The organism is Streptomyces sp. NPDC006798 (assembly GCF_040635975.1).
Lineage (GTDB): Bacteria > Actinomycetota > Actinomycetes > Streptomycetales > Streptomycetaceae > Streptomyces.
The window spans coordinates 1-104,298 of sequence record NZ_JBEYIS010000025.1 but is presented as its reverse complement, the minus strand read 5'-3'; the positions used below and the strand labels follow the sequence as shown (position 1 = coordinate 104,298).

At 73.1% G+C, this 104,298-nt stretch carries 93 protein-coding genes and 1 riboswitch; of the genes, 46 read left to right on the top strand and 47 right to left on the bottom strand.

Annotated features, from left to right (window positions below):
• Positions 1-386 precede the first annotated feature (386 nt).
• Entirely contained in the window at positions 387-1,037 is a 651-nt protein-coding gene (locus ABZ714_RS19065; protein ID WP_358826415.1) for a DNA-3-methyladenine glycosylase, read from the bottom strand.
• Between the two features lie 85 nt (positions 1,038-1,122).
• Between ABZ714_RS19065 and ABZ714_RS19060 the strand changes: the two genes are divergently transcribed.
• The 3 genes from ABZ714_RS19060 (at position 1,123) to ABZ714_RS19050 (ending at position 3,219) form a co-directional block, all read left to right on the top strand.
• Entirely contained in the window at positions 1,123-1,905 is a 783-nt protein-coding gene (locus tag ABZ714_RS19060) for a sporulation protein (protein ID WP_358826414.1), read from the top strand.
• Positions 1,906-1,955: 50 nt separating this feature from the next.
• Positions 1,956-2,495, top strand: coding sequence for a YbhB/YbcL family Raf kinase inhibitor-like protein (locus ABZ714_RS19055; RefSeq protein WP_358826413.1), 540 nt, complete (start codon positions 1,956-1,958; stop codon positions 2,493-2,495).
• 211 nt (positions 2,496-2,706) lie between these two features.
• Positions 2,707-3,219, top strand: a complete 513-nt coding sequence (locus ABZ714_RS19050; RefSeq protein WP_358826412.1) for an HNH endonuclease — start codon at positions 2,707-2,709, stop codon at positions 3,217-3,219.
• 91 nt (positions 3,220-3,310) lie between these two features.
• On the opposite strand, the gene ABZ714_RS19045 is transcribed toward ABZ714_RS19050, so the two are convergent.
• The 4 genes from ABZ714_RS19045 to ABZ714_RS19030 all read right to left on the bottom strand — a co-directional run bounded on the left by ABZ714_RS19045 (position 3,311) and on the right by ABZ714_RS19030 (position 6,456).
• Complete coding sequence (locus tag ABZ714_RS19045) at positions 3,311-4,087, bottom strand: sulfite exporter TauE/SafE family protein (protein WP_358826411.1); 777 nt, start codon at positions 4,085-4,087, stop codon at positions 3,311-3,313.
• Positions 4,088-4,144: 57 nt separating this feature from the next.
• Complete coding sequence (locus ABZ714_RS19040) at positions 4,145-5,095, bottom strand: SPFH domain-containing protein (RefSeq protein WP_358826410.1); 951 nt, start codon at positions 5,093-5,095, stop codon at positions 4,145-4,147.
• Between the two features lie 88 nt (positions 5,096-5,183).
• Complete coding sequence (locus tag ABZ714_RS19035; protein ID WP_358826409.1) at positions 5,184-5,612, bottom strand: NfeD family protein; 429 nt, start codon at positions 5,610-5,612, stop codon at positions 5,184-5,186.
• Between the two features lie 52 nt (positions 5,613-5,664).
• A complete protein-coding gene (locus ABZ714_RS19030) occupies positions 5,665-6,456 on the bottom strand; it encodes an ABC transporter ATP-binding protein (RefSeq protein ID WP_358826408.1) in 792 nt (263 codons plus the stop codon).
• Positions 6,457-6,668: 212 nt separating this feature from the next.
• Here ABZ714_RS19030 and ABZ714_RS19025 point away from each other — a divergent pair, with 212 nt between their 5' ends.
• Complete coding sequence (locus tag ABZ714_RS19025; protein WP_358826407.1) at positions 6,669-7,463, top strand: hypothetical protein; 795 nt, start codon at positions 6,669-6,671, stop codon at positions 7,461-7,463.
• A gap of 146 nt (positions 7,464-7,609) precedes the next feature.
• On the opposite strand, the gene ABZ714_RS19020 is transcribed toward ABZ714_RS19025, so the two are convergent.
• The 3 genes from ABZ714_RS19020 to ABZ714_RS19010 form a co-directional block, all read right to left on the bottom strand.
• Positions 7,610-7,861 carry a chaplin gene (locus ABZ714_RS19020; protein WP_358826406.1) on the bottom strand — a complete coding sequence of 84 codons (252 nt, stop codon included), beginning with the start codon at positions 7,859-7,861 and terminating at the stop codon, positions 7,610-7,612.
• A 183-nt stretch (positions 7,862-8,044) separates the two neighbouring features.
• Positions 8,045-8,686 carry a response regulator transcription factor gene (locus ABZ714_RS19015; RefSeq protein WP_358826405.1) on the bottom strand — a complete coding sequence of 214 codons (642 nt, stop codon included), beginning with the start codon at positions 8,684-8,686 and terminating at the stop codon, positions 8,045-8,047.
• Positions 8,679-9,824 (bottom strand): GAF domain-containing sensor histidine kinase, encoded by a 1,146-nt coding sequence (locus ABZ714_RS19010; protein ID WP_358826404.1) that lies wholly within the window; start codon positions 9,822-9,824, stop codon positions 8,679-8,681. The genes ABZ714_RS19015 and ABZ714_RS19010 overlap by 8 nt, the downstream gene beginning before the upstream one ends.
• Positions 9,825-10,049: 225 nt before the next feature.
• Here ABZ714_RS19010 and ABZ714_RS19005 point away from each other — a divergent pair, with 225 nt between their 5' ends.
• Positions 10,050-10,739 (top strand): SDR family oxidoreductase, encoded by a 690-nt coding sequence (locus ABZ714_RS19005; RefSeq protein ID WP_358826403.1) that lies wholly within the window; start codon positions 10,050-10,052, stop codon positions 10,737-10,739.
• Between the two features lie 491 nt (positions 10,740-11,230).
• Positions 11,231-12,001, top strand: a complete 771-nt coding sequence (locus ABZ714_RS19000) for a transglycosylase SLT domain-containing protein (RefSeq protein ID WP_358826402.1) — start codon at positions 11,231-11,233, stop codon at positions 11,999-12,001.
• A gap of 93 nt (positions 12,002-12,094) precedes the next feature.
• Here the strand turns inward: ABZ714_RS19000 and ABZ714_RS18995 are convergent, their stop codons facing one another.
• Positions 12,095-14,773 (bottom strand): FHA domain-containing protein, encoded by a 2,679-nt coding sequence (locus ABZ714_RS18995; protein ID WP_358826401.1) that lies wholly within the window; start codon positions 14,771-14,773, stop codon positions 12,095-12,097.
• Positions 14,774-15,055: 282 nt separating this feature from the next.
• On the opposite strand from ABZ714_RS18995, the gene ABZ714_RS18990 reads away from it, so the two are divergent.
• On the top strand, positions 15,056-16,720 hold the full coding sequence (locus ABZ714_RS18990; RefSeq protein WP_358826400.1) for a streptophobe family protein: 1,665 nt from the start codon (positions 15,056-15,058) through the stop codon (positions 16,718-16,720).
• A gap of 64 nt (positions 16,721-16,784) precedes the next feature.
• Positions 16,785-18,056, top strand: coding sequence for a phosphoserine phosphatase SerB (gene serB, locus ABZ714_RS18985; protein WP_358826399.1), 1,272 nt, complete (start codon positions 16,785-16,787; stop codon positions 18,054-18,056).
• Between the two features lie 134 nt (positions 18,057-18,190).
• On the opposite strand, the gene ABZ714_RS18980 is transcribed toward serB, so the two are convergent.
• From ABZ714_RS18980 to ABZ714_RS18965, 4 genes are all read right to left on the bottom strand, one after another.
• Positions 18,191-18,751, bottom strand: a complete 561-nt coding sequence (locus ABZ714_RS18980; protein WP_358826398.1) for a histidine phosphatase family protein — start codon at positions 18,749-18,751, stop codon at positions 18,191-18,193.
• Between the two features lie 190 nt (positions 18,752-18,941).
• Positions 18,942-19,169 (bottom strand): hypothetical protein, encoded by a 228-nt coding sequence (locus tag ABZ714_RS18975; protein ID WP_358826397.1) that lies wholly within the window; start codon positions 19,167-19,169, stop codon positions 18,942-18,944.
• Positions 19,170-19,558: 389 nt separating this feature from the next.
• Positions 19,559-19,681: an SGM_5486 family transporter-associated protein gene (locus tag ABZ714_RS18970; RefSeq protein ID WP_358826396.1), complete on the bottom strand. Its 123-nt coding sequence runs from the start codon at positions 19,679-19,681 to the stop codon at positions 19,559-19,561.
• A 4-nt stretch (positions 19,682-19,685) separates the two neighbouring features.
• Complete coding sequence (locus tag ABZ714_RS18965; RefSeq protein ID WP_358826395.1) at positions 19,686-21,044, bottom strand: MFS transporter; 1,359 nt, start codon at positions 21,042-21,044, stop codon at positions 19,686-19,688.
• A gap of 94 nt (positions 21,045-21,138) precedes the next feature.
• Here ABZ714_RS18965 and ABZ714_RS18960 point away from each other — a divergent pair, with 94 nt between their 5' ends.
• Complete coding sequence (locus tag ABZ714_RS18960; RefSeq protein WP_358826394.1) at positions 21,139-21,825, top strand: FadR/GntR family transcriptional regulator; 687 nt, start codon at positions 21,139-21,141, stop codon at positions 21,823-21,825.
• On the opposite strand, the gene ABZ714_RS18955 is transcribed toward ABZ714_RS18960, so the two are convergent.
• The 3 genes from ABZ714_RS18955 to fabG all read right to left on the bottom strand — a co-directional run bounded on the left by ABZ714_RS18955 (position 21,788) and on the right by fabG (position 23,875).
• Positions 21,788-22,210 (bottom strand): hypothetical protein, encoded by a 423-nt coding sequence (locus ABZ714_RS18955; RefSeq protein WP_358826393.1) that lies wholly within the window; start codon positions 22,208-22,210, stop codon positions 21,788-21,790. The two genes, ABZ714_RS18960 and ABZ714_RS18955, sit on opposite strands and share 38 nt — an antisense overlap.
• Positions 22,211-22,391: 181 nt before the next feature.
• Entirely contained in the window at positions 22,392-23,165 is a 774-nt protein-coding gene (gene fabI / locus ABZ714_RS18950; RefSeq protein WP_358826392.1) for an enoyl-ACP reductase FabI, read from the bottom strand.
• A 5-nt stretch (positions 23,166-23,170) separates the two neighbouring features.
• Positions 23,171-23,875 (bottom strand): 3-oxoacyl-[acyl-carrier-protein] reductase, encoded by a 705-nt coding sequence (fabG, locus tag ABZ714_RS18945; protein WP_358826391.1) that lies wholly within the window; start codon positions 23,873-23,875, stop codon positions 23,171-23,173.
• Between the two features lie 366 nt (positions 23,876-24,241).
• On the opposite strand from fabG, the gene ABZ714_RS18940 reads away from it, so the two are divergent.
• The 3 genes from ABZ714_RS18940 to tyrS all read left to right on the top strand — a co-directional run bounded on the left by ABZ714_RS18940 (position 24,242) and on the right by tyrS (position 28,692).
• Positions 24,242-25,765: a TldD/PmbA family protein gene (locus ABZ714_RS18940; RefSeq protein WP_358826390.1), complete on the top strand. Its 1,524-nt coding sequence runs from the start codon at positions 24,242-24,244 to the stop codon at positions 25,763-25,765.
• Between the two features lie 145 nt (positions 25,766-25,910).
• Complete coding sequence (locus ABZ714_RS18935; RefSeq protein WP_358826389.1) at positions 25,911-27,302, top strand: metallopeptidase TldD-related protein; 1,392 nt, start codon at positions 25,911-25,913, stop codon at positions 27,300-27,302.
• A 118-nt stretch (positions 27,303-27,420) separates the two neighbouring features.
• Positions 27,421-28,692, top strand: a complete 1,272-nt coding sequence (tyrS, locus tag ABZ714_RS18930; protein WP_358826388.1) for a tyrosine--tRNA ligase — start codon at positions 27,421-27,423, stop codon at positions 28,690-28,692.
• A 419-nt stretch (positions 28,693-29,111) separates the two neighbouring features.
• On the opposite strand, the gene ABZ714_RS18925 is transcribed toward tyrS, so the two are convergent.
• Positions 29,112-29,387, bottom strand: coding sequence for a GlsB/YeaQ/YmgE family stress response membrane protein (locus ABZ714_RS18925; RefSeq protein WP_358826387.1), 276 nt, complete (start codon positions 29,385-29,387; stop codon positions 29,112-29,114).
• A 202-nt stretch (positions 29,388-29,589) separates the two neighbouring features.
• On the opposite strand from ABZ714_RS18925, the gene ABZ714_RS18920 reads away from it, so the two are divergent.
• Together ABZ714_RS18920 and ABZ714_RS18915 are read left to right on the top strand one after the other, a co-directional pair.
• Positions 29,590-29,964, top strand: a complete 375-nt coding sequence (locus ABZ714_RS18920; protein WP_358826386.1) for a DUF3099 domain-containing protein — start codon at positions 29,590-29,592, stop codon at positions 29,962-29,964.
• A 150-nt stretch (positions 29,965-30,114) separates the two neighbouring features.
• Complete coding sequence (locus tag ABZ714_RS18915) at positions 30,115-30,354, top strand: hypothetical protein (RefSeq protein ID WP_358826385.1); 240 nt, start codon at positions 30,115-30,117, stop codon at positions 30,352-30,354.
• A 33-nt stretch (positions 30,355-30,387) separates the two neighbouring features.
• On the opposite strand, the gene moaA is transcribed toward ABZ714_RS18915, so the two are convergent.
• The 3 genes from moaA to ABZ714_RS18900 form a co-directional block, all read right to left on the bottom strand.
• Positions 30,388-31,377, bottom strand: coding sequence for a GTP 3',8-cyclase MoaA (gene moaA / locus ABZ714_RS18910; protein WP_358826384.1), 990 nt, complete (start codon positions 31,375-31,377; stop codon positions 30,388-30,390).
• Between the two features lie 150 nt (positions 31,378-31,527).
• On the bottom strand, positions 31,528-33,150 hold the full coding sequence (locus ABZ714_RS18905) for a cation acetate symporter (RefSeq protein WP_358826383.1): 1,623 nt from the start codon (positions 33,148-33,150) through the stop codon (positions 31,528-31,530).
• A complete protein-coding gene (locus ABZ714_RS18900) occupies positions 33,147-33,515 on the bottom strand; it encodes a DUF485 domain-containing protein (protein ID WP_358826382.1) in 369 nt (122 codons plus the stop codon). Before ABZ714_RS18900 ends, ABZ714_RS18905 begins: the two co-directional genes overlap by 4 nt.
• Before the next feature lie 312 nt (positions 33,516-33,827).
• Between ABZ714_RS18900 and ABZ714_RS18895 the strand changes: the two genes are divergently transcribed.
• A complete protein-coding gene (locus tag ABZ714_RS18895; RefSeq protein ID WP_358826381.1) occupies positions 33,828-35,381 on the top strand; it encodes a S8 family serine peptidase in 1,554 nt (517 codons plus the stop codon).
• Between the two features lie 96 nt (positions 35,382-35,477).
• Here ABZ714_RS18895 and ABZ714_RS18890 read toward each other — a convergent pair whose 3' ends face one another.
• From ABZ714_RS18890 to ABZ714_RS18880, 3 genes are all read right to left on the bottom strand, one after another.
• Positions 35,478-36,098, bottom strand: a complete 621-nt coding sequence (locus ABZ714_RS18890) for a lysoplasmalogenase (RefSeq protein WP_358826419.1) — start codon at positions 36,096-36,098, stop codon at positions 35,478-35,480.
• A gap of 74 nt (positions 36,099-36,172) precedes the next feature.
• Positions 36,173-37,129, bottom strand: coding sequence for a sterol desaturase family protein (locus ABZ714_RS18885; RefSeq protein ID WP_358826380.1), 957 nt, complete (start codon positions 37,127-37,129; stop codon positions 36,173-36,175).
• 139 nt (positions 37,130-37,268) lie between these two features.
• Entirely contained in the window at positions 37,269-37,940 is a 672-nt protein-coding gene (locus ABZ714_RS18880) for a VIT family protein (RefSeq protein ID WP_358826418.1), read from the bottom strand.
• Between the two features lie 311 nt (positions 37,941-38,251).
• On the opposite strand from ABZ714_RS18880, the gene ABZ714_RS18875 reads away from it, so the two are divergent.
• The 5 genes from ABZ714_RS18875 to ABZ714_RS18855 all read left to right on the top strand — a co-directional run bounded on the left by ABZ714_RS18875 (position 38,252) and on the right by ABZ714_RS18855 (position 43,235).
• The gene (locus ABZ714_RS18875; protein WP_358826379.1) at positions 38,252-39,253 is read left to right on the top strand and encodes a DEDDh family exonuclease; all 1,002 of its coding nucleotides are present in this window, start codon (positions 38,252-38,254) and stop codon (positions 39,251-39,253) included.
• Between the two features lie 115 nt (positions 39,254-39,368).
• Entirely contained in the window at positions 39,369-39,602 is a 234-nt protein-coding gene (locus ABZ714_RS18870; RefSeq protein ID WP_358826378.1) for a hypothetical protein, read from the top strand.
• Positions 39,603-39,713: 111 nt separating this feature from the next.
• Positions 39,714-40,529, top strand: coding sequence for an SURF1 family protein (locus ABZ714_RS18865; RefSeq protein WP_358826377.1), 816 nt, complete (start codon positions 39,714-39,716; stop codon positions 40,527-40,529).
• 161 nt (positions 40,530-40,690) lie between these two features.
• Complete coding sequence (locus ABZ714_RS18860) at positions 40,691-42,475, top strand: glycoside hydrolase family 15 protein (RefSeq protein WP_358826376.1); 1,785 nt, start codon at positions 40,691-40,693, stop codon at positions 42,473-42,475.
• A 4-nt stretch (positions 42,476-42,479) separates the two neighbouring features.
• A complete protein-coding gene (locus tag ABZ714_RS18855; RefSeq protein WP_358826375.1) occupies positions 42,480-43,235 on the top strand; it encodes an SDR family oxidoreductase in 756 nt (251 codons plus the stop codon).
• Positions 43,236-43,671: 436 nt separating this feature from the next.
• On the opposite strand, the gene amaP is transcribed toward ABZ714_RS18855, so the two are convergent.
• The 5 genes from amaP to ABZ714_RS18830 are packed head-to-tail and all read right to left on the bottom strand — an operon-like array spanning position 43,672 to position 46,082.
• A complete protein-coding gene (gene amaP / locus ABZ714_RS18850; RefSeq protein WP_358826374.1) occupies positions 43,672-44,253 on the bottom strand; it encodes an alkaline shock response membrane anchor protein AmaP in 582 nt (193 codons plus the stop codon).
• Between the two features lie 7 nt (positions 44,254-44,260).
• Positions 44,261-44,980, bottom strand: coding sequence for a DUF6286 domain-containing protein (locus tag ABZ714_RS18845; RefSeq protein WP_358826373.1), 720 nt, complete (start codon positions 44,978-44,980; stop codon positions 44,261-44,263).
• The gene (locus tag ABZ714_RS18840; protein WP_358826372.1) at positions 44,977-45,366 is read right to left on the bottom strand and encodes an Asp23/Gls24 family envelope stress response protein; all 390 of its coding nucleotides are present in this window, start codon (positions 45,364-45,366) and stop codon (positions 44,977-44,979) included. Before ABZ714_RS18840 ends, ABZ714_RS18845 begins: the two co-directional genes overlap by 4 nt.
• A 5-nt stretch (positions 45,367-45,371) precedes the next feature.
• Complete coding sequence (locus ABZ714_RS18835) at positions 45,372-45,563, bottom strand: hypothetical protein (RefSeq protein ID WP_358826371.1); 192 nt, start codon at positions 45,561-45,563, stop codon at positions 45,372-45,374.
• Positions 45,564-45,608: 45 nt separating this feature from the next.
• Positions 45,609-46,082, bottom strand: coding sequence for an Asp23/Gls24 family envelope stress response protein (locus ABZ714_RS18830; RefSeq protein ID WP_358826370.1), 474 nt, complete (start codon positions 46,080-46,082; stop codon positions 45,609-45,611).
• A 194-nt stretch (positions 46,083-46,276) separates the two neighbouring features.
• Here ABZ714_RS18830 and ABZ714_RS18825 point away from each other — a divergent pair, with 194 nt between their 5' ends.
• On the top strand, positions 46,277-46,978 hold the full coding sequence (locus ABZ714_RS18825) for a hypothetical protein (RefSeq protein WP_358826369.1): 702 nt from the start codon (positions 46,277-46,279) through the stop codon (positions 46,976-46,978).
• A 35-nt stretch (positions 46,979-47,013) separates the two neighbouring features.
• Here the strand turns inward: ABZ714_RS18825 and ABZ714_RS18820 are convergent, their stop codons facing one another.
• From ABZ714_RS18820 to ABZ714_RS18795, 6 genes are all read right to left on the bottom strand, one after another.
• Complete coding sequence (locus tag ABZ714_RS18820) at positions 47,014-47,847, bottom strand: enoyl-CoA hydratase/isomerase family protein (protein ID WP_358826368.1); 834 nt, start codon at positions 47,845-47,847, stop codon at positions 47,014-47,016.
• 253 nt (positions 47,848-48,100) lie between these two features.
• Entirely contained in the window at positions 48,101-48,322 is a 222-nt protein-coding gene (locus ABZ714_RS18815; RefSeq protein ID WP_358826367.1) for a helix-turn-helix domain-containing protein, read from the bottom strand.
• 399 nt (positions 48,323-48,721) lie between these two features.
• Complete coding sequence (locus tag ABZ714_RS18810) at positions 48,722-50,320, bottom strand: ABC-F family ATP-binding cassette domain-containing protein (protein ID WP_358826366.1); 1,599 nt, start codon at positions 50,318-50,320, stop codon at positions 48,722-48,724.
• 391 nt (positions 50,321-50,711) lie between these two features.
• Positions 50,712-52,214 (bottom strand): hypothetical protein, encoded by a 1,503-nt coding sequence (locus ABZ714_RS18805; protein WP_358826365.1) that lies wholly within the window; start codon positions 52,212-52,214, stop codon positions 50,712-50,714.
• Between the two features lie 248 nt (positions 52,215-52,462).
• A complete protein-coding gene (locus ABZ714_RS18800) occupies positions 52,463-53,587 on the bottom strand; it encodes a hypothetical protein (RefSeq protein WP_358826364.1) in 1,125 nt (374 codons plus the stop codon).
• Positions 53,588-53,878: 291 nt separating this feature from the next.
• A complete protein-coding gene (locus tag ABZ714_RS18795; protein WP_358826363.1) occupies positions 53,879-54,550 on the bottom strand; it encodes a class II aldolase/adducin family protein in 672 nt (223 codons plus the stop codon).
• 259 nt (positions 54,551-54,809) lie between these two features.
• On the opposite strand from ABZ714_RS18795, the gene ABZ714_RS18790 reads away from it, so the two are divergent.
• The 7 genes from ABZ714_RS18790 to ABZ714_RS18760 all read left to right on the top strand — a co-directional run bounded on the left by ABZ714_RS18790 (position 54,810) and on the right by ABZ714_RS18760 (position 64,138).
• Positions 54,810-56,117, top strand: a complete 1,308-nt coding sequence (locus tag ABZ714_RS18790; protein WP_358826362.1) for an inorganic phosphate transporter — start codon at positions 54,810-54,812, stop codon at positions 56,115-56,117.
• Positions 56,118-56,129: 12 nt separating this feature from the next.
• Positions 56,130-56,351: a hypothetical protein gene (locus ABZ714_RS18785; protein WP_358826361.1), complete on the top strand. Its 222-nt coding sequence runs from the start codon at positions 56,130-56,132 to the stop codon at positions 56,349-56,351.
• A gap of 244 nt (positions 56,352-56,595) precedes the next feature.
• A riboswitch (cobalamin riboswitch) is annotated at positions 56,596-56,738 on the top strand.
• A 208-nt stretch (positions 56,739-56,946) separates the two neighbouring features.
• Positions 56,947-57,957, top strand: coding sequence for a cobalamin biosynthesis protein (locus tag ABZ714_RS18780; protein WP_358826360.1), 1,011 nt, complete (start codon positions 56,947-56,949; stop codon positions 57,955-57,957).
• A 176-nt stretch (positions 57,958-58,133) separates the two neighbouring features.
• Entirely contained in the window at positions 58,134-59,870 is a 1,737-nt protein-coding gene (locus ABZ714_RS18775) for a cobyric acid synthase (RefSeq protein WP_358826359.1), read from the top strand.
• Positions 59,867-61,972 carry a putative cobaltochelatase gene (locus ABZ714_RS18770; protein ID WP_358826358.1) on the top strand — a complete coding sequence of 702 codons (2,106 nt, stop codon included), beginning with the start codon at positions 59,867-59,869 and terminating at the stop codon, positions 61,970-61,972. Before ABZ714_RS18775 ends, ABZ714_RS18770 begins: the two co-directional genes overlap by 4 nt.
• Before the next feature lie 4 nt (positions 61,973-61,976).
• Entirely contained in the window at positions 61,977-62,576 is a 600-nt protein-coding gene (gene cobO / locus ABZ714_RS18765; RefSeq protein WP_358826357.1) for a cob(I)yrinic acid a,c-diamide adenosyltransferase, read from the top strand.
• Positions 62,570-64,138 carry a cobyrinate a,c-diamide synthase gene (locus tag ABZ714_RS18760; RefSeq protein ID WP_358826356.1) on the top strand — a complete coding sequence of 523 codons (1,569 nt, stop codon included), beginning with the start codon at positions 62,570-62,572 and terminating at the stop codon, positions 64,136-64,138. The genes cobO and ABZ714_RS18760 overlap by 7 nt, the downstream gene beginning before the upstream one ends.
• A gap of 313 nt (positions 64,139-64,451) precedes the next feature.
• Here ABZ714_RS18760 and ABZ714_RS18755 read toward each other — a convergent pair whose 3' ends face one another.
• Positions 64,452-65,261: a ZIP family metal transporter gene (locus tag ABZ714_RS18755; RefSeq protein WP_358826355.1), complete on the bottom strand. Its 810-nt coding sequence runs from the start codon at positions 65,259-65,261 to the stop codon at positions 64,452-64,454.
• A 197-nt stretch (positions 65,262-65,458) separates the two neighbouring features.
• Here ABZ714_RS18755 and ABZ714_RS18750 point away from each other — a divergent pair, with 197 nt between their 5' ends.
• The 4 genes from ABZ714_RS18750 (at position 65,459) to ABZ714_RS18735 (ending at position 70,168) form a co-directional block, all read left to right on the top strand.
• Positions 65,459-66,883, top strand: coding sequence for a cobalamin biosynthesis protein (locus tag ABZ714_RS18750; protein WP_358826354.1), 1,425 nt, complete (start codon positions 65,459-65,461; stop codon positions 66,881-66,883).
• An 813-nt stretch (positions 66,884-67,696) separates the two neighbouring features.
• Positions 67,697-68,554: a CbiX/SirB N-terminal domain-containing protein gene (locus tag ABZ714_RS18745; protein ID WP_358826353.1), complete on the top strand. Its 858-nt coding sequence runs from the start codon at positions 67,697-67,699 to the stop codon at positions 68,552-68,554.
• Complete coding sequence (cobC, locus tag ABZ714_RS18740; RefSeq protein WP_358826352.1) at positions 68,538-69,608, top strand: Rv2231c family pyridoxal phosphate-dependent protein CobC; 1,071 nt, start codon at positions 68,538-68,540, stop codon at positions 69,606-69,608. The genes ABZ714_RS18745 and cobC overlap by 17 nt, the downstream gene beginning before the upstream one ends.
• A 269-nt stretch (positions 69,609-69,877) precedes the next feature.
• Positions 69,878-70,168 carry a hypothetical protein gene (locus ABZ714_RS18735; protein WP_358826351.1) on the top strand — a complete coding sequence of 97 codons (291 nt, stop codon included), beginning with the start codon at positions 69,878-69,880 and terminating at the stop codon, positions 70,166-70,168.
• Between the two features lie 102 nt (positions 70,169-70,270).
• On the opposite strand, the gene ABZ714_RS18730 is transcribed toward ABZ714_RS18735, so the two are convergent.
• Entirely contained in the window at positions 70,271-74,878 is a 4,608-nt protein-coding gene (locus tag ABZ714_RS18730) for a hypothetical protein (RefSeq protein WP_358826350.1), read from the bottom strand.
• Between the two features lie 240 nt (positions 74,879-75,118).
• On the opposite strand from ABZ714_RS18730, the gene ABZ714_RS18725 reads away from it, so the two are divergent.
• Positions 75,119-75,541 (top strand): hypothetical protein, encoded by a 423-nt coding sequence (locus ABZ714_RS18725; protein WP_358826349.1) that lies wholly within the window; start codon positions 75,119-75,121, stop codon positions 75,539-75,541.
• Positions 75,542-75,798: 257 nt separating this feature from the next.
• Here ABZ714_RS18725 and ABZ714_RS18720 read toward each other — a convergent pair whose 3' ends face one another.
• On the bottom strand, positions 75,799-76,662 hold the full coding sequence (locus tag ABZ714_RS18720; RefSeq protein WP_358826348.1) for an aminoglycoside phosphotransferase family protein: 864 nt from the start codon (positions 76,660-76,662) through the stop codon (positions 75,799-75,801).
• A gap of 530 nt (positions 76,663-77,192) precedes the next feature.
• Between ABZ714_RS18720 and ABZ714_RS18715 the strand changes: the two genes are divergently transcribed.
• Positions 77,193-78,350 carry a hypothetical protein gene (locus ABZ714_RS18715; RefSeq protein ID WP_358826347.1) on the top strand — a complete coding sequence of 386 codons (1,158 nt, stop codon included), beginning with the start codon at positions 77,193-77,195 and terminating at the stop codon, positions 78,348-78,350.
• Here the strand turns inward: ABZ714_RS18715 and ABZ714_RS18710 are convergent.
• Both ABZ714_RS18710 and ABZ714_RS18705 read right to left on the bottom strand, forming a co-directional pair.
• Positions 78,295-79,077: an N-acetyltransferase gene (locus ABZ714_RS18710; RefSeq protein ID WP_358826346.1), complete on the bottom strand. Its 783-nt coding sequence runs from the start codon at positions 79,075-79,077 to the stop codon at positions 78,295-78,297. The two genes, ABZ714_RS18715 and ABZ714_RS18710, sit on opposite strands and share 56 nt — an antisense overlap.
• A complete protein-coding gene (locus ABZ714_RS18705; RefSeq protein WP_358826417.1) occupies positions 79,074-79,946 on the bottom strand; it encodes a class I SAM-dependent methyltransferase in 873 nt (290 codons plus the stop codon). Before ABZ714_RS18705 ends, ABZ714_RS18710 begins: the two co-directional genes overlap by 4 nt.
• 276 nt (positions 79,947-80,222) lie before the next feature.
• Here ABZ714_RS18705 and ABZ714_RS18700 point away from each other — a divergent pair, with 276 nt between their 5' ends.
• Entirely contained in the window at positions 80,223-81,695 is a 1,473-nt protein-coding gene (locus tag ABZ714_RS18700) for a N,N-dimethylformamidase beta subunit family domain-containing protein (RefSeq protein ID WP_358826345.1), read from the top strand.
• Here ABZ714_RS18700 and ABZ714_RS18695 read toward each other — a convergent pair.
• Both ABZ714_RS18695 and ABZ714_RS18690 read right to left on the bottom strand, forming a co-directional pair.
• On the bottom strand, positions 81,637-82,533 hold the full coding sequence (locus ABZ714_RS18695; protein WP_358826344.1) for an HAD family hydrolase: 897 nt from the start codon (positions 82,531-82,533) through the stop codon (positions 81,637-81,639). The genes ABZ714_RS18700 and ABZ714_RS18695 overlap by 59 nt on opposite strands.
• 3 nt (positions 82,534-82,536) lie before the next feature.
• Positions 82,537-83,700 carry a serine/threonine protein kinase gene (locus ABZ714_RS18690; RefSeq protein WP_358826343.1) on the bottom strand — a complete coding sequence of 388 codons (1,164 nt, stop codon included), beginning with the start codon at positions 83,698-83,700 and terminating at the stop codon, positions 82,537-82,539.
• A 405-nt stretch (positions 83,701-84,105) separates the two neighbouring features.
• On the opposite strand from ABZ714_RS18690, the gene ABZ714_RS18685 reads away from it, so the two are divergent.
• From ABZ714_RS18685 to ABZ714_RS18670, 4 genes are all read left to right on the top strand, one after another.
• Positions 84,106-85,410 (top strand): extracellular solute-binding protein, encoded by a 1,305-nt coding sequence (locus tag ABZ714_RS18685; protein WP_358826342.1) that lies wholly within the window; start codon positions 84,106-84,108, stop codon positions 85,408-85,410.
• 255 nt (positions 85,411-85,665) lie between these two features.
• A complete protein-coding gene (locus tag ABZ714_RS18680) occupies positions 85,666-86,682 on the top strand; it encodes a sugar ABC transporter permease (RefSeq protein ID WP_358826341.1) in 1,017 nt (338 codons plus the stop codon).
• The gene (locus tag ABZ714_RS18675; RefSeq protein WP_358826340.1) at positions 86,679-87,632 is read left to right on the top strand and encodes a carbohydrate ABC transporter permease; all 954 of its coding nucleotides are present in this window, start codon (positions 86,679-86,681) and stop codon (positions 87,630-87,632) included. Before ABZ714_RS18680 ends, ABZ714_RS18675 begins: the two co-directional genes overlap by 4 nt.
• Before the next feature lie 345 nt (positions 87,633-87,977).
• A complete protein-coding gene (locus ABZ714_RS18670) occupies positions 87,978-89,075 on the top strand; it encodes a radical SAM protein (RefSeq protein WP_358826339.1) in 1,098 nt (365 codons plus the stop codon).
• Here ABZ714_RS18670 and ABZ714_RS18665 read toward each other — a convergent pair.
• The 3 genes from ABZ714_RS18665 to ABZ714_RS18655 are packed head-to-tail and all read right to left on the bottom strand — an operon-like array spanning position 89,057 to position 91,844.
• Entirely contained in the window at positions 89,057-90,100 is a 1,044-nt protein-coding gene (locus tag ABZ714_RS18665) for a galactokinase (protein WP_358826338.1), read from the bottom strand. The two genes, ABZ714_RS18670 and ABZ714_RS18665, sit on opposite strands and share 19 nt — an antisense overlap.
• A complete protein-coding gene (locus ABZ714_RS18660; protein WP_358826337.1) occupies positions 90,097-90,636 on the bottom strand; it encodes an NUDIX domain-containing protein in 540 nt (179 codons plus the stop codon). The genes ABZ714_RS18665 and ABZ714_RS18660 overlap by 4 nt, the downstream gene beginning before the upstream one ends.
• A complete protein-coding gene (locus ABZ714_RS18655) occupies positions 90,633-91,844 on the bottom strand; it encodes an NAD(P)-dependent oxidoreductase (RefSeq protein ID WP_358826336.1) in 1,212 nt (403 codons plus the stop codon). Before ABZ714_RS18655 ends, ABZ714_RS18660 begins: the two co-directional genes overlap by 4 nt.
• 319 nt (positions 91,845-92,163) lie before the next feature.
• Between ABZ714_RS18655 and ABZ714_RS18650 the strand changes: the two genes are divergently transcribed.
• Positions 92,164-93,966 (top strand): hypothetical protein, encoded by a 1,803-nt coding sequence (locus ABZ714_RS18650; protein ID WP_358826335.1) that lies wholly within the window; start codon positions 92,164-92,166, stop codon positions 93,964-93,966.
• A 229-nt stretch (positions 93,967-94,195) separates the two neighbouring features.
• On the opposite strand, the gene ABZ714_RS18645 is transcribed toward ABZ714_RS18650, so the two are convergent.
• Together ABZ714_RS18645 and ABZ714_RS18640 are read right to left on the bottom strand one after the other, a co-directional pair.
• A complete protein-coding gene (locus tag ABZ714_RS18645) occupies positions 94,196-95,110 on the bottom strand; it encodes an SCO1860 family LAETG-anchored protein (RefSeq protein ID WP_358826334.1) in 915 nt (304 codons plus the stop codon).
• Between the two features lie 550 nt (positions 95,111-95,660).
• Positions 95,661-96,749, bottom strand: coding sequence for an amidohydrolase family protein (locus ABZ714_RS18640; RefSeq protein ID WP_358826333.1), 1,089 nt, complete (start codon positions 96,747-96,749; stop codon positions 95,661-95,663).
• A gap of 171 nt (positions 96,750-96,920) precedes the next feature.
• On the opposite strand from ABZ714_RS18640, the gene ABZ714_RS18635 reads away from it, so the two are divergent.
• The 5 genes from ABZ714_RS18635 to thpD all read left to right on the top strand — a co-directional run bounded on the left by ABZ714_RS18635 (position 96,921) and on the right by thpD (position 101,719).
• Positions 96,921-98,030: an aminotransferase class V-fold PLP-dependent enzyme gene (locus ABZ714_RS18635; RefSeq protein WP_358826332.1), complete on the top strand. Its 1,110-nt coding sequence runs from the start codon at positions 96,921-96,923 to the stop codon at positions 98,028-98,030.
• Positions 98,031-98,428: 398 nt separating this feature from the next.
• The gene (gene ectA / locus ABZ714_RS18630) at positions 98,429-98,968 is read left to right on the top strand and encodes a diaminobutyrate acetyltransferase (RefSeq protein WP_358826331.1); all 540 of its coding nucleotides are present in this window, start codon (positions 98,429-98,431) and stop codon (positions 98,966-98,968) included.
• Positions 98,969-99,076: 108 nt separating this feature from the next.
• Complete coding sequence (ectB, locus tag ABZ714_RS18625) at positions 99,077-100,354, top strand: diaminobutyrate--2-oxoglutarate transaminase (RefSeq protein WP_358826330.1); 1,278 nt, start codon at positions 99,077-99,079, stop codon at positions 100,352-100,354.
• 51 nt (positions 100,355-100,405) lie between these two features.
• Positions 100,406-100,804: an ectoine synthase gene (locus ABZ714_RS18620; RefSeq protein ID WP_358826329.1), complete on the top strand. Its 399-nt coding sequence runs from the start codon at positions 100,406-100,408 to the stop codon at positions 100,802-100,804.
• A 3-nt stretch (positions 100,805-100,807) separates the two neighbouring features.
• Positions 100,808-101,719: an ectoine hydroxylase gene (gene thpD, locus ABZ714_RS18615; protein WP_358826328.1), complete on the top strand. Its 912-nt coding sequence runs from the start codon at positions 100,808-100,810 to the stop codon at positions 101,717-101,719.
• Positions 101,720-101,968: 249 nt separating this feature from the next.
• Here the strand turns inward: thpD and ABZ714_RS18610 are convergent, their stop codons facing one another.
• The gene (locus ABZ714_RS18610; protein WP_358826327.1) at positions 101,969-103,042 is read right to left on the bottom strand and encodes an alkene reductase; all 1,074 of its coding nucleotides are present in this window, start codon (positions 103,040-103,042) and stop codon (positions 101,969-101,971) included.
• Positions 103,043-103,453: 411 nt separating this feature from the next.
• Between ABZ714_RS18610 and ABZ714_RS18605 the strand changes: the two genes are divergently transcribed.
• A complete protein-coding gene (locus ABZ714_RS18605; protein WP_358826416.1) occupies positions 103,454-103,903 on the top strand; it encodes a MarR family winged helix-turn-helix transcriptional regulator in 450 nt (149 codons plus the stop codon).
• Positions 103,904-104,298 lie beyond the last annotated feature (395 nt).

Below are 104,298 nucleotides of genomic sequence, written 5' to 3'. Positions count from 1 at the left end.
ATATCTGGCGTTGACTTTTGGCACGCTGTTGAGTTCTCAAGGAACGGACGCTTCCTTCAGGCCCTTTTCACCAGGCCCTCCGGGCTTTCCCTTCGGTCTTGCGTTTCCAACCTTACCAGATCGTTTTCCCATTCCGTTTCCGGACTTGGATTCCGATCGGGCGGCCGACTGGAGAGGCCTTCTTGCTTTTGCCTTTCGGCGTGTCCACTACGTTAGCCGATTTCCTCGGCGACTCATAATCGAGTTCATCCGAAACGATTTTCGGCATGCCGAAATTGCGCCCGTTGGGGCTTCGTCGTAAGTAGTGGATGGCCGCTTCGGGGGGTGCTGAACAGCAGGCCCGTCTCAAGCGGCTCGGAATACGTTAGGCGTCCGGGATGGACGAGTCAAGTCGACCGCTTGCGGGGGGTGTGGGCCCGATACGGGCTCACCGTGGGGTCGCCGTCGATCCAGAAGCGCCAGGGATGCCGGGCGCCGTCGCCGCCGACTCCCGTGCGGGGTCCGCTGCGTACCAGGTCGGACGGGGGAGCCTGGCCCGTATAGAGGGTCAGAGGGGCGTCGGCTCCCCGGTCGGCGGAGCAGAGGTCCGTGCCGTTGAGGGCCCGGTCCACATCGAGTGCGGTGGCGAGCCGGGCCGGACCTTTGGCCAGTTCCTTGTCGTTTCGGGCCGAGAGTCGACGTTCCCGGGTCAGTTCCCGGCCCCTCAAAACCTCCCCCGCGCGCAGCAGTACCCCGCTCGCCCGGCCCTCGGGCCCGCACACCACATTGAGGCAGTGCCACATCCCGTAGGTGAAGTAGACATAGGCGTGGCCGGGCGGGCCGAACATCACCTCGTTGCGCGGGGTCCGGCCGCGGAAGGCGTGGGAGCCGGGATCCAGCTCGCCCGCGTACGCCTCGACCTCGGTGATGCGCAGCTCGATGGGTCCCTCGGCGGTCCGGCGGACCAGGACACGGCCCAGGAGGTCGGGCGCGACCTCCAGGACGGGGCGGTCGAGGAAGGCCCGGGGCACCGGGATCCCGGCGGATGGCTCGATCATGGCGTCCGAGGGTACCCGTGGAACCGGGGAGGGCCGCCGGGCGTTTCCATGAGGCACAAACCCGTACGAAGGAGTGGATCAGGACATGGGCTTCAAGAAGCTGCTCGCGAGCCTCGGTGCCGGTGGCGCCTCGGTGGAGACGGTGCTCACCGAGGAGAACGTCGTTCCGGGCGGTGTCGTCCAGGGCGAGGTGCGGATCCAGGGCGGCTCGGTGGCCCAGCGGATCGAGGGGCTGTCGCTGGGGCTCCAGGCCAGGGTAGAGATGGAGAGCGGCGATCACGAGGTCAAGCAGGACCTCGAGTTCGTGAAGCAGCGGCTCGGCGGCGAGTTCGAGGTGCAGGCGGGGGCGGTCCATGTAGTGCCGTTCGGTCTGCACATCCCGTGGGAGACGCCGGTCACCGCGATCGGCGGGCAGCCGATCCGCGGCATGGACATCGGGGTGCGGACCGAGCTGGAGATCGCGCGGGCGGTGGACTCGGGCGATCTGGACCCGATCCGGGTGCATCCGCTGCCGTCGCAGCTGGCGATCATCGACGCCTTCGGGCAGCTCGGCTTCCGGTTCAAGAGCGCCGACATGGAGCGGGGCCGGATCCGGAACACCCGGCAGCAGCTGCCGTTCTACCAGGAGATCGAGTTCTTCGCCCCGGAGCGCTACCGGGGGCTGAGCCAGGTGGAGCTGACGTTCGTCGCCGACGACCGGGAGATGGACGTGATCCTGGAAATGGACAAGAAGCCGGGGCTCTTCACCGACGGCAGCGATTCGTACAAGGCGTTCAGGGTCGGTCACCACGACTTCGCCTCGAAGGACTGGACCGCCTACCTCGACCAGTGGCTGACCGAAGTCGGCGGTCGGCGCAACTGGTTCTGAAAGACCCTAGGGTCGGGGGACCAAGCCGACAGCGAATCGGAGGTTCAGACGTGACCGAGCAGCAGCGGGCTCCCCTGCCGCATGCCTTTCATCCCGAGGTGGCGTCGTTCACGGTGGTGAGCGACGATCTGGCGCCGGGTGCGGTGCTGGACGCCGCCCAGGTGTACGCGGAGGGGAACACCTCGCCGCAGCTGCGCTGGGAGGGGCACCCGGCCGGGACGAAGAGTTTCGCCGTGACCTGCTTCGACCCGGACGCGCCGACCGGGAGCGGGTTCTGGCACTGGGTGGTCTTCGACATCCCGGTATCGGTGACCGAACTGCCGGCGGGTGCGGGCGGCGGGGCGTTCCCCGGGCTGCCGGAGGGCGCGGTGCACGTCCGTAACGACTACGGGTCGAAGGAGTTCGGCGGGGCCGCTCCCCCGGCGGGTGACGGGCCGCACCGCTATGTCTTCACGGTGTACGCGGTCGACACCGAGAACCTGGGTCCGGATGCCGACGCGTCGCCCGCGGTGGTCGGATTCCATCTCCGCTTCCACGCGCTGGGCCGGGCCCAGCTGATCGGGGAGTACGAGGTTTCGGCCGACGGCTGAGGTTCGTGGTCCGGTCGCGGTCGCACTGACCGTTCGTTTCTTGTTTGCCCTGTCCTGGTCCTGGAGAGATCAGGACAGGGCAGTTTTTCTGTCCGGTGGTGTCGTTGGTCCGGCGGTTCGGATATTGCGTTGTCCATTACGGCGCGTCCGGCCAGAGTTGATCCATCCCCGGGCCCGCGGAGGCCGGGCCGGTAAACGGAGGTGGGGGACGATGCGGGACACGCTGGTACTGAACGCGAGCTTCGAACCACTGTCGACGGTGTCACTGAATCGCGCCGTGGTTCTGGTCCTGCAGGACAAGGCCGTCGTCGAGCAGGCCCACCCCGGTCTCCGGGTCCGCGGCGCTTCGGTCGACCTTCCGGTGCCCCGGGTAATCAGGCTCTGCCGCTACGTCCGGGTGCCGTTCCGAAGACAGGCCCCGTGGTCGAGGCGGGGTGTGCTGGTCCGGGACCAGCACCGGTGCGCGTACTGCGGTAGGCGCGCCACGACCGTGGACCATGTGGTGCCGCGGTCCCACGGCGGTGCGGACAGCTGGCTGAACACGGTCGCGTCGTGTGCGGAGGACAATCACCGCAAGGCCGACCGTACGCCGGAGGAGGCGGGGATGCCGATGCTGCACCAGCCGTTCGTGCCGTCCCCGGCGGACGCGATGCTGCTGTCTCTGCGGGCCGGTGAGCGGTCCGAGCTGCCGGAGTGGCTGCGGGCCGAGCGGCCCGCGGCGTAGGCGGAGAAGAAGGCGCGCAGGAGAGGTCGGACGAGGCCCGTTCCCGGGGAGGGGCGGGCCTTTTCCCGTACCGGAGCGGCGCGATCGGGCGTCAGCCGTACCGCTGGATCAGCAACTGGACCAGGGCGACGGTGCCGACGACGACGATGAGGGCGCGGAGCACGGTGGGTGAGAGCTTGCGGCCCGTCTTCGCGCCGATCTGGCCGCCGATGGTGGAGCCGACGGCGATCAGTACGACGGCGGTCCAGTCGAAGTCCGCGGCGAAGAGGAAGAAGATCGCGGCGACGCTGTTGACGACGGCGGCGAGGATGTTCTTGGTGGCGTTGAGGCGCTGGAGGGTGTCGTCGATCAGCATGCCCATCAGGGCCATGTAGATGATGCCCTGGGCGGCGGTGAAGTAGCCGCCGTAGACGCTGGCCGCGAGGAGCCCGGCGAGGAGGAGGGGGCCGCCGTCGGGGTGGGGAGTGGTGCCGGTCTTCTCCCGGCGGCGCTGGACGGCGCGGCTGATCCGGGGCTGGAGGACCACCAGGACCAGGGCGAGGGCGACCAGGACCGGGACGATGGTCTCGAAGGCGGTACTGGGGAGGGTGAGCAGCAGGGCCGCTCCGGCGACTCCGCCGACCGCCGCGACGGCGGAGAGTCTGAGGACGCGGGCGCGCTGTCCGGCGAGTTCGGCCCGGTAGCCGATGGCTCCGCTGATGGATCCGGCGACCAGGCCGAGACCGTTGGAGACGGTGGCGGTGACCGGGGGGAGCCCGACGCCGAGGAGGACCGGGAAGGTGATCAGGGTGCCGGATCCGACGATGGTGTTGATGGTGCCCGCGCCGATGCCCGCGGCGAAGACGGCGAGCATCTCCCAGATGGTCATGGTGCCCCCTGCATGATCGGTGCGCTGGGCACCGATCATGCCGGACGGGGTGGGTGATCAGTCGACGGGGGGCACTTCGCGTCGTTCGGTGCCGCTGCCGTTGCCGTTGCCGCCGGTGTTGAAGCCGGGGACGCCGCCGCCGAGGTTGCCGAAGGCGCCGGAGAGGCCCTTGAGGGCGTCGCCGATCTCGCTGGGGACGATCCAGAGCTTGTTGGCGTCGCCCTCGGCGATCTTCGGGAGCATCTGGAGGTACTGGTAGGAGAGGAGCTTCTGGTCCGGGTCGCCCGCGTGGATGGACTCGAAGACGGTACGGATCGCCTGGGCCTCGCCCTCGGCGCGCAGGGCGGCGGCCTTGGCCTCACCCTCGGCGCGGAGGATCGCGGACTGCTTCTCGCCCTCGGCGGTGAGGATCTGGGACTGCCGGATGCCCTCGGCGGTGAGGATCGCGGCGCGCTTGTCGCGGTCGGCGCGCATCTGCTTCTCCATCGAGTCCTGGATGGAGGTGGGCGGCTCGATGGCCTTCAGCTCGACGCGGTTGACGCGGATGCCCCACTTGCCGGTGGCCTCGTCGAGGACGCCGCGGAGCGCCGCGTTGATCTCCTCGCGGGAGGTGAGGGTGCGCTCCAGGTCCATGCCGCCGATGATGTTCCGCAGGGTGGTGACGGTGAGCTGCTCGATGGCCTGAATGTAGCTGGCGACCTCGTAGGTGGCGGCCCGGGCGTCGGTGACCTGGTAGTAGATGACCGTGTCGATGTTGACGACCAGGTTGTCCTGGGTGATCACCGGCTGGGGCGGGAAGGGGACGACCTGTTCGCGGAGGTCGATGCGGTTGCGGATCGAGTCGATGAACGGGACGACGATGTTGAGGCCCGCGTTGAGGGTGCGGGTGTAGCGGCCGAACCGTTCGACGATCGCCGCGCTGGCCTGCGGGATGACCTGGATCGTCTTGATCAGGGCGATGAAGACCAGCACCACCAGAATGATCAGGACGATGATGATCGGTTGCATCGCGTTTCCCCGTGCCCTTCGCTGCCGGATGATGGTGTGATGATGATCGAGTTTCCCAGATGACGGGCGGTCATGCGGGCCGTTCCGGTCAGATGACCACGGCGGTCGCGCCGTCGATCTCTACCACGTCGACCTGGCGGCCGGGTTCGTAGCTCTGCTCGGGGTCGAGCGGCCGGGCGGACCACACCTCTCCCGCCAGTTTGATCCGGCCGCCGTTGCCGTCCACCCGTTCGACGACCACGGCCTGACGGCCTTTCAGGGCGTCGACTCCGCTGGTGAACCCGGAGGCCTGGGAGCGGTGTCGGGCGGCGATCGGCCGGACTACGGCGACCAGGGCCACGGACACCACGACGAAGACGAGGACTTGGAGGACGACCCCGCCTCCGAGCGCCGCCACGACGGCGGCGACGACCGCGCCCGCCGCGAACATCCCGAACTCCGGCATCGCCGTGAGGACCAGGGGGATACCCAGTCCGACCGCCGCGATCAGCCACCACACCCATGCGTCGATTTCCACATGGTCATGGTAGGTCGGCGGCCCGGCTCGGGACAGAGGGCGAGGGCGGCGGTCAGCCCAGCGGAAGTCCGTGGGCGGTCCAGCGGTCGCCGCGGCGCTCGACGACCAGCGGGAGGCCGAAGCAGCGGGAGAGGTTGCGGGAGGTCAGTTCCATCTCGATGGGACCGGCGGCCAGTACCTTGCCCTGGCGGATCATCAGGACGTGGGTGAAGCCGGGGGCGATCTCCTCGACATGGTGGGTGACCATGATCATGGAGGGGGCGTACGGGTCGCGGGCGAGCCGGCCGAGGCGGCGTACGAGGTCCTCGCGGCCGCCGAGGTCGAGACCGGCGGCGGGCTCGTCGAGGAGGAGCAGCTCGGGGTCGGTCATCATGGCGCGGGCGATCAGGGTGCGCTTGCGCTCGCCCTCGGAGAGGGTGCCGAACTTGCGGTCCAGGTACTCGGTCATGCCGAGCCGGTCGAGGAAGGCGCGGGCGCGCTCCTCGTCGACCTGGTCGTAGTCCTCGTGCCAGGTGGCGGTCATGCCGTAGGCGGCGGTGAGGACGGTCTGGAGCACGGTCTGGCGCTTGGGGAGCTTCTCCGCCATGGCGATACCGGCGATGCCGATCCGGGGACGGAGCTCGAAGACGTCCACGCCGCCGAGGCGTTCGTCGAGGATCCGGACGGTGCCCGTGGTGGGGTAGAGATAGCTGGAGGCCAGGTTGAGGAGGGTGGTCTTCCCGGCGCCGTTGGGGCCGAGGATGATCCAGCGCTCGCCTTCCTTGACCGACCAGGAGACGTCGTCCACCAGAGCGCGTCCGTCGCGGACCACGGATACGTCCACCAGCTCCAGTACATCGCTCATGAGCGCGTTGTCTCCCCATGCAATCGTGTTGAGGTGTCCGGGGGCCCGACGCCTGTGGGCAGCCCCCTCGAAGAAATCTACGCCACCTGCCGGGCTTACCCGTCCCCCGGTCCGCCCCCGGGTCCCGGCCGGGTCGCCGCCGGGTCGCCGTCGGCCGGGGGCGGGGTGGTCCGGGGCCGGTTTCCGGGGCCCGGTCTGCCTAAGGTGGAGGGATGATCTCGGATCCTTCGGAACCACGTTCAGGACGGCTGGCGATGTGGGGCAACGCCCTGCTGGCGGGCCGGGTGTCGCCGGACGACGCGGCGGGGGCGATCACCGGTGACGACGCGGCGCACCGGGTCCGCGGGCTGCCCGGCGAGACGGCTCCGGTGGGGCTGACGCTGGCCCTGGGGCGGCTGCGGGGTCTCGGGGTGACCGGCTGGCGGGTGGCGCTGCCCGTACCGGGGCATCCGCTGGGGCTCAGCGGACCGGCCGAGTTCAACGCGCGGGCGCTGGAGGCGACGGAGGCGGCGGTCGGGTTCGGGGCGCCGTACGGGCTGGTGCCCGAGGTGTCCGAGGCCGGGCCCGCGGGCGATCGCCATGTGGAGGTCGTCTGGGAGTGTCTGCCGGTCCGGGAGGCGCATCCGGCGGACGTACCGTCGCTCGGCGAGGCGGAGCGGGAGCTGGCGGAGGGGCTGCGGGAGGCGACGCTGGTGCTGTCCCGGCTGGATGTGGCGGCGTCGGGTCCGGCGGCCGAGGCGGCGATCGACGCCTACCGGGCTCGGGCGGAGGCGGGGAGGGCGGCACTGGCGCCGGGGTATCCGCCGCGCGCGGTCCGGGTGCTGGAGCTGGCGGGCCGGGTGGGGGCGCTGGTGGCACTGGCGCTGACGAGCGGTCACGGGGGTGCGGTGAGCGCTTCGGAGATGGCGGCGCGGGGCGAGGCGCTGCGGCCGGTGGAGCGGGTGGCGCGGCGGGCGCGGGTGGCCGCGTACAACGCCTATGTGGAGGAGCTGGAGCGGGGGCGCTGAGTTCGCCGGGTGTGCCGTACGGCAGTACGTAGGGACGGCCGGGGTGCCGTGGGCGGCCGTAAGGCGGTGTGCCCTACGGCGGTGTCGAGGGTGCCGTACGGCCGGCCCCGGCCGGAGGGGGGCGGGCCCCCTCCGGCGGGTGGGGGTCAGCCGTTGTGGGCGGCGTTGCCGAAGACGGGGTTGAGCACGCCGATCACATTGACCGAGTTGCCCGAGGCGTTCACCGGGATGTGGACCGGGACCTGAACCACATTGCCGGAGGCGACGCCCGGGGAGTTGACGGCGTGGCCACCGGCGTGGGCACCGCCGCCGGTGTGGGCCGCGGCGACACCGGCGCCCGCGGCGACCAGGCTGCCGGTGATCAGGGTGAGCGCGGCGGCCTTCTTCAGGTTCTTCACGTGGGTCTTCCTCCTGGACGACGGCCGCGGCGGGTTCGCCGCGGCACGCCCTGGAGAACGGCCGGACGGCGCGGGGGTTGCGCCGTCCGGGTGACATTCATCCGACGGTATGAATCTTCGGCTCCCCGGGAACCCGGCCGGATCGGGCCGGGGCGACGGTTCCGGATCGGATCGGATCGGGGGTCAGGTGGTGAGGCCGTGGCGTACGGCCCAGAGCGCGGCCTGGGTACGGTCGGCGAGGTCGAGCTTCATCAGGATGTTGGAGACATGGGTCTTGACCGTCTTCTCCGACAGGACGAGGGCACGGGCGATCTCCCGGTTGGAGCGGCCGTCCGCGATCAGGCCGAGGACCTCGCGTTCCCGTTCGGTGAGTGTGCCGCCGCGGCCGGTGCCGGTGGCCGGGTCGTCCTGGGAGAGCAGGGCCCCGGCGACCTCGGGCTGGAGGAGGACGTGTCCGGCGTGGACGGAGCGGATGGCTCCGGCGAGCGCGTCCGGGTCGATGTCCTTGTAGACGTAGCCGGAGGCCCCGGCGCGCAGGGCGGGGACGACGGTCCGCTGCTCGGTGAAGCTGGTGACGATCAGGACCCGGGCCGGGTTGGCCGCCTCGCGCAGTCTGCGCAGGGCCTCGATGCCGTCGGTGCCGGGCATCTTGACGTCCATCAGGACGACGTCCGGCCGCAGCTCCTCGGCCCGGGCGACGCCCTCGTCGCCGTCACCGGCCTCGCCGACGACCTCGATGTCGTCCTGGACCTCCAGGAATGTACGGAGTCCGCGCCGGACGACCTGGTGGTCGTCGACGAGCAGTACGCGAATACGGTCACCCACCGGGGACCTCCATTTCGATCGTGGTGCCCTGGCCGGGCGTGGAGCGGACCCGGAGCCGGCCGCCGACGCCGCTCGCGCGGTCGCGCATGGAGACGAGTCCGAGGTGGCGTCCCGCCCGGCGGACCGTACGGGGGTCGAACCCCTTGCCGTTGTCGGTGACGCTGAGGACGGCACCGGCGCCGCGCCGGGTGAGGGTGACGTCGACCTTGTCGGCCGCGGAGTGCCGCAGCGCGTTGTGGAGGGCTTCCTGGGTGACCCGCAGCAGGGCCTCCTCCTGCGCGGCGGGCAGGGCCTTCAGTCCGCAGGTGTCGAAGGTGACCCGGGCACTGTGGGCGCGGTCGAGTACCTGGATCTGGTTGCGCAGGGTGTTGACGAGGCCGTCCTCGTCGAGGGCGGCGGGGCGCAGCTCCACCACTGCGGCGCGCAGCTCGTCGGCGGCCTCGGCGGCGAGGGCGGCGACCTGGTGCAGTTCGTCCTTGGCCCGGACCGGGTCGCGGTCGACGAGGGCGGCGGCGGCCTGGGCGGTCAGCCGGAGGGAGAAGAGCTTCTGGCTGACGGCGTCGTGCAGCTCGTGGGCGAGGCGGGAGCGTTCCTCGGCGATGGTCAGCTCGCGGCTGCGTTCGTAGAGCCGGGCGTTGGTGAGGGCGATCGCGGCGTGCTGGGCGAGGATCGACAGCAGTTCCTCGTCGTCCTCGGTGAAGCCGCAGCCGCCGTCGGTGCGGGGGCACTTCTTGTTGGCGAGGAAGAGGGCGCCGATGGTCTCCCGGCCGTCCTTGACGGGGAGGCCGAGGAAGTCCTTCATATCGGGGTGGGCGGCGGGCCAGCCGCCGAAGCGGGGGTCCTCGCGGACGTCGGCGAGCCGTTCGGTACGGGCGTCGCGGAGCATGGCGGCGAGTACGCCGTGCTGCCGGGGCAGCGGGCCGATGGCCTTCCACTGGGCGTCGCTGACGCCGTCGACGACGAACTGGGCGAAACCGCCGTGGTCGTCGGGGACGCCGAGGGCCGCGTACTCGGCGTCGAGCAGTTCGCGGGCGGAGGCGACGATCGTCTTCAGGACGTCGCGGACCTCCAGATGTCTGCTCATCGCGAGGAGTGCGGTGCTCACGGCGGCGAGGCCCGCGCCGGTTCGGTGACTCATGTGTTCACCGTACCGGCGGGAGAAGGGGCCGGTATCGGGCCGGGGACGGCGGGTGATTAGGGCCCTGGGCCTAGGTCGAAGTGCCTTCCCGGGTGGGGTCCGGCGGACGAGGCGCGGGGCACGGGACCGTTTCTACGGTGGCGGCGACGGCGCGTGGCGCGTACGGGTGCCCGCGGATGCGGGGAGCGGGCGGCGGGCCAGCGGAAGTGGAAAGGGGATGCCGATATGCCGGTAGCGGTGGTCACGGGTGGTTCCAAGGGGCTGGGGCGGGCGCTGGGGCTCGCGCTGGCGGCCCGGGGCTGGGATCTGGTGCTGGGGGCGAGGACCGGGAGCGTGCTGGCGGCCACGGCGCGTGCGGCGGCGGCGTACGGGACGCGGGTGGTGGCCGTACCGGGGGATGTCACGGACGGGGCGCACCGGGCGGCCCTGGTGGCGGCGGCCGGGGAGCTGGGGGGTCTCGACCTGCTGGTGAGCAATGCGAGTGTGCTGGGGGCCGAGCCGCTGGTCCGGCTGGAGGAGCATCCGCTGGCGGGGCTGCGGCGGGCGCTGGAGGTGAATGTGGTGGCGGCGCTGGGGCTGGTTCAGGAGGCGCTGCCGCTGCTGCGGGCGTCGGCGGCGGGCACGGTGGTGACGATCAGCTCAGAGGCGGGGGCGGAGCCGTACGAGACCTGGGGCTGCTACGGGGCGGCGAAGGCGGCGCTGGACCACCTGGCGGCCGTGCTGGGGGTGGAGGAGCCGGGGCTGCGGGTGTGGGCGGTGGATCCGGGCGATATGGACACCGATCTGCATACGGCGGCGGCCCCGGCGGAGGACGGCGAGTACCGGCCGACGCCGGAGTCGGTGGCGCCTGCGTTTCTGCGGCTGCTGGACGAGCGGCCGGTGAGCGGGCGGTACGGGGCGCGATCGCTGCTCTGACCTTTTTACGGGGGCGGGGTGCGTTGTGGGGGCGGTGCGTCGCCGGCCGCGGGCCGTATGGGTTGCCCGCGGCCGGCGACGCGCCGCCCCCTGTGCCTTCGGCGGCGGGGGGGACCCTCGGCGCCTCTTTCCCCCTTTCTCCGGCGCACCGCGCCTCCGGGTCCCGGAGGGCGCTTACTCATCGAATTGCGGCTGCAACGGATGGTGAGATCGACGGGGGGTGGGTGTGAGCCCTGGCATAGGGCGCAGGTCACTTACGAATTTCGTTAGTAGGCGGATAAAGACCTCGTGAGCGGGGTCGTGTCGGGTGAGAGGCACTTATCGCGGCAGTGCGATCCACTATCCGGGGTCGTACGTCACATGATTGCCAGGGGTTTTTGCCGCAGCTAAGAATTGCTTCTCGTTGCCGCCCCGCCGTGGAGCGAAGCAACCGCTCCGGCCCGAATGCAGTTCTCGGGCGGCAATATCCCCGACCGAAGAGGTACGCCTGTATGTCCGCGCCCAGCATCCGTATGACCAAGGCCCGCAAGGTCTCGATCGCCGGTATCGCCACCGCCGGCGCCGCAGCTGTCACCCTCTCCCTCGTGCCCGGTGGTGCCACCAAGGCCGAGGCCGCCCCCGCGCAGGTCCCGGCCGCCGTCTCGGCCGCCGCCGTGGCCGACCGGTCCGAGGCCGTCCAGGCCGCGGTGCTGAAGACGGGCCTGGAGGCCCAGAAGAACGGTTTCGACGCCCAGGTCGAGGCGGCCGTGAAGCAGGCCGTCAAGGTCGAGGCCGATGCCGCCGCCGCTGCCGACGCCGCGCTGAAGAAGGCCGCGGCCGACGCCGCCGCCAAGAAGGCCGCAGCCGCGAACGCCGCGAAGAAGCGGGCCGCCGAGTCGCAGGCCGCGACCCGTTCGGTCGCCGCTTCGGCCGCCAAGCCCGCCGCCAAGCCCAAGGTGTACGCGAACAACCTCGACGGCTGGATCCGCGAGGCGCTCGACATCATGGACAAGCACGAGATCCCGGGTTCGTACAACGGGCTGCACCGCAACATCATGCGGGAGTCCAGCGGTAACCCGAAGGCGATCAACAACTGGGACATCAACGCCCGGAACGGCATCCCCTCGAAGGGCCTGCTGCAGGTCATCCAGCCGACCTTCAACACGTACCACGTCAAGGGCACCCCGTTCGACCTGTACCACCCGGTCGCCAACATCGTGGCCGCGGCCAACTACGCCGCCGACCGCTACGGGTCGATCGACAACGTCTTCGGCGCCTACTGAGCCGACGACGGACCTCTTCGGACGCCGGAAGGGCGGCACCCCGCGCGGGTGCCGCCCTTCCGGGCTGTGGTCCTGCCGGGCCGGGCCCGGCTACTACTTGCGCATGACCTCCGGCTCGTGGCGGCGCAGCAGCCGGGCGACCGCGAGGCCGCAGACCACGCCGATGGCGAGCAGGATCCCGATATTGATCCCCCACTGGGCGACGGTGCTCTCCCAGAGCGGATCGGTGTCCCCGGGGTTCTTGGCGTCCCAGGGCGGCATCAGCCGCCCGAGGTCGAGGGTGGCGCCGACGCCCGCGATGGCCCAGCGCGAGGGCATCAGATAGGCGAACTGCTCCAGGCCGGGCGAGCCGTAGATCTTGAACAGCACACCGGTGAAGACGACCTGCACGATGGCGAACATCACCAGTAGCGGCATGGTCTTCTCGGCCGTCTTGACCAGGGACGAGATCACCAGGCCGAACATCATCGAGGTGAAGCCCAGGGCGATGATCACCAGGCACATCTCGACGGCGGGCGGCATGAGCAGGCCCTCGGAGGGCAGCTCGCGGGTGGCGAAGCCGATGCCGCAGATGATCACGCCCTGGAGGGCGGTGATCATGCCGAGGACGATCACCTTGGACATCAGATACGCGGAGCGTGACAGTCCGGTCGCCCGTTCGCGTTCGTAGATCACCCGTTCCTTGATCAGCTCACGGACCGAGTTCGCCGCGCCGGAGAAGCACATTCCGACCGCGAGGATCAGCATGATCGTGCCCGCGTCGCCGTTGAACGGGGTCTTGCCGTCGTCCGGCGCCGCCAGGCCGAACTTGGCCGGGATGACCACGCTCACCAGCCCGAGGACGGCCGGCAGGATCACCATCAGTCCCATGAAGCCCTTGTCGGAGCCGATGACGGAGAGATAGCGGCGGACCAGGGTGAAGAGCTGGGCGCCCCAGCTCTGCGGCTTCGGCGGCCGGATCTGCCGGGGGGCGGCCTGGGGGACCTGCGCCGGGGCGGCGGCCTGATCGGCGTCGGCGGCGTAGAGCCGGTAGTGCTGGGAGCCGCGCCAGCGGCCCGCCCAGTCGTAGTCCCGGTAGTTCTCGAAGGCGGAGAAGACATCGGCCCAGGTGTCGTAGCCGAAGAAGTTGAGCGCCTCGTCCGGCGGGCCGAAGTAGGCGACGGAGCCGCCGGGCGCCATCACCAGCAGCTTGTCGCAGAGGCTCAGCTCGGCGACCGAGTGGGTCACCACCAGGACGGTACGGCCGTCGTCGGCGAGGCCGCGCAGCAGCTGCATCACATCGCGGTCCATGCCCGGGTCGAGTCCGGACGTGGGCTCGTCGAGGAAGATCAGGGACGGCTTGGTGAGCAGTTCGAGGGCGACGGAGACCCGCTTGCGCTGGCCGCCGGAGAGGGCCGTGATCTTCTTGTCGCGGTGGATGTCGAGCTTCAGCTCGCGCAGCACCTCGTCGATCCTGGCCTCGCGCTCGGCGGTCGCGGTGTCCCCGGGGAAGCGGAGCTTGGCGGCGTACCGGAGCGCCTTCCGTACGGTCAGCTCCTTGTGCAGGATGTCGTCCTGCGGTACGAGCCCGATCCGCTGGCGCAGCTCGGCGAACTGCTTGTAGAGGCTGCGCTGGTCGTAGAGGACCTCGCCCTCGTTGGCGGGGCGGTAGCCGGTGAGGGCCTTGAGCAGGGTCGACTTGCCGGAGCCGGACGGGCCGATCACGGCGACCAGCGACTTCTCGGGGACGCCGAAGGAGACGTCGCGGAGGATCTGCTTGCCGCCGTCGACGGTGACGGTGAGATGGCGGGCCGAGAAGGAGACCTCACCGGTGTCGACGAACTCCTCCAGCCGGTCGCCGACGACCCGGAAGGTGGAGTGGCCGATACCGACGATGTCCTGGGGGCCGATGAGGACCGTGGCGGACTTGGCCATCGGCTGGCCGTTGACATAGCTGCCGTTGTGGGAGCCGAGGTCGCGGAGTTGGAAGCGGCCGTCGGGCGTGGCGGTGAACTCGGCGTGGTGGCGCGAGACCTGGAGGTCGGAGACGACGAGTTCGTTCTCCAGCGCGCGGCCGATCCGCATCACCCGGCCCAGGGCCAGCTGGTGGAAGGTGGTGGGACTGCGGTCGGCGTGCGGCCCCTGGCCGTGTCCCTGCGCCTGGCCGTGGCCCGGTACGTGGCCCGGGTGACCGGCGGCAAGGCCGGGCGGGGCGTGCTGGGCGGGGACGTGCGGCAACGGCTGCTGCGGGTGTGGCTGCTGCGGCTGTTGCGATATGTGCTGGTGGCCGGGGGGTTCCGGCCAGCCGTGCGGGGCCGGTGCGCCCTGCGCCGGCGGCGGGGCGCCGTGCCCCGGTACGCCCTGGGCCTGGCCGCCGTGGGCCGGGGCCACCGGTGCCGCGGCCCGGGCCGGGGCGGGCGCGGCAGGCCGGGCGTACGCCTGCGGCTGATCGTGGCCATGGGCCGGCGCGGGCGCCTGGGCCTGCGCGGGCGGCGCGGTCAGTGTCAGCAGCGGACCGTCCGTGGCGTTCCCCAGCCGGACCACCGCGCCCGCCGCGAGATCGGTCTGCTGGACCCGGTGCCCCTCCGCGTAGGTGCCGTTGGTGCTGCCGTGGTCCTCGATGATCCAGCCGCGTCCGCCCCATCGGATGCTGGCGTGCCGCCAGGACACCCGGCCGTCGTCGAAGACCACGTCCCCCTGCGGATCCCGCCCCAGGGTGTACGTCCTGGCCGGATCGAGCGTCCAGGACCTTCCATTCCATTCCAGTACGAGTTCCCGCACTCCATGCCCCACTAGTTGTCCCCCGAATTACCCCCGTGCCAGGGAGTCTAGGGAAGGCGAATATCGGGGGGAACTATTTCAGGCGGGGCACCGGAGAAGGAAACCGGGCTCGCCGCGGGCCCGGACGGCCGGGCCCACAGGGCCGGTTGACGGCCGGGAGTCCCGGCCCGACAGTGGTAGGCGTCCATCGCTCCCCCGCGCTCCCTCGGCCGCGTTCTCGCGCGCCGCCGGGAGCGGGGCGGCCGGGCGCCGGTTCGGCGGCCGGGGAGCCGGAAGGATCTGGGGAGGGGACTCGTGGCGGGCACGGACGGTTCCGGCGGCCGGGGAGCGCCCGGGTACGGACGGACCGGGCGGCGGCCCGCCGGGCGGGCGCTCCCCTGGGCCGATGTACTGCTCTCCGGCCTGGCCGCCGTCGGCTGGGCGTTCGTCGCGATGGCCGGGGCGGCAGCCCTGGGGCTGTGGCTGCTGAACGCGGACGCCGAGGGGCGGCTCGGTCCGATGACCGCCGCCGTGGTGGTGCTCGCGGTGGGCGGTTCGGTGGTCCCGGCGGGTGATGTGTCCCTGTTCGGACTGACCGGCGCCGAGGCCACGACGGGACTGGAGATCGCTCCGCTGGGGGTGGCGCTGGCGGGCGCGCTGCCGCTGGCGGTGGTCTTCCTGCGCTCCTTACGGCGGGCCGGGGCGGTGTCGGGGCGGGAGCTCGCGGTCCGGGCGGGCACGGTCGCGCTGCTGTTCACGGGGACGACGGCGGGGCTGGCCCGGGCGGGCCGGGACGTGGTGACCTTCGACGGCGAACGGCTCGTACCGGACGGCGGCGGTGGCGGTGGCGGTACGGGCCCCGGCGGGCTGTGGGATCCGGGCGGGCTACGCCTCCCGGACGGGCTGGACGACCTGGGGCGGCGGCTCGGGGACTCGGCGGGGCGGCTGCCCGGCCGGCTGGCCGAGCTGGTCGACGCCCGGGCGGCGGTCGGCTTCCGGGTGGAGGCCGCGGATTCGGCCCTGGGCGCGCTGGTGTGGGTGGCCGGGGTGCTGCTGATCGCCCTGGTGGCGGGCCGGGTGGCGCTGCCGGGCGTCGTCGGCCGATGGCACGGCCGGGCGCGCCCGGCGGCGTCGGCGCTGGTCTCCGTACTGCTGGGGGCCGTGGTCGCGGGGTACGCGGCGGCCGGGTACGCGGCGATCGGCGACGAGCATCCGCGGCTGATCGCGGGGTCGGCCCTGCTGGGGGCGCCCAACGGGGTGTGGCTGGGGGTGCCGCTCGGGCTCTTCGTGCCGGTCGGCGGACGGGCGGACGGGGTGCTGGCCGGGGCCGTGCTGCCGGATCCGCTGGACGAGTTCTTCCGGGGGGCGGACGGGGAGCCCGCGACGGTGGCCCGGCTGGCCGAGCTGGACTCCCGGGTCTGGCTGCTGGCGGTGGCCGCGGCGGTGCTGATGCTGCACGCGGGGGTGCTGGCGGCGGCCCGTACCCCGTTCGCGGGGCGGGGCCCGGCCGCCTATGCCGTCCGGTGCGCGCTGTGGCTGGGGGCTCTGTCGGCGGTGGCGCTGCCGCTGCTGGTCGAGCTGACGGAGGTGTCGGTGGGGGCGTCGCTGTCGCTGCTGGGCTTCGACGCGTTCGGGGCCGGGATCGCGGTGGCGGGCCGTCCGGGGTGGGCGGCGGCGCTGGGCGCGGTGTGGGGCGCGGGCGCGGGCGGTGCGGGGGCGCTGCTGGTGTACGCGGCGGGGCGGCGGGGCCGGGCCCGGCTGGTCGCGGAGCCCGTACCGCCCGGTGGCGGTCCCGGGGCGGTGGAGCCGTACGGACCCGGCGGGCGGGAGGCGGGCCCGTACGGTACGGGGGGCGGGCCGGAATCGGAGCCGTACGGTACGGGAGACAGCGGCCCAGGCCCGTACGATCCCGCGCCGCCGTACCGGCCGCCGAATCCGGGGACCAATCCCTATCTGCGGCGGCCCCCGGACGACCGGTGAACGGTGTCCAGCAACCGGGACACGGCGGCTCGCAGTGACGTTTCGCGGTTACGGTGGGACCACCATGAGCGCTTCGCAGAATTCCGATGTACGTACCCTTCTGGTCAAGATCTTCGGGAAGGACAGGCCGGGGATCACCGCCGGTCTGTTCGACACCCTCGCCGCCTACGCGGTCGACGTCGTCGATATCGAGCAGGTCGTCTCCCGGGGGCGCCTGGTGCTGTGCGCCCTGGTCACGGCGCCGACCACGGCCGGGGCCGACGAGGGCGATCTGCGGGCCACCGTGCACAGCTGGGCGGAGTCGCTGAAGCTCCAGGCCGAGATCATCTCGGGCACGGGCGACAACCGGCCGCGTGGTGTCGGGCGCTCCCATGTCACCGTTCTCGGCCATCCGCTGACGGCGGAGGCCACCGCGGCCATAGCGGCCACGATCACCGGTACCGGGGGGAACATCGACCGGATCTTCCGGCTAGCCAAGTATCCGGTGACGGCGGTGGAGTTCGCGGTGTCGGGTGTCGCCACCGAGGCGCTGCGGACGGCGCTGGCGACCGAGTCGGCGGAGATCGGGGTCGATGTGGCCGTGGTCTCGGCCGGACTGCACCGCCGGGCGCAGCGGCTGGTGGTGATGGATGTGGACTCGACCCTGATCCAGGACGAGGTCATCGAGCTGTTCGCGGCGCACGCCGGGTGCGAGGAGCGGGTCGCCGAGGTGACGGCCGCCGCGATGCGGGGCGAGCTGGACTTCGAGCAGTCGCTGCACGCCCGGGTGGCGCTGCTGGAGGGGCTCGACGCCTCGGTGGTGGAGAAGGTCAGGGCCGAGGTGCGGCTGACGCCGGGCGCGCGGACCCTGATCCGTACGCTGAAGCGGCTCGGCTTCCAGGTGGGGGTGGTCTCCGGCGGCTTCACCCAGGTGACGGACGATCTGAAGGAGCGGCTCGGGCTCGACTTCGCCTCGGCCAACACCCTGGAGATCGTGGACGGGCGGCTGACGGGCCGGGTCACCGGGGAGATCGTGGACCGGGCGGGCAAGGCCCGGCTGCTGCGGCGGTTCGCGGCGGAGGCCGGGGTGCCGCTGGCGCAGACCGTGGCGATCGGCGACGGCGCCAATGATCTGGACATGTTGAACGCGGCCGGTCTCGGGGTGGCGTTCAACGCCAAGCCGATGGTCCGTGAGGCCGCTCATACGGCGGTGAACGTGCCGTTCCTCGACACCGTGCTCTATCTGCTGGGCGTCACCCGCGAGGAGGTCGAGGCCGCCGACGCGGAGGCGGCGGCCGAGGACTCCGGCGGGCACGACGGACCCGGCGGACGGGGCGGAGCCGGTACGGAGAGCTGAGCCGGGAGCCCGGAGCGGGGCGACTGCCGGGTATCGCCCGGGTATCCGCCCCCGGCCCTGACGAAGGCCCCGGCGCGAACCTCGCGCCGGGGCCTGTGTCGTCGTCGGAGTCTCGTGGCCGACGGCGGCCGGGGTCAGGGGTGGGGTGTCCAGAAGTCGACGAGCCTGCCGACGCCGTGCTCCACGGACTTCCAGCCGCCGTTGAAGGTGACGACGGCGAAGGCCGAGGTCGGGAACCCGCTGCGGTTCATCCGGGGCAGCAGATCCCCCTCGGCCTCGCCCGCCAGGGCGTCCGCGAGGGCGTGCATACCGGGGTTGTGCCCGATCAGGATGAGATCGGAGACCTCGTCGGAGACCTCGTTCACCAGCGCGATCAGTTCGCCGAGCGACGCCTCGTAGAGCCGCTCCTCATAGACCGTGCGCGGACGGTGGGGCAGCTCGCCGACGGCCAGCTTCCAGGTCTCACGGGTTCTGGCGGCGGAGGAGCAGAGGGCGAGGTCGAAACTGATCCCGGTACCGGCGAGCCGGCGTCCGGCGACGGGGGCGTCCTTGCGGCCTCGCTCGGCGAGGGGCCGCTCGTGGTCGGACACCTCGGGCCAGTCGGCCTTCGCATGCCTGAGAAGAACGATCCTGCGGGAGTCGGTGGACCCGGGAGAGTCGGAGGCTGCCCCTCCGGAAGACGTGGCGACGCTCATGTCCCCCAGCTTCGCACGAAACGGGCCAGCGGGCGCGGGGTGTTGACGTCCCGCTTTCCCGGACCGGAGGCGGGTGACGCCGGGACGCGACCGTACCGGGGGCGCCCGGACCGGGGTCCCGGTGACGCTCGTACGGCCGTCCCGGGGACAGCGGCACGGCAGCGGCACGGCGGAGGGTTCGACGGGGCGGTCAGCGGGAGATGAACTGCCTGAGGTACTCCACCATCGGGGCGATCAGCGGCTGCCCCGTCGGGGAGTCGGCCCGGGCCGGTTCGGCGATCAGCACGAACAGCAGCGCGAAGGCGAGCACGGGAAGGGCGATCCCCCACCACGGCAGCCGGCTGCCGACGGTGTCGCGGGCCGGTCCCGCGTGCGGAAGACCGACGGAACGGGCGGACCGGGCACGCGGAGCGAGCACGGATGCCTCCTCGGGCTGGTCCGGACAGGGGCGCGATGGTCCGGCCCCGGGGCACGAGAAGCCCTGGAGCCGGCGCGAACTCCACCCTAGGGACGCGGGAACCCCGTTCCCATCCGGTGGCCCACCCATTGGTCCCTGAGGCCGGCCCCCTAGGGGATGGTGGGGAGAACCCCACCATCCGCCGCCGGGGGCGGCCATCCGCCCGGGCCAACCGGCTCAGGGCCTCTCTTCCCGATCTTGCCGGGGCTCGCGGGCCCTGGCGGCGCGGGTGGGGGTGCCCCGGGCGGAGCCCAGGGGGCGTACCCCCACCGCGGTGGCTCAATCCTCCGCCGTGCGATTCACGGCACCGGACCCCGCTCACCATCCCGGCCCGATCCGGAAGAAAGACCCTATCCGGGTGAGGCGATGGTGGCGATGATGCCGACCACGACGAAGAAGCCGATCATCGTCCCGAAGACGAGAAGGAGCTTCCGCTGGCCGTTCTGAGGATTCGGTTCGAGAACTGGCTGCATGCCCTCAGTCTCGCATCCCCGTCTCGTCCTCGATCGTCCGGTCCCGCCCCGCGAGAACCCCGAGCAGGATCTGCGGCACCAGCAGCCCCGCCATCAGGGTGAGGGGCAGTTGCCAGCCGCCGCTGTGCTCGTACAGCACACCGACCACCAGCGGGCCGGGGATCGAGATCAGATAGCCGGTCGACTGGGCGAAGGCGGAGAGCCGGACCACTCCGGCGGCGGACCGCGACCGCAGCCCGATCATCGTGAGCGCGAGGGGGAAGGCGCAGTTGGAGATCCCGAGGAGCAGCGCCCAGGCCCAGGCACCGGCGGCGGGGGCGGCGAGCAGCCCGGTGTATCCGGCGAACCCGCTGAGTCCGAGGACCACGACGATCGGGCCCTGGTGGCGGAGCCGGGCCGCGAGCCGGGGGATGACGAAGGCGAGCGGTACGCCCATCACCATGGTGACGGCGAGCAGTACCCCGGAGGTCCCGGCGGGCACGCCCGCGTCCCGGAAGATTTGCGGCAGCCAGCCCATGGTGATGTACGCGCCGGTGGCCTGGATCCCGAAGAATCCGGCCAGCGCCCAGGCGGTACGGCTGCGGACGATCCGCCCGGCGGGCCGCTCACCGGCACCGGAGGTGTCCGAGGGGACGGTGGCCGGGGCGGCGGCTTCGGCGGGGGCGGGCCCGGTGTCCCGGGAGCGGCGCCTCCGGTCGCGTACCACCAGCGCCCAGGGGACGACGGCGACGACGGCGAGCAGGCCCCAGACCGCGAGGCCGGTACGCCAGTCGCCGCCCAGCGCCGCCGTGAGCGGCACGGTGGTGGCGGCGACCACGGAGGAACCGACGGCCAGGGCCATCGAATAGAGGCCGGTCATGGTGCCGACCCGGTCCGGGAAGTACCGCTTGACGATCACCGGCATCAGGACATTGCCGACGGCGATGCCGATCAGGGCGAGGGCGGTGGCGGCGAGGAAGCCGGGGGTACCGCCCGCGAAGGGCCGGAGGAGCAGTCCGGCGGCGACGGCGGCGAGGCCCGCGCAGACGACGGCGGCGGGCCCGAAGCGGCGGGCGAGCCGGGGGGCGGCGATCCCGAAGACGGCGAAGGTCGCGGCGGGGACCGAGGTGAGGAGCCCGGCGACGGTGCCGCTCATCCCGAGTCCGGTACGAGCCTCCTCCAGCAGGGGACCGAGGCTGGTGATCGCGGGCCGCAGATTGAGGGCGGCGAGCACGACGGCGGCCATGACGAGCCGGGTGAGCCAGACCGTACCGGGGGTGCCGGACCCGCCCGCCGGGACGGCCTCGGCGGCTTTCCGGGAAACACGGGAAACCCGGGACACCGGGGACGGGGCGGCGCGCGGGGCGGAGGGCTCGTCGGACATGGCACCATCATAGAATCATGGGATGATTGACCGTCCACTTCCGGACGGCTGCCTCCGCCCCGCACCGGCCACCGGCCCGCCACCAGGAGCATCCATGACGCTGACCTCGCCCCGGCGCTCGGGCCTCACCGATCAGGTGATCGCCCAGCTGCGGAACCAGATCACCTCCGGTGAGTGGCCGGTCGGCTCGCGCATCCCCACCGAACCGGAGCTGGTCGAGGAGCTGGGGGTGGCCAGGAACACCGTCCGGGAGGCGGTCCGCGCGCTGGCCCACAACGGGCTGCTCGACATCCGCCAGGGCTCGGGGACGTATGTCGTCGCGACGAGCGAGCTGGCCGGGGTGATGCGGCGCCGGTTCGCCGAGTCCACCCCCCGCCATGTGGGCGAGGTCCGCTCCGCCCTGGAGTCCACCGCGGCCCGGCTGGCCGCCGAGCGGCGTACCGAACGCGATCTCGCCCAGCTCGACACTCTGCTGGCCCGCCGCGAGGAGGCCTGGCGGGCCGGGGACGCCGGACGGTTCGTCGCCGCCGATCTGACCTTCCATCTGGCGGTGGTCGCCGCCGCGCACAACGACGTACTGGGCGAGTTGTACGCGGACCTCGGCGATGTCGTACGGGACCGGCTGGCCGACCACGTGGGGCCCGAGCTGCGGCCCGAGCGCCATATGGACCACGCGGCGCTGGTGGCGGCGATCCGCGCGGGCGACGGCGACGCGGCGGCGGCCGAGGCGGCGAGCTACCACCTCAGCTGTCCGGACGGCCGCCGAACGGAAGATGGGTGACCCAGACCGCGCGGACCCGCTGCCAGCAGCGGTCGGTCAGCTCGATGTACTGCGCCGGGCCGATGTCGACGGGCGGGCCGTCGACGTCCACGTCCCACCACCGGTCGCACTCGATGTGCAGCCGGACCCGGTCGGTCACCGGATAGGGGTTGTGGCAGTAGGCGGTGGCGTACGAACCGTCGGCCTCGGTACGGCACTCCGCCCGGTACGGCTCCGGCGTCCCGGCACCGGCCGCCGACTCCTCCGGAACCGACTCCCCGGGGCCCGGGGCGTCGGCCGCCGGGCCGTTCTGCGACACCGCCTCGGGTACGGCGCCGACCAGGATCGCGGCCAGGGTAAGCAGGGGGGCGACAAGGGCCCGCGCGGCGCGCTCCGTCGTACGCACTGGCGAGACCTCCTCGGCCGTACGGCGGCCCACCGGACCGCGGCTGCACCACAAGGGGGATGGCCTCTCCACCCTCCCCCGGCGCCCGGCCCGCCGCACCCTCCGGGGGCCGAACGGGCGACGCCCCGCCCCCGCGCGATCGCGGGGAGCGGGGCGTCCGACGCCGTACGGCCGGGGCCGCTCAGGCACCCATCATGTGGACGCCGCCGTCCACGTGCAGAACCGAGCCGGTGGTGCGGGGGAAGAAGTCCGAGAGCAGACCCACGATGCCGCGGCCCGCCGGGTCTGGGTCGGACTGGTCCCAGCCGAGCGGGGCCCGGTGGTCCCAGATGTCCGACAGGTCCTCGAAACCGGGGATCGACTTGGCCGCCATCGACTTCAGCGGACCGGCCGAGACGAGGTTGCAGCGGATGCCCTTGGGGCCCAGATCGCGCGCCAGATAGCGGTTGGTGGACTCCAGGGCCGCCTTGGCGACGCCCATCCAGTCGTACTTCGGCCAGGCGACGGTGGCGTCGAAGGTCAGCCCGACGACCGAGCTGCCCTCCTCCATCAGGGGCAGACAGGCCATCGCCAGCGCCTTGTAGGAGTAGGCGGAGACGTGGACGGCGGTGGAGACGTCCTCCCAGGACGCCTCCAGGAAGTTGAAGGCGCCCTGCGGGCCGAAGGCGATCGAGTGGACGATGCCGTCGATCCGGCCGGTGTCGTCGCTCGCGTGCTCCCGGATCCGGTCCGCGAGCCCGTCGAGGTGCTCCTGGTTGGTGACGTCCAGCTCGATCACCGGCACGGGCTCGGGCAGCCGCTTGGCGATGCGCTCGACGAGGGAGAGCCGGCCGAAGCCGGTGAGGATGACCTCGGCGCCCTGCTCCTGCGCCACCTTGGCGGCGTGGAAGGCGATGGAGGAGTCGGTGAGCACACCCGTGACGAGGATGCGCTTGCCGGCGAGGATTCCGCTCATGCTGATCAGTGACCCATGCCCAATCCGCCGTCAACGGGAATGACGGCTCCGGTGATGTACGAGGCGTCGTCGGACGCGAGGAAACGCACCGCTGCGGCGATCTCCTCCGGCTTGGCGTACCGGCCGACCGGCACCTGGGCGATGATGCCCGCGCGCTGCTCGTCGCTGAGCGCCTGTGTCATGTCGGTGTCGACGAAGCCGGGCGCGACGACGTTGAAGGTGATGTTCCGCGAGCCCAGCTCACGGGCGAGGGAGCGGGCGAAGCCGACCAGACCGGCCTTGGAGGCGGCGTAGTTGGCCTGCCCGGCGGAGCCGAGGAGCCCGACGACGGACGAGACTAGGACGACCCGGCCCTTGCGGGCCCGCAGCATGGCGCGGTTGGCGCGCTTGACGACCCGGAAGGTGCCGGTGAGGTTGGTGTCGAGGACGGAGACGAAGTCCTCCTCGGACATCCGCATCAGCAGCTGGTCCCGGGTGATGCCGGCATTGGCCACCAGCACCTCGACCGGGCCGTGCTTCTCCTCGATCTCCTTGTACGCCTGCTCCACCTGCTCGGCGTCGGTGATGTCGCAGCGGACCGCGAGGAAGCCCTCCGGGGGCTCGCCGGAGCGGTAGGTGATCGCGACCTGGTCTCCGGCGTCGGCGAAGGCGCGGGCGATGGCGAGGCCGATGCCCCGGTTTCCTCCGGTGACAAGAACCGAGCGGCTCAACGGTTCACCCTTTCGATCGACGGACTGGTACTGCCGGGTACCCCCGAAACTATCGGTCCGGGGAGGCTGCCGGAGAATCGGGCCCTGACAGCGCCTTCGACGCGGCACTGTCGGATCCCTACAGAAGCCGGGGCAGGGTCCCCCGGGCGTTCGTCCGGACGGGGGTACCGGGGCGGCCGGTCCCGCGGGCGGTCCGGCGGGGGCACGGCGGCCGGTACGCGGCACCGGGCCCGACCGGTACCGGCGCGTCCGGGCCGCCCGCCGAAGGCGGGGAAAGACGCTGGGCAACGGCCGACTCCCGCGACATGATCGGGCACGACCGGTACGGGGAAGGCGACCCGCCGGTCTCGACGACAGGAGACATTGGTGCCTCATTCCATCGACGCGGCGTTCACGGCGCTGCCGCTGCGGGCGCTCGCCGACGCGGCACTGGCCCGGGCCCGGGCCCTCGGCGCCGATCACGCCGACTTCCGTTTCGAACGCGTCCGCAGCGCCTCCTGGCGGCTGCGCGACGCCCGCCCCGCCGGTTCCTCCGACACCACCGACCTGGGCTACGCGGTCCGGGTGGTGCACGGCGGGGCCTGGGGTTTCGCCTCCGGAGTCGATCTGACCATGGACGCGGCGGCCCGGGTGGCGGGGCAGGCGGTGGCGATGGCGAAGCTGTCGGCCCGGGTGATCGCGGCGGCGGGCTCCGACGAGCGGGTGGAACTGGCGGACGAGCCGGTCCACACGGACCGGACCTGGGTCTCCTCGTACGAGATCAACCCCTTCGACGTACCCGCCGAGGAGAAGGCGGCCCTGCTGACCGACTGGAGCGCCCGGCTGCTGGCCGCCGACGGGGTCGCGCATGTCGACGCGTCCCTGCTCACGGTGCAGGAGAACAAGTTCTACGCGGACACCGCGGGGACCGTCACCACCCAGCAGCGGGTCCGGCTCCACCCCGAGTTCACGGCGGTCGCGGTGGACGAGACGACCGGCGAGTTCGACTCGATGCGCACCATCGCGCCCCCGGCGGGCCGGGGCTGGGAGTATCTGACCGGCACCGGCTGGGACTGGGGCTCCGAGCTGGAGCGGATCCCGGAGCTGCTGGCGGAGAAGATGCGGGCGCCGAGCGTCGAGGCGGGCCGCTACGACCTGGTCGTCGACCCGACCAATCTCTGGCTGACGATCCACGAGTCCATCGGCCACGCCACCGAGCTGGACCGGGCGCTGGGGTACGAGGCGGCCTACGCGGGCACCTCGTTCGCCACCTTCGACCGGCTGGGGAAGCTGGAGTACGGCTCGTCGGTGATGAATGTGACCGGCGACCGGACGGCGGAGCACGGTCTGGCGACCGTCGGCTACGACGACGAGGGCGTCGAGGCCCAGTCCTGGGACCTGATCAAGGACGGCAGGCTGGTGGGGTACCAGCTGGACCGGCGGATCGCCCGGCTGACCGGGCTCGGCCGGTCCAACGGCTGCGCCTACGCCGACTCCCCCGCGCACGTCCCGGTCCAGCGGATGGCGAATGTGTCGCTGCGGCCCGCGCCGGGCGGTCTGTCGACGGAGGACCTGATCGGCGGCGTCGAGCGGGGAATCTACGTCGTCGGGGACCGGTCGTGGTCGATCGACATGCAGCGCTACAACTTCCAGTTCACCGGCCAGCGGTTCTTCCGGATCGAGAACGGCCGGCTCGCCGGCCAGCTGCGCGATGTCGCGTACCAGGCCACGACCACGGAGTTCTGGGGCTCTATGGAGCAGGTCGGCGGCCCGCAGACCTATGTCCTGGGCGGCGCGTTCAACTGCGGCAAGGCCCAGCCGGGCCAGGTCGCCGCGGTCTCGCACGGCTGCCCTTCGGCGCTCTTCCGCGGGGTGAACATCCTCAATACGACGCAGGAGGCGGGCCGGTGAGCGGGCGGGAGCACCCTCCCCGCCGGGGTCCGGAACGACCCCGGTACGAGGCGCGAGTCCGGCCGCCGGGCTGGCGGCCGGAGCACGGGACCGGGGCGGTCACCCCCGGCGAGCAGAACTGGAACACGACGCAGGAGGCCGGTCGATGAGCCGTAACAGCAAGCCGTACGAGATCGTCGAGCGGGCCCTGGGACTCTCCACCGCCGACGGCTGTGTGGTGATCGCGGACGAGCACTCGACCGCCAATCTGCGGTGGGCCGCGAACGCGCTCACCACGAACGGGGTCACCCGGGGCCGGACGCTCACAGTGATCGCGACCGTCGACGGCGCCGAGGGGACCGCTTCGGGCGTGGTGTCCAGGTCGGCCGTCACCGACGCCGACCTGGAGCCGCTGGTACGGGCCGCGGAGGAGGCGGCCAGGGCCGCCGGGCCCGCCGAGGACGCCCAGCCGCTGGTGGCCGGCCGGGACGCGGACCCAGCCTTCACCGAGCCGCCCGCCGAGACCTCGTCGGCAGTCTTCGAGCGGTTCGCACCGGCGCTGGGCGAGTCGTTCGCCCGGGCCAAGGCGGGCGGCCGGGAGCTGTACGGCTTCGCCAACCACGAGCTGACCTCGACCTATCTGGGGACCTCCACCGGGCTGCGGCTCCGGCACGACCAGCCCAACGGCACCCTGGAACTGAACGCCAAGTCCCCGGACCGGTCCCGGTCGGCCTGGGCCGGGCGCGCCACCCGTGACTTCACCGATGTGGACCCGGCGGCCCTCGACACCGAACTGGCCGAGCGGCTGGGCTGGGCCGAGCGGCGGATCGAGCTGCCCGCCGGGCGGTACGAGACGCTGCTGCCGCCGACGGCCGTCGCCGATCTGCTGATCTACCAGCTGTGGTCGTCGGCGGCCCGGGACGCGGCCGAGGGCCGTACGGTCTTCTCCCGGCCCGGCGGCGGGACCCGGATCGGGGAGCGGCTGAGCACCCTGCCGCTGACGCTCCGCAGCGACCCGCGCGAGCCGGGCCTGGAGTCGTCGCCGTTCGTGATCGCGCACTCCTCGGGCGACGACGCGTCCGTCTTCGACAACGGGCTGCCGGTGGCCGCCACGGACTGGATCCGGGGCGGGAAGCTGGAGCGTCTGGTCACCACCCGGCACAGCGCCGGTCTGACCGGGCTGCCGGTGGCGCCGGGCGCGGGCAATCTGATCCTCGACGGCGGCGACGGCCGGTCCCTGGCGGAGATGGTCGCATCGACGGAGCGCGGACTGCTGCTGACCTGCCTCTGGTACATCCGCGAGGTCGATCCGGCGACCCTGCTGCTGACCGGGCTGACCAGGGACGGCGTGTATCTGGTCGAGGGCGGCGAGGTGGTGGGCGCGGTGAACAACTTCCGGTTCAACGAGTCGCCCGTCGATCTGCTCTCCCGGGCCGTGGAAGCGGGCCGTACGGAGCGGACACTGCCGCGCGAGTGGGGCGACTGGTTCACCCGGGCCGCGATGCCCGCACTGCGGGTCCCCGATTTCAATATGAGTTCGGTGAGCCCGGGCGTATAACCTCGAAGGGACCACGGCGCACCCCCCGGGTGTGCGCCGCCGGTCACCTCGCGCACCGTACGCCTCAGGCGTATGGCGCGCGTCACATCTATCGCAGAGCCGAGGAGACACGAGAGTCGTGACGGACATCGTCGACGAGCTGCGGTGGCGCGGGCTGATCGCCCTCTCCACCGACGAGGACGCATTGCGCAAGGCGTTCGCGGACGGTCCCGTCACGTTCTATTGCGGTTTCGACCCGACCGCGCCCAGTCTCCACCTGGGGAACCTGGTGCAGATCCTCACCATGCGCCGGATCCAGCAGGCGGGCCACCGTCCGCTCGGTCTGGTCGGCGGGGCGACGGGCCTGATCGGCGACCCGAAGCCGACGGCGGAGCGGACCCTGAACGACCCGGAGACCGTCGCCGCCTGGGTCGGGCGGGTACGCGGCCAGATCGAACGGTTCCTCGACTTCGAGGGCCCGAACGCGGCCACCATGGTCAACAACCTGGACTGGACGCAGGGCCTGTCCGCGATCGGTTTCCTGCGGGACGTCGGCAAGTACTTCCGGGTCAACAAGATGATCGCGAAGGAGGCGGTCGCCCGGCGGCTGAACTCCGACGCGGGTATCAGCTACACCGAGTTCAGCTACCAGATCCTCCAGGGCATGGACTACCTGGAGCTGTACCGGCGGTACGGCTGCGTCCTCCAGACCGGCGGCAGCGACCAGTGGGGCAACCTGACCGCCGGAACGGATCTGATCCACCGGGTCGAGCCGGAGGCGAAGGTCCACGCGCTGGCCATTCCGCTGATCACCAAGGCCGACGGCACCAAGTTCGGCAAGACGGAGTCCGGCACGGTCTGGCTGGACGCCGAGCGGACCACCCCGTACGCCTTCTACCAGTTCTGTCTGAACGCGGACGACCGGGACATCTCCAAGTTCCTGCGGATCTTCAGCTTCCGGTCCCGGGCGGAGATCGAGGAGCTGGAGCGGCTGACCGAGGAGCGCCCGCAGGCCCGGGCCGCCCAGCGGGCCCTGGCGCAGGAGCTGACGACGCTGGTCCACGGCGCCGAGCAGTGCGCGGCGGCGGAGAACGCGGCGAAGGCCCTCTTCGGCCAGGCAGAGCTGGCGGACCTCGACGAGCCGACGCTGCGGGCGGCGCTCGCGGAGCTGCCGGTGGCCCGGGTCGCCGAGCCGGGCCCGGTCGTCGACCTCTTCGCCGAGGTGGGCCTGGTCGCCAGCAAGTCGGCGGCCCGGCGGACCGTGAAGGAGGGCGGGGCCTACGTGAACAACGTCAAGGTCACCGCCGAGGACGCGGTGGTCGCGGCGGACGAGCTGCTGCACGGCCGCTGGCTGGTCCTGCGCCGGGGCAAGAAGAACCTGGCGGCGATCGAGGTCACGGCCGCGGAGTAACGCCGCCTCGCGGTGCGGCGCCCCGTTTGTCGCGGGGCGCCTCGGCCCTCCGGGTGAGCTCCACAACCCGGGCCGCGCCCGGCGCCCTGACGTTGTCGGCGGACTGCCACCCGTCTGTGGCTTGTCGCGCAGTTCCGCCCCCTGGTTGCCTTGCCCTCCTGAGCGCCCTCGAAAAGGGACTGCCTTCCTCTTACCGGGGGGAGCGGGCCCCCTTCCGGGGCGGGGCCTCTTTCAGGGTCGGCGCCGGGAAGAGCATTTTGGGGCGCGTGGCACTGCGCGAACAGCCACCGACGGCGCGCGGTCGCCCGGCGACACTCGCCCGGCTGGGCGAACGGCGTGGGGCCTCACCCGGAGGGCCGAGGCGCTGGGGCCACCCCGGGTCAGGGCCCTCCGGAAGTGCGGCGACCTCGCCGGAGGCGTTACGCGCGTTGGCGGTTGCCGCGCATCGCGACCCATGCCCGGTCTCCCAGGAAGACCAGGATGACCGCCGCGACGATCTGGAACGCGTGTCGGCTCCAGTCGATTCCGGCGGTCTCCGCCACCCCGAGCCCCGCCGCGATCCAGTTGCCGATCACGGCGCCACCGATGCCGCAGATGGTGGCGAGCCACAAGGGAAGATGCTGTTTGCCCGGCAGGATCAGCTTGGCGAGCAGACCCAGCACGAATCCCACGATGATCGCCCACAACCAGCCCATGGCCGCCTCCTCGTCCCGCTCCGTGTGAGCAGGTACGCCGCCAATTCTGAGCCTTTCGACCAAATGGCGCATGTCGGGCCAATGCCGGTCACTTCGATGGCATCCCGGGGGGCGCCCCGGTCTCGTGGTGTCCGGCGCCCCGGCGTACCGTGGTCGGGGCGGAGCGGGGAGCGCGCCGCGGACGACAGGCGGTGGAGATGTGATGCGGCGGCGGGTGGGCGCGGAGGTCTTCCGGATCACCGGGGCACGGCAGGGACTGGCCGAGGACGTCCGGGGGCGGCAGCGCCGCTATGTCATCTCGATGACGGTTCGTACGCTGTCGTTCGTGGCCGCGGCCGTGCTGTGGAACATCGAGCGGCACGTCGCGATCGTGGCGATCGTCCTCGGCATGCTGCTGCCCTATGTGGCGGTCGTACTGGCCAACGCGGGCCGGGAACGCCCCCCGTCGCTGCCTTCCACCTTCGCCCTGCCGACGGTTCCGCCCGCCCTCGGCCCCGGTGCTCCCGCGGGCTTCGGCACGGCGGCCGGAAACGGCCCCCAAGGCGCGGCAACGGCCGGGAAAACGTCAGATCAATAGTTCAAGTTCGGGTGCCCGACGGCGCGTTGGCCGTGGCATACTGCCTACGCGCTCCGCATCCCCCGTCGGAGCGACGGACCGACGCCGGGCAGCTCCCCCCGTGGCTGCTCGGCGTCGCCTTGAGCGGGTACATGCGTGGAGAATGAGCCGGTGCTTATCGACCCGGTGAACGACGAGAACCCCATCTGCTCTGCCAAGGGCTGCCGGACGGCCGCCGTGTGGGTGCTGGCCTGGAACAACCCGAAGCTGCACACCCCGGAGCGCCGCAAGACCTGGCTGGCCTGCGACGAACACCGGGAGCACCTCTCCCAGTTCCTGGGGGTGCGCGGCTTTCTGAAGGAGCTCGTGACCCTGGCGGAGTGGCACGACCGTCCCGGCTCCGACGGCTGATCCGGCCGCCGGTATCCCGTCGCCCCCGGCCGGTCAGCCACCGATCGCCGACATCGGCCGGTCGGGCTGGAGGAACGCGGGGTCGTCCAGCCCCGAGCCCGCCTTCTTGCCCCACATCGCCCGCCGCCAGATCCGGGCGATCTCCTCGTCCGGTTCCCCGGCCCGCAGGGCGGCCCGCAGATCGGTCTCCTCGCGGGCGAAGAGGCAGGTCCGCACCTGGCCGTCGGCGGTGAGCCGGGTTCGGTCGCAGGCGGCGCAGAACGGCCGGGTGACCGAGGCGATCACGCCGACGCGGTACGGCCCGCCGTCCACCAGCCATCGTTCGGCGGGCGCGGAGCCCCGTATCTCCTCGCCTTCGGCGGTGAGGGTGAACCGGGTCCGCAGGGAGGCGAGGACGTCCCCGGCGGTGATCATGCCGTCGCGCTGCCAGCCGTGCTGGGCGTCGAGCGGCATCTGCTCGATGAATCTCAGCTCGTAGCCGTTTTCGATCGCCCAGGCCAGGAGGTCGGGAGCCTCGTCGTCGTTGAGCCCCGGCATCAGCACCGTATTGACCTTGACGGGGTCGAGTCCGGCGGCCCGGGCGGCCAGCAGGCCCTCGACGACGTCCCGGTGGCGGTCCCTGCGGGTGAGCGTCTTGAAGACCTCGGGCCGCAGGGTGTCGAGGGAGACATTGACCCGGTCGAGTCCGGCGGCCCGGAGCGCCGGGGCGATTCTGGCCAGTCCGATGCCGTTGGTGGTGAGGGACAGCCGGGGGCGGGGTTCGAGGGCGGCGCAGCGCTCCACGATGCCGGGCAGGCCGGGCCGGAGCAGCGGTTCGCCGCCGGTGAACCTGACCTCGGTGACTCCGAGGCCGGTGACGGCGATCCGGACCAGCCGGACGATCTCGTCGTCGGTGAGCAGCTCGGGTTTGCCGAGCCACCGCAGGCCTTCCTCGGGCATGCAGTAGGTGCAGCGCAGATTGCACCGGTCGGTCAACGAGACCCGCAGGTCCGTGGCCACTCGGCCGTAGGTGTCGACGAGCACGGTCGGCCTCCTCCCCCGAACGATTCCTGGTCCCGAGCCTACGCCAGGGCTGTGCCGGCCTCCCCGGCGTGCGGTACGGCCCCGGGGGCGGCCGGGTCGCGTACCGCAGCGGCCCGGCCGCGCTCCGTCCTCCGGCGGCGGGTGAGTGGGTCAGTGGGCGCCGACCCCGGTGAGGGACTTGACCTCCAGCTCCGCGTATTTGCCCGGGTCCGGCTTCTCCTTGGTGAGGACCGAGCCGAGCCAGCCGAGCAGGAAGCCGAGGGGGATGGAGACCAGTCCGGGGTTCTCCAGCGGGAACCAGTAGAAGTCGAGGCTCTTGAACATCGAGGTGGGCTTGCCGGAGACGACCGGGGAGAAGATCACCAGCACCACGGAGGAGATCAGTCCGCCGTAGATGGACCAGAGGGCTCCCTGGGTGGTGAACCGCTTCCAGAACAGGCTGTAGAGGATCGTCGGGAGGTTGGCGGAGGCGGCGACCGCGAAGGCGAGGGCGACCAGTCCGGCGACGTTCAGGTCGCGGGCGAGGGCGCCGAGGGCGATGGAGGCGACGCCGATGGCGACGGTCGCCCAGCGGGCCGCGCGTACCTCCTCCTTCTCGGTGGCCTGCCCCTTGCGGATGACATTGGCGTAGATGTCGTGGGCGAAGGAGGAGGACGAGGCGAGGGTGAGGCCCGCGACGACGGCGAGGATGGTGGCGAAGGCGACCGCGGAGATCACCGCGAGCAGGATCGCGCCTCCGGATGAGTCGGTGCCGCCGAGATGGAGGGCGAGCAGTGGCGCCGCCGTGTTGCCCGCCTTGTTGGAGGCGGTGATCTCGGCTTGCCCGACCAGGGCGGCGGCGCCGAAGCCGAGGGCGATGGTCATCAGATAGAAGCCGCCGATGATGCCGATCGCCCAGATCACGGACTTACGGGCGGCCCTGGCCGTGGGCACGGTGTAGAAGCGGATCAGGATGTGCGGCAGTCCGGCGGTGCCGAGGACGAGGGCGATACCGAGGGAGAGGAAGTCCAGTTTGGAGGTCTCCGTGGCGCCGTACTTCAGTCCCGGCTCCAGGAACGCGGCGCCGTGGCCGCTCTTCTCGGCGGCGGTGCCGAGCAGGTCGGAGATGTTGAAGTCGAACTTCAGCAGGACCAGGAAGGTGATCAGCAGGGTGCCCGCGATCAGCAGGACGGCCTTCACCATCTGGACCCAGGTGGTGCCCTTCATCCCGCCGATGGTGACGTAGAGGATCATGATCACGCCGACCAGGGCGACGATCAGTACCTTGCCGGTGTCGGTGGTGATGCCGAGGAGCAGGGAGACCAGCACGCCGGCTCCGGCCATCTGGGCGAGCAGATAGAAGATGGAGACCACGATCGTGGAGGTCCCGGCCGCGGTGCGGACCGGGCGCTGGCGCATCCGGTAGGCGAGGACGTCGCCCATGGTGAACCGGCCGGAGTTGCGGAGCGGTTCGGCGACCAGCAGCAGGGCGACCAGCCAGGCGACGAGGAAGCCGATGGAGTAGAGGAAGCCGTCGTAGCCGAAGAGGGCGATGGCGCCCGCGATGCCGAGGAAGGACGCGGCGGACATGTAGTCGCCGGAGATGGCGAGCCCGTTCTGGAAGCCGGTGAACTGGCGGCCGCCCGCGTAGAAGTCGGCGGCGCTCTTGGTCTGCCGGCCGGCCCAGACGGTGATGATCAGGGTGGCGACGACGAAGAGTCCGAAGAGGGTGATGATCAGCGGCCGGTGTTCGGTGGTCGCGTTCTCGGCGGCGAGGTGCAGGGAGTGGTTCACGCCTCGCCCTCCATCCGGGCCCGGATCGCCTCGGCCCTGGGGTCCAGTTCGTTCGCGGCGTGCCGGGCGTACCACCAGGCGATCAGGAAGGTGGTGAGGAACTGGGCGAGGCCGAGGACGAGCGCCACATTGATATGGCCGAAGAGCCGGGTGCCCATGAAGCCGCCCGCGTAGTTCGACAGCAGGACGTAGACCAGGTACCAGGCGACGAAGGCGATCGTGAGGGGGAACGCGAAGGAGCGGTAGGCGTGCCGCAGCTCGCCGAACTCCTCGCTCCGCTGCGTCTCGACGAAGCTCTCGGTGGTGGGCTGGGCGGGCCCGGGGGCGGTGTGGTTCACGGGTGGCGGCGGTGCGTCGGTGGTCACGGACTCTCCTGTTGACGCCGGGGTCGTGGGAAGACGACTGGTCGGACCGGACAAAGCCGGCCTCGTTGCTCGGTGGGGGTCAGGGGGCGGTTCGATGGTGCTCCACCTCCTGACAACGGCACGGAGAGCACGCCGGGTGGGTTCAACTTCGACGTTTTTTCCTCCTCCCGGGGCCGTTTGTCGGTTCGAACACATTGATGACAACCAAGATCGACGCTAGGTTCCTTTGCCATGTACTCGCCCATCTGTGCCATCGGCGCGAGGGGCGGTAGCCAGTGATCCGGCACCGTATTTCGATGATGTGGAGACCCCATGGCTCATCCGGGAACCAGACGGCGGCGTGCGACGGCCCTCACCGCGGGTCTGGCGCTCACGGCCACCCTCGGCTTCCTTCCCGCGGGCGCCGCCTCGGCCGCCGACGCGACCGCCCCGTCGGGTGCGTCCGCCGCGGTCGCGGCGTCGGTGTTCGACGGACCGCAGCTGTCGTACGTGGTCAATGTGAAGGGCGGCTACGGCACCGCCAAGAAGGTCAAGCAGGCGATATCCGCCGCGGGCGGCTCCATAGTGATCGCCTATGACCAGATCGGCGTGATCGTCGTCCACTCGAAGAACCCGGCGTTCGCGCAGACCATCCGTACGGTCCGCGGTGTCGAGTCCGCCGGTGCCACCCGTACGGCCCCGATCGCCGCCGCCACGGACACCGCGATCGACTCCGAGCGCCCGCTGACGGCCCAGGAGGCCCGGGACTCGGCCGCGGCCGCCTCCAACGGCCAGGACCCGCTGGAGCCGCTGCAGTGGAGCCTGCCCGCCATCAAGGCGGACAAGGCGCACCAGCGCACCCTCGGCAGCAAGAACGTCACGGTCGCCGTGATCGACACCGGGGTCGACGACACCCACCCCGACCTGGCGCCCAACTTCGACACCCGCGCCTCCGCCAACTGCGTCACCGGCAAGCCGGACACCACCCCCGGCTCCTGGCGCCCCGGCCCGACCGAGTCCAACCACGGCACGCATGTCGCGGGCACCATCGCGGCGGCGAAGAACGACATCGGCGTCACCGGTGTCGCGCCCGGTGTGAAGGTCTCCGGCATCAAGGTCTCCAACCCCGACGGGTTCTTCTACACCGAGTCCGTGGTCTGCGGCTTCGTCTGGGCCGCCGAGAACGGCGCCGAGATCACCAACAACAGCTACTACGTCGACCCGTGGCTGTTCAACTGCGCCACCGACCCGGACCAGACCGCGCTGGTCGACGCCGTCACCCGTGCCACCCGCTACGCCGAGCGCCGGGGCGCGGTCAACGTGGCCGCGGCGGGCAACTCGCGGATGGACCTGGCCGCCGACCAGCTGACGGACACCACCAGCCCCAACGACGCCGCCGAGCAGGCCACGCGCACCATCGACCCGAGCGTCTGCCTCGACATCCCGACCCAGCTGCCGGGTGTCGTGACGACCTCGTCGCTGGGCGCCAAGGGCCTCAAGTCGTCGTTCTCGAACTACGGCGACGGCGTGGTGGACATCTCCGCGCCCGGCGGTGACGCGACCCGCTACCAGGCGCCCGACGGCGAGGCCGTCGACGGCCGGATCCTGTCGACGCTGCCCGGCGGCCAGTACGGCTACAAGGCCGGTACGTCGATGGCGTCCCCGCATGTCGCGGGTGTCGCGGCGCTGATCAAGTCGAAGTACCCCTACGCCCCGCCGGCGGTCGTGAAGGCGCTGCTGTACGGCCAGGCCGACGACACGGCCTGCACCAACCCGTACGACTTCAACAACGACGGCGCCGTGGACGCGGTCTGTGAGGGCGACAAGCGGAAGAACGGCTTCTACGGCGAGGGTGTCACGGACGCGCTCGACGCGGTGCGCCGCTGATCCCCTCCCCGTGACACCACCACGGGGAGGATGACGGAGAGGGCCGGACGGATGTCCGGCCCTCTCTCCTTTTTCCTCGGGTACGGGACCCGGGGCCTACGAGTCCGGAGGCGCGGCCCGCCGGGCCGCGGCGAGCACCCCCAGGGCGAGGAGGCCCTGTCCGGCGCTGTAGAGGAGCATGATCCAGAAATCGGAGCCGGGCGGCTGCGGCCAGTCGGCGACCCCGGTGGCGATGATCAGGTCCGAGACCAGGAAGAGGGCGCCGCCGGTCCCGGCGACCGGGCCGAGGGCGGCGGACCGCCAGGCCGTCACGGTCAGCAGCACGGCGTATCCGGCGACCGGGATCCGCAGTTCGGCCGGGAGGCCGGGCCAGAGCAGGGCGACCACGGTGACCAGGGCGACGCCGTAGAGGGGCCCGGACCACACCGGGGGCGCGGCCGGTCCGCGGAGCCGGGCGAAGAGGGCGAGATAGCAGAGATGGCCGAGGGCGAAGGAGCCCATCCCGAGGAGGAAGGCCGTCTCGGCGCCGGAGAGCAGGAAGACGTCCCCGGCCCAGCCGAAGGCCAGCGCCGCCACCAGGAGCCGGGGGCCGCCTCGTACCAGGACGAACGCGGCGATCAGCGGCATCAGCAGCGGCTTGGCGATCCGGTGGCCGGTCTCGGCACCGGCCACCAGGGAGCCCAGATCGGCCAGGAGCGCCACGGCGAAGGCGGCCATCAGCACCCGGGCGGCGAGGGCGGCCCGGTCCCTCGGCGGGGCGGGCCGGGGGGTGGTGGGGATCTCCTCGATGGTCACGCGGCACGTCCTGCGGGGGTCTCGGGGGCGGTGGGGGCCGTCACGGGGTCGGGGGTCCCGGCGGATCCGGGGGGTGTCGGAACCACGGGCGGCCCCGGGGGCCGGGATGTTCCGGAGGGGGCCGGTAGGGGCTGCCGGCCGGGGCCCCGCAGCAGCCGTCCCGCCCGCTCCCGCCAGGAGGCCGCCGCGCGCAGATCGCGGGCGATGGCGGCGTACTCGTGGGTGGCGACCCGCAGCGGGTTGTAGGTGTCGATGTTCTTGGTGAGCCCGTAGACGGGCCGCTCGTCCTCGACTGCGAACGAGCCGAAGAGCCGGTCCCAGACGATCAGGATCCCGCCGAAGTCGCGGTCCAGATAGCCGCCCTGCGAGGCATGGTGCACCCGGTGGTGGGATGGGGTGTTGAAGAGGTACTCGACCGGCCGGGGCAGCTTCCCGATCCGCTCCGTGTGAACCCAGAACTGGTACACGAGATTGATCGATGAGCAGAGCGCCACCACCGCCGGATGGACCCCGAGGGCGATCATCGGCAGATAGAACGGCCAGACGGTGAGGCTGGTCCACGGCTGGCGCAGTGCCGTCGTGAGATTGAACTTCCGGCTGGAGTGGTGGACCACATGGCAGGCCCAGAGGATCCGGACGACATGGTGGGCGCGATGGGACCAGTAGTAGAGGAAGTCCTGGACGAGCAGCATCAGCGGCAGGGTCCACCAGAGGAGGGGGACCCTGGCCGGGGTGAGTTCGTACACCACCGTATAGACGGCGACGATGGGGATCTTCCACAGTAGGTCGAAGACCATACTGCCGATTCCCATACCGACGCTGGTGGCCGCGTCCCGGATGTCGTAGCCCGCCGCTTCCTCGTCCGGCCGGAGCCGGTAGCTCACCAGCTCCACGGCCGTGAGCAGGACGAAGGCGGGGATCGACCACAGCACGACATCGGGCGGGTTCGGCATGGGTGCACCGTAGACGCGGGCCGAGGGATGCGGCTAGGGGTTGTTACCGACAAGTATGCGAGACGGATTGTCAGCAAGTTTTGGTGGTTTCCACCAACTGCGCGGACGGCTCCGGGCGGTGGGCGGCGCCGGACCCGGCTCATACCCCCACCGCGCCGAGGAGCGACCCCGCCGCATAGGTGACGGCCATCGCCAGCGCCCCGCCGCCGGTGTTCCTGACGATCGCGGGCCCGGCCCGCGCCGCGCCGAGCCGGGCGCTCCACCAGCCGGTGAGGACGAGGGCCGCGAGGACGGAGCCGACGGTGACGGCCAGCCGGACGTCCGCCGGTGGCAGCACGATCGCCAGCAGCGGCAGCAGGGCGCCGACGGTGAAGGCGAGGAAGCTGGCACCGGCCGCGTGCCAGGGGTTGGCCAGCGCGTCCGGGTCGATACCCAGCTCGACCCGGGCGTGGGCGCGCAGCGCGTCGCGCTCGGTGAGCTGGACGGCCGCCTCCCGGGCGACCTCGCGGGTCAGGCCGCGCTCCGTCAGCAGATCGGCCAGCTCGGCCAGTTCCGCCTCGGGCTCCTCCCGCAGCTCGCGCCGCTCGACGGCGAGCGCGGCCTTCTCGGAGTCCCGTTGCGTGGAGACGGAGACGTACTCCCCGGCCGCCATGGACATCGATCCGGCGAGCAGTCCGGCCAGGCCGGAGGTGAGCAGGGCGGACCGGTCGCCGGTGGCACCCGCGACGCCGACGACGAGTCCGGCGGTGGAGACGATGCCGTCATTGGCGCCGAGGACGGCGGCGCGCAGCCAGTTGAGCCGGGTGCCCAGGCCGGTGCCGTGGGGTTCGTGGTGGGGTCCCGGCGGCGGCTCCGGCGGCCCGGCCCCGGTGGCGTCGTACGTCACGACGGGAGCGTCCCACCGATCGGTCCGGGGCCGGTGGAACGACCCGCCCGGACTCCGCCGCCGTACGGGCCCCGGCACACCCCCGGCCGGACCGCCGGACCCGGGCCTGCGGCCGGGGTGGGACGGGCGGGCGGAGCTGAGGGGGCGTAAGGGGCGCGCGGGACAGGCGGATCGGGGCGGAATCCGGGCGGTCCGAGGATCGGCCGCCGGAGTGTCAGTGGCGGGCCGTATTCTCTGTGACCATGCTCGACGACAGCGCGACCACAGCGGCGGACTGGCCAACCGCATACCCCCAGGGGTATGCGGTGGTCGATGTGGAGACCACCGGACTGGCCCGGGACGACCGGATAATCTCCGCCGCCGTCTACCGGCTGGACGCGCGGGGCGATGTCGAGGACCACTGGTACACGCTGGTCAATCCGGAGCGCGACCCCGGCCCGGTCTGGATCCACGGACTCACCGACGACGTGCTGGCGGGCGCCCCCCTCTTCACCGAGATCGCCGACGAGTTCTCGAAGCGGCTGGCCGACCGGGTGCTCGTGGCGCACAACGCCCTCTTCGACTGGTCCATGATCGCCCGGGAGTACGCCCGGGCGGACCGCACCCCGCCCGTCCGGCGGCGGCTGTGCACGATCGCCCTGGCCAAGGAGCTGGCCCTGCCGCTGCCCAATCACAAACTGGAGTCGCTGGCCGCGCACTTCGGCGTGGTCCAGCGGCAGGCCCATCACGCGCTGGACGACGCGCGGGTGCTGGCGGAGGCGTTCCGCCCCAGTCTCCACGCGGCGGCCCGGGGCGGGGTGCGGCTGCCGCTGCTGGAGTGCCGTCCGCTCACCGAGTGGTCCGACTCCCCCGCCGGATCCCTGCGGGTCGGCTACCAGTCGTCGTACGGCCACCGGGCGCCGGGCTCCTCGTACGGCGGCTGGCGCCCGTCGCGGAAGCGGCCCGCCTGCCCCCACCCCAACCCGGGGCGCTATGTGGACGGGGAGCCGCTGAAGCAGGGCATGCGGATCGCGTTCTCGGGCGACACCTCGGTCGACCGCGAGCTGCTGGAGGACCGGGCCTTCGACGCCGGTCTGCACATCGCGACCAGCGTCTCCCGGCTGACCAGCCTGCTGGTGACCAACGACCCGGATTCGGCCACCTCCAAAACGGTCAAGGCACGGGCGTACGGCACACCGGTCGTCGACGAGGCCGCGTTCACCCAGCTGCTGCGGGACGTGGCGGCCGCGGACGGCTGAGCCCGGACCGGCGGCGCGGACCACTCCGGGCGGTCCCTCCGGGGCCCCCGGCAGTCGGGTGACGGCCGGGCGCGCCGCGCCGTGATCGGCGGCCGCCGACCGCACGCTGTGGCCCATGGCACGTTGTGAGGTCTGCGGTAACGAGTACGGGATGACGTTCGAGGTGCACGCGCAGGGCGCGGTGCATGTCTTCGACTGCTTCGCCTGTGCCATTCACCGGATGGCGCCCATCTGCGAGCACTGCCGGGTCCAGGTCATCGGGCAGGGCGTCGAGGCCGAGGGCCACTGGTACTGCGGGGCGCACTGCGCCCGGGCCGAGGGCCGGGTCGGCATCATCGACAAGGTCTGAGCCGCCCCGGCCGCGCCCGGCCGCACGGCACGGGGGACCACGGGGTGCCGGAGCGGTGCCGGGAGGGGCCCCACCGGCGGACCCGCCGGGGGCGGCAGGTACCGTCGATCCGTGTACCGCTTCCTGTTGACCCGGCAGTGGGTGAGCCTCACCCTCATCGGGCTCGTCCTCATCCCCACGATGATCGAGCTGGGCTTCTGGCAGTTCCACCGCCATGAGCGCCGCGTCGAGCAGAACGCGCTGATCGCCCGGAACCTCGACGCGAAGCCGGTCGACGTCACCGAGCTGACCTCCCCCGGCCACAAGGTCCCCCGGGCGGACTACTGGCTCCGCACCACCGCCACCGGCACCTTCGACACCTCCGGCGAGGTCGTCGTCCGCCGCCGTACCGACGCCGACGAGCGGGTCGGCGTCCATGTACTGACACCGCTGGTGCTCCGGGACGGCCGGGTCGTGATGGTCAACCGCGGCTGGGTCCCGTCCGCCACCGACCCGAGGGCGTTCCCCGAGGTCCCCGCGCCCCCGAAGGGGACCGTGACGATCACCGGCCGGCTCAAGGCCGACGAGACCACGGCCGCCAGCGGTATCAAGGACCTCGCCGGGCTGCCGCCGCGCCAGGTGATGCTGATCAACAGCGGCCAGCAGTCGAAGCTCCTGGGCAAGGAGGTGCTCGGCGGCTATATCGAGCTGACCGGCCCGAAGCCCGCGGACGGCGGGCCCGAGACGATCCCGGACCCGGACCACGACTCCATCGGCGCGCATATGGCCTATGCGATCCAGTGGTGGCTCTTCACCGCCGCCGTACCCGTCGGCTGGGTGGTCCTGGTCCGCCGGGAGATCCGCGACCGGCGGGCCGCCGCCGAGGCCGAGGCGGCGAAGAGCGCCGCGAAGGAGCCGCAGGAGCCCAAGGAGCCCGCGACGGCCTGAGCCGCGGCCCGTACATCCGTACGTCTCTTGGCCCTCCCGAACCGGTCCCGGCCCCGCCCCGGCTCCCTTGATCACCCCTTCCGTCCCGTCCGTCCCTTCTGCCCCCGGCGGAACAGGTGTCCGGCTGATTGACCGTCGTACGCAGCGGGAACACGCGAAACGTGACCCTACGCATCGAGGACTACGCCCTGATCGGCGATCTCCAGACGGCTGCCCTGGTCGGTACGGACGGATCCGTCGACTGGCTGTGCCTGCCGCGGTTCGACTCCGGCGCGTGCTTCGCGGCCCTCCTCGGCGACAAGGAGAACGGTCACTGGCGGATCGCCCCCAAAGGGTCCGAGCGCTGTACCACCCGCCGCTACATCGGCGACACCCTCGTCCTCGAAACCCGATGGGAGACCAGGACCGGCACGGTCGAGGTCGTCGACTTCATGCCCCAGCGGGACACCACACCCGATCTCGTCCGGATCGTGCGGGGCGTCGAGGGAACCGTCGAGATGGAGTCCGTACTGCGGCTCCGCTTCGACCACGGCTCGATCGTGCCGTGGATGCGCCGCGCGGGCGGCCACCGGGTGGCGGTCGCCGGGCCCGACTCCGTATGGCTGCGCAGCGAGCCGCCGGTACGGACCTGGGGGCAGCAGTTCAGCACGGTGTCGTCGTTCTCCGTCGGCGCGGACGAGCAGGTGGCGTTCGTCCTGAGCTGGCACCCCTCGCACGAACAGCGCCCCGACCCGCTCGATCCGCACGAGGCGCTGCGGTGCAGCCTCGCGGACTGGGCGGAATGGTCCACCGCCTGCCGCTCCCGGGGCCGTTACCGGGAGGCCGTGGTCCGCTCCCTGATCACCCTCAAGGCCCTCACCTACGCCCCCACCGGCGGCATCGTCGCCGCACCCACCACCTCACTCCCCGAGGAGATCGGCGGCGTACGGAACTGGGACTACCGCTTCTGCTGGCTGCGGGACTCCACCCTCACTCTGGAGGCCCTGCTCACCGCGGGCTACCAGGAGGAGGCCACGGCCTGGCGGGACTGGCTGCTGCGGGCCGTCGCGGGCGATCCGGCGGACCTCCAGATCATGTACGGGCTCGGCGGGGAGCGCCGGCTGCCCGAGACGGAGCTGCCCTGGCTCTCCGGATACGCGGGCTCCGCCCCTGTACGAGTCGGCAACGCCGCCGTCGACCAGCTCCAGCTCGATGTCTACGGCGAGGTGATGGACTCCCTCTTCCTGGCACAGGAGCAGGGGATCCCCGGTGAACGGCACGCCTGGTTCATCCAGTTGAGCCTGCTGGGGTTCCTGGAGTCCAAGTGGCGCGAACCCGACGAAGGGCTCTGGGAGGTCCGCGGCCCCCGGCGGCACTTCGTGCACTCCAAGGTGATGGCCTGGGTGGCGGCCGACCGGGCCGTACGGACCCTGGAAGGCGACTCCACCCTCCGCGGGGACGTCAACCGGTGGCGGGCGATGCGGGACGAGGTGCACCGGGAGGTCTGCGAGCGGGGGTACGACCCGGTGCGGAACACCTTCACCCAGTACTACGGCTCCCGCGAACTCGACGCGGCGACCCTGCTGATCCCCCGGGTCGGCTTTCTGCCGCCCGACGATCCGCGGGTCGTCGGTACGGTCGACGCGGTCCGCGCCGAACTGGGCGCCGACGGCGGACTCGTCCGCCGCTACAGCGCCGAAGGCACGGTGGACGGGCTGCCCGGCGGCGAGGGCGCCTTCCTGGCCTGCTCCTTCTGGCTCGCGGACGCCCTGCGGATGACCGGCCGCCCCAAGGAAGCCCGGGAACTCTTCGAACGGCTGCTCGCCCTGCGCAACGATTTGGGGCTGCTGGCCGAGGAGTACGACCCCGGGGCCGGGCGGCAGCTCGGGAACTTCCCGCAGGCGTTCAGTCATATCGCCCTGGTGACCACGGCCCTCGCGCTCGACGACGACGAGGCGGCAGGATAGGGCCATGGATCTTGGACTGAAGGACCGGGTGTACATCGTCACCGGCGGCTCCCGCGGCCTGGGCAACGCGTCGGCGCGGGCACTCGTCGCCGAGGGCGCGAAGGTCGTCGTCTCCGGACGCGACGAGGCGACGGTCGCGGACGCGGCGGCGGAACTGGGCCCCGACGCGGTCGGCGTCGCCGTCGACAACGCCGACCCCGACGGCGCGGAACGCCTGCTGGCGGCGGCCGGGGCGCACTTCGGCCGGGTCGACGGCGTCCTCATCAGCGTCGGCGGCCCGCCGCCGGGGGCCGCGGGCGACAACACGGACGAGCAGTGGCGGGGCGCGTTCGAATCCGTCTTCCTCGGCGCGGTACGGCTGGCGCGGGCGGCGGTCGGGGCGCTCGGCGAAGGCGGAGTCGTCGGCTTCGTGCTCTCCGGCTCCGTCCACGAACCCATCCCCGGGCTCACCATCTCCAACGGACTCCGCCCCGGCCTGGCGGGCTTCGCCAAGTCCCTCGCGGACGAGGTCGGGCCGCGCGGGATCCGGGTCGTCGGCCTGCTGCCCGCCCGGATCGACACCGACCGGGTCCGCGAACTCGACGCCCTCACCGGCGACGCGGACACGGCCAGGGCCGGGCACGAGTCGCGTATTCCGCTGCGGAGGTACGGCGCGCCGGAGGAGTTCGGGCGGGTGGCGGCGTTTCTGCTGTCACCGGCGGCGTCGTATCTCACGGGCGTGATGCTCCCGGTCGACGGCGGCGCGCGCCACGGCTTCTGACGGGACGCCTCCCGCTGCGGGGTCCCTCGCGCCGGACGCCTCCCGCTGCGGGGTCCCTCGCGCCGGACGCCTCCCGCTGCGGGGTCCCTCGCGCCTGCCGGGCCCCAGCGCCTCGGCTCTCCGAGTGAGGGCCACGCCATCCGCCCAGCCGGGCGAATGTCGTCGGGCCCGACCACGCGCGGTCTGTGGCTGGTCGCGCAGTTCCCCGCGCCCCTGGTTGCCCTCCTGACCGCCCTCCGGAAGAGACCGGCCCCTTCCCGAGGGCGGTGCCCTTGTCAGGCCCGGGGCCGGGAAGAGCATTGAGGGGCGCGGGGAACTGCGCGACCAGCCACAGCCGGGCCGCGGACCGCCGACGACAGCGGGTAGCCGGGCGCGGCCCGGGTTCGGGGCGGTGCCGTGGAGGACCAAGGCGCCGGGAGCGCGCGGGAGCCCCGGGTCAGGAGACGCGGCGCGGCGCGTGGGAGGCCGCGTGGAGGCGGGAGTCCGTGGGGAGCGCCGCCAGGCCCGTGGAAGCCCGGGCATGCTCCACCGCCTCCTCCGTCAGCGCCCGCAGCGTCCTCGCCGGTGAGGCGTGCGGCTCCAGCTTGAGCCGTACCCGCGCCTCCGGCTCCCCCCGGCGCCGCCGCAGGGCGATCCTGGCCCCGGCGACCCCGTCCAGGGTCTTCGCCTCGGCTTCCATCGCCCGTTCCAGGGCCCGGCCCCGCAGCCGTGCGACATCGCCGTCGGATCCGGTGTCGACCACGACGTCCGCGAGCCGGGCCCGGCGCAGTTGGGCCAGCAGCAGCCAGAGCGCGAGCAGGACCAGGACGGCGAGGGCCGTGACGACCACGGGCCAGAACCAGCTCTCGGAGCGCCATCGTTCCCGGTCGGCCGTACTGAGCACCACGTCGCCGGGCCCGTACCAGGGCCACCAGGACGGTACGGAGAGCCCCGTCCCGGCCGCGAGCGCCGCGCCCCCGAGTGCCAGCAGTACGAGTCCGGCGAGTCCGAGCGCCACCCGGTTGACGGTCCTCAGCATCGACGGGTCACCTCTTCTTGCGGGGTGGCCGCGCCACCCGGACCGACAGCACCGGCGGCTTCGCCAGGCCGAGTTCACCGACGGCTCCGGCGAGGGCCGTGTCCAGGTCGGCGTGGACGTCGTCGAGGTCGCGGAAGTGGGAGCGGGCCCGTACGGCTGCCTTGCGGCGCCCGACCCGGACCCGTACGGACTGCACTCCCGGTACCTCCAGCGCCTGATCGCGCAGATACAGGGCCGCCGCCTCCCGGGCGAGTGCGGCTCGTACGGGCCCGGGGGCGGCCGGAGCCGCCTCCCGCCGCATGGGCAGCAGGGCGCGGAGGCCGGGGGTGAGGGCGAGCAGGAGCAGCCAGAGGCCGACGGCGACCGCGACGGCGGCGACGGCCTTCGTCCAGGGGTCGTCGAGGGGGCGGCCGGCGAGATCGTCCGCGACGGTGCGCCGCCAGGCCATGGCGGGGCGATCGGCGCGGACCGCGGCGATGTCGTAGAGCAGGATTCCGGCGGTGCCGAGGACGACCAGGGCCAGCAGTCCGGCGGGCACCCGCCGGGCCGACCAGGGCCGCCGGGCATGGGCGGCGGGGGTCCCGGGCGGTTCCGGGGCGGAGCGCTCCGGAACCGCTCCGGAACCGCCGGGACCAGAGCCCGTACGCCCGGCGGAACCGGAACCGCCGGTCCCGGGGCCCGGCGTACTGCCCTGGGCGGCGTCGTTGGCGGGGGCTGGTGGTGTCATCGGATGTCACGCTCCCCCGCGCGGCCCGCTCGGGGCGGATGGAGGTGTTCGACGGCGATATCGACCTCGGGGACGTCCATCCCGGCCAGGCTCTTCACCCGTTCGACGACCCGGCGGCGGACGGCGGCGCACCGCTGTCCGATATCGGCGGGGTACTCCAGGTCGAGGCTGATCCGGACCCGGGCGGTGTCGCGGTGGACGACGACTCCGGCATGCGGCGCCGAGCCGCCTTCCGGGATCCGGTCCAGCGCTTCTCTCGCCGCCCGTGCGGCGATCTTGGCGACGACGCGTTCCGCGATCACGGTCGCGCCCCGGTCTCCCGCCGCGACCCGGCCGGGTCCGGGGACCCCGGGGGTACCGGGCGGCGCCCCGGGGCCGTCCGTCACCCGGGTCACCGGGGCCGGTCGCCGCGCTCGCGGCCACGGAAGAAGTCACCGGGTTCGAGGTCGCCCTCCAGGAAGCGCCCGACCACGAACCCGACCGCCCCGAGCGCGGCGACCAGCAGAAACGCGCCGAACCCGCCGAAGTACCCGGCGAAGCCGAGTGCCATTCCGGCCACCAGGCCGACCGCGGACATACTCATGTTCAGCTCCTTCGTCCGGACCACCGGATCCAGTAGGGACCCCGGCTACTGGAGCCGGGACTCCTCTTCCTCGTCGTCCTCCTCCTCGGGGAGCTTCACATCGCTGACCGCGATGTTGACCTCGACCACTTCGAGGCCCGTCATCCGCTCCACCGCGGCGATCACGTTCTCCCGTACCGCCCGGGCCACCTCGGTGATCGATACGCCGTAGTCGACGACGATCTCCAGGTCGAGGGCGGTCTGCACCTCGCCGACCTCGGCCTTCACCCCTCGGGTGACGCTGGCCTTGGCGCCGCCCGGGACCCGGTCGCGTACCGCGCCGAAGGTCCGGGAGAGCCCGCTGCCCATGGCGTGGACGCCGACGACATCACGGGCCGCGAGTCCGGCGATCTTCTCGACGACTCCGTCGGCGATGGTGGTACGCCCCCGGGAGCCGGGGTCGCCGCCGCCCCGTTTGCTCACGGACGTCCTCCTCGGCTCGTCGCCCGAGCCGGTTCCACTGCTCGCGGTGTCACTCATACCGGTGTCCTTTCCGGGCCCTGTCGATGGTGCGGTTGGCGGTGGTACCTGGCTCGCGGCCCGGTACCACCCCGGGCGTCACGGCCCGGCGACAAGACCTTGGGAGTGCCGCAAATGGTTGGATATGCACCTTTCTGACACCACACTAAGGGGGAATGCCGGGTCTCGCGCCGGGGATGCGGCAGGCTGGTGACATGACCACTGCCGACGCGGTACGCGCCCGGCTCGGCCCGGGCCGACTGCTGCCGCTGGGCCGGGCGGACGGCGGCGCCTGGCTGACGGAACAGGCCGCCGGGACGGTACTGGCCCGGGCGGCGGCCGGGATCGGAGGCGTACGGCCGGGCCGGATCAGGCTCTGGCTCGCCGATCCCGCGACGGCGCTTCCCGCCGCCGTTCCGGCCCCGCCGAGCGCCCTGCCGTACGGGCCGCTGCGGATCGAGGCGGATTTCGCGGCGGACGGGGCGATCCTGGCCCGCCGGTCCCTGGCCGCGCTGGGCGACGCGGTACGGGGTGCCCTGCTCACGACGGCCCGGGACGTCCTGGATCTGGAGATCGCCGAGGTCGGGCTACGACTGACGGACGTACTGGACGAGCCGGTGGAGCCGGACGGCGGCCCGGAGGCCGTACCGCCGTCGGGATCGCCCGGGAACGCGGCCGATCCGGTCGCGGTCGCCGTGGCGGAGGTCGCGGGGGTGGCAGGACTGACCGGAGTCCTGGGCGAGCCGGTCCACCGGGAGCACGACGGGATCCGGGTGGAGTGCGCGGTGGCCGCCGGTCATCGCCCACTGGCCGTCGTCCGGGCGGTCCGGGCGGCGGCGCGGCAGGCACTCGAAGCGGATCGCCCGGTATCCGTACTGGTCACAGCGGTGGAACCGGCCGCTCCCGGTACACACTGAGGAGCCGGACGGGCCGACAGGCCATACGCTTCCGGTCAGTCGCCGAGGCCCGCCAGATCCCGCAGCCGACGCGCCTGGGCCGCCCGCTCGGCGGCGCGCTGGTCCTCGTAGGAACGGTTCACCGCGCCCTGGAGCAGGGCCTTGGTCTCCACGACCGCGTCCCGGGGGGCGGCCAGCAGGGCCGTGGTCAGGTCCCCGGTCGCGGCGTCGAGCTCGGCGGCGGGGACCACCAGATTGGCCAGGCCGGTGCGCTCGGCCTCCTCGGCGTGGACGAAGCGGCCCGTGGCGCAGATCTCCAGCGCGCGGGCGTAACCGACGAGGGAGACCAGAGGATGCGTTCCGGTCAGATCGGGGACCAGGCCGAGGCCCGGCTCCCGCATGGCGAACCGTACGTCGTCGGCGACGATCCGCAGATCGCAGGCGAGGGCGAGCTGGAAGCCCGCCCCGATGGCATGTCCCCGCACGGCGGCGACGGAGACGAGATCGCTCCGGCGCCACCAGGTGAACGCCTCCTGGTACCCGGCGATCGCGGCGTCCAGCGCCGTATCGTCCATCCGGGCCAGGTCCAGGAACGACGGCTCACCGTCGAAGCCCTCCGGGGTGAAGCCCCGGCGGTCGAGTCCGGCGGAGAAGGACGGGCCCTCACCGCGCAGCACCACGACCCGGACCGAGCCCGGCAGCGACCGTCCGGCCCGGGCCAGGGCCCGCCACATGGCGGGCGACTGGGCGTTCCGCTTCTCCGCGCGGGTCAGCGTCACCGTGGCCACCGCGTCCGCGATGGTGAGCCGTACGCCGTCCTCGTCCAGTACGGGCTCCGGCACGGCGCCGCGTGTGGTGTCCCGTACGGAATCGGATTCGGGCGTGGTCATGGGGCGCCTCCGGGTCGGTAGGGCACGGTGCCGTCCACGGTAGACTAAGCGACCGCACAGTAACCACCCGTCGGGACCGGAAATCCGGCCGGGCACGCCAGGATCGCCGTCCGGGTACGAACCCGGACCGGACCCGGCGCGACGCCGGACGGCCGTCCGGTGCCGAGCACCCATGACCCGCACGGACCCACCCGGCCTGATCCGGCGGACTCCCCGGCGGGGAATCGCGGAGGGCCGGGGCCGACGCGGCGCGTCAGACCGCGGGAGCCTTCTTACCCCGGGTCGCCCCGCCTCGTCCGCGCAGTGTCACCCCGGACTCGCTCAGCATCCGGTGGACGAATCCATAGGACCGGCCCGTCTCCTCGGCCAGCGCCCGGATACTCGCACCGGAGTCGTACTTCTTCTTCAGGTCTGCCGCGAGCTTGTCGCGCGCGGCGCCGGTCACCCGGCTGCCCTTCTTCAGAGTCTCGGCCACCCGTGCCTCCTCATGGGAAGTGCGCTCTGGACTTCTCATGATCACCCCTCGCGGGCCTCCTGGCCACCCATTCGACAAGGTCCATGGGACGACCTTTGCCCCGCAAAGCCGCCGGGAGGCGACCGGAATCCTGGATTCCGGACGGCCGGGAATCCGGAACCGAATCCGGATCCGGCAGGAGTTGCCTGGTCAGGGTCGGTGCGAGGGAAGGAGATCGACATCGGCCCCGGAGTGGTGGGAAAAATTCGGCCTTCGCCAGCAACCACACCGGGGTACCAGAGCGTCTCACTCAGATGACGGATCACCGGTGAGCCGAATGATCCCTACGGAAGTGATCATCGACGCCCGCCGCACCGAGCGCCGGGGCGCCGGACCGGCCCGGCGGGGCCGCGGGGCGGGTCAGGCGAGCGCCACCAGGTCCGCGTAGTCCGCGCCCCACAGGTCCTCGACGCCGTCCGGCAGCAGAATGATCCGCTCCGGCTCCAGCGCCTCCACCGCTCCCTCGTCGTGCGTGACCAGGATGACCGCGCCCTTGTAGGTCCGCAGCGCACCCAGGATCTCCGCCCGGCTGGCCGGGTCGAGGTTGTTGGTGGGCTCGTCGAGCAGCAGCACATTGGCCGACGACACCACCAGCGTGGCCAGGGCCAGCCGGGTCTTCTCACCGCCGGAGAGCACTCCGGCCGGCTTGTCGACGTCGTCGCCGGAGAAGAGGAACGAACCCAGGGTCTTGCGCACCTCGACCAGATCGAGATCGGGCGCGGAGGAGCGCATGTTCTCCAGCACGGTGCGGTCGGGGTCGAGGGTCTCGTGCTCCTGGGCGTAGTAGCCGAGCTTCAGCCCGTGCCCGGGGGTGACCTCGCCGGTGTCGGGCTGCTCGACCCCGGCGAGCAGCCGGAGCAGGGTCGTCTTGCCCGCTCCGTTGAGGCCCAGGATGACCACCCGGGAGCCCTTGTCGATGGCCAGATCGACATCGGTGAAGATCTCCAGCGACCCGTAGGACTTGGAGAGCCCCTCGGCCCGGAGCGGGGTCTTCCCGCAGGGCGCGGGTTCCGGGAAGCGGAGCTTGGCGACCTTGTCGGCGACCCGGGCGTCCTCCAGGCCCGCCAGCAGCCGCTCGGCGCGCCGGGCCATGTTCTGCGCGGCTACCGTCTTGGTCGCCTTGGCGCGCATCTTGTCGGCCTGGGCGTTGAGGGCGGCGGCCTTCTTCTCGGCGTTCTGCCGCTCGCGCCTGCGGCGCTTCTCGTCGGCCTCGCGCTGCTGCTGGTAGAGCTTCCAGCCCATGTTGTAGACGTCGATGGTGGCGCGGTTGGCGTCCAGGTAGAAGACCTTGTTGACGACGGTCTCGACCAGGTCGACATCGTGGGAGATCACGATGAAACCGCCGCGGTAGGTCTTCAGGTACTCCCGGAGCCAGACGATCGAGTCGGCGTCGAGGTGGTTCGTCGGCTCGTCGAGGAGCAGGGTGTCGGCGTCGGAGAAGAGGATCCGGGCGAGTTCGACCCGGCGGCGCTGACCGCCGGAGAGGGTGTGCAGCGGCTGGCCGAGCACCCGGTCGGGCAGTCCGAGGGCGGCGGCGATGGTGGCCGCCTCGGCCTCGGCCGCGTAGCCGCCCTTGGTGAGGAACTCGGTCTCCAGGCGCTCGTACCGCTTCATCGCCTTCTCGCGGGTGGCGCCCTTGCCGTTCGCCATCCGGTCCTCGTTCTCGCGCATGCCGCGGAGCACGGTGTCCAGGCCGCGGGCGGAGAGGATGCGGTCGCGGGCGAGGATGTCGAGATCGCCGGTACGGGGGTCCTGCGGGAGGTAGCCGACCTCGCCGGAGCGGGCGATGGTGCCCCCGGCGGGGATGCCCTCACCCGCGAGGCACTTGGTGAGAGTCGTCTTCCCGGCGCCGTTGCGGCCGACGAGGCCGATGCGGTCGCCCTTGGCGATCCGGAAGGAAGCGGACTCGATGAGGACACGGGCGCCGGCGCGCAACTCGATGCCGGAAGCGGTGATCACGGACAGACTCCAGAAACAGCGGTATGGACGGCGGGAGGGTGGGCGGGCGGTACTACGACGCCGTCTATTGCGCGAGGAGAATGGCCATAGGGCCAGTCTAACGGGGTGTGCAAGTGGTTTTTCCGGTCACGCGGCGGGCGCCGGGCGGGCCCCGAGCGCGCTCGGGAGCGGCCGGGAGGTGCCTTGCGGGCCTCTGCCCGGGGCCGGGGCGGAAGGGCCGGGGCGGAAGGGCCGGGCTCCCGCGCCGCCGGACGGCGGGCCGTGGTGATCCGTAGCGGATCCGGCGGTACGCGGCGGGCGATCCGGGTGCTGTGCCCTGCCGTCCGATGCCGCCCGGGGCCGTCCGGTGCTGTGCCGGATGCCCGGTCGGGCATCCGGCACGGCGTCGGGGTCAGGCGCCGCCGGTGTGGACCTGGAAGGCGGCCCGGCGCAGCGCCTTGGCCAGCGCCGGATCGGGATGCGCGGCAGCGAGCGCGACAAGTACTTGCACCGTACGGGGGTGGCCGCCGGAGCGGACCTCCTCCAGCAGCGCCGGGACGGTGCCCTGGACGGCCGCGTCGAGATGGCGCAGCAGCAGCTGGGGCTCCCCGTGGTCGGCGACGGCGGCGGCGGTGTCGACCCAGAGCCAGGTGGCCTCGTCACGGGTGAGGACGTCATGGGCGTCCTCGGGGTCGACGCCCTCGTACTCGGCGAGCCAGAGCAGGGCGTAGGGGCGGAGTGACGGTTCGTCGGCGGCGGCCCGTACCTCGGTCTCGGCGGGGGCGCCGACCACCCGGAGGGCCTCGAAGGCCAGTCCGCGCAGCAGGGCGTCCTCGCCGCGCGCGACGGCGAGGAGTTCGGCGACGGCTCCGGCGACCGTACGGGCGGCCAGCCAGGCGCGGTACTCGGCGCGGGCGGGTCCGGGGGTGAGCCGGGCGCAGCCGCGGAGCATGTCCTCGGCGGGCTGCTCGATGTTCCCGGCCGGGCTCTGGGCGGCGACGCAGATCTGTTCCAGCTTGACCCAGACCGCCCAGTTGCCGAGCGGGGTGAGGGTGGCGGAGCGGCCCCGGTCGAGGGTGAGGGCGCCGACGGCGGCGAGGCCGTCCAGTGCCCAGTCGAGCAGGGGGGCGGCCGTGGAGTCCCCGGGGACGTCGGGGACTTGGGTGATGAACGGCCCGCCGGGAAGGACCGCCGCATCGGCAACAGGCGGTACGGGCGGCACGGTGGCGGCGGCCGGGACGGCGGGGGCGCCGGGGGCGGCCGATACGGCCGTGACCGGCGGGACGGCGGATGCGGTCGCCGCGGCCGGGACGGATGCGGGGTCGGGGGCGAACGTCCCTTTGCCGGGGATGCCCGCTCCTTTGGGGGCCGCCGGGGCCAGGGCGATCTCGCACCGCTCCTCGCGCAGTTCGGCCACACGCTGTTCCAGCAGGTCGAGCAGGGCCGGGACAAGTACTGGTCCGGCCGAGAGCTGGAGGAGGGAGAGCAGCTGCGGTACGGCCTCGACGACCTCGGCGACGGCGGTCGCCGCCGTACCGTCGGGGGCGGGGTGGGCCAGCGACCAGGCGTCGAAGAGGGCGACCCAGCCGCGCAGCACGGCCATGTCGTCGCGGTCCCAGGCCCTCAGCCGCCAGCCGGGGCGGGCGATGTCGCCGTGGAGTTCGACCAGTCCGGCGAGCCGGGCGCGGTCCCAGCCCGCGCGGACCTGCCGCGGGGCGAGCCCGAGCGCGGCGGCGGCCCGTACCTCGGTGGCGTCGGTGAGGGGGACCGTACCGGCGGCGTCGCCGTCGACGGCGGCCCAGCGGGCGACGCGGACCGCGTCGGAGAGGACCGTACGGGCCTGGCGGGCCAGTTCGGCGGGGGGCGGGGTGCCCTCGGGGGGCCTCGGCGCGGGCCGGGTGCGCCGGGTGGTCACGGCCTTGCGTGCGCTGGTCAGCGGTCGCGGGCGGACAAGACGGAGTCTGGGGTTGCGCGCCAATTGCTCATCAGGCTTTCGGGACGTCACGGGGAGCAGTCTTCCCGCTGACGGCCCGAAAGCCCAAACGGAACGGGACGGACCGCGTTCCGGCGGTGGTGGCCGGGGGCCCGGAACGGCACGCGGAAGCCGGGTGACGGACCGGTGCCGGGCGGCGGGACAGGGGGCTGCCGGGGGTTGCCGGGCGGTTACATCAAGGGCGTGAGGAAGCGGCGCAGGGACTCCTCGTAGGCGGCGGGGTCGGTGTTCCAGTTGGCGGCGTGCGGGGCGTCGAGGACGGTCCGCAGGGTGACCAGGTCCGGGCGGGCGGCGGTGAGGCGGCGGGAGGGGCCCCAGGGCGCGAGAGTGTCGTCGGGGCCGTGGAAGATCAGGGTCGGTACCCGGACGGCCTGGGCGTCGGCGGCGACGGGCAGCCGGTCGCGGTAGAGCCCCGCGCGGCCCCGGGCGGCCCGGACGACGAGCGGGACCAGCGGGCCGGGGACGTGCCGGGCGCGGGCCAGGGCGCGCAGGGCCGCCTCCTGGTCGAGGACCGGGGAGTCGAGGACGAGGCCCCTGACGTGGTCGCGCAGGGCGGAGTTCGCGGCGGTGTGCAGGGCCATGGTGGCGCCGGTGGACCAGCCGTGGAGTACGACGCGGCGGGCGCCCCGGGAGACCGCGTACCGCAGGGCGGCGTCGAGGTCGCGCCATTCGGTCTCGCCGAGGTGGCCGAGGCCGTCGGGCGAGCGGGGCGCGCCGGGGTCGCCCCGGTAGCCGACGGCGAGTACCGGCAGGGCCCGGCCGTGCAGGAACGGCAGCAGGTTGAGGGCCAGCTCGCGGGTGGTGCCCAGGCCGTGGACGGCGATCACCCAGAGGTCCCGGGCGGCGGGGACGAACCAGGCCGGGAGGGGGCCCAGCTCGCCGGGGACGGTGACTTCCTCGTAGGGGATGCCGAGCGCCGTCCCGGGGTCGCCGGAGTGGAGCCGGGTGGTCATCCGGACCTTCGTGCCGGGTTCGAGGGTGCCGGGTCCGACCGCGTCGAGGCGGCGGACGACGGTGTCGGGTGTGGCGGCCGGGCCGTCGAGCACGGGTCCCGCGACGGCGTGGACGTCTGGTCCGGCGAGGCCGTACGTGCCGGGTCTGCGGGACGCCAGGGCGCGCGTGAGGGCGACCCGGCCGGGGTCCGCGGCGTGCACGGTGAGCCGGGGGTCGCCGGGGAGCGGCCGGTCGGGCGCGGGACGCAGGGTGGCGTCGACGGCGCGGCGGGCGAGGGCCGCGGCGGTGCCGATGCCTGCGACTGTGGTGACGGCGGCGGCCGTCGCGGTTACCGGGCGCACCGTTCCAGTGTGGGGACGACCGCGCCCCGCTGCCAGTGGGGCGCCTCCCGCGGGGGTACGGGACGGGTTCCCGGTGGGGCCGCCCGGCGGTGTCCGTCGGGCGCGCGCCGTCCGGACGGACCGGCCGTCCGGACGCAACTGCGGCACATGAGGATCCGGCGGCACGAAAGGACCGGCGGCACAAGGGACCGGCGGCACAAGGGACCGGCCGTTCGGACTCGGACGGGGACGGGGACGGGGACGGGTGACGCGGAAGAACGGTACGGACCCCGGGCCGGGCGGACCGGTCGCTCAGCCCGGCTGGCCGTAGGAGCGGAGCCGGGCCGCGGTCTCGGTGAGCTGGTCGTGGGTGAGGAGGCGCGGGGCGAGCCCGGGTACCGACGCGGCGAGCAGCCAGACCCGGCACATCCACTCCAGCTGGGCCGTGCGGTCGTACGCCTGCTCCAGGGTCGCGCCGACCGCGACGGTGCCGTGGTTCCCCAGCAGGCACGCCTCCCGTCCACGGAGGGCCGTGAGCATGTTGCGGGCCAGTTCGCCGGAGCCGTAGACCGCGTACGGGGCGACCCGGACCGGGCCGCCGAGGTCCGCCGTCATGTAGTGGACCGGCGGTACCTCGGTAACGAGGGCGGAGACGGCGGTGGCGTGCGCCGCGTGGGTGTGGACGACGGCCAGTCCGTCGCGGGACCGGTGGACCGCCAGATGCAGCGGCAGCTCGCTGGTGGGCCTCAGCTCGCCGATCACCTGGCGTCCGTCGAGATCGACGGCGGTGAGATCACGCTCCGTGAGCCGGTCGTACTGCACTCCGCTGGGGGTGACGAGGACCAGCGGCCCCACCCGGGCCGAGACATTGCCCGAGGTGCCCACGACGAGCCCCTCGGCGGCCGTTCTGCGGGCCGTTTCGACCAGTTGCCGCCAGGTCTGTTCGAGAGCGCCGTCGGAGGCGCGTACGGTCGGTTCGGTCATGGGTGCGATCCTGTCAGCCGGGGCGGCGGGGGGACAGAGCACCCGTGATGCATATCACCACAAGATCGGACGAATGAGGCTTTCCACCCGGGAGAGGCCCGTCATACCGGCGGCCACCCCTCCGGAAGAGCCCCCGAAAGTCGAAGCGGAATGGCGAGAACCGCTTGGATACACCCCCAAGCCGGTCCCAGTTCACCTTCCGTTCACCCAGGTTACTTACCTTCGGCGAGCCACTGACCTCCAAAGATTGCCTGGGTAAATGGAACACATCACGCTGCTGCTCGCGATAGTGATCGTGACGGCTCTCGTGTTCGATTTCACGAACGGTTTCCATGACACCGCCAACGCGATGGCGACGACCATCTCGACCGGCGCCATGAAGCCCAAGACCGCGGTGGCCATGTCCGCCGTGCTCAATCTCGTCGGCGCTTTCCTGTCGGTGGAGGTCGCCAAGACGATCTCCAGTGGCATCGTCGACGAGGCAGGCATCACCCCAGAAGTCATCTTCGCGGCGCTCGTCGGCGCCATCCTTTGGAATCTGCTGACCTGGCTGGTCGGACTGCCGTCCAGTTCGTCGCACGCCCTGATGGGCGGTCTGATCGGCGCGACCGTCGCCTCCGTCGGCTTCAGCTCGGTCAACGGCGGCACGGTGATCACCAAGGTCCTGATCCCGGCCATCGCCGCTCCGCTGGTCGCCGGCCTCGCCGGTTACATCGGCACCCGGCTGACGTACCGGATCGGCCGCAACACCGACCTCAAGGCCACCGACAAGGGGTACAAGGCGGGTCAGATCGCCTCCGCGGGTCTGGTCTCCCTGGCGCACGGCACCAACGACGCCCAGAAGACCATGGGTGTCATCACCCTGGCCCTGGTCGCCGGCGACATCCTCGCCCCCGGCTCCAACCCTCCGATGTGGGTCATCGTCTCCGCGGGTGTGGCCATCGCCCTCGGTACGTACCTCGGCGGCTGGCGCATCATCCGCACCATGGGCAAGGGTCTGACCGACCTCCAGCCGCAGCAGGGCTTCGCCGCCCAGACCAGTGCCGCGACGGTCATCCTGGCCTCCTCTAACCTCGGCTTCTCCCTCTCCACCACGCACTCCTGCTCCGGTGCCGTGATGGGCGCCGGTCTGGGTCGCAAGGGCGGCGTGGTCCGCTGGTCCACCGCCACCCGGATGTTCGTCGCCTGGGGTCTGACCCTTCCGGCCGCCGGCCTGGTCGCCGCGGCCTCCGAGTTCGTCACCAAGCAGGGTGACTGGGGCGTCGCCGCGGTGGCGGTCTTCCTCGTCGCCTCCTCCGCCGCGATCTGGGTCGTCTCGCGCCGCCAGGTGGTCGACCACACCAATGTGAACGACGTCGACGACGACACCACCGGCACCGGTGGCACCGGCTCCTCCGGCGACGGCCAGGACTCCCCCGGTGTCGTCACCACCGCCATGGCCGCCGTCACCCCGCCGCCCGCCGGGGTGGTCGAGGACGGCGAGCTGAAGACCACCATCCCCTCCACCACCCCTGCTTCCGCGCCGTCGGCCCCCGAGACCGGTCCGGCCAGCCCGGCCGCGGTGTAAGGACGTATCACCATGAAAATCGACTGGGAAGCCCTCGGCTCCGTCTTCGGTGTCAGCCTCGTCGGCACCGTCCTCCTCGTGGGCCTGTTTGCCCTGGGAGTCATCGGCCTGACCAAGCAGGAGGCCGCCGCGGCCAACGGCGGCTCCGCGCCCCTCGCCCGTACCGGCGCCTACGCCTGCTTCGTGCTCTGCACGGTGGCGGTGGGGTACGGGATCTATCTGATCGTCACCTGATCCCCGCGGGTCTCTCCCGACCCGCCGATCCGGCTGATCGTCTTCAGCGTCCCGGCCCCCTGATCCGCCGGATCAGCTCGGGCCCCGGCCGTCCCCACGGCCGCGGAGAGCCGGGTCCGACCCCCGACGGGTCGGACCCGGCTCTCCGCTTTCCCCGCCGTCTTCCTGGTCGCCTTCCCGGTCCCGGCTGCTGGATGTGGCCCTGCGCACACTGCTCCGTCGCAGGTCAGGGGCGAGTTGACGGCCCTTCTCACCCCGTGGTGGACTGCCGGGGCCACTACGGAGGCAGCAGAGGAAGCCGGTGCGAATCCGGCGCGGTCCCGCCACTGTCACCGGGGAGCACATCCCCGGGAGCCAGGAACTCTCGCCGCCGTTTCACGTCGAACCAGGGCGCGGACACCCTGAGTGAGGACAATTCGCCATGCGCGGCATCGTCACGGCCCCCGCTCACGGGGCCGCACCCGGGTCCCCCGGCCCTTCGGGGCCCTCCGGCTCTTCCGGCTCTTCCGGGGATCCGATGAACGCCTACGGCACGTGCCGCGCCGCTGACGCCCTTCCCGGCTCCCTCACCCACCTCTCCCCCGGGCACTGAGCGATGCGGGCGGACCGGGTCTTCGCCATCGGCGCCACCGCCGGTCTCCTCGGCGATCTGCTGCTGGGCGACCCCCGCCGGGGCCATCCCGTCGCCGCCTTCGGGCGGGCCGCGGGCGCGGCCGAGCGGCTGCTGTGGCGTGACCACCGGGGCTGGGGCGCGCTGTATACCGCAGGATGCGCGGGCGGCGCCGCCGCCGTCGCGGCCGTGGCGGCCCGTGCCGCGCGCCGGCAGCCCGCCGCCGCCGTGGCCCTGACCGCCGCCGCCACCTGGGCCGTCGTCGGAGGTACGTCCCTGGCGCGGGAGGCCGGGGCGGTGGGCGCGGCGCTGACCGCCGGGGACCTCGACGCCGCCCGGGCGCGACTGCCCCATCTCTGCGGACGTGATCCCCAGGCCCTGGACGGGCCGGAGATCGCCCGGGCCGTGGTCGAGTCCGTCGCCGAGAACACCTCGGACGCCGTGGTCGGCGCCCTGGTGTGGGGCGCGGTGGCGGGGGTGCCGGGGCTGGTCGGATTCCGCGCGGTCAACACACTGGACGCGATGGTGGGGCACCGTTCGCCCCGTTACCGCCGGTTCGGCTGGGCGTCGGCCCGGCTGGACGATCTGGTGGGCGCCCCGGGGGCGCGGCTGACGGCGGCGCTCGCCGTGGTCGCGGGCGGGGACGCCCGGGGTGCCGTACGGGCCTGGCGGGCGGACGCGCACCGGCATCCCAGCCCCAACGCGGGCCCGGTCGAGGCGTCGTTCGCGGGCGCGCTGGGTGTCCGGCTCGGCGGCACGCTGGCGTACGGCGGCCGGGTCGAGCACCGGGCCGTGCTGAACGGCGGGGCCCGGCGGGTCGCCGTCGGGGACATCGAGCGGGCGGTACGGCTCTCGCGGCGGGTGAGCGCGCTGGCGCTGGGGGTATGTGTCGCGGGGCGGCTGATCGCCGGGCGGGCGGCGGGGCGACGGCTCACGGCGGCCGGGACGGGGACGGGGGCCGGTCGGGCGCCGGCGATGGTTGCCCGGGGCGGGTGACGGATTTTCCTCCGACCGGACATCGGTCCACAGGGCCCGACGAGATTTCCGGTCGGGGTCCAGCATGAGATCCGGGACGCGCGGCGGAGGGATGGCCGCGGTTCCCGGGACGACGGCACGACTTATCGGCAGGGCCTCCTCGGAGGCATCGGGCAGGACGGAAGGGGGTGGCGGCGATGGCCGGGCGGAAGCGCGGCGGCGGGCTGCTGGTCGCCGGGACGACGTCGGACGCGGGCAAGAGCGTGGTCACGGCGGGAATCTGCCGCTGGCTGGCGGGCCGCGGGGTGAAGGTCGCCCCGTTCAAGGGGCAGAACATGTCGCTGAACTCGTTCGTGACCCGGGACGGTGCCGAGATCGGCCGGGCGCAGGCGATGCAGGCGCGGGCGGCCCGGATCGAGCCCACGGCCCTGATGAATCCGGTGCTGCTGAAGCCGGGGGGCGACCGGACGAGCCAGGTGGTCCTGCTGGGCAGAGCCGTCGGAGAGATGAGCGCCCGGGGCTATTTCGGCTCCGGCGGGCGGCGCTCCGAGCTGCTGACCACGGTGCTGGAGTGCCTGGAGGAGCTGCGGGGCACGTATGACGCCGTGATCTGCGAGGGGGCGGGCAGTCCGGCCGAGATCAATCTGCGCCGTACGGATCTGGTCAACATGGGCGTGGCCCGGGCGGCCGAGCTGCCGGTGCTGGTGGTCGGGGACATCGACCGCGGTGGGGTCTTCGCCTCCTTCTTCGGTACGACGGCCCTGCTGGACGCGGTGGACCAGCGGCTGGTGGCGGGGTATCTGATCAATAAGTTCCGGGGGGACGCGGGGCTGCTGCGGCCGGGGCTCGACATGCTGACGTCGGTGACGGGCCGCCCGTTCTACGGGGTGCTGCCGTACGCCCACGGGCTCGGTATCGACGAGGAGGACGGGCTGCGGGTGTCGCTGCGGGGCGCGGTCCGGGAGTCGCTGGTGGCGCCGCCGGTGGGCGAGGAGATCCTCCGGGTCGCGGTCTGCGCGGTGCCCCTGATGTCGAACTTCACGGATGTCGACGCGCTGGCCGCCGAGCCCGGTGTGGTGGTCCGGTTCGTGGACCGGCCCGAGGAGCTGGTGGACGCCGATCTGGTGGTCGTGCCGGGCACCCGGGGCACGGTCAGGGCGCTGGACTGGCTGCGCCGCCGGGGGCTGGCGGACGCGTTGTCGCGCCGGGCCGCCGAGGGGCGTCCGGTGCTGGGGATCTGCGGTGGTTTCCAGCTCCTCGGCGAGCTGATCGAGGACGAGGTCGAGTCCCGGGCCGGGACGGTGGAGGGGCTGGGGCTGCTCCCGGTCCGGGTGCGGTTCGCGGCCGCCAAGACGCTGGCCCGGCCCTCGGGTTCGGCGCTCGGGGAGCCCGTCGAGGGGTACGAGATCCATCACGGGGTCGCCGAGATCCTCGGGGGCGAGCCGTTTCTCGACGGCTGCCGGGTCGGGGAGGTGTGGGGCACGCACTGGCACGGGTCGCTGGAGAGCGACGGCTTCCGCCGGGCGTTTCTGCGCCGGGTGGCCGCGGCGGCGGGGCGGCGTTTCGTCCCGGCGCCGGACACCTCGTTCGACGCGTTGCGCGAGGAGCAGCTGGACCGGCTGGGCGAGCTGATCGAGGAGCACGCCGATACGGACGGGCTGCTCCGGCTGATCGAGTCGGGGCCGCCGCCGGGCCTGCCGTTCGTGCCGCCGGGGGCGCCGGACCCGGTCCCGGAGGGCGCCTCGGCCACCGGGGCGGCCCCGGAGCCGGGCGGCGCCGGGGGCGTCGCGGCGGGGGCCGTGGGGCCGGACCCGGAGTCGGTGCCCTCACGCCGGGGGAGCGCCGCGGACGACCCGGCCGGGATACCCGGCACAGGCGGTACAGGCAAGACGGACGACACAGAAGCGGACAACGACCCGGAGGGAGAGGCATGAGCACGACGCCCTATCCGTTCACGGCCCTCGTCGGCCAGGACGATCTACGGCTGGCCCTGTTGCTGAACGCGGTCTCCCCGCGGGTCGGCGGGGTGCTGGTGCGCGGCGAGAAGGGGACCGCGAAGTCCACCGCGGTCCGGGCGCTGGCGGCGCTGCTGCCGTCGGTCGCGGTGGTGCCGGGGTGCCGGTTCTCCTGCGATCCCCGGGAGCCCTACCGGGACTGCCCGGACGGGCCTCACGAGACGGGTCCCGGCGGGGAGCGGCCCGCGCGGATGGTGGAGCTGCCGGTGGGCGCCTCCGAGGACCGGCTGGTGGGCGCGCTCGATATGGAGCGGGCCCTGGCGGAGGGCGTGAAGTCCTTCGAGCCGGGACTGCTCGCCGACGCGCACCGCGGCATCCTCTACGTGGACGAGGTGAACCTCCTCCACGACCATCTGGTGGATGTGCTGCTGGACGCGGCCGCGATGGGGGCCTCGTATGTGGAGCGCGAGGGCGTCTCGGTGCGGCACGCGGCCCGTTTCCTGCTGGTGGGGACGATGAATCCGGAGGAGGGCGAGTTGCGTCCGCAGCTGCTCGACCGGTTCGGGCTGACGGTGGAGGTCACCGCGTCGCGGGAGCCGGAGCAGCGGGTGGAGGTCGTCCGGCGCAGGCTGGCGTTCGACGACGATCCGGTGGCCTTCGCCGCCCGCTGGGCGGGCGAGGAGGAGGCGTTGCGGGGGCGGATCGAGGCCGCTCGGGCGCTGCTGCCCCGGGTCCGGCTGGGGGACGGTGTGCTCCGGCAGATCGCCGCGACCTGTGCGGCCTTCGAGGTCGACGGGATGCGGGCGGACATCGTGATGGCCCGGACGGCGGCGGCGCTGGCGGCGTGGGCGGGCCGGGAGGACGTCCTGGAGGAGGACGTCCGGCAGGCGGCCCTGCTGGCGCTGCCGCACCGGCGGCGGCGGAATCCGTTCGACGCGCCCGGTCTCGACGAGGAGAAGCTGGACGAGACGCTGGAGGAGTTCGCCGATCAGGGCGACGGACCGGAGGACGAGCCGGATCCCGATGGGGAAGGGCCCGGCGGCGGCGGTCCGGACGGGGGTGGTCCGGACGGCGGTGGCGGGGCCCCGCCTCCGCCGCGCTCCGGGGAGGACCGGAGTGTCGAGCGGGGTGGCTCCGACAGTTCCGACGGCTCCGACGGGCGGGACGCCCCGCCGGGGGACGAGACCGCGCCCCAGGAGGCCGGTGAAGGTGCGGCGCCGGTCGGTGGCGGCGGTCAGCGGCGGCCGGTGGCGGCCGGTGAGCCGTTCCGTACGAAGGCGCTGACCGTGCCCGGTACGGGCGAAGGTGCCGCGGGCCGCAGGTCCCGGGCGCGGGCCGAGCACGGCCGGACGACGGGTTCGCGTCGTCCCCGGGGCGCTCTGGGCTCCCTGCATCTGGCCGCGACGATACGGGCGGCGGCACCGCATCAGCGGGCCCGGGGGCGGGGCGGGCCGGGTCTGGTGGTGCGCCGGGACGATCTGCGGCAGTCGGTGCGCGAGGGCCGGGAGTCCAATCTGGTGCTGTTCGTCGTGGACGCTTCGGGGTCGATGGCGGCGCGGCAGCGGATGGGCGCGGTCAAGGGCGCGGTGCTGTCGCTGTTGCTGGACGCCTATCAGCGCCGGGACAAGGTCGGTCTGGTGACGTTCCGGGGCCGGGAGGCGGAGCTGGCGCTGCCGCCGACGAGTTCGGTGGACGCGGCGGCGGCCCGTCTTGACCGGCTGCCGACCGGGGGCCGGACACCGCTGGCGGCGGGGCTGCTGAAGGCCCATGACGTACTGCGGGTGGAGCGGCTGCGGGATCCTTCGCGCCGTCCGCTGCTGGTCGTGGTCACCGACGGCCGGGCGACCGGCGGGCCGGAGCCGGTGGCGCTGGCGTCCCGGGCGGCCCGGTTGTACGCCGCCGACGGAACGGCGTCGGTGGTGGTGGACTGCGAGTCCGGTCCGGTCCGGCTGGGTCTGGCCGGCCGGCTCGCGGGTGAGCTGGGCGGGACCGCCGTCACGCTCGACGGGCTGCGGGCCGAGGCGATCGCCGGTCTGGTCAAGGACGTTCGAACCGCTGGTGACAGCAGAAGGGCAGCGTAAGCCGATGCCGCAGGGACAGCCGTCCGTCGTTCCCGACGACGGACTCACCACCCGTCAGCGCCGTAACAAGCCGCTGGTGATGGTGCATACGGGTCAGGGCAAGGGGAAGTCGACGGCGGCGTTCGGGCTCGCGTTGCGGGCCTGGAACCAGGGCTGGCCGGTCGGGGTGTTCCAGTTCGTGAAGTCGGCGAAGTGGAAGGTCGGCGAGGAGCGGGCGCTGAAGGTGCTGGGCGCGACCGGGGAGGGCGGCGCCGTCGACTGGCACAAGATGGGCGAGGGCTGGTCGTGGGTGCAGCGCGACCGGCAGTTCAGCAACGAGGAGGCGGCCCGGGAGGGCTGGGAGCAGGTCAAGCGGGATCTGGCCCGGGAGGCGTACCGGCTGTACGTCCTGGACGAGTTCGCCTATCCGCTGCACTGGGGGTGGGTGGACACCGCCGAGGTGATCTCGGTACTGCGGGACCGGCCGGGCAACCAGCATGTGGTGATCACGGGCCGGAACGCGCCGGAGGAGCTGTTGTCCTTCGCGGACCTGGTGACGGAGATGACGAAGGTGAAGCACCCGATGGACGCGGGTCAGAAGGGGCAGCGGGGCATCGAGTGGTAGCGCGTCTCGTCGTCGCGGCGCCCGCCTCGGGCAGCGGCAAGACCATGGTGGCGACCGGGCTGATGGCCGCGTTCGCGGAGTCGGGGCTCGCGGTCTCCCCGCACAAGGTGGGTCCGGACTACATCGACCCGGGTTACCACGCGCTGGCCACCGGGCGGCCCGGCCGGAATCTGGACGCCTATCTGTGCGGCCCCGACCTGGTGGCCCCGTTGTTCGCGCATGGCGCGGCGGGGTGTGATCTGGCCGTCGTGGAGGGCGTGATGGGCCTCTACGACGGAGTGTCGGGGCAGGGCGAGCTGGCGTCCACGGCGCATGTGGCGAAGCTGCTGAAGGCCCCGGTGGTCCTGGTGGTCGACGCTTCGTCGCAGTCCCGTTCGGTGGCGGCGCTGGTCCACGGCTTCGTCTCCTGGGATCCGGAGGTCCGGATCGGCGGGATCCTCCTCAACAAGGTGGGGTCGCCGCGGCACGAGGAGCTGTTGCGGGACGCGCTGGAGTCGGTGGGCGTTCCGGTGCTGGGGTCGCTGCCCCGGGGGCCGGAGGTGGCGACGCCGTCGCGGCATCTGGGGCTGGTTCCGGTGGCGGAGCGGAGCACCGACGCGACGGCCGCGGTGTCGGCGATGGCCGCGCTGGTCCGGGCCCACTGCGACCTGCCGGGTCTGCTGGCCCTGGCCCGTACGGCTCCCCCGCTGACCGACCCGGCGTGGAGTCCGGAACCGGCCGGGGAGCGGGTGGAGCCGGCCCGGTCCGAGCCGTCGTACCCGGCGGTACCGGCGGCGGTCGCCACCGGGGCGATACCGGTGGCCGCCGGATCCGTGGCGGTCGCCGCCGGGGCGGCCGGTGGACCGGCCGGCTCGGGCGCGGGGCTCGCGGCGGGCGGTTCCGGGCCGCTGCTCCGGGGCGCCCCGGTGGGCGTGCCGGGGCCGGGTGACACGGCGGGGAACGGAACGGTTCCGGGCGGGCGGCGGGCGGTCGTGGCCGTCGCCGGGGGCGCGGCGTTCACCTTCGGGTACGCGGAGAACGCCGAACTGCTGCGGGCGCACGGCGCGGAGGTCGTCGTCTTCGACCCCGTACGGGACACGGAGCTGCCCGAGGGGACTTCGGGGATCGTCATCGGCGGCGGGTTCCCCGAGGTGTACGCGGACGCGCTCTCCGCCAACGAGCCGATGCGGCGGGCCGTGGCCGCGTTCGCCCGCGCGGGCCGTCCCGTCGCGGCGGAGTGCGCGGGGCTGCTCTATCTGACGAAGTCGCTTGACGGCCGTCCGATGTGCGGGGTGCTCGACGCCGAGGCCCGGATGACGAAGCGGCTGACCCTGGGCTACCGGGAGGCGGTCGCCGTCGGCGAGAGCGTGCTGGCCGCCACTGGCAGCCGGATCCGGGGCCACGAGTTCCACCGGACCGTGGTCGAGCCGGGCGCGGGTGCCGATCCCGCCTGGGGGCTGCTGCGGCCCGAGCGGCGGACGGAGGGATTCGTCCAGGGCGGGGTGCACGCCAGCTATCTGCATACGCACTGGGCGGCCACGCCCGAGGTCGCCCGCCGCTTCGTGGCGAAGTGCGGGCGATGAACGAGGGGCCCGGAGGTGCTTGCGGCGGTCCGGGGAACGGTGACGCGGTGTCCCGGTCCGGGACACCCAGGGCCGGAGCACCCGGGGCCGGGATGTCCCGGGCCGTCTGCCGGGCGGCGGGGTCCGGGCGGCTCCGGGCGCGTCGGGGGCTCCGGGCGGGTCTTCGGTTCCGGTCGGGACTCGGCCTTCGGTGCCAGAGGGGCGGCTGGAGCGGTCGGGCGGAGCGTCCGAAGCCTTTGCAGAATCGTTTTTCCTGCGCCTGGGCGCGGTTGCGGGGGCGGGCGCTTCCGGCAGGTCGCCGGCCGGGGCGGGATCACTCGGCGAGGCCGACCACCAGCCAGATGAAGCCGACGCCGCCGACCGTGCAGAGCAGGGTGGAGCGGGCGGGGTGGGTGTGGTGGGCCTCGGGCAGGATCTCGGCGGCGGCGAGATAGAGCAGGGCGCCGCCGAAGAAGCCGAGATACGCCCCGAGGGCTTCGACGGGGATGGTGAACAGCAGGGTCGACGCCGCGCCGACGACCGGGGCGCACGCGTCGGCGAAGAGCATCGCGAGGGCCTTCCTGCGGGTGTTCCCGTAGGCGCTGGTGAGCGTGTAGGTGTTGAAGCCGTCGGCGAAGTCGTGGGCGACGACCGCGAGGGCGACGGTCAGCCCCATCGCCTCGCCGACCTGGAAGGCGGCGCCGATCGCGATGCCGTCCATCAGGCTGTGCCCCACCATCGCGGCGGCGGCCGTGAGTCCGACCTGGGGTACCCGTGGCCGCCCTGCGGCCGGGGCGGGCGCCGGGGCGACGGCGATGGCCGCCCCGGCCGCCCCGGATGTGCCGACGGCCGGGACCGGGACGGTCTCCGTCGCGCCGTGCGAGGCGCTGCGTACGGCGAGGAGACGCTCCACCAGATGCGCGGTGAGAAAGCCGCCGACGAAGAGCAGCAGCGCCTGGGGGACGCCGAAGACCGGGGGCCCGGTGGCCTCCAGAGCCTCGGGCAGCAGATCGAGACCGACGACCCCGAGCATCAGTCCGCCCGCCAGCCCCAGAACGAGGTGACGGCGGTCGGTGACGCGATGGGCCGCCCAGCCGCCGACCAGCGTCATCAGAAACGCGCCGAGCGCGACGAACACCGCCATGCGCCCTTGCTAGCGGATTGAGCCCCGTCATATCTCCTTCACACCCGTCTCCTTCACCCGATTGCCCGAACACCGGCGGTCGGGACCCGCGTCTGCCGCGAGCCGGGGCCCTGGAGATCGGGTCCGGAGCCGGGGCAGGAGCCGGACGCCCGGCGCCGGAAGCGCGCGGCGGGGACGGCTGGTGGCCGGGGCTGCCCGTGGAGGGCGCGGTCGCCGTCGTGTCCCGCGCCGTCGCGGCCGGGTCCCCGGTGGAGCTGCGGCCGGACACCGTACGGCCCCTGCCGCCGCTCCCGCCGAACCTGGCGGCCGGGGCGGCGGGTGCCGGGGCTCAGGGTGTCGCCGTGCTCCGGGTCACCGACCGGCTGGTCGAGCCGGACCCGGCGACGGCGGTCCTGCGTCCGCCGTCGCTGGTGGTCGGGGTCGGCGCGGTCCGGGGGGTGTCGGCCGACGAGGTCACCGGGCTCGTACTGGCCGCCCTTCGCGACGCGGGCCTCTCGCCGCTGAGCGTCGCCGAACTCGCCACCGTGGACACGAAGGCCGCCGAACCGGGCCTGCTCGGCGCGGCGGAGCGGCTGGGGGTGCCGCTGACGGCCTGTCCGGCGGAGCGGCTCGCGCGGATCCCCGTACCGCATCCGTCCGAGGCGGCGCTGAGGGCCGCCGGTACCCCGTCGGTGGCGGAGGCCGCGGCCCTGGCGGGCGGCGGGGAACTCCTCGTACCGAAGCGGAAGTCGACGCCCGTGGGGCGGGCGGCGGGGGCGACGTGCGCGGTGGCGCGCCGGGTGCCGCGCGGGCGGCTCGCGATACTCGGTACGGCTCCGCTCGCCCCGGGTCCCCTCGCCCCGCACCTCGTCGCCGAACTGCGCCGGGCGGCCTTCGTGGTGGGGCCCGGCCGGTGTGCCGACGGGGTACGCCGACTGCTGCGGCCAGGTACCCGGTTCCTGCGGTCGGAGTCGGCCGGGGAACGGATCCGTACGGCGATCGCCCGCGCCGGGGCCGGGGGCGCGGTGGCGCTGCTCGGCGACGGTACGGAAGGCGGTCGTGAGGCCCACGGGAACAACGGGGACAGCGGGGACAGCGGGCGCCAGGAGGGCAAAGAGGCCGGCCGGGGTCGTCCGACGACGGTCCCCGCCCCGTTCGGAGAGGTCGCGCGGCTCGCCGAAGCGGTGGCGGGGGCGGTGGCCGAGGGGGCGGACGTTGTCGATCTGGTCGTCGTTCCCGGGACGGCCGACGCGTACGGCCCCCGGGACCCCGGCTCCGGGCCGGGGCATGTCGTCATCGGGCTGGCCGATCCGTACGCCCCCTCGGTGCCCGCGTCCGAACGGCTCCGGGCCGCGGCGGCGACGGATGCCGTGATCACTCTCTACGGCCCGCACCGCCCGGGGGGCCTCGCCGGGACGTGGGTGTCGGCGCTGGCCGTGCTCGCGGAGCGCCGGCCGCCCGAAACGCCGGTGATGATCGTCCGAAATTCGTCGCGACCACATGATTCCGGCCGACTGACCACCTTGGGCCGAGTGGATCCGGCCCGCGTGGACATGATGACCGTCGTGACGGTCGGCAACACGGCCACCCGCACGATCGCGGGCCCCGCGGCGACCCCGCGCGGCCATCGGTGGCAGTCATGACGGCGGATATCCCGTCGCGGAGACCCGGCGCCCCCAGGACGGGGGCGCCCACCGGCGCGCGGTGGCGAAGACCGGGCATCGCCCGGCCGAGACCCGGCCCGTGGACGACGGGCCGGTCCCCCGGGCATGCCGGGATACGGCATCGCGGACCGGGGGTGCGGCCCCCTGCCCGACGACTTGGCCCCGGGCGGTCCGGGACCGGTGACACGATTCCATGGACCGGGCCCGCCGGGACACCGCCCCGCGCGCCGACCGGGCGCGCCGGGTACGGCCCCACTCCGGTGTGCGCCGACGCCCCCACCCGGGCGGACGCGTACACCCCGGTCCGGTCCGGCGAGCGTCCCCGCCCGGATCGGGGCGCCCCACGGAATGTCCCCGGTGTGCTCCGGGGGCGGATCCGGCGGGGCGCGACAGGACGTGTGCGCCCGGGTACGCCGGGGCGCGGTCGGCGGGCGGAAGCGCCCGGCGCTTGGGGAACCACCGGACGGGTAATCCCCCGGAATCCCCGGACGAGAACGAAGTGCCAAGCCGGGTTCCGTTTTTGGTATCCGCCATGGGACCGTCGTCCTCCGGCCATGCCGTGGCGGAAACACCCGCCACACGTCCCCCCACCGTCTCCGCCGACCCCTGTCACCGTCACCGTCACCACCCGTACGTCCACCCTCACCCCGGAGCCGTTCTATGAGCCGCGCCGTCCGACCGATCCAGCGGGAGCCCTGTCCCACCCCCGGAGCCCGGCGCGAGACCGCCGTGTCCGCGTCCGCGCCCTTCCGCCCTGCCGCATCACCCCTTCCCCCTGATCGAGGAGAACGTGTGAACACCCCGCCCGCACCGCTGACAGCCGGTCACGGCGTCCGGCACGAGACCGGAGCCACGGCGTCCGGGGGCGCCGTACCGGGCCACGACACCGGCCGGGACCGGGACACGCCCCCGCCCTCCGGCATATCGGCCGGCATATCCACCGGCTCGCAGTCCGGCTCGAAGTCCGGTCCGCAGTCCGGCTCGAAGTCCGGTCCGCAGTCCGGCTCGAAGTCCGGACCGGAATCCGGACCGGCCGCCGACCCCGGTCAGGACCGGGCGGACGCCCTGTCCGCCGCCGTGGAGCGGACGATCGCCGCGGCGCTCGACGAGACCACGGCGGCCGATCGGTCCGATGTATCGATCCTGCTGGTCGGCCCGGGTTCGACCGGCCGGGACGGCCACGCCGGTCCGCGGGCGGCGATCCCGGCGTTGGCACGGAACGGAGGGTTCACGGCGGTCGAGACCGCCTTCGTCTCCCTCGCCGCGCCCGATGTGCCGAGCGGGCTCGACCGCTGTCTGCGCCCGGGGACGCGCCGGATCGTCGTCGTACCGTCCGCGCCCCTCACCGGCGCCCTGTCCGAGCGGCTGCGGAAGCAGACGGCACGCTGGGCCACGGACCATCCGGAGGTGGCCGTGGTGACGGCCGGGGACCCGTCCGGGCCGGAAGGCGTCCCGGGGGACGCCGGGACCGAAGGCGTCGAGGGCGTCACGGGGAACGTCACGGGGGACATCCGCCCGGCGGGCGGGAAACCGGACCAGGAATCCGGGGCGCACGGACGTACACAGGGTCACGGGGGACGGGACCACGACGGGGAGCACGGCCCCGGCACGGGACTCGGCCGGCACGGCAGCCATGTACACGCCCACTGACCCATTCGACCTGCGCCACCACGGTGACGCGGAGATGCGGGACGCCGCCGCGGGCCTGACCGACCTCGCGGTGAACGTACGGACCGGCACTCCCCCGCCGTGGCTGCGCGAACGGATCGCCGATTCGCTGACGTCCCTCGCGGCCTACCCGGACGGGCGCTCCGCCCGGGACGCCGTCGCCGAACGCCATGGGCTCGCGCCGCAGCGGGTCCTTCTGACGGCCGGGGCGGCGGAGGCGTTCGTGCTGATCGCCCGGGTCGCCGGGGAGTTGGGGGTGGAACGGCCGCTGGTCGTGCATCCCCAGTTCACGGAACCGGAGGCGGCGCTGCGGGACGCCGGGTTCGAGGTGTCCCGGCTGCTGCTGCGCGAGGAGGAGGGCTTCACCCTCGACCCGGCCTCGGTGCCCGAGGACGCGGATCTGGTGGTGATCGGCAATCCGACGAATCCGACGTCCGTCCTCCATCCGGCGTCCGCGATCGCCGCACTGGCCAGGCCCGGCCGGCTGCTGGTGGTGGACGAGGCGTTCATGGACGCCGTTCCGGACGAGGTCCAGACCCTGGCGGACCGTACCGACGTCCCCGGCCTGGTCGTGCTCCGCAGTCTGACCAAGACCTGGGGGCTCGCCGGGCTGCGGATCGGGTACGTCCTGGCGGATCCGGACACGGTACGCGCCCTGGAACGGGCGCAGCCGCTCTGGCCGGTCTCGACCCCGGCGCTCGCGGCGGCGGAGGCGTGCATGGACCCGGCGGCCCTGAAGGAGGCCGAGCAGGCGGCCCGGCGGATCGCCGTCGAACGCGCGCATCTGCTGGCCGGGCTGGCGGAGTTCGAGGAGGTCCGGGTGGTGGCGGCGGCGGAGGCGTCGTTCGTCCTGCTGCATGTGCGGCGGGGCGCGCAGGTACGGGAGCGGCTGCGGCGGCTCGGGTTCGCCACCCGGCGCGGCGACACGTTCCCGGGTCTGGGGCCGGGCTGGATCCGGATCGCGGTCCGGGACCGGGCGACGACGAACCGCTTCCTCCAGGCCCTCGACCAGGCGCTGGCGATGGTCGGCCCCTGATCGGAGGGACCGGGCGGACGCCCGACGGAACGACCCGGTGGCCGATCGCCGCGGAGTACGGCGGCCGGCCGCCGGGGCGGGTCCCGGCAAGTCGTACGGGGCGTACGAGTCGTACGGGACGTCCTGTCGCGGCGAGCGGGCTCCCGGGGCGTACCGGAATGACCGGAGTGCCCCTCGGTGTCTGATACCGCGTCAGCCGGACGTCCGGAGGGTATAGGGAAATCGCCCGGCGGACTCCCGCCGGGGTTTCCCGACCGGAGGGGCCCGGAATGAACCGGAACCGACGTCGTACGCTCGTCGCCGCGGCGGCCGCGCTGTTTCTGGCCGTGGAGGTGACCGTCGTCCAGTTGTATCTGCCACTGGGACAGGGGGTACGGCTGGCCGTCTGCGGAGTGATCGCGGGCGCGACCGCGTTATGGCTCTGGGCCGCCCTCGGCCACCGCTCCGAGGACGGCGAATCCTCCTGTCCGAGACCGGAGAGGGCCCCGGGGACGCCCCGTTGCGAAGGCGGCCGGGCCACGGGCGCCCGTGCGCGCGGCCGGGGTACGCCTCTGCCGTAAGCCCGCCCCGCGCCCGCCGCCCGAGGTGCCGTACGCCTCCGGGGACGTACGGCCCCGAAGGCGTACGTCCCCGGGGACGTACGGCTCCGGAGGCGGCCCGCGTCAGTCGGCGCCCGCCGCGTGGGCGGTACCGGCGCAGATGTCGCGATACGGCGCCCCCGGGATCAGCCGCCGCCATTCGGCGCGGGTCAGCGGGCCGCCCGCGCGGCGGCAGACCGCGTCCGCCGACGCCGCCGTACCGATCGGATAGGCCCGGAGCGGCACCCGGTCGCCCCCGGCGTACAGCACCGTGCCGCCGGGCCCGAACCGCAGATCCACGACGGCGTCCCCCGGTGTCGGCAGCGGCAGTCCGACGGGGCGCCGGGTGGCCACGTCCCAGAGCGTGAGAGTGCCGTCGCCCGAACCGACCGCGAGGGTCCGGGCGTCGGGCGAGAAGGCGAGGGCCGTGACCGAGGCGACCGCGGTGGCGCGTCCGGACGCGACCAGCTCCCCCAGCCGGCGGCGGAGCCCGCCGTCCCAGAGGGTCACCCGGCCGAAGAGGTCCCCGGCGGCCAGCAGGGCGCCGTCGGGGCCGAAGACGGGCAGCACGCCCGATCCGATGTCGCGGGCGCCCGGCAGCGGCGTCCCGGCGGGCAGTCGGCGGGCGTTCCCGGTGGAGTCCACCAGCCGCCGCCCGTCGGGGGATACGGCGAGGGCGAAGCCGCCCGCGCCGCCGGGGAGCGCGGCGCGGGGCGCCGGGCGGGCCGGATCCCACACATGGAGCGTGTCCTCGCCCCTGGGTCCGGTGCCGGGGACGAGCAGGGTCCGGCCGTCGGGCGCGTAGCTCACCTGGCCCCAGGACAGAGGCGCGAGCACGGGTCCGGCCGTGGCGGTGGTGACGGTGTGCCGGACCGTGTCCCAGAACCGGACCCGGCGGCTCCGGGCGTCGGGGCCTTCGGGTTCCCGTACTCCGTAGGCGAGGGTCGCGCCGTCGGGCCGGAAGGCGACGAAGGCGGGGCAGCGCCGGTCGCGGGGTGCGGCGATCGTGACGCACGGCAGGGCCGGTGGCTCGTACCGCTCGCCGGTGCGCAGATCGTGGACGGTGATCCGGACGGTGGCCCGTTCGCCCGCCCCGTCCAGGTCTTCCCCGGCCGCTCCCGGTGGCCGTGCCGGAGCCCGGCCGGACGCGGCGCCGGACCCGGACCCGGACTCGGATTCGGACGCGGCGCCGGAGGCCGACGGGTCGGCGGGGCCGGTGGTGGCGGTGGCGTAGAGCCGTCCGTCCGGACTGAACGCGGTCGCCGTCGTGGCCCCGGCCCGCCACCCCCGTTCCATGAGGACGGGTGCCGCGTCGACCGTACGGACGGTGGCCGCCCAGTCGTCGCCCGAGCCGCTGAGATAACCGAGCCGTCCGCCCGGTCCGAAGCGGAGCTGGGACGCCCGCTCCCCGTGCAGCGGTCGGCGCAGTACGGGCAGCCCCGGGCGGGCGAGCCGGATCACCGACACGGCCTCGGGGTCGGCGACCGCCAGAAACGTCCCGTCGGCGCCGAACCGGATCTCGTCGGCGTCCGGATGCGGTACGGCGGGGCGCTCGGCGCCGGTCGACGTGTCCCAGAGCCGGATCCGGTCGTCGTCGGCGACGGCCAGGGTCCGGCCGTCGGGTGCGAACGCGACCGTCTCCCGGGCGCACTGCGGCGCCGTCGCCTCCGGGGCCCGGGCGAGGGTCCGCCGGCGCTTGGTGGACATGTCCCACAGTTCGAGCGGCGCTCCCGGGAGGCAGCGGGCGAGCCGTCGCCCGGTGGGGTCGAGGGTGACGTCCTGGGCGGGGAGGCCGATGGACCGGGCCTCACGGCCGAGCCGGAGCTCCTGGTCGAAGGGGTCGATCGCGGCCAGGAACACGCCGTCCGGGGGCGCGGGGGCCGGGACGGGCGGCAGGGCGAGGAGAACGGTGCCGTCCTCGGCGTCCCGGACCACGGCCCGCTGCCGGGGCGGGGTTTCCGTACCGCCGGACGCCGTCGTTCCGCCGGTCCGGCGGCCGGGCCGGGCGATGTCCTCCGTCCCCGCGACGCCCTCCGTCCCGGCGGCGGGCGCCGTACGGCCGGGCACGGTCTCGTAGGTGATCAGGGTGCGGCCCCCGGGTCCCTGTTCGGCGCCGCCGTCGGCCCGGTGGGCGGGGCCGCGGAGCGTGCCGCGCGCCAGATCCCGGATCCGTACGGTCCGCTCCCCGTCGCGGCCCGTCGCGAACTGCGGCAGCCACTCCGCGTCCGCGCGCGGTGCCGCGACCCTCGACAGGGAGTCGCCGAGACCCGGCAGGGTGCGCAGCCGACGTCCGCTGGCGACGTCGATGACGACGACGGCCCGGGCGCCGACGCTGGTCAATGTGGTGCCGTCGGCGCCGAGATGCCGTACGACGCCGTCCCCGCTCTCGGGGTCGGTGAAGGCGGCGGTGTCGGGTTGGGCAGCCGCGCCGAGCAGCGCCGAACGGGTCTCGGGGGTGTCGGCGATCCGCCGGGCGGCCAGCCCGAGACGCATCGCGGTGACCGGATCGGAGCGGCGCAGGGACTCGGCGACCCCGGCGACCCGGCGGGCCTCGTCCTCGATCCGGCGGCGTTCGGCGTCCTGCCGCTGCTGGAGGGTGATCAGGCCCGCGACGAGGGCGGTGGCGAGCAGTGCGCACAGGACGGCCAGCCGGAGCCGGGAACGGCGGCGGACCCGGGTACGGGCCGTCAGGCTGGCGGTGAGGAACGCCGCCTCCCCGGGCGTCAGTTCGCCGGGGCGGGAGCGGGCGTCGCCGAAGGACTCGGCGGCGGCGGCGAGCCGGACGCCCCGGTAGAGGGCGCCCGGGTCCCGGCCGAGGCCGTGCCAGACGTCGGCGGCTCCGGCGAGGTCCCGGCGGAGGCGGAGCCGGTCCCGGTCCTCGTCGATCCAGCGGCGCAGCCGGGGCCAGGCCGTGAGCAGCGACTCGTGGGCCAGTTGGACGGTGTCGGCCGGGGACCCGCCCGGCTCACCCGGACCCGCGTGTTCGTCCCGCCCGTCCCGCCCGTCCCGCCCGTCCGAAGGGTCCCGGCCGTCTTCCGTCGCCGGGGTGTCGAGGGTCAGCAGCCGGGCGCGGGCCAGGCGTTCGAGTACGGCGGCCGACTCCACCGGGTCGGCGGCGGTCAGTTCGGCCCGGGACGCGGGCCGCCGGGTGTCGCGGCTGCCGTCCGCGCTGTCCGGCGCGGGCGCCACGAGCCGTAGCAGCAGCAGCCGGGCGACGGCCCGACGTTCCGGGGTCAGCTCCGCGTACAGTTCCTCGGCGGTCCTGGCGATCGCGCCGCTCAGCCCCCCGGCGGCGGTGTAGGCGGCCTCGGTGAGGGTACGGCCCCGGCGGCGGTGCCAGGTCTCCAGCAGGGCGTGGGACATCAGCGGCAGCCCGCCGGGTTCGTCGGCGATCTCGTCGAGGACCCGGGCCGTCAGGCCGCGTTCCACCAGCAGTCCGGCCCGGGCGGCGGGGCCGGTGATCGCGGCGCGCAGTTCGTCGGGGGTCATCGGCGGCAGGGGCAGCGTGTGTTCGGCGGCGGCCTCGGCGAGCGGCCGGTACCGGGCGCAGTGCGGATAGAAGTCGGCCCGTACGGCGATCAGGACGCGGGCGCCGGGCCGTTCGGACCAGGCGAGCAACCGGTCGATGAAGAGGGCGCGTTCGACGGGGTCGGTACAGAGGGTGAAGATCTCCTCGAACTGGTCGACGACGAGCAACGGCCCGTCCCCGGCCGCCCGGTGCGTCTGTTCGGGCGCGTCGGCGGGGCGCGCCGGGCCGGAGGGGCGGCGCGGGGTCGCGGACTCCGTCGCGGGCGGCGCGGCGACCGCGCGTACGGAGGTGGTGGCGGGACCCGTCGCCGCCCGGCCGCTCGCCGGGACGGCGGCGGCGGAACCATCGGTCCCCGCCGCGACGTCCGTACGCGCGGTCGCCGGACCGGTCGCCGCCGTTCCGCTCCGACGGACACCGGACCCGGCGAAACCCGCCGCCGCCTCCGCGCCCGCCGTATCCGCCACGCGCGCGGACACCGCGCCCGTCCCCGGAGCGGGTCCGGCCGAACCCGGCGCCCGGGAAGCGCCGTTCGACGGCACCGGACCCGGCACCGCGCCGACGGGGCCCGCGCCCGCCGCGAGTTCCGGCTCCGGGGCCGTGAGGCCCGGGACGCGGCCCGGGTGGGCGCCGGGGGTGAGGACCCGGATCGACGCCGGACGGTACGCGGCGCCCGGCCCCGGCTCCCGGAGCCGGGGGATCAGCCCGGCCCGCAGCAGCGACGACTTGCCGGACCCCGAAGGACCCACGAGCAGGGTCAGCCGCCGGGCGGCGACGGCCGCGACGAGCCGGTCCGCGACCCGGTCGCGGCCGAAGAACCGGTCGCGGTCGCCGGGCTCGTAGCGCGCCAGCCCCTGGTAGGGCGCGGGTTCGGCACGGGCGTGGACGGCGGCCTCCTCGGTGCGCGCCGCCTCGGCCTCGTACCACCGCCGCTCCCATACTGCGCGGTCGCCGCCGCACGCCTCGGCGTAGGCGAGGGCGACCGGCAGCGACGGCAGCCGGTCACCGGCCGCCGCCTGGGCGAGGGTGGCGGTCGCGAAGTGGGTTCTGCGGGCCAGTTCGCGGTAGGTGATCCCGCCCGCCTCGGCGCGCAGCCGCCGCAGTTCGCAGGCGAACCGGGCGACCGGCCCGTCCGCCGGGTCCAGTGGTCTTTCCTTGCGTCCCATCGTGGCGTCCCGTCCCCCGATTGCCTGGTCGGCCGCCCGTCGGCGGCCGGATCAGGGTGGCGGCGGCACACCGGGCCCGACAAGGGGTTCCGCCGCCGGGCGTGGCGGGGCGAACGGATTGTCCACGGTGATCGAAGGGCCCTCCCGGACAATCCGCGGGGCCGGGAACGTGGCATCGGAGCCCACGACCGGTGGGCGTCCGGAGAGATCCGGGAACATCCGGCGAAAGGAAGGCGGACGGTGCGCACAGTTCGGAAGCAGTATCGGAATCAGAAGCTCCGCGAGTACGGACGGACGGCGCTGGCGGCTACGGGGGCGTTCCTCGTGATCGGCGGGCTGACCGGGGCGGCCCCGGCGAGCGCCGCCCCGGCGACCGCCGACTACGGCACGCTGGCCAAATGCGGCAGCAATCCGCCGATCACCATCCCCGGCGGGGAACTCCACTTCAGGATCGACTGCGGGACGACGGTCACCCGGGTGACGGGCTGGTACAAGGACACCAGGGCCGACGGCAAGTGCGTCCGGGTCCGGATCTGGTGGCCGGGCAACGAGGCGTACACCCACGGCCCGAAGGCGTGCCCGGAGGGCAAGATCGTGGAGTTCGACCACAACGGCAAGACGCACCGGCAGGCCCCGGGCGTGGAGCTGATGTCCATCGGCTGACGCCGCCGCGCCCGCGCGCCGTGGGCGGCGGCCCGGGGGACCGCCCACGGCGACCACGGCACAACGCGTTACGACGGTACGGGGGCGGTACGGCGGTACGAGACCCGGCGCTCCCGGTCCCGTACCGCCCGCCGTACACACCCCTCCCCCACCCCGGCGGCACTTCCCCACTTCCCCCACCCCACCCCACTCCGGTGCCGGGCCCGTAACGCGGTACGGGCCCGGCACCGGCCTTCCCGGGCCCGCCCCGCCGGGCGCTACCGATAGCCGTCCAGGCCGTCGGCGACCTCCGCGTCGTCGCCGTCCCGCAGGCCGTAGAGGGCCTGCTGAAGGGCGAACGTGCCGCGGATCGCGGTGATCCGGTCCGTCGTCGCGCCGTCCGTCCAGCCGCCCAGCTCCCGGACCCGGGCGAGCAGTCCGTCGCCGTGACTCGCCCCGACGGCGGCCAGATCGACGGCGGGGTCGCCCAGGGCGACCTCGTCCCAGTCCACGACACCGCTCAGCCTCGGCAGCCCGGACTCGGTCTCCCACAGCACGTTCTCGGCGCCGAGATCGCCGTGGACCACGGCCCCGTCGAGCGGGGGCAGGGCCTCGGCGGCGGTCAGCTCCCGCTCCGCCCGGGCCCGGCCCGCCGCCGACATCAGCGGGAACAGCGACTCCCGCGCCCCGGCCGCGAACTCCCGCCACTCCTCCGCCCGTACCGGAGGCAGTACGGCCCGGGTACGGGACTCGGCGCCCGCGTCCCGGAGTCCGCTGAGCAGCTCCGCGTACTGCCGGGCCACGGCTTCGAACGCGGCCGGGGAGCGGAGCGCACCCGCCGCGAGCGGCGCGCCGGGGACCCGGGTCAGGACCAGGTACGGCGGTACGTCGCCGTCACGGGCGACCGGCTCCCCGAGCGGGGCCGGGACGCGGAAGGCGAGTCCGGCGCCGGACAGGGCGCGCAGCACCGCCGCCCGCGCGGGCAGCCGGGCCTCGGCCGCGCCGGTCCTGGCGAAGCAGATCACCCGGTCCGTGCCCACCACGACCCGGTGGAACTGCCCCTCGTGGACGGCGAACGGGCCGGTCCCTCCCCCGGCCGGCAGTCGGGCCGACAGCGCTCGGTACGGCAAGGGGTCTCCCATGGCGGTGGTACCTCTCCTCGTCAGTCTTCCTGCCGGGCTTCCGGCCCGCCGGACCGGCGCACGCGGGTGGCCGGTGACGGACTCACGGCCATCCTCCCCGGGCCCGGCGCCCGGGTCGCGCGGGTTTCCCCCACGCCCGCGCGCCTCCACGCCCCTCCCGGTACCGCGCCCGTACGCCCCGCCCCCGGCCCGGCGCGCCTCCGGATCCGTACACCCGGCCCTGGGTTCGGACCCGGACCTGCCGGTTCCTCTTCCGGCACCCCCGCTTCCTGCCGCCGCCGCGGGCTCCGCCCTCCTCCGAACATCCGCGAGCGCTCCACACGACCCGCACCAACGCTTTCCGGCCGTCGTCGGGTCGACTGCGCCGGTTTCAGGACGTCGTGTGCGCGGGCGCGCGTACCGGCGCGCGATCCGGCCATGATCCGCACGGACGCGACGGTGCGCCCCGCCCCCGGGCGACGTCCGGGCGGCGCCCGCCCGTCCGCCCCGACCACCCCGGATCACCGCCACCGCGCAGGAGGAGCCTTCCGATGTCCACCGCCCGTGCCCGTGTCAGTTCGGCCGTGATGACCCACCCTGTACGCCGTGTTCAGGCCCAGGAGCTGTGCGACCGGCTGGGGCTCGGCGGGCTGGCCGTCGACCCCGAACCCGACGGACCGCCGTCGGCGCTGCGAACGGCCCTGGTGGCCTGGGCCCGGATCGCCGACGGCGCCACCCACCAGCTGATGATCCAGGACGATGTCGCGGCACCCGACGACTTCGTCGATCTGGTGGCGCACTGCGCCGACCGGTTCCCCGCCGACGCCCTGGCGTACTACACCAACTGGCACGCCCGTAACGGGGCCGCGGCCCGGCTCGCGGCTCTCGCGGGCGCGGGCTGGGTCCGGGCCGTACCGGAGGAGTTCACCCCGACGCTGGCGATCGTGCTGCCGGTCGCGACGGCCGACGCCTTCCGGCGGCACGCGACCGCGACCGGTGAGCGCCACGACGACGAGGTGATGGCCGGCTTCCTGGCCGGCCGGGGCCGCAGTGCCCTGCTCGCGGTGCCGACCGTCACCGAGCACACCGGGACCAGCAGCATCAACGGCCACGGCGCCGTCCAGGGCATCCGGCTGGCGGTCTGCCCGACCGGCTCCGAGGACGCCCGGCCGCTGCTGCTGAACGGCTGGGTGCTGGAGCTGGAGCAGTTGGACTGGCTGCCGTACATGCGGTACGGCGAGGGGTACGTGCGGCTGCCCGGCCAGGAGACCGAGGTCGCGCCGCGCCACCACTTCACCTGGCGGGAGGCGCTGCCCCGGACGGATCTGGGCGAGCACGCGGTGGCGACGGCCCTGAGCACCCTGGACGACCGGGACCGGGAGGACCGCCGGCGGGCCGGGGAGATCGCCGAGCTCTTCGGGGAGTCCTACGCCGACGAGCTGTGGATCCACTGTGCGCTGCTGGGGCGGCAGGCCCGGCTGGCCGCCCGCCGCCACGCGCCCGGGGCCCCGTATCCGGCGGAGGGCCCCGAGGCGGCGCGGCTGCGGCGGGCGGCGGTGTCCACGGTCGGCCCGGCGGGGCTGCCGCCGGAGCGGCGCCACGAGGCGGGCCGGGGACACACCGGGCTGCTGGCCGACTACGCGTCGGCCGCCGTCAGTCGCGGGGAGGCGCTGGCGGACTCGGCTCCGCCGACCGCAGATCGAAGGTGACCCAGACGGCGGGCTCCCAGTAGACGGCCCGGTCGGCGGCCCGGTCGACCCGGAGGGTGGAGAGACCCTCCGGGAAGACGTGGTCGCCGTCGGCGGGGAAGGCCATCCCGGTCCAGCTCTCCCATTCGGCGATCGTGCCGGAGATCCGGGAGGACCGTTCCATCGCGGTGGTGATCGTGCCGCCGAGCCGTACCTGGGTCCGGATCCACGGGTCGAAGGGCTCGCCGTCCTCCCGCTTCCAGTGCGCGTACTCCTCGATCGGGGCCAGCGGGTAGCGGTGCTTCCAGATCGGCCGCAGGGGGACGATGAGATCGTCGAACCCGTGGGCCCCGGCCAGATCGGTGAGCTGGGTGAGCAGCGCCCTGGAGTGGCCGCCGCCCTGGTGCGCGGGGGACACCTCGACGCCGAGGGCGACCAGGGCGTTCGGCGCCAGCCCCTGGTCGCGGGCGGTGAAGGCGGCGTCGATGGAGTCGTCGAGGCCGGAGCCGAGGCCCTCCGGGGTGCCGTCCCAGACCCGGGGCAGGGAGCGGCCCGCGCCCAGGACCGCGTCGCGCTCCTCGTCGTACAGCACGAACTGGTACTCGCGGAAATCCTCGAAGAGGCGTTTCCAGAAGCCCGGGCTGATGTCCCCGTGCAGATTGTATTCGGGGACGACCCCGGCGAACTCCTCGTCAATTCTGTCCCAGAGTTCGGGACGCTCGGAATGCAGAACGAAGCGGGGGCTCACGACTGCTCACCTTCCAGCGGCTTGACGGCTTCCCAGACGATGACGATGGGAATATCCCGCCAGGCGGCCCTGGCCGCCTCCGCGATGAATTCCTCATATCCGCCGGGGGCCAGGCTGCCGTTGAACAGCGGTTCGAAGCAGGCCCGGACCGTGAGCCCGGCGGCGGTGAATGCCCGGAGATAGTCGCTCGCCAGATGGACATGGTTGCGTACGAATGCCAGGGAGTCGTCGCCCGTGACGAAGTGGCACTGCCCCTGGAGGCTGACGACGAAGGGGTGCAGATCGGAGACGATCACCCGGCCGCCGGGGCGGACCACCCGGGCGAGTTCGGCGACCGCGTCGGTGAGATCGGGCAGATGGGTCAGGGCGAGGGTGGAGACGGCGAGGTCGACGGAGCCGTCGTCCACCGGCAGCTTCTCCAGCCGACCCTGCCGGAAGTCGGCGTCCGGCACCTTGCGCCGGGCCTGTTCCAGCATGTCAGGGGATTGATCGACGCCGATGACCCGATAGCCGCGGGCGGCCAGCGCCTCGGTCTGACGGCCGGTGCCGCAGGCGGCGTCGAGCGCCGTCCCGACCGGCCCCTGGTCGTAGAGGCCGTGCACGATCGGCTCCTCGACCTGGATGTAGGAGCTGGGCAGCGAGTCGTAGCGGCCCGCCCAGGCCGCGTATCCGGCGCCGAGGTCCAGCTCGTCCACGGACGCGCCGCCGCCGGGCAGCCCCTCACCCGAACCGCTGGCGAATTTCCTGATCTCTTCGACCCGCCGTGCCACGAAGTCGTCGTCCGCGTCGACGGCGGTACGCAGCAGCGCCAGCCCCTCGATGCCGAGGACGAACTCCCGCACCCGGAATTCAGATTTCTCCGACAACATCGACACCCTCTCGACCGGGGTTTCCCAGGGAAACCCGATTCTGCTCGTACCCTGCCGGCAGACCATCACCGTGTTGTCGCGTTTTTCCGCGAAGTCGCTTCTCCGCGCTACCCAAGGGCCTCCTCCAGCACTCTTGAAACGTTTCAGTTGGCCAAATCCCGCTGGCGAAAGTCCGGTCTTCTTCGGAAGTGTTGTTGCATCCGGCACCTTCTCTTACCATCGGGCGCCGTCGGGCCGCGAAAGGCGTGGGCGCGACGGGGTAGAGGGGGAGAGACGATGATCGAGGGGTATGCCGGGCGCGAGAGCGTCACGGCGGGCGAGGAGCTGGCGCTCCATGTGTCGACCGATGCCACAGCCTTCCGGGTCCGGTTCTACCGGCTGGGGCGGGAGCTGGAGCTCCTGGCGGAGTCGGGGCCGTATCCGGGGGTGCTGAAGGCGCCGCCGCCGCATCCCGGGGGGATCGAGGGGTCGGCCTCGCCCTCGGAGGACTGGGACTTCCCGGAGTACCGGGTGCCGATCCCGGCCGACTGGCGGCCCGGGATCCATCTGGCCCAGCTGGTCGAGGAGGGGACGGCGGAGCCGGTGCCCCGGCTGGGCGACGGCGACATCGAGGGGTTCGCGCGGGAGTTCTTCGTGGTGCGGCCCGCGCGTCCGGGGTCGTACGGCCGGATCCTGTACAAGAAGTCGACGTACACCCGGCACGCCTACAACCGGGGCGACAACGAGGGGATCCCCCGGGACGCCAGCCTGTACGACAATCCGGTCTACGGCACCGGCGGCGACGGGCTGCCCCGGGGGCACCGGCTGAGTCTGCGCCGGGCCGGCGGGGTGATCGACCTCGCCTGGTGGGACGCGCCGTTCATCGCCTGGCTGGAGCGGTCGGGCTATGCCGTCGAGTACTGCACGGACCTCGATCTGCACCGGGACCCGGGGCTGCTCGCCCCGTACGACCTGCTGCTGAGCGTCGGTCACGACGAGTACTGGAGTACGGCGATGCGCGACCACACGGACGCGTTTCTGCGCTCGGGCGGCCATGTCGCGTTCCTCAGCGCCAACACCTGCTGGTGGCGGGTGCATCCGGTCGAGGACGACACGGCCTTCGTCTCCGACACCGACCACCATGTGGACGGGGTGTTCCCCCATCTGCCCGCGACGGACCTGTGGTGGGCGCCGCCGCCGGACGGGGTGGGCAGGCCGGAGAACGCGATGACCGGCGTCAGCTTCCGCAACGGCGGGATGTGGCCCGGCGACTGGCCCGGGGACCGGCCCCTGGTGGGCTACCGGGTCCAGCACGCCGGCCACTGGGTCTTCGAGGGCACCGGACTGCGGGACGGTTCGGACGGCGGCCCGGCGGATTTCCTGGGCGCCGGGACGCCGCTGATCGGATACGAGTGCGACGGCGCGGCCTTCGCGTACGACGAGCGGGGGGTGGCCCGCGCGACCGGCGCGGACGGCACCCCCGGCTCGTTCCTGATCCTCGGTCTGTACGAGCTGGATCCGGTCAACGAGGACGTCACCACCATGAAGTGGGGGCACTGGAACTGTCCGGTCCGGGAGCCGGAGCGGACCGGCCCCCGGGCCGCCACCATGGGCGTCCACACGGTGCCCGGCGGTGGAACGGTCTTCACCGCCGGGACGACCGACTGGCCGGTGGTGTGCGGCCGGGAGGAGGATCCGGGCGTGGTCCGGGTCACCCGTAATGTCCTGGACCGGCTGTCCGTACGCCGGGGGGTTCCGTCAGCCGGATGAGTTCGTCCAGTCCGGCGATCCGGGTGGCGCCCGCCGGGAGCGGCGGGGCGTCGCCCACCACCGCCCGGTCGGGGCGGTACAGATGGGCGGCCCGCATGCCCTGGCCCAGCGGGCCGATGACATCGGGCTCCCACATGTCGCCGACGAAGAGGGTCCGGCCGGGGGCCGCCCCGCCCGCCTCGATCGCGGCCCGGTAGATCAGCGGATGCGGTTTGCGCACCCCGGCCCGCGCCGAGCCGATGGCGGCGTCGACCACCTCGGCCAGTCCCACCCCGGCGACGGCCCGGTCCAGGTCCCAGTACCAGTTGGAGCACAGGACGATCCGGATGCCCCGCTCGCGCAGGGCGGCGAGCGGGGCCACGGCGTCGGCGTACCGCTCCAGGACGAAGGACTTGGTGGCCCGGTCCAGTTCGGCGGCGACCTCCGCCGCCAGTCCGGCCGGGACCCCCCGGTCGAGGGCCCGCCGCCGCAGCCGGTCCACCTCCCACGCCCGGTAGACCGCCTCGGAGACGGAGTGCTCCCGGTGGTCCTCGCCGTCCCCCGGGCCGGTCGACCACTGGTCGCCCCAGCGGTCGGCGGCCTCGTGCAGGCCCCGGCCGCGCAGCACGGAGTCATGGCTGGGCGGCAGGGGCGGCACCATGCGGACGAGCGTGCCGTAGAAGTCGAGGACGACCGCCTCGACCGGGCCGCCGGGGTCGCCGGGGCGGGGCGGGTCCGGCAGTACCCCCGTACCGTCCGGTGCCGCGCCGTCCCGTCGTACCGCCGCGTCCTTGGTGTCCTCGGCAGGCCGGTCCCCGTCGCCGGGATCCGCCGGCCCGTCCGTCCGCACGGTGCCCATGGGTCAGTACCGCCCGTGCCGGCGCGGGAAGTAGTCCTCGCAGTCGCCGTCGCGCTCGATGTCGACGGTGGCGCAGTGGAGTCCGCCGCCGAACGGGCCGACGGCCCGGAACGGCACCGGCACGATCTCGAAGCCGTATCCGGCCAGCTGCTCCGAGAGCGCCACCTCCTTCTCCTCGACGCAGAGCGTGTTGGCGTCGAGGTTGAGCATGTTCCCGGCCAGCCACGGCGAGCAGAAGGAGAGCTTCGGCGGGTGGTCCCAGCTCGCGGGCTGGACCGCCTCGATGATCTCCCAGTCGTTGAGCTTGAAGAAGTCCATCAGCTCGGGGTCGGCCAGCCGCTCGCCGCAGTGCAGCACCAGTCCGGGCCGCAGCGGGACCCAGGTGGCGTCGATGTGCAGCGGATGGGTGTTGGTGGAGGTGACGTGGTGCACCCGGTGGTCCGGGAAGTGCCGCTTCAGCCAGTCGAAGCCGCTGCGGTTGGTGACGAAGGAGAGCTGGACGAAGAGGTCCTTGCCGAACCGGGCCACATCGGCCGCGTCGAACAGGGGCTCCTCCTCGGTGAGCACCAGCTCGTACTCCCGGACCTTGGCGAGCTGGACCTCGGTCGGCAGCTCGTTGTACGTGTCCCAGAAGTCGGTGCGGTAGCTGGCGTCGGTGAGCCGGGGCTTGGGCGCGGCCTCCCAGCGCATCCGGGGGTCGGCCTTGAACAGGTCCTGGAGCAGGGGCCGGTAGGCCAGGTACTCGTACCAGCGGCTGCGGTACGACATGGTGGCTTCCAGCACCTCGTTGCCGACCGTCAGCAGCAGATCGCGCGGCGGCATACAGCCCGACATGGTCTCCTGCGTCCAGTCCGGGGTGGAGACGGTCTGGTTGAAGTCCAGCGGGGTCGGGCGGTCCACCCGGATGCCCCGCCCGGTCAGCATGGCGGCGAAGTTGTCGAGCTGCTCATTGGCCTCGGCGGTCATGTCCTCGGGCATGGGGCCGTAGGTCCCGAGGGGGAAGCCGTCCTCGGGGAAGTCCCGGCGGACGGCGGGCTCGGGAGCCTGGACCACCGCCGCGTCGGCTCTGCCGACGATGACATGACGCAGCGGGTCCCAGCCGTTCCACGCGTTGACCCGAACGGGACGTGCGCTGGATTCGCCGGTGGTCGTGCCGTGCTCAGTCACGGGTCACCCTTCGATAGGTGAAGCGGAGAGTCGATGTGGTGCGCGATGCGCGCGGGACGGGTACGTGGCGTCGTCGGACGTACCCGGAAGGCCGCGAGCCGGTCGCGGAGATCACGGGAGATCATGAGAAAAATGAGCCAGCGGACATGCCATCGTCAAGGCACCCCGGACCGGCATCCCCCTCATTCACGCCATTCCGACACGCGTTCGGGAAGGGGTTCGGCGCGGGTCACCCCCCGGTTCCCTTAGCGGCAAAGGCCAGGGCAACGCAGGAACATTTCAAAATACCGTAAACGATCCTGGCCAAAAAGCGCTCCCAGGGTGGTCCGGCGCACTTTGGTGGGTAGATAGGTGCCCGGTTCGGCCACGATCTCCAATGCGCGAATCCTCGAAAGGGGGACCGTCATGCGACGGCCTCGTTCCCGTACCGTCGTCCGTACCTCGGGCGCCCTGCTGCTGGCGCTCGCCGTCACCGCCTGCGACTCCGGCGGATCCGGCGGATCCGCGGGCGGCGGCGGCGACTCCGGCGAGCTGACGGTCTGGCTCACCATCGACGCCCGCGAGAGCTGGCCTGATCTCATCACCGAGACCAACAAGCGGTTCGCCGAGCGATATCCGGACGCCAAGGTCAAGGTCCAGTACCAGCAGTGGACCAGCAAGAACCAGAAGATCGACGCCGCAATCGCCGGACGCGACGTACCAGACGTCGTGGAGATGGGCAATAGCGAAGTCACCAACTACATCATCAATGGCGCGTTCATCCCGGTGGACGAGCGGAAATTCGATCATTCCAAGGACTGGCTGCCGGCCCTCTCGGACGCGTGTCGACTCGACGGGAAGATCTACTGTGTGCCCTACTACGCGGGCGCGAGAATCGGTATCTACCGCACCGATCTGCTGAAACAGATCGGGGTCGCGAAACCGCCGGCGACCTATCCCGAGTTACTGACGGTTCTGGACAAGCTGAAGGCGAAGTTCCACTCCAAGGACAAGAACTTCTCCACGTTCCATATGCCGGGACGGTACTGGTTCGCGGCGATGGCCTATGTCAAGGACGTGGGCGGCGAGATGGCCGTCAAGGAGGACGGCCGCTGGCGGGGCGCGCTCTCCGACCCGAAGTCCGTCGAGGGCCTGAAGCTCTGGAAGAAGTTCCTCGACGACTACTACGTGGGCGACCGGTCGAAGGACAACAGCGACGAACCGGGGGTCGTCGGCCAGGGCAAGACCGGCATGTTCTACGGCAACACCTGGGAGGCCAACGCCGCCGCCGACCCGCGCGCGGGCGGCAACCCGGCGATGAAGGGCAAGTTCGACACCTTCGTCTTCCCCGGCCCGTCCGGGAAGCCGCTGCCGCCCTTCCTCGGCGGCTCCCTGCTCGCCGTCCCGGTCAAGTCCGACAAGCAGACCATGGCCCAGGAGTGGATCCGGCTCTTCACCGACAAGCAGTCGCAGCGGACCCTGATCAAGGCCGAGACACTGCCCAACAACACGGTGCAGCTCAAGGAGGTCCCCACCGACGGGATCAACGCCCCCGCCGCCGTGGCCGCGACCCGGGGCTGGGTCACCCCGCTCGCCCCCGGCTGGACGGCCGTGGAGAAGTCCAATGTCCTCCCGGAGATGCTCCAGGCCATCGCGACCGACAAGAAGTCGGTCGAACAGGCGACGAAGGACGCGGACCGGGCCATCGACGCGGTGATCAACGACAACTGACGCGTACACCCCCCGGTACCGCCCCGTCTCCCGGCACCGCGCCTCCCCCCGCCCCGGACGGGTCCGCGCCACGCCGCCCGCGTCCTCCCCCGCCGGCCCCGCACCGGTTCCGCGCCCCGCCGCGCGGCCGGTGCGGGTGCCGCGCGGCGCGGCGCGCCGGACCCGCCCGGACCCGCCCGGACCCGGCGGGCCGGAAGGATCGGAGCCGGGGGGCCGCCCGCCGCCGCGCCCGACCCACGGAGGAGACCCCCCCGCATGGCGACCGCCGACCCACCGAGCCCCGCCCGGGCCCCGTTACGCCCCCGCCCGGCGGGAACCCGGCCGGCCGGGCCCGCCGAAGCCCCGCCGCCCCCCGGCCCCGGCCCCGGCCGGGCCAGGACCCTGCGCCGCCGGGCGGTGCCGTATCTGCTGATCGCCCCGGCCGTCCTGGCCCTCGCCGGGGTCCTGGGCTATCCGCTGGTCGAACTCTTCCTGCTGTCGTTCCAGGACATGACCCGGCGGGAGCTGTTCGCCGGGACCCAGCCGCCCTGGGTCGGCCTCGACCAGTACCGGACCGTCCTCACGGACGACTTCTTCTGGCTGGTCGTCGGCCGGACCGCCCTCTTCACCCTGGTCTGCACCGTGGCGACGATGGCGGTCGCGATGCTCGTGGCGCTGCTGCTGCGCCGGGTCTCACCGTGGATCCGGCTGCTGACGGGCGCGGTGCTGGTGGCGGTCTGGGCGATGCCGGTGATGGTCGCGGCGGCCGTCTTCCGCTGGCTGACGGATCCGGAATTCGGGGTCGCCAACTGGCTGCTGGGACTGCTGCCCGGAGTCTCCTTCGAGCGGCACAACTGGTTCGAGGACCCCTGGCAGGGGTTCGCCGTGATCGCCGCCGTCACCATCTGGGGCTCGCTGCCGTTCGCGACGATCACCCTCCAGGCGGCGCTCACCCAGGTACCGCCGGAGCTGGAGGAGGCCGCGGAGTGCGACGGGGCCGAGGGCGCCCTGGTCTTCCGCCATGTCGTCTTCCCGGTGATCCGGCCCGCGTTCGTCATGGTCACATCGCTCACCGCGATCTGGACCTTCGGGGTCTTCAACCAGATCTGGCTGATGCGCTCCGGCACCCCGGAGAAGGAGTACTACCTGCTCGGCGTGCACTCCTTCATCGAGTCGTTCGCCGTCAACCGCTACAGCACGGCCGCGGCGATCGCGGTGATCACCGTACTGCTGCTGCTCGGCGGTGCCGTGGTCTACGTACGCCAGCTGGTGAGAATGGGAGAGACCGAGTGAGCACCGACCGCAGTGTCCGTCCCTCCCCCGAACGCCCGGCCCCCGGCCGGACCGGTCCCGCCGAGGTACGAACCCCGGCCTCCCGGTCCGTACTCCGCCGGTCCTCGGCCCGCCGGCCGAACCGGTCCCGCCGGGCGCGCTCCCGCCGGGCGAACGTCCTGACCCTGGTGTTCTGCGCGGTGATGGCGTTCCCGGTCTACTGGATGCTGCTGACGGCGCTGCGGCCCCCGGCGGAGATCCGGCGGAACCCGCCCCGGCTCTGGCCGAGCGGGCTGACCCTGGAGAACTTCCGGCGGGCGATGGAGTCGGACACGTTCTGGTCCAGTGTCCGGGCCAGTGCCCTGATCGGTGCGGGGACCGTACTGATCTCCCTGGTGATCGGCGTACTGGCGGCGTACGCGGTGGCCCGGTTCGTCTTCCTGGGGCGCCGGGTCTTCGTCCTGGCGATCCTCTGCGTCCAGATGATCCCGCTGGCCGGACTGATCATCCCCCTCTATCTGCTGCTCAGCGACGCCGGTCTGACGGACAGTCTGACCGGTGTGGTGCTGACCTATCTGGTCTTCATGCTGCCGTTCACGGTCTGGCTGCTGCGCGGCTTCGTGGTCGCCGTCCCGGCCGAACTGGAGGAGGCGGCCATGGTGGACGGGTGTACCAGGGCCGGGGCGTTCCGGCGGGTACTGCTGCCGCTGCTGGCCCCCGGCCTGGTCGCGACCTCCGTCTACTCCCTGGTCCAGGCGTGGAACGAGTACGTCCTCGCCTATGTGCTGCTCTCCAGCGACGACAAGCAGACCGTCTCCATCTGGCTGGTGTCGTTCCAGACCACCTTCGGTACGGATTACGGCGCGCTGATGGCGGGCGCCACCCTGACCGCCCTGCCCGTCGTCGTCTTCTTCATGATCGTGCAGCGGCGGGTGGCGAGCGGTCTCGCGGCGGGCGCCGTCAAGGGATGACCGGTCGCGGACCACCCGTACGCCCCCGCCTCCCGACCCCTCACGGCCCCTCCCGATCCGGCCCCGATCCCTCCCGACCACCCCTGCCCCGGAAGACCCGCGGTCCGCCGCGCCGGGGGCGCCCGCCGGCGCCCCCGGTGGACGCGGTACGGCCGGGCCCTCGCACCGCGTCCGGTCACCGACCGGCATCCGAGACCGCCACCGATCGCGGCTCCCCACCGCGGTCACGTGTCAACGCCGTCAGTGCCGACGGCGGCGGCTCCCCCACGCCTTCCCCGGTAACACAGCCGTCCCGGCCGTCCGCCGACGGATGGCCGCACGGCTCCGACCAGCAGGAGAACTACCGTGACCTCCGACCGTCTCGATCTGGTGTCCAAGCTCTACCAGCCGTCCGGCTGGCCGCGCGTCCTCGAAGTGGCGAGCGGTAAACGCTCCACCAGTCCGCTGGTGGTGGACCTCGACCCGACCACCTTCTGCGATCTGGCCTGCCCCGAGTGCATCAGCGGCAAGCTGCTCAACCAGGGCCGCTTCACCCCCGAACGGCTCGCGGAACTCGCCGACGAACTGGTCGCCATGAAGGTCCGCGGCGTGGTCCTGATCGGCGGCGGCGAGCCGCTGGCCCATCGCGGCACCCGCAAGGTGCTCCAGACCCTCGGCGAGGCGGGCATCGCCATCGGGGTCGTCACCAACGGCACCATGATCCAGCAGAACCTCCGCGAACTGGCCCGCTACGCCTCCTGGGTCCGGGTGTCGATGGACTCCGGATCAGCCGACACATACGGCGTCTTCCGCCCGGACCGCAAGGGGCGGAGCGTCTTCGACAAGGTGATCGCCAATATGCGGCTGCTGGCCGCGGAGAAGGAGGGTGCCCTCGGTTACTCGTACCTCATCATGACCAGGCGGCAGCCGGACGGCACGACCGTCAGCAACCACCACGAGGTGCTTCAGGCGGCCCGGCTGGCGAAGGACATCGGCTGCGACTACTTCGAGTCCAAGGCCATGTTCGACGACGGCCACCACGTCATCCAGCTCCCGGACGAGATACTCGGCTCGGTCGAGGAGCAGCTCCGCCAGGCGCGGCTGCTCGCCGACGACGACTTCGAGATCATCGACTCGTCGACCCTGACATCGCTGCGGAACCGGGTCGGCGCGATCCAGCCCAAGGACTACCACCGCTGCCCGGTGGCGGAGCTGAGGACGCTGATCACCCCGTCCGGGGTGTACGTCTGCTCCTACCACCGGGGCAATCCGCTGGCGAAGATCGGTGACGCGGTCACCGAACCGCTGCCGGAGATCTGGGCCAACGCCGACCGGGGGATCGTCGATCCCAGCCGGGACTGCCGGTTCCACTGCGCCCGCCACCGCTCCAACCTCGAACTCCACAAGATCGGGGCGGGAGCGGCGACGGCCGAACCGGTCGAGGACTACGACCCGTTCATCTGATCCGCGGAGCCCCGGGGGCGGGTCACGCCCGCCCCCGCGGCCGGTCCGTCCGACGCCCGGGTGGGAATCACCCGGGCGTCGGGGTGTGCGGTACGGATCGCCTCGCGCAGCGCCGCCGCGGTCCCGGCGGTCTCCGCCGTGCGGCAGAGGCCGACCAGGGCGCCGCCGCCGCCCGCTCCGCTGAGCTTGAACAACAGACCGGTGGCGGCCAGCGCCGTGGCCCGCAGTTCCTCCAGGACCGGGGTGGACATCCCCTGCTGGTCGCGCATGGTGATGTGGGCCCGGTCCATGGCCTCGGCGAGCGCGCCGAGGTCTTCGGCGCCGATCGCCGACCAGGCGGCGGCGGAGGCCGCGTCGGCCTCCTTCAGATAGCGGGCCAGGGCGGGGTCGCCGTCCCTGAGCTGGGCGCGGACCGTCCGGATGTGGTCGCCGGTGTCCTTGCGCTGCGCCGAGTCGAGGACCAGGACGGTCCAGCCGGCGGGGAAGCGGGCCCGGTCCCGTACGGCGGGCAGACCGGTGGGGCGCCCGTCGAGCAGCAGGGCACCGCCCTCGATGACGGCGAGGTGGTCCATTCCGCCGCCGTTGAAGTGGGCGAACTCGAACTCGTAGGCCCATTGGGCGAGTACGGCCGAATCGACCGTGTCCGGGTCGGGGGCGCAGGCGTCGGCGTAGGCCCGGAAGAGGCCCACGATCAGGGCGGTCGACGAGGAGAGTCCGCTGGCGGCGGGCGCGTCGCTGCGGACGGAGACGGCGGGCGGCCGCGGCGGCAGCCCGGCGATCCGCTGCCGGAGGAACTCCCAGACCTGGCCGGCCCAGTCGTCCGACGGCGGCGGGGGCGGCCCGGGGACGACGGCGACCTCGGTGGTCAGATCGAGGGCGAGACTGACGCTCCGGCCGCCCAGCCAGTCGAGGTCCTCGCCGGACAGACAGGCCCGGCACGGTACGACGGCGCGCGCTGCGGGCCGTAAGACCCCGCCGGGCGCTTCGGCCGGTGTCGCGGCCGGGGGGTTCACGGATCCGGTCACCGGGCCTGGAACCTTCCGGTGTCGAGGAACGCCCGGTGCATCTCCAGCACCGCGGCGGTGGCCCGGTAGAGCGGCGCGGGCGGCTCGTCGGGGTGGTGCCAGGCGGTACGGGTCACCTCGTCGGGGCTCGGTGACAGCTCGCCGCTCCAGGTCGTGGCGGCGAAGAGCAGGGCGAAGCAGTGCATCACATCCCCGTGGGGGTAGGTGAGGGTGTGCAGCTCCGGGTCGGAGAGGGAGCCGAAGGGCACCAGGTCCTCCCGGCGGACCAGCAGTCCGGTCTCCTCCTTGAGTTCGCGGACCGCGGCGTCGGCGAAGTCGCCGCCCTCCTCGCAGGCCCCGGCCGGGATCTCCCAGAGTCCGTTGTCGGCGCGCTGCTGGAAGAGCACCCGGCCGTCCGGGTCGGTGAGCAGGACCTGGGCGCCGGGGACGAGCAGCAGTCTGCTGCCCACCGACTGTCTGAGCTGCCAGACATATGAACCGATATAACCCACCTGGGGCGTTCCTTTCCTGGTGGCGGCGGTGGCCGCCGCGATCACACCTGCTCCGTCAGCCAGGCGGGCACCGCGTCCGGGGTGTCGTTCAGCCAGCGGACGTACCGGTCGACACCCTCGCGCACGGTGATGCCGGGGGTCCAGCGCAGCAGCCCGGCCAGCCGGTCGGTGGCGGCGTAGCCGCCGAGCGGGTCGTCGGCGGGGCGGGGGGTGGTGACGAACCGGGCGCCCGGGTAGTGCGGGGCGATCAGTTCGGCGACCTCCCGGACGGAGGTGGGGATGCCGGAGCCCACGTTGACGGTCTCGCCGGCCACCCCGTCCTCGACCAGGGCGAGGGCGGTCGCGGCGGCGATGTCGTCGACATGGACCAGGTCGCGGACCTGGACGCCGCCGCCGTTGAGCCGCATCGGAAGCCCGGCCCTGGCGTGCATGGCGAGCCAGGCGACCATCCAGGAGTGGCTGCCGGGCTTGGGGGTCTGCGGATCGCCGTAGACGGAGAAGTACCGCAGGATGGCGTAGTCGGTTCCGGTACCGGCCAGCAGCAGCCGGGTCTGGTGCTCGCCCCAGAGCTTGGAGTTGGCGTAGACCGACAGCGGGTGGGGCGTCTGGTCCTCGGTGAACCGCTGAAACCCTTCGAGGGGCGCGGTCCCGTTGCCGTAGACGGCGGCGGACGAGACGAAGACGAGCCGTCCCACCCCGGCGGCGACGGCCTCCTCCAGGACGTTCTCGGTCCCGGCGACATTGGCCGCGAAGGCGATGTCGGGGCGGCGGGTGCAGGCGGCGACGTCCGCGAAGGCCGCCGCGTGGACCAGCAGATCGGCCCCGGCCAGGACCCGGCGGACGGCGTCCCGGTCGCCGACGTCGCCGACGACCAGCTCGGCGCCCTGCCGCCGGGCGCCGAACATCTCGTGGACGGGGCCGGGGTAGGCGTCCATCCGGTCCAGGACGGTGACCTCGGCGTCAACGCTCCGCAGCAGCCGGGTGAGCCTGCTGCCGACCAGTCCGCCGCCGCCGGTGATCACGATCCGGGAGCCGCGGAGCTTCTCCAGCCGGGCGGTGACCGAATTCCCGGGCGCCGCTCCCGCCGTTTCCGGTGTTCCCGCCGTTTCCGGCGCCCCCTCGGCGCTGTTCCCCGTACCGTTCGCCGTTTCCGTCCGCACTGCTTCCTCCGGTGCCCCGTTGGCCGATCCGCCGTTCACCCGCGAAAGACCCGTCCCGTCGTTGCGTTCCGTCACATCGTTCGTGCCCGACATGCAGACTCCTCATGGCGATACGCCGGTGGTGAATCGTGTACAGACAGCATGACGATCTTCAACGGCCGGAACCAGGGCGCCTTTTTGGCACTCTTGCGGCCCGGGAAAGCGGCACCGTACTGTCCGGATCCGTATGCGGCCCCCGATGATTCCTTCGACATTATTCGGCCAGTACGGCGGGAAATCGCGGGAATCCGTGCCGGACCGACGAGTAACCGGTGGGGCGGGGGTCGGCGGACCGGACCCGGAAAGGGCCGGAAAACGGAGTGCGGAGTGGGTACCGAGTGAGAGCGCAGGCAGCGCAAGTACGGAGGTTCCGGTGACGCCCTATCGGCTCAGCGGTGTGGTGATGACCCATCCCAAGCGGCTCGCGGCGGCCGAGCGGCTGGCCGGTTCGGCGCCCCCGGGGAAGCTGCGGGTCGTGATGGACCCCGATCCCGGGGGCCGCCCCTCGGTCCTGCGGACGGCGCTCGCGGCCTGGTCCGCGATCGACGACGACGCCACCCACCACCTGGTGCTCCAGGACGACATGGTGCTGTCGGAGTCGTTCTTCGAGCGGGTCTCGGCGGCGATCACGGCGATGCCGGACGCGGCGCTGGCGCTCTTCGCCCTCTGGGATTCCCGCAATGGCGCTGCGGTGCGTTTCGGGGCGCTGGCCGGGGCGCGCTGGACGCCGGTGGTCAACGAGTACTTCCCGTGTGTGGCGATCGTCCTGCCGAGGGCCGTGGCGGCCGGGTTCGTGGAATACGGCCGGGCCCGGCTGGACTCCTGGCCGGACGACATCCTGATGTACCGCTATCTGCGGGACGCCGGGGTCCCGGGCTATGCGGCGGTGCCCAGTCTGGTGGAGCACGAGGATCTGGGGAGTATCGCCGGCAACGCCTTCAGAGGACCCCGGCGTTCCGTTTGTTTTCTGCCCGGGGACCGGCCGGGCGCCGAAGGTGTCCGGATGCCGGGACCGCGTGTCGCGCCGTTCTTCAAGAACGGGGTGGCGCGGTGTGCCGTACGGCTGGAAGGGCCCGGTCCCGAGCGATGGCTGCATCTTGAATGCGAGTCATTTCTGGAGGGCTCGGGAATTCCGGTAGAAAGACTGGATTCGGCCATGCTGGGATTGACCGAAGTCGCCGACCGGGAGGCGGTACGGGGCACCTGGCTCACCGCGTTCACCCTCGGCCTCGTCCACCGGCGCGAGGGCCGGGGCGGCGATCCCGACCCGGCGCGCGATCCGGTGCTGGCGGAGGCGCTGGCGACGATCGGCCCCGGCGGGATCAGTCACCGCTGTTCGGAGGAGCAGATCGCGACGGTACGGGCGGCGCTGGCCGAGGTCGCGGGGGCGGGGCTGGCGGCCGGGCTCGCGGCCGGGGAGCCCCGTCCGGCCCGCCGCTCGGCGACGGCCGGCGGCCCCGCGGACGCCCCGGCGGCGGAGGCGAATGCCCCGGAGACGGCCCCGGCGGTGGGTCTTACGGGCGCGGCGAGCCCACTGGGCGAGCACATCGCCCGGGGCCTCGCGGACCAGGGGTTCACGGTCACCCCGGCCGGGCCGGGCGACCGGGGCCCGTACCGGGGGCTGGATGCGCTGATCGACCTCCGCCCGCTGTACGGCGGCGAACGGGACCCGGCCGCCGTGGTGCTCCGACTGCTGGACCGGGCGACGGGCGCGGTCCGCGGGGTCCGCACCCTGTACACGGGCGATCTGTACGGACCGGGCTGCCCGCGCGATTCGGTGATCGGCCGGCTGGTCTGGGACGCGCTGCGCTATCAGCCGCTGGTGGTGCCGGAGTCGGCGGCGGACGGGCCGCGCCCGGTCCGGCCGCTGCATACGGCCGATCTGGCCGAGGCGCTGGCGCACGCGGTCACCGCTCCCCCGGCGGAGTCCGCCGTCCTGCTGCCCGGCGGGGCGCCGATCGGCGTCCGCGAACTGGCCGGACTGATCCGGGAGTCGGTCCGGCCGGTACCGCTGGAGACCGTGGCCGCCCTGCCGCGCCGGGGCACCGGGCGCCCGGGGCCCGTACCGGACCGTCCCCGGCTCCCGGGGTGGAAGCCGGTCCGTGAAGTGCGCCGGGGGCTGCACGACTTCGCGCAGTGGCTGGCGTACGAGGGCATCCGGTACGCGCCCGTGTGACGGCCGGGCGGTGAGCGGTGAGCGGCGGGCTGCCGCGAGGGCCCGGCGCCGGGGGGTCTCCGGCGCCGGGCCCGGTGGCCGCCCCCGTGCCGGGTGTGCGGCCCGGTGCGGGGGCGGTCGCGGTCCGGCCCCCGGGGACAGGGGGCCGGAGCGCCCCGGGCCGGACACGGGACCGGCCGGGGCGGATCGGGGTACGAGCCCGGTCAGGGCAATCGGACCGGGGCGGCGGTCAGGCCCGGTTACGGGCCCGCATCCGGGTCACCGCCAGCGCGCCGCCGCCGAGTCCGAGCAGTACGGCCGCGCCGCCCGCCAGATAGAGGGTGGTGGCGCTGCCGCCGGTCTCGGCCAGGTTCTCGGTCGGCTCGTCGCCGGTCTGGGGCTTCACCCCGGGCTTCTCGGCCTTGGGCTCCTCCTTCTTGGGCTCCTCCGGCTTCGCCGCCGCCTTCTTCGGTGTCTCGCAGGTCGCCCGGACGAGCGTGACGGTGCCGTCGACCTCGGCGACGTTCAGCTTCAGCGGATTGACGCTCACCTTCAGTTCGAGGGCGGTGGCGGCCGCGGTCCTGGAGGTGGTCTCGGTCCGGGACAGATCGAGGCCGACCTCGCCGACGCCGGGCACCGTGATCCGGGTCCGGCCCTCGGCGCTCAGCGTCACCTTCTGGCCGAGGATCCGTACCGTGCCGAGGAGGTTCGACTCGGCCACCGGCTTCGCGCCGACCGCGCACCGGGCCTCGGACGTGACCTGCTCGACCTCCACGAGCGAGAGCAGCGGCAGCCCGGGGACGTGCACCCTGGCACGGGCCAGGTTGGCGTAGCCCACGGCCTCGTCGGCCTCGGCGGTGGCGCGGGAGGTGGCGACGTCCGCCCGCAGCATGGAGAAGGGCTTCCCCTGGCCGACCCCGTCCAGCCGGACGGACAACGCGGTCTCCTCGGCGCTCGCCGGGGCCGTCACCTCGTTCAGCGACGCCCGCAGCGGTACGTGGACGGACTTGTCGAGCAGGGATACGTCGAGCCCGGCGCGGAGGACGACCGCACTCGCCCGGCCCTTCGCGTCGCCTCCCGCGGCGTGCGCGGGACCGGCCAGCGCGACGGGGGTCGCGGCGAGGGCGACGGCGGCCGTGAAGGCGGCGCAGCGGCGAGCGGGCATGCGAAAGGTAGTGCTGTTCACGATGGTGGAACCCCCACAGGAGTAACGACGTCGCAGACATCGGACCGCGGGGACACGCGGCCGACGGCGATCGGGACGCCCTCATCTTTACGCACTGAGAGTGAACTGACGGATACCAGGCGTCAGTTCACCCCAAAGAGGGGTTTCCGTCTCTACGTTCGATCCGACCCGGTACAGGCGTTCCCGGACGTCCCTCCTGTGGCGGGCGCGCGGCCGGTCCGGGGTGGTCGCGGGGGCGTACGGGGGCGGTGCCGCGTCGTCTGCGGAAAGGGGTTCAACGACCGGGTACGGCCGGATGTCACGCCCGGTCAACCCGGCGCACCGGCCGCCCGGACCGCCGGGTCCCGGCTCGGGGAACCGGATGACGGGTTACGGATTACGGGCCTACGGCTCCGGGCCCGGCCTCCCGGCTCCGGCCCGGTGCCGCCGTCCGCCCACCCGTCCGCCCACCCGTCCGCCCGCCTGTCCGGGCGTCCGCCCACCCGTCCGCCCGTCGGTCCGCCCGCCCGCACCGGTTCCGCTACGCGGTTCAGCCGACGATGCGGCCGTTGAGCACCACGCGCCGGGGCGCGGCCAGGGCCCGGACGTCGGCCCGGGGGTCCTCCCCGTAGACCACCAGATCGGCGGGGGCGCCCTCGGTGAGCGCCGGGCGGCCGAGCCAGGCACGGGCGCCCCAGGTGGTCGCGGAGAGCGCGGCGAGCGGCGGGATCCCGGCCTTGACCAGTTCGGCGACCTCGGCGGCGACCAGGCCGTGGGCGAGCGATCCGCCGGCGTCGGTGCCGACGAAGACCGGGACGCCCGCGTCGTAGGCGTTGCGCACGGTCTCGTACCGCCGGGCGTGGAGCCGTCGCATATGGCCGGACCAGACGGGGAACTTGGCCTCGCCGCCGTCGGCCAGCGCCGGGAAGGTCGCGATGTTGACCAGGGTGGGGACGATGGCGACCCCGCGTTCGGCGAAGAGGGGGATGGTGTCGTCGGTCAGCCCGGTGGCGTGTTCGACGCAGTCGATACCCGCCTCGGCGAGATCGCGCAGCGAGTCCTCGGCGAAGCAGTGCGCGGTGACCCGGGCGCCCAGCCGGTGGGCCTCGGCGATGGCCGCCTCGACGGCGTCGCGCGGCCAGCAGGCGGTGAGGTCCCCGGCCGCGCGGTCGATCCAGTCGCCGACGAGCTTCACCCAGCCGTCGCCGCGCCGGGCCTCGCGGGCGACGTACTCGACCAGGTCGGCGGGTTCGATCTCATGGGCGTAGTTGCGGATGTAGCGGCGGGTGCGGGCGATGTGCCGCCCGGCCCGGATGATCTTCGGCAGGTCCTCGCGGTCGTCGATCCAGCGGGTGTCGGCGGCCGAACCGGCGTCCCTGATCAGCAGGGTGCCCGCGTTCCGGTCGGTGAGCGCCTGCTTCTCACTGGTCGCGTCGTCCACGGCGCCGTGGGCGTCGAGGCCGACATGGCAGTGCGCGTCGACCAGTCCGGGCAGCGCCCAGCCGGTCACGGTCGCGGTGGGTTCGGCGGCGGGCCGGTCGTAGCTGACGCGGCCGCCGACGACCCACAGCTCGTCCCGGACGTCGTCCGGGCCGACGAGCACCCGCCCCTTCACATGCAGCACCGTGTGATCGCTCATAGCGGCACTGTACGAGGGGGACGGCGGCGCCACGAGGGGCCCGCGGGGCCGGTCCGGAGGGGGCGGGCGGCCCGGGTCGGGCCCGGCTACCCTCGTCCGGGCGGCCGGAACACCCCGGCCTGAACCGAACTGTCCGAAGTACGAGTCCGAAGTCCGAAGAAGGCATCCACCGTGACACATCCGTTTCTGGACCTCCCCCCGCTGACCGCCGCCCGGTTCGCGGCCATCGAGCGGCGGGTCGCCGCCCTCCTCGACACCGAGCAGGACGTGGTGATCACCCAGGGCGAGGCGCTGCTGCCGCTGGAGGGCTGCATCCGCTCCGGCGCCCGGCCCGGTTCGACGGCGCTGAACGTGGTCACGGGTCCGTACGGCCAGACCTTCGGGAACTGGCTGCGGGACTGCGGGGCCGAGGTCGTCGATCTGGAGGTGCCGTTCCATACGGCGGTCACCGCCGAGCAGGTGGAACGCGCCCTGGCGGAGCGGCCGGAGATCGACTTCGTCTCGCTGGTGCACGCCGAGGCCGCGACCGGCAACACCAACCCCGTGGCGGAGATCGGCGAGGCCGTCCGGGCGCACGGCGCGCTGTTCATGCTGGACGCGGTGGCGTCGGTGGCGGCCGAGCCGCTGCTGCCGGACTCCTGGGGCGTCGATCTCTGCGTGATCGGCGCGCAGAAGGCGATGGGCGGCCCGGCCGGGGTCTCCGCGGTGTCGGTGAGCGCCCGGGCCTGGGAGCGGTTCGCGGCCAACCCGGCCGCGCCCCGGCGGTCGTATCTGTCCCTGCTCGACTGGAAGGAGCGGTGGATCGACGGCGGCCGGCGGACGCTGCCGCACGCGCCCGCGCAGCTGGAGATGCTGGCGCTGGAGGCGTGTGTGGAGCGGATCGGGAAGGACGGCCTGGACACGGTCGTGAACCGGCACGCGCGGGCCGCGGCGGCGACCCGGGCGGGCGCGGCGGTGCTCGGCGGCGGGATCGAGCCGTATGTGTACGAGGCGCGGGACGCGGCCCCGGTGGCGACGACGCTGCGGACGACGGGCGGGGTGGACGCGGCCGGCCTGGTGGCGGCGGCGCTGGCGGTCGATCCGTCGCTGCCGCTGGTCGCGGGCGGCGGGGCGCTGGCCGGGGAGATGATCCGGGTCAACCACTACGGGGCGGACGCCACGGCGGACGCGGTGCTGTCGTCGCTGTCGGCGGTCGGGGCGGCGCTGGCCGCCTCGGGTACGGCTCCGGCGCCGGTCGACCAGACGGCGGCCCGGCGGGCGGCGCTGGCCGCCTGGGGATAGCCTCCCCGGCACCGCCCCGAACCGGCCCGGACCGGCCCGGACCGGCCCGAGAATCCCTTCCGGGCCACCCCTACCGGGGCCTCGGAAAAACAATTCCAGAGACACCGCAAAGCAAACGGGAAGCTGATTCCATCATATTTAATGATGGCAGCTTCCCGTTTTCTTCTGCCCGGCTTCCAGGGCCCTAAACGCTAAAGTTCCGTCAGGGTGAATCGGTCCTCCAGACGTGTGACCGACTCCACAATCGAAGCATTTCGCGGCTTATATCCCGTGCAAACACGGGCATATCGCTGCATCGCCCGGAGTGACCTCGCGCCCGCGCGATAGCACATCGGCGTCATTCACCCAACCCGTCCCGACCATGCATTCATGGAATGCGATGGGTAAGTTGAATCGACATGAACGCCGCGCAGGACAACCTGGTACGAACCGATTCCCGCCGTGAATTCACCGTCATGGAAACCCCCACCGTCGAGGACGGGGCCGCGATCTGGCGTATCGCCCGCGACTCCGAGGTGCTGGACCTCAACTCCTCGTACAGCTATCTGCTGTGGTGCCGCGACTTCGCCGCCACATCGCTGGTCGCCAGGGGGCCCGGCGGGGAGCCGATCGCCTTCGTCACCGGTTACGCCCGCCCCGAGCGGCCCGAGGCGCTGGTGGTCTGGCAGATCGCCGTCGACCGGGAGCACCGGGGCCGGGGCCTCGCGGGCGCCCTGCTGGACGCGCTGACCGCCCGGGTCTCCGCCGACCTCGGCATCCGGGAGATCGAGACCACCGTCACCCCCGGAAACACCGCGTCCGACCGGCTGTTCACCGCCTACGCGGCCCGCCACGGCGCCCGGCTGGAGCGGACCGTCCTCTTCGACGGAGGGCTGTTCCCGGCCGGGGCGGACCACGAGCCGGAGGTGCTGTACCGGATCGGCCCCCTCACCGGCTGACCCTCCGCCCGCCCCCTTCGCACCCCTCTTCCCCGGCGCCTCCGCTCCGCCTCCGTTCGCCGTACGCCGCCCGGCCCAGGGCGGCGGCCCACCCCTCGGGAGACCGCAGTGACCATCACCCCGCCCGCCCTCAGCGTCTTCGAGACCCTCGAATCGGAGGTGCGCAGCTACTGCCGCGGCTGGCCCGCCGTCTTCGACCGGGCCCAGGGCAGCCGTCTCACCGATGAGGACGGGCACTCCTACCTGGACTTCTTCGCCGGGGCCGGGTCCCTCAACTACGGCCACAACAACCCCGTACTGAAACGAGCCCTGCTCGACTATCTGGAACGGGACGGCATCACCCACGGCCTCGACATGGCGACCACGGCCAAGCGGAGCTTCCTGGAGACGTTCGAGAACCTGGTCCTGCGGCCGCGCGACATGCCGCACAAGGTGATGTTCCCCGGCCCGACCGGCACCAACGCGGTGGAGGCGGCGCTGAAGCTGGCCCGCAAGGTCAAGGGCCGGGAGTCGGTGGTCTCCTTCACCAACGCCTTCCACGGGATGTCGCTGGGCTCGCTCGCGGTCACCGGCAACGCCTTCAAACGCGCCGGGGCGGGTATCCCCCTGGTCCACGGCACGCCGATGCCGTTCGACAACTACTTCGACGGCACCGTCCCGGACTTCCTCTGGTTCGAGCGGCTGCTGGAGGACCAGGGCTCCGGGCTCAACAAGCCCGCGGCGGTGATCGTCGAGACCGTCCAGGGCGAAGGCGGCATCAATGTCGCCAGGCCCGAGTGGCTGCGGGCGCTCAAGGAGCTGTGCGAGCGGCGCGACATGCTGCTGATCGTCGACGACATCCAGATGGGCTGCGGCCGGACCGGGGGCTTCTTCTCCTTCGAGGAAGCGGGCATCGTCCCGGACATCATCACCCTCTCCAAGTCGATCAGCGGCTACGGACTCCCCATGTCCCTCTGCCTGTTCCTGCCGGAGCTGGACATCTGGGAGCCGGGCGAGCACAACGGCACCTTCCGCGGCAACAACCCGGCGTTCGTCACGGCCACGGCGGCGCTGCGGACCTACTGGGCCGACGGCGAGCTGGAGAAGCAGACCGCCCGGCGCGGCGAGCAGATCGAGCAGTCGCTGCTGGCGCTGGCGGGCGAGAGCGACGACCCCGGCTTCTCCTTCCGGGGCCGCGGCCTGGTCTGGGGTCTCGAATTCCCGGACACGGACCGGGCGTCGGCGATCTGCGCCCGCGCCTTCGAGCTGGGGCTGCTGCTGGAGACCTCCGGGCCCGAGGGCGAGGTCGTGAAGCTGCTGCCGCCGCTCACCGTCTCGCCCGACGAACTCGACGAGGGGCTGCGGGTACTGGCCCGGGCCGTCCGCGAGACCGCCGCGGGCGCCTGACCCGGCCCGCGTCCCGAACCCCGCACCGAAACCGACAGAGGTGACAGCAGCGTGATCGTCCGATCGCTCGCCGAGATCGAGAACACCGAGCGCCATGTGAAAGCGGCCTCCGGCACCTGGGAGAGCAAGCGGCTGGTGCTGGCCCGGGAGAAGGTCGGCTTCTCCTTCCACGAGACCGTGCTGTACGCGGGCACGGAGACGACGATGTGGTACGCGAACCATGTCGAGGCGGTGCTCTGCGTCGAGGGCAGCGCCGAACTGACGGACCACGAGACCGGCAAGGTCCATCCGATCGAGCCGGGCACGATGTATCTGCTCGACGGGCACGAGCGCCATACGCTCCGCGCCCTGACCGACTTCCGCTGTGTCTGTGTCTTCAACCCCCCGGTGACCGGCCGGGAGGACCACGACGAGAACGGCGTCTACCCCCTGATCACCGAGGAGGACTGAATCATGGCCATCGCCACCGGCACCGGGCTGCGCAACGACCTCTATCCGTCCCGCGGCGGGACGGAGGTGATGACACCGCGCCGGGACCCCGTCGTCTGGTCCGCGCCCGGCGCGCCGGGACCGCTGCTCCCGGCCGAGCTGGCCTCGTACGAACGCGACGGCTTCATCCCGGTCGAGGACCAGATCACCGATGACGAGGTGGCCCTCTACCGGACCGAGATGGAGCGGCTGATCGCCGATCCGGCGATCCGGGCCGACGAGCGGGCGATCGTCGAGCCGAAGTCCGAGAAGGTCCGTTCGATCTTCGAGGTGCACAAGCTGAGCAGCGTCTTCGACGCCCTGGTCCGGGACGAGCGGGTGGTGGGCCGGGCCCGCCAGATCCTCGGTTCGGACGTCTATGTCCACCAGTCGAGGATCAATGTGAAGCCGGGCTTCGGGGCCTCCGGCTTCTACTGGCACTCGGACTTCGAGACCTGGCACGCCGAGGACGGAATGCCCCATATGCGGGCCGTCTCGGTCTCGATCGCCCTGACCGAGAACCGGGACACCAACGGCGGGCTGATGATCATGCCCGGCTCGCACCGCACCTTCCTGGGCTGTGCGGGCGAGACACCCGCCGACAACTACAAGCGGTCGTTGCGGATGCAGGTGGCCGGGACGCCGTCGGACGCGGCGCTGACCGGGCTGGCCGACGAGCACGGCATCCGGCTCTTCACCGGCCGGGCCGGTTCGGCGACCTGGTTCGACTGCAACTGCATGCACGGCTCCGGGGACAACATCACCCCGTACGCCCGCAGCAATGTCTTCATCGTCTTCAACAGTGTGGAGAACGCGGCCGAGGAGCCGTTCGCGGCGCCCGTCCGGCGGCCGGAGTTCATCGGGGCGCGGGACTTCACCCCGGTCAGGCCCGGCTGAGGTCCCGGGGCCACCGGCACCCGGACCGGCACCCGGGATCGGGACGCGGACATCGGGACGCGGGAATCGGGACGCGGGAATCGGAACCCGGGCGGAGGTACGCGTCAGGGGGCGGGCCCGGCGGTGAGAACCGCCGGGCCCGCCCCCGTTCCGTACGGGGCCGTTCGCGGCGCTGTCCCCGACCCCGCGAACGGCCCCGTACGGAGGTCCGGCCCGCTCCCCCGCGACGGACCGGGTCACCCCGTCCGCTCAGACGGTCTGCAGTACGGGGTAGTCGGTGAAGCCCCGCTCGCCGCCGCCGAAGAAGGTGGCCGGGTCGGGGGTGTTGTACGGGCCGCCGGTCCGCAGCCGCTCCGGCAGATCGGGGTTGGCGAGGAAGAGGGCGCCGTACGCGACCAGGTCGGCGGTGCCGTCCTCGACGAGCGCCAGCCGCTCGGCCGGACCCTGCTCGTGCGGGGTGTTGAGGATCAGATGCCCGGAGAACTCCCGGCGCAGCTCGCGGGTGAGCGGGCGGAGCCCGGGCGTCGCCTCCAGCAGATGCAGATAGGCGATACCGATCGGGTCGATCGCCCGGACCAGCGCCGCGTAGACCCCGTCCGGCTCCGGCTCGGCCATGTCGTTGACCGGGTTGGCCGGGGAGATCCGCAGTCCGACCCGGTCGGCGCCGATGGCGTCCGCGACGGCCCGGGTGACGGTGACGGCGAACCGGATCCGGTTCTCCTCCGAGCCGCCCCACTCGTCGGTCCGCAGATTGGTGTTGGGCGCCAGGAACTGGTGGATCAGATAGCCGTTGGCACCGTGCAGCTCGATCCCGTCGAAGCCCGCGGCCACGGCGTTCCGGGCGGCGGAGACGTACTCGTCGACGGTCGCGCGGATCGCGTCGGGGGTCAGCTCGCGCGGCTCGGTGAAGTCCTTCATGCCCTCCTTGGTGAAGAGCTGTCCCGCCGGGGTGACCGGGGAGGGCCCGACCGGGCGCAGCTCGCCGGGGAGCAGATCGGGGTGGCCGATCCGGCCGGAGTGCATCAGCTGGGCGAAGATCGTGCCGCCCCGGGCGTGCACCGCGTCGGTGACCTCGCGCCAGCCGGCGATCTGCTCGTCGCTGTGGAGCCCGGGGGTGTCGGGGTAGCCCTGGCCGCCGATGGAGGGCTGAACGCCCTCCGTGACGATCAGCCCGGCGGAGGCCCGCTGGGCGTAGTACTCGGCCATCGTCTCGGTGGGCGAGAGTCCGGGGCCGTACGCCCGGGAGCGCGTCATGGGGGCCATGGCGATCCGGTTGGCGAGACGGCGTCCGGCGAGATCGAGGGATTCGAAGGCGAGGGACATCGGAGGCTCCACATTCATGGTCGACCAAGTAAAATTAACGTGTGGCCGACCAAGGAAATCGGCCCGGCGCCCACTGTAGCGCATTCTTTGGCCGACCAAGGTAAAATTCCGGTGAGGTAATCGGGAGACACTGGAAGCCGCGGACGCGAGACTGACGCGACAAGACGAGACGCGGCACGTGCCGACACCTGTGAGGAGGGTCCGATGACGACCGAGGCCGAGCCCGGGTTCCGGGCGGGAACGGCGGGCGCTCCGGCGACGGGGGCGTCGGCGTCGGCGTCGTACGGCACGACGGCGTACGACCCGGCGGCGTCCCCGGACACCTGCCCGGGCGACGCGGCCGGGACGCCGTGCGAGACGGAGGCCCCGGTCGGCAACGGCTGTACCGGCGGGCCCGCGCCCGCGCCCGGTATGTGCGACGAGAAGGCGCCCGCGTCGTTCGCGGTGGCCCGGATCGCCCGGCTGCACCGGATGGCGAGCGGCAAGTCCCTGCGGGCGCTCGGCCTCTACCCCGGCCAGGAGTACGTGATGATCCAGCTGTGGATCATGGGGGCGTCGCGCCAGGCCGATCTGATCAAGGCCGCCGATCTCGACCCGTCCACGGTCACCAAGATGCTCCAGCGCCTCGAACAGGCCGGACACGTCCGCCGCAAGCCCGACCCGGCCGACCGGCGCGCGGTCCTGGTCGAGGCCACCGAGGCGAGTACCGAACTGCGGACCGCCGTCGAGGCGCATCTGACCGAGCTGGAGGAGCAGCTCCTCACCGGCCTCGACGAGGACGAGCGGCGGGAGCTGCTGCGGCTGCTGGCCAAGACCGAGCTGAACCTGTGCCGGACCGCCGGGGAGTGCGCGCCCGAGTAGGCGCGCCCGGCGGGGCCGGGTGATCAGCGGGCGACGGCCGGCCGCGGCGGGCGCCCCTGGCCAGGCCGTGTCGTCAAATTCGCCGTCCGCCCGCAGGGCGGGGCCCGCGGCGTCCGGTGCGTGCAGATTCGCGACGGCGGTGGGGGTCCCCCCGGCGAAGCCGGGGGGCGGTTTCCCCCGTACCGGACGTACTGGGGAAATCCCGGCAACGCCGGGGGCACCTCCCGGGCCCGAAGGGCTACGGGGGAGATTGTGCGTGCCGGGCGTCGCGGGCCAGGCGGGGAATTCGACGACCCGGCCTAGGGCGTGTCTGACGGATCAGGCTGGATCAGCGAGCGGGGTCTGGTGCCGTGGATCGCAAGGCGGAGGAGGGAGTCCACGCGGTGGGGGTACGC

Bases quoted from the DNA above. Each gene is read 5' to 3' on its own strand.
- ABZ714_RS19065 (WP_358826415.1), bottom strand. From the start codon at position 1,037: ATGATCGAGCCATCCGCCGGGATCCCGGTGCCCCGGGCCTTCCTCGAC.
- ABZ714_RS19060 (WP_358826414.1), top strand. From the start codon at position 1,123: ATGGGCTTCAAGAAGCTGCTCGCGAGCCTCGGTGCCGGTGGCGCCTCG.
- ABZ714_RS19050 (WP_358826412.1), top strand. From the start codon at position 2,707: ATGCGGGACACGCTGGTACTGAACGCGAGCTTCGAACCACTGTCGACG.
- ABZ714_RS19045 (WP_358826411.1), bottom strand. From the start codon at position 4,087: ATGACCATCTGGGAGATGCTCGCCGTCTTCGCCGCGGGCATCGGCGCG.
- ABZ714_RS19040 (WP_358826410.1), bottom strand. From the start codon at position 5,095: ATGCAACCGATCATCATCGTCCTGATCATTCTGGTGGTGCTGGTCTTC.
- ABZ714_RS19030 (WP_358826408.1), bottom strand. From the start codon at position 6,456: ATGAGCGATGTACTGGAGCTGGTGGACGTATCCGTGGTCCGCGACGGA.
- ABZ714_RS19025 (WP_358826407.1), top strand. From the start codon at position 6,669: ATGATCTCGGATCCTTCGGAACCACGTTCAGGACGGCTGGCGATGTGG.
- ABZ714_RS19010 (WP_358826404.1), bottom strand. From the start codon at position 9,824: ATGAGTCACCGAACCGGCGCGGGCCTCGCCGCCGTGAGCACCGCACTC.
- ABZ714_RS19005 (WP_358826403.1), top strand. From the start codon at position 10,050: ATGCCGGTAGCGGTGGTCACGGGTGGTTCCAAGGGGCTGGGGCGGGCG.
- ABZ714_RS19000 (WP_358826402.1), top strand. From the start codon at position 11,231: ATGTCCGCGCCCAGCATCCGTATGACCAAGGCCCGCAAGGTCTCGATC.
- serB (WP_358826399.1), top strand. From the start codon at position 16,785: ATGAGCGCTTCGCAGAATTCCGATGTACGTACCCTTCTGGTCAAGATC.
- ABZ714_RS18980 (WP_358826398.1), bottom strand. From the start codon at position 18,751: ATGAGCGTCGCCACGTCTTCCGGAGGGGCAGCCTCCGACTCTCCCGGG.
- ABZ714_RS18970 (WP_358826396.1), bottom strand. From the start codon at position 19,681: ATGCAGCCAGTTCTCGAACCGAATCCTCAGAACGGCCAGCGGAAGCTC.
- ABZ714_RS18965 (WP_358826395.1), bottom strand. From the start codon at position 21,044: ATGTCCGACGAGCCCTCCGCCCCGCGCGCCGCCCCGTCCCCGGTGTCC.
- ABZ714_RS18960 (WP_358826394.1), top strand. From the start codon at position 21,139: ATGACGCTGACCTCGCCCCGGCGCTCGGGCCTCACCGATCAGGTGATC.
- fabI (WP_358826392.1), bottom strand. From the start codon at position 23,165: ATGAGCGGAATCCTCGCCGGCAAGCGCATCCTCGTCACGGGTGTGCTC.
- ABZ714_RS18935 (WP_358826389.1), top strand. From the start codon at position 25,911: ATGAGCCGTAACAGCAAGCCGTACGAGATCGTCGAGCGGGCCCTGGGA.
- ABZ714_RS18925 (WP_358826387.1), bottom strand. From the start codon at position 29,387: ATGGGCTGGTTGTGGGCGATCATCGTGGGATTCGTGCTGGGTCTGCTC.
- ABZ714_RS18920 (WP_358826386.1), top strand. From the start codon at position 29,590: ATGCGGCGGCGGGTGGGCGCGGAGGTCTTCCGGATCACCGGGGCACGG.
- ABZ714_RS18895 (WP_358826381.1), top strand. From the start codon at position 33,828: ATGGCTCATCCGGGAACCAGACGGCGGCGTGCGACGGCCCTCACCGCG.
- ABZ714_RS18890 (WP_358826419.1), bottom strand. From the start codon at position 36,098: ATGGCCGCCTTCGCCGTGGCGCTCCTGGCCGATCTGGGCTCCCTGGTG.
- ABZ714_RS18885 (WP_358826380.1), bottom strand. From the start codon at position 37,129: ATGCCGAACCCGCCCGATGTCGTGCTGTGGTCGATCCCCGCCTTCGTC.
- ABZ714_RS18870 (WP_358826378.1), top strand. From the start codon at position 39,369: ATGGCACGTTGTGAGGTCTGCGGTAACGAGTACGGGATGACGTTCGAG.
- ABZ714_RS18855 (WP_358826375.1), top strand. From the start codon at position 42,480: ATGGATCTTGGACTGAAGGACCGGGTGTACATCGTCACCGGCGGCTCC.
- amaP (WP_358826374.1), bottom strand. From the start codon at position 44,253: ATGCTGAGGACCGTCAACCGGGTGGCGCTCGGACTCGCCGGACTCGTA.
- ABZ714_RS18845 (WP_358826373.1), bottom strand. From the start codon at position 44,980: ATGACACCACCAGCCCCCGCCAACGACGCCGCCCAGGGCAGTACGCCG.
- ABZ714_RS18835 (WP_358826371.1), bottom strand. From the start codon at position 45,563: ATGAGTATGTCCGCGGTCGGCCTGGTGGCCGGAATGGCACTCGGCTTC.
- ABZ714_RS18830 (WP_358826370.1), bottom strand. From the start codon at position 46,082: ATGAGTGACACCGCGAGCAGTGGAACCGGCTCGGGCGACGAGCCGAGG.
- ABZ714_RS18825 (WP_358826369.1), top strand. From the start codon at position 46,277: ATGACCACTGCCGACGCGGTACGCGCCCGGCTCGGCCCGGGCCGACTG.
- ABZ714_RS18820 (WP_358826368.1), bottom strand. From the start codon at position 47,847: ATGACCACGCCCGAATCCGATTCCGTACGGGACACCACACGCGGCGCC.
- ABZ714_RS18795 (WP_358826363.1), bottom strand. From the start codon at position 54,550: ATGACCGAACCGACCGTACGCGCCTCCGACGGCGCTCTCGAACAGACC.
- ABZ714_RS18790 (WP_358826362.1), top strand. From the start codon at position 54,810: ATGGAACACATCACGCTGCTGCTCGCGATAGTGATCGTGACGGCTCTC.
- ABZ714_RS18785 (WP_358826361.1), top strand. From the start codon at position 56,130: ATGAAAATCGACTGGGAAGCCCTCGGCTCCGTCTTCGGTGTCAGCCTC.
- ABZ714_RS18780 (WP_358826360.1), top strand. From the start codon at position 56,947: ATGCGGGCGGACCGGGTCTTCGCCATCGGCGCCACCGCCGGTCTCCTC.
- ABZ714_RS18775 (WP_358826359.1), top strand. From the start codon at position 58,134: ATGGCCGGGCGGAAGCGCGGCGGCGGGCTGCTGGTCGCCGGGACGACG.
- ABZ714_RS18770 (WP_358826358.1), top strand. From the start codon at position 59,867: ATGAGCACGACGCCCTATCCGTTCACGGCCCTCGTCGGCCAGGACGAT.
- cobO (WP_358826357.1), top strand. From the start codon at position 61,977: ATGCCGCAGGGACAGCCGTCCGTCGTTCCCGACGACGGACTCACCACC.
- ABZ714_RS18755 (WP_358826355.1), bottom strand. From the start codon at position 65,261: ATGGCGGTGTTCGTCGCGCTCGGCGCGTTTCTGATGACGCTGGTCGGC.
- cobC (WP_358826352.1), top strand. From the start codon at position 68,538: ATGTACACGCCCACTGACCCATTCGACCTGCGCCACCACGGTGACGCG.
- ABZ714_RS18735 (WP_358826351.1), top strand. From the start codon at position 69,878: ATGAACCGGAACCGACGTCGTACGCTCGTCGCCGCGGCGGCCGCGCTG.
- ABZ714_RS18730 (WP_358826350.1), bottom strand. From the start codon at position 74,878: ATGGGACGCAAGGAAAGACCACTGGACCCGGCGGACGGGCCGGTCGCC.
- ABZ714_RS18720 (WP_358826348.1), bottom strand. From the start codon at position 76,662: ATGGGAGACCCCTTGCCGTACCGAGCGCTGTCGGCCCGACTGCCGGCC.
- ABZ714_RS18715 (WP_358826347.1), top strand. From the start codon at position 77,193: ATGTCCACCGCCCGTGCCCGTGTCAGTTCGGCCGTGATGACCCACCCT.
- ABZ714_RS18705 (WP_358826417.1), bottom strand. From the start codon at position 79,946: ATGTTGTCGGAGAAATCTGAATTCCGGGTGCGGGAGTTCGTCCTCGGC.
- ABZ714_RS18700 (WP_358826345.1), top strand. From the start codon at position 80,223: ATGATCGAGGGGTATGCCGGGCGCGAGAGCGTCACGGCGGGCGAGGAG.
- ABZ714_RS18695 (WP_358826344.1), bottom strand. From the start codon at position 82,533: ATGGGCACCGTGCGGACGGACGGGCCGGCGGATCCCGGCGACGGGGAC.
- ABZ714_RS18685 (WP_358826342.1), top strand. From the start codon at position 84,106: ATGCGACGGCCTCGTTCCCGTACCGTCGTCCGTACCTCGGGCGCCCTG.
- ABZ714_RS18680 (WP_358826341.1), top strand. From the start codon at position 85,666: ATGGCGACCGCCGACCCACCGAGCCCCGCCCGGGCCCCGTTACGCCCC.
- ABZ714_RS18655 (WP_358826336.1), bottom strand. From the start codon at position 91,844: ATGTCGGGCACGAACGATGTGACGGAACGCAACGACGGGACGGGTCTT.
- ABZ714_RS18645 (WP_358826334.1), bottom strand. From the start codon at position 95,110: ATGCCCGCTCGCCGCTGCGCCGCCTTCACGGCCGCCGTCGCCCTCGCC.
- ABZ714_RS18640 (WP_358826333.1), bottom strand. From the start codon at position 96,749: ATGAGCGATCACACGGTGCTGCATGTGAAGGGGCGGGTGCTCGTCGGC.
- ectA (WP_358826331.1), top strand. From the start codon at position 98,429: ATGAACGCCGCGCAGGACAACCTGGTACGAACCGATTCCCGCCGTGAA.
- thpD (WP_358826328.1), top strand. From the start codon at position 100,808: ATGGCCATCGCCACCGGCACCGGGCTGCGCAACGACCTCTATCCGTCC.
- ABZ714_RS18610 (WP_358826327.1), bottom strand. From the start codon at position 103,042: ATGTCCCTCGCCTTCGAATCCCTCGATCTCGCCGGACGCCGTCTCGCC.
- ABZ714_RS18605 (WP_358826416.1), top strand. From the start codon at position 103,454: ATGTGCGACGAGAAGGCGCCCGCGTCGTTCGCGGTGGCCCGGATCGCC.